Source organism: Mycobacterium sp. HUMS_12744610 (genome assembly GCF_041206865.1).
GTDB classification, from domain to species: Bacteria; Actinomycetota; Actinomycetes; order Mycobacteriales; family Mycobacteriaceae; genus Mycobacterium; species Mycobacterium servetii.
Genome location: NZ_JBGEDP010000001.1, coordinates 970,253 through 1,084,362 on the forward strand (window position 1 = coordinate 970,253; position 114,110 = coordinate 1,084,362).

Here is a 114,110-nt window from a genome sequence, read left to right on the forward strand (position 1 = left end):
TCGCAGACGATTTCCCAAATCACCCGCAAAGCGTGCTCGAGCGGGCCCGCACGCCGGGTCGGTCGATGGGATCGCTGGCTCGGGCGTTGGAGGCGTTCTTCACCGAACGTGGTTTGGCGATGGCCACCGACCAGGCCGACCGGCTCGCCGCCGGGCGACGGCAGAGGCGGATCGACAGCGCACCGGCCGGGATGCGTGGCGCTGTCGCGTCCTTCGCTGAGTCCATGCTGCACGCGCGTGAACGCGCCCGCCGTGCGGGCACTCGGCCCCGTACCGACCGCACCATCGAGTCGGCGCTGACGATCGTACGTGATCTAGCCCGCTTCCTCGATACCCAACGCGGCAAACAGGATTGGGCCCTCGCAGACATCGCCGATATCGAGGCGTTCCTCGCCGAGCTGCCGAAAAACCGGGCCCGCCGCCTGGCGGTGCTGCGCCAATTCTTCCGATTCGCACGCAACCATCATCTGGTGCTCATCGATCCAACCCGCGGCGTCACCATCAAGCGGCACAGGGCATTTCGTGGCCGTACTCTCACCATCCCCGAACAGCGCGTGCTGTTTGAGCGCTGGAGCGGTGATTCGGCAGTGCACCCACACGAGGCGCTGTTCGGGCTGCTGGCAATACTGCACGGCGCCTCCAGCAGCGAGGTGCGTCAGCTACGGGTCGAGCACATCGATACCGTCAATCGCTCGATCACCCTCGGCAGACGTCCTCACCCAGTGCCGCTCGACCCGGTCAGCTGGGCCGCGCTGCAGCGCTGCCTCGAGCACCGCGACACGCTGCGCACCGACAACCCGCACGTACTCGTCACCAGGGGCACCAAGGCCGATCGACGGCCGGCTTCCGAGGCCTACATGAGCCACCTGCTCGACCCGTGCGGCCTGCCGCCCAAGATGCTGCGCAGTACGCGACTGGCCGATCTCGTCAACACAATGGACCCGAAACTCGTCGCCGCAGCATTCGGCATGAAACCCGAAGGGGCGATGATCTACCTCGCCGATCAGCTCGACGATGGCCGATTGCTAGGACGGCGCTGATGTAGTGACCTCCAGCAGGGCGGGGATTTCGCGGTATCGGGGTCTCGACGGCTGGGAGGGGCTTGCGCTGGCTGATATTAATGGGATCGTAGGTGGCCTGGTGGCCTGGTGGCCTGGTGGTCCCGATCAGGCGATGGCCCAGCCCCCGGCCGCTGAATGCAGGCCCAGGCTGGCCAATCGGGCGAGGTTGATCGCGCCGGCTCGGGCGAGGATGTCGGTCAGGATGCGTTGTTGTCCGCGGCAGCGAGCCTTGCGACCACCCCAGGGGCGCCGGGTGAAGTGACTGATCTTGCGTTCCACAACCGGCCGATACGTTCGGTAATCGGTCTGCCAGGCCGGGTCGCGTTGGCGGGCCTTGGCCAGCTGTAGGGCGGCCTCATGGGCATGGATGGTGATCACCCGTCCACGGCGGGCTTTGGTGCATTGCGCCCGCAGCGGACACGACCCACACAATGCCCCGAAGCGAGCGACCTGCTGACGCCGCCCGGTGCTGATGGCCACAGTGTGCTCGGCCGGGCAGGTGACGGTGCCCGCAGTCAGGTCGATACCGAACTGGTCTTTGGAATAGCCGTTGGCGTTGCGCACCGGGGGCACTTTGGCGCGCATGTCATGGCCACGTTGGGTCTGCTCATCGAGGGTGGCCCCATCAGCGTAAGCCGAATCGCCATACACCTCAAAGACATTGGGCTCCGACTCGTTTCGCACATGCTCACCGTGATCGGTGATCGTTTCATCGGCATCGGCATCGGCATCGGCATCGGCATCGGCATCGGCATCGGTGGCGGCATCGGTGGCGGCGGAATCGGGTGCAGCACTCGTGGTGTCGGTGACCGGGTTGCCCAGCAGCTCGTCGATGACCTCACGGTCGGCGGCGTTGGCCGCGGTGACGGCCACCGCGGTGATCAGCTCGTCATCGGGATCGATACCCAAATGGGACTTGTAGCCATCGAAGGTCCGCGCCCGCGACTTATGCCCATGGCGGGCCTCGGTATCAACGGTGGAGATCAGCCGATCCCGGGCCACCCGCCTCGCGATGCGAAACACCCCGTCGTCGCCGGCCTCGACGTCCTGGCCGGCCACCAGCGCCAGCAACTCGACCGCCTCACCGAGTGCCCCGTCAAGCTGGCGGCCATCGCAGGCCTCCAGTGCTGCCTTGGCGTCGCGCACCAGCGCATCGACCAAGGCTTCACGCGCCGTGGGATCGTCCCAGTCACACGGTGGTTTTCCCAGGCTGGCGTAGTCATCGTCGCGGGTCAGCACGGTGCGCACCGCACCGGCCACCTCCGGATCGGCCCGATCGGCCACCGCCAGTAGTTTGCGGATCGCGGCCCGCAGCTGGATCACCGTGTCCTGGGTGGCCACCGCATCCAACAGCGGAGTGGAATCGAGCACCCGGCGCCGTCCCCGCAACAACCCCGCCGCCCGCGCCGTGGTGTGTTGACGTCCTCGAACAACCGCCGTGGCCGATCCGATGCGCGTAGCCGGTTGCGCATCCCGACCAGCACCGTGGGATGAAACGCCTCCGCATCCACGGTCAACCCGGCGGCCGCTTTCCAGCGCAGGTCAAAGGCCAGCCGGTCGCAGGCCTCCCGATCCGAAAGCCCCTCGTAGGCCTGCAGCAGCATCACCGCGGCCATCACCCGCGCCGGCACCGTTGGCCGACCCAACGCCGAACGCTTGAACACATCAGCGAAATAATCGTCGTCGAACAGTGCACCGCCGTGGTCGGCCAGCAGCCGATAGATGCTGCCCGCCGGCAGCTGATCGCCGACAAGCAGCATCACGTCATCGAACCGGCCCTGCCGATTTTCCCGTCCCAAAGCCACGCATCTGATCCTCGCCGCCCATCCATGCGAAACCCGCTCAGCCACGCCGAAAGTCAGCGACTAAAACAGCACCGTCCTAGACCAGCTTGCTGAATCCTGACAAGTGCGAACGTGTCACGCTTCGGCAGCGCCTACGCACAGGTTCGCGCGAACATGTGCGCTTTGGAGGGTTCTCGGTTGGAGGTCACGATGGTCGTTTTGGCGCGGTGGCGTTCGACGATGATTTCGTAGAAGTCGCTGGTCTCTGTGGCGCCGAGGGGTCTGAGCGCAAAGTCGTCGATAATGAGGACGTCGATGGTGGTGAGTCGGCGGATCTCGGCGTCGACGGTGTTGTCCAGGCGGGCGGCGCGCAGCCGGGTGAACAGCTTGTCGGATCGGGCGAACAGTACGGAGTTGCGTCGGCGAATTACCATGTGTCCCAATGCTGTTGCCAGATACGTCTTGCCTACTCCGACCTCGCCGGTGATCACGCCGATGCGGCGTTCGGCGATGCACCAGCCGATGCGGGCGAGGGCTTCGTTGTGGGCGCTGTGGCGGTGCAGCATGCCGGGGGCCAGGTCGCGGCCGAACGGCGTGCGCGAGAAACCGTAGTAGGAGATCAGGTTGTCCATCATCGGGGTTGGGCCTCTTCGCCGGTGAGTAGGTCGAGCTGGCCGGGGATCTGGTCGGCCCCAGTCAGGGCGGCGTAGTTGACGCCGCGGGCCAGTTCGGTCTGATGCGCGGTCTCGATCAGCCGCGCGTAGTCGACACCAGTGGGTTTCGGTGGTATCGACGGGGTTTCGGGTTTGGCCTTGGGGTGCGAGTGCCGCCCGATGTGGTGCGGGATCGCTAGCCCCATCGGCACGCCGGCCAGACGCACCTCGATGCGGGTCAAATCGAACGGGTCGAATACCAGCTCCACCTTGCGCCCAACCAGTGCGGGGTCGACCTCGTAGCTGTTGCCGTGCAACGAGACGGTCGCCGTCTTGGTGACGCGGCGGTGCTCCTCCCACAAAAACGCCTCGGTGAGCGCCTCCGGGGCGGGCAGGCCGACCGGGCCAGACGCGCACCAGCGGGCCAGCGGGGTCTGCCCGGTTTCGGAATGGACGGTGCGGTGGTAGACAGTTTCGACCCAGGCCGCAAAGAGCCGGTTCAATTCGGCCAGATCGGCGACGTGGTGGCGTCCGGCGACGTCGGGCTCGCCGGTGATCTCGACCAGGAACTGCTCACGCACGGTCCTGAAAAACCTCTCTATCTTCCCTCGCCCTTCCGGCCGATGCGGTGTCGAATGCACCAGGCGCACACCGAGTTTCGCGCACGCCCTCAACAACCACGTGTCTATATAGGCCGATCCGTTATCGACATACACGGCCTTGGGGACGCCGCGCGAAGCCAGCGCCGGGCGCAGTGCGGCGGCCAGCCGCACGGTGTCCTCGGCATACCCCCACCGATAGCCGGGCAGCAGCCGGGAATGATCATCCAAGAACGCGAATAAATAGGTTTTACGGGCCGCGATCGCGATGCCGTGCAGCGCATCCCCGGTCCACAGGTCGTTGGGGTGCTCAGCCTCGAACCGGCCGAACACCGGCGCCGACCCGCAACCGGTGCCGGCGGTCAGCCCCAACCGGTGGAAGTTGCGTTGCAGGGTCCGCTCATCGGGCGCCCAGCCCAACTGGGTGAGCAGGATCCGGCGGATCGCCGCGGCGGTGCGGGCGGGGTTCTCCCGACGCAGCGCCACCGCCAGCTCCAGCACTTCGGCCGGGGTGCGCGGCGTGCATTGGCGCGGGCTGGGCACCAGCGCATCGAACCCGCCGGCACGCCAGTCCCTAATCCACCGATCGATGGTCTGCCGCGAGATCCGCACCCGCCGCCCAAACGGGTCGGTGTGCTCGCGCGACGCCAACTCGCGCACTATCTTTCCCCGCTCCTTGGTGGAGTGCGCCGGCTCGGCGGCCTCCCGGATCAACTGGTACCGGAACAATCCGATCACCCGGGCCCGCTCGGCCCGCACCCTCGCCTCATCATCGCCGACCACCACCGGCCGCCTCCTTTGCTGTCTTTTAAACACACGACAGCGCACAGGATTACGGCCTCATCTGCCTTGGCGGCAGGGTCGACTCGTGTTGCACCCACTCCCCGGGCCAGCCCGACGCCAACAACCGGCCACCGGAGACCGCCACCGCGACTTCGGCCAGCGACACCTCGGGCAGCGCGAACCGGCGCTCGATCACGGACGAGGACGAAGAAGATATCGCCGATTGGTCCGTTGCCGAAGACCGCACGACCGACCCGCGACAAGACCGATGGATATTCAGTGACATACGGCGTTGCATGAGTGACGTACGCGAGATAGGCGACACCGGCCAGCAAGAACCCGAGAATGCAGGCCATCGCGGTGAGCACTCGACGTGCGTTGACGCCCTGCGGCTTTCGGAAGACGTCGACTGTATTTGGAAATCGCCTCAACCCCGGTCAATGACGAACCCCCGTTGGCGAACGAACGCAGCAAGGTCAGGATCGTGGCGCCCATCACCAAGCCGTTGCCCTGCTGTACCGGCACCGTTCCGGCCAGGTGATGCGGGTCGTACACCGGTAATTCCCAAAATATTTCGCGAATGACACCCACCACGATCGTCAGACTGATCATGGCGATGAAGGAGTAGGTCGCCACCGCGAACGGCATTCCCGCTTCCTTTAAGCCACGCAGGTTCAGGTAGCAGATGACAAGCACCACGCCAACCGTGATGGCTAGGCTGTAGGGACCCAACACCGGGATCGCCGACACCACCGCCACCGTTCCAGCCGCCGACTGCACTGCCACCGTGACCACATAGTCGATCAACAGTGCAGCGGCCGCGACCTGCGCGACCCGGGGTCCGAAATTCTCCCGCGCGCCAACGCCGCCAGCCCGGCCTGGGGCAGCAGTTCGATCAAGATCTGCTCCGGGCCGTATGCGGTCGATGAGATTGCGTCCGGTGAAAGTGCCCCAAGCGCAACGGGATTCGACAACTTCTCGGATGTCAGGTTCTCGGTAATCAGCGGCTTTCCCAGAAAGACGCGCTTGGCTATGTCCCCGACAGTCGCCGGGATACGCTGCTTGCCAGTCGAAGTTGTCACGACCACATTCTTTACCCGAGGTTGAGCGCTAAGGAAGCACTTGGCAACGCCTTCGATGCATTCTGCCGCCCGCCCCCTCCACGCGGGTGCGCAAGCTAAGCGAGGCGGCCGGCCGCGGCGGCGACGCGCTCGTCAGTGGCGGTCAGCGCAACCCGCACATGCTGTGCACCGCGCGGGCCGTAGAACTCGCCGGGCGCCACCAGGATGCCGCGCGTGGCCAACCACGGATGCTGTCCCGGCATGGCTCACCGCGGGTGGCCCACAAGTAGAGTCCTGCTTCCGAATAGTCGATAGCAAAACCGGCTGAGCGCAGCGCCGGCAACAGGGCCGCCCGCCGCCGCGCGTACCGCTCGCGCTGCAGCTTTTCGTGATCGTCGTCGTCCAGCGCGGCCACCATGGCAGCCTGCACCGGCGTCGGCACCATCATTCCTGGCATGTCTGCGTACTGCCAGCAGTTCGACGACCAGGGCGGGATCACCGGCGACGAAACCGGCCCGGTATCCCGCGAGCGACGAGCTCTTCGAGAGCGAGTGCAGCGCTAGCAGCCCGGTGTGGTCGCCATCGCAGATGGACGGATGCAGCACCGACAATGGCTCGGCATCCCAGCCCAATCCCAGGTAGCACTCGTCGGAAGCCACCACAACGCCACGATCGCGCGACCACCCCACCACCTTGCGCAGGTGTTCGGCGCCCAGCACGCGCCCGGTCGGGTTGCTCGGGGAGTTCAGATACACCAGTGTCACCGATTGCGGGCCCAACTGGGTCAGCGAGTCCGCGAGCAGCACCTGCGCTCCCGCCAGCCGGGCGCCGACGTCATACGTCGGATACGCCAGTTCCGGCGCCACGACCACATCCGCTGGGCCCAGGCCCAGCAGGGTCGGTAGCCAGGCGATGAGTTCTTTGCTACCGATCACCGGCAGCACGGCCGCCTTGGTCAGCCCGGTGATGCCGAAGCGGCGGTCAAGGGCAGCCACTGCCGCTTCACGCAGCCGCGCAGTACCGGCGGTTGCCGGATAGCCCGGCGCGGAACTGGCGGCCGCCAACGCCTCTCGGATCACCGGCGCAACCGGATCTACCGGAGTGCCGATGGACAAGTCGACGATGCCGTCCGGATGGGACCCGGCCAGCGCCTCCGCCTCGGCCGACGTGTCCCAAGGGAAATCCGGCAGGGAGGCCGACACTCCCCTGCGAGCGGGTGGTACCCCCAGTCGGCCCATCCCGGGCTTCTGCAGCACCGGCGCGCTCAGTCGCCTTCGCCCTGCGGTGGCAGATCCTTCACCACTTGGGGATCGTTCTCGGTCATGCCGACCTTGGCCGCACCACCCGGCGACCCCAGCTCAACGAAAAAGTCGGCGTTGATCTGCGTGTACTGGCTCCACTGTTCGGGCACATCGTCTTCGTAGTAGATCGCTTCGACAGGGCAGACCGGTTCACAAGCCCCACAGTCGACGCATTCATCGGGGTGGATGTAGAGCATCCGAGCACCCTCGTAGATGCAGTCGACCGGGCACTCCTCAATGCATGCCTTGTCCTTGATGTCGACGCAGGGTTCGGCAATTGTGTACGTCACGGACGTCTCCTCAAGGTGTCCTCCATGTAATGCCCCGTGTGGGCTGCCGTTCGCATTGTCGCGGCGGTTCTGGACCGCTTCCAGACAAAGCGTTTGATTACTGATACTAGACGTTGCACATACACGTCAACCACTTGGCACGCCCGTCAGACCGCAGTGCTATGCACCTAGTCGCACCTAGTCGCACAGCGGCGTGGTGTGCCATTTCTGCTGCCCGGATGGCACCGGCGTACGCGACCTTGGTGTCGCTGTGCGAACAGGCCGGCTCGGGCTACCAGTTACCCCCTGGTTGATCAAGTTCCTGTGGGAGTCCGATGCCCCAGAATTGGGGCGAGGAGGACTCGATTCATGGCACGTCGACGGCATACACCGGAGCAGGTGGTCCGCAAGCTTCGTGAGGGTGAACGGCTGCTCGGTGAGGGCAAAGACCTCGGGGAGGTCTGCCGGCATCTGGAGGTCAGTGAGCAGACCTGGCATCGCTGGCGAAATCAGTACGGCGGGATGAAAGCCGAAGACACCAAACGGCTCAAGGAGCTTGAGCGGGAGAATCAGCGGCTCAAGAAGCTGGTCGCCGAGCAGGCCCTCGACATCGACATGCTCAAGGAGATGAGCCGGGGAAACTGGTGAGCCCCGACCGTCGGCGGCGAGCGGTGGTGATGCTCGTCGAGCGGTTCGGGGTCTCGCAGCGGCGTGCCTGCCGGGTGGTCGGCCAACACCGCTCGGTGCAGCAGTATGGGCCGCAACGACCCGATGGCGTCGAACAGCGGCTGCGCGCCTGACTGCGGGAGATCGCCATCAGCCATCCGCGGTGGGGCTGGCGCAAGGCGCACGCCATCGCCAAGTCAGAAGGCCTCGTGGTCAATCCCAAACGCACGCACCGATTGTGGAAAGACGAACGGCTGCAACGTCCGTCGAAGACCCGCAAGCGGCTGCGCCTGGGCCACAGTGCGGCGCACCGGCGCATGGCGGCGGCCCGCCCCGATCACGTGTGGGCGCTGGACTACCAGCACGACCTCACCGTCGACGGCCGCCAGCTGCGTTTCCTCAACGTCATCGACGAGTTCACCCGCGAGGCGTTGGCGACACGGCCACGTCGGTCGTGGAACGCCGATCAGACCACCGGACTGCTCGACGAACTGATCATGACCACTGGCCGCAAGCCCGAACACATCCGAATGGACAACGGACCCGAACTGACCAGTCACGCCCTCGCCGACTGGGCCCGCTTCGGCTCGGTAGGCGCCGTGTTCATCCAACCCGGCGCACCGTGTTCGGGGGCATTCAGGTTGAGCACTTGGGGGTAGCGATCCGGCACTGACGGTGATCAGTTCGTCGGCCGGTCGTTTCTGCGTTTGGTCTTTGTGGTGTCGGGGCGGCACGGTGATCACGTCGTTGTGGGCGGCGGCCCTCCCGATGTCTCTGGGCGGAGTCTGCGGGAGGGCCGTCTTCGCGCTTGGAGGCGCAGTGGTCACGGTAGAGGCAGATGTCGATGTGGTCGAGCGCAGGCTGGCGGCGGGCGAGTTGAGCTGCCCGGCATGCAGCAGCGTGCTGGCGCGTTGGGGGTGGGCCAGGCCGCGACAGCTGCGCGGTCGGGACGGGTCGGTGCGGTTGTGTCCTCGCCGGTCGCGATGCACCGGCTGCGGGGTGACGCATGTGTTGTTGCCCGTGACCGCGTTGCTGCGCCGTGCCGACACTGCGGCGGTGATCGTGTCGGCGCTGGCTGCCAAGGCGTTGCGGCGGCGGGTGGGGTTTCGCCGGATCGCGGCCGACTTGGCCCGTCCGGTGGAGACGGTGCGGGGCTGGCTGCGTCGCTTCGCCGAGCGGGCCGAGGCGGTGCGGTCAATGTTCACGGTCTGGTTGCGCGCGGTGGACCCCGATCCGGTGATGCCTGAGCCGGCCGGCGGGGTGGTCGCCGATGCGGTGACGGTGATCGCCGCGGTCGCGGGCCCATTTCGATGATCGACCCGACATATCACGTGATCGAGGACCCCGCGAAGGCCGGCAGGCCCGGGGACTCCGGGGAATCCGGGCAACGCAGCGAAACGTAATCTTTTGGCCGGATATCGGGCTGACCCGAGGGGTGTAAATGGCCGAAAGCCGGGCAGTTAGATTCGTTAACTAGTGGGCGGTGTACGTCATGCCCGCGGTCGACGGAAAGGACAGCTGTGAAGCGACTGGCAGCCGTGTTGGTGTCCGTGTTGGGTTTCGCATTCACCGCCAATGGTTACCGGGCGCTGACTAAGCGCCCGTACGGCTCGGTTTTCGCGTCGGAACTTCCAATGCAATCGCTCGGCGTCCAGGTCACGGCGCTGGCGGCGGTGGCTGGGGCTGCTGGGCTTGCGCCACGTCGGGCGAAAGGCCGACGAACCGCTGACCGCTGCGCTCGATGCCGGCCTGGGTCCCGAGCGTCGCACCGAGTCGGGCGATCTATGGAAGCGGCCCGCGCCCGCAGGTGCGACCGCGAAGAAACCTGGCGTGGGACGAATGCTGCGGATCTACCGTGACTACGCGCATGACGGCGATATCAGTTACGGGGAGTGCGGCTCCAGGAACCATCTCGACATCTGCTCCGGTCCAGGTCGGGCCAGTGGGGCGTCGGCAACGTCGGAACGGTGGCGCTTCGCCATTTCGTCGGTAACCCTGCGTACGAGGTGGTCGGCGTGCTCTGTAATCGTCCGGAAAAAGTTGGCAAGGATGCCGGTGAGCTCGTCGGCGCCGCGCCGATCGGTGTGCTTGCGACCACCGACAAGGAAGCCATCGAAGCGCTTGACGCCGATTGCGTGTTCTATGCGCCACTTTGGTCCGATCCCGAAGAGGTCTGCCGTCTGCTGCGCGGGGGCAAGAACGTCGTCGCCTCGGGTGGCGCATGGTGGTATCGAACCGAACACAGCAAGGCGGATATCGACAAGATCGACGCAGCGTGTCACGAGGGCGGTACTTCGTTCCACGCAGGTGGTATCAATCCTGGCTTTGCCGGAGACCTGCTCGTGCTGACGCTGGCCCGAATCGTCAGCCGGATCGACGCTATCCACATCTACGAGGTGGTGAATTTCGGCAAGGACACTTTGAAGTACCTGCACGAGATGGGGATGGGGAGCGATCCCGAAGAGTTTCTGGCCGGACCGAATCTCCTGGGGAACGCATGGCCGTTGTTCGCCCAGTCGATGGCCATGGTGGCGGACGGATTCGGCAAGACGGTCGACAAGTACACAACGGATGTAGAGTTAGGGACGGCCACGCGCGACATCCGGTACGAAGGGGGGCCGACCAGCGACATGCCAGGCTTTAAGGGCGTGATCAAGAAGGGAACAGTCGCCTCACAGCATCACAAGTGGACGACTTGGGTGGACAACAAGACCTTCATCACATTCCACGAGATGTACACGATGGACGAATACAATGCCATTGAGCCGCAGCCTGATTGGGGCGGTCACTATCACTATCGCATCGTGATCGAGGGCGACGAACCCACCGAGCTGATCCTCCAAGCGCCTCCGGATGCGCAGGGCAACTACCCGAAGCCGGGCTACACCTGGACCGCGATGGGCCCCGCGAACGCGATTCCAGCCGTTTGTGACGCCCCGCCTGGATTCCTCACCCATAAGGAGCTCGGGCTTGTGCCGCTGCGCGGCCTGGTGCGCTTGTAGCGATTACAAAACCGCTGGGCCCGAATCAGCCGGGAGACGGCGGGAGGATCCCGCGAATCCGGGCCGTGAGCCACGAGGCCACCGCTCAGGTTTTGCGCGCCGTCAATGAGCTTGCGGACCAGGAGGGTTCTCGCTCCGGCGGGTATTTCGTGCGGGCAGTGGGGGCGATGAAGCCACGTCATCCTTGCGGTCGGGGTCGCTGTCACCTCGGTGCCGGCGGTGTCAAAAATCTTCGCCGACCTGAAAATCCTGGACACACGGTTCAGGCAAGACGACTCTGCAGGGCGTGTCATTCCATCTGTGTAAGTCCGGGGTGGTCCATCATCGGACCGCCGTTGGGCGGACAGAAGGAGTGTTTTGTGACCAAGACCATGCAGATGCCGGCTGAGGAGACGACCGCGGCGCGGCGGCTGGCCGAGATGTTCACCGAAGAGACGCTGGACTCGTTGATTAAGGATGCGGTGAAGACCGGGACCCCGATCGACGGCGCGGACGGTTTGCTGAACCAGCTGACTAAGGCCGTGCTGGAGCGGGCGCTGAATGCGGAGCTAACCCACCATCTGGGCTATGAGGCCGGCGATCCGGCCGGACGCGGATCGGGAAATTCGCGCAACGGCACCACGCCGAAAACGGTGACCACCGTCAACGGCCCGGTGCAGATCGATGCGCCGCGTGATCGCAACGGCTCGTTTGAGCCGGCGATTGTGCCGAAGAAGACCCGCCGGCTCAACAACATCAATTCGGTGGTGTTGTCGCTGTATTCACGGGGAATGACCACCCGCGATATCGAAGCCCACCTGCAGGAGGTCTATGGGGCGTCGGTGTCGCGGGAGTTGATCTCCAATATCACCGAGGTGGTGGTCGATGAGATCAAGGCCTGGCAGGCCCGCCCGCTCGATGAGGTCTACCCGATCCTCTACATCGATGGGCTGCGGCTGCGGATCGGCGACAACGGGGTCATCACCACCAAGGTCGCCTATTTGGCCATTGGCGTGGATCTGGAGGGCCGCAAACACGCCTTGGGCTGCTGGATCCAGGACTCCGAGGGGGCGAAGTTCTGGCAGAAGGTCGTCATCGACCTGCGCAACCGCGGGGTGCGCGACATCCTCATCGCCTGCTGCGACGGGCTGACCGGTCTGCCTGATGCGATCCGCTCGATCTATCCCGATACCGTGGTGCAGACCTGCGTCGTGCACGTCATTAGGAATGCGATGCGCTTCGTGTCTTATAAGGACCGCAAGAAGGTCGCCACCGCGATGCGGGCGATCTACAGTGCGCCGACCGTCGATGGAGCCGAACTCGCACTCAAGGAGTTCGACCAGCAATTCGGCGCCCAATATCCGGGTGCAATTGACGTGTGGCACAACGCCTGGGGGGAATTCGTTCCGTTCCTGGACTATCCGGTGGAGTTGCGCAAGATCGTCTACACCACCAATGCGATCGAGTCGATCAACTTCCAGTTGCGCAAGATCACCAAGAACCGTGGTCATTTCACGGACAAGGACGCCGCGATGAAGTTGCTGTACCTCGGGCTGCGCAACATCTCCAGCGAGAGAGGAGGCTATTCGGGTACTGGAACGCACAACTGGACTGTGGCGCTCAACACACTCGCCAGACTATTCCCTGGGCGAATCCCATTGTGCTAGAATACAACTCGTAGTCAAATCACCTCTGACTTACACAGAAATCGTGACAGGCTCGCCGAATGCGCTCCAGCGTGTCGGCCTCGGTACGGATCGCGCCATCGACGGCGCGCTGAAACAACTCACCAAGCTGCGGTCAATCCACGAGCGACCGGCGAGCGTCCAAACCCGCCGACAGGCGGGCCACTGGGAGGGTGACCTCATCGTCGGCGCCCAGCAGCGGTCGGCGGTCGCAACGCTGGTGGAACGAAAGATGCGTCTAACACTGCTGATTCGACTGCCGAATGGACATTCGGCACAGCATGTCGGGGATGCCCTGATCGCAACGTTCACCCAAATGCCGGTCAAACTGCGCCGGACCCTGACTTGGGACCAGGGCAACGAGATGTTTCATCACAAACGTATCGAGGCGGCGACAGGGCTGAAGATCTACTTCGCCGACCCACACTCACCTTGGCAACGCGGAAGTAATGAGAACGCCAATGGGCTTGTACGCCAATACTTACCAAAGGGCACCGACCTCAGCATCTGGGACGACGGCCAACTCCGGCAGATCGCCGATGAACTCAACGACCGCCCACGACTGTGCCTCAAGGACAACACCCCGACCGAACTTCTGCGACGATGGGAGCGTCAGTACACACTTCACTGATTCGCAACGATGAGTGGAATCCGCCCGGGCACCAGTGGCCGGTTACACCAGTCGGTCATCTCGGCGACTACCTTGTCGGTGATCCGCGAGATCGTGTCCTTGGATACCGTGGCGCCGTAGACGTCGGCGAAGTGGGCAGCGACCTCACCGGTGGTCAATCCCTTTGCCGTGAGTGACAATACGATCTCGTCGATACCCGTCAGCCGACGCTGACGCTTCTTGACAATCTGCGGCTCGAAGCTGCTGTTGGTGTCGCGAGGCACTTCGATCTCGACGGCGCCGATCTCGGTGAGCACCGTCTTGGCCCTGGTGTCGTTGCGGGAGTTCCCGCTGCCGCGCCCGGCAGGGTCGTGCTTGTCATAGCCCAGGTGCTCGGCCATCTCGGCATCCAGCGCGGTCTCCAGCACGTTCTTGGTCAACTGATTCAGCAGCCCGTTCGGGCCGACCAGCTCGACACCCTGTTCTTTTGCCTGCGCCAGCAGCTGCTCAGCGAGCTGCCGTTGATCCAGTTCCATCGCCACAGGATCGAGTGTTTCTGACATCGTCAGTCCTTCCCGCCAAGCTCACGCTCGGCGTGACAGACCAAGATCAGATCCACCGTTGTTCAGACAGTCCCGCCAGCCTTTACGCATGACGTAGTCGAGCCAAGTACCGGCGAACTGGGAGGTGAGCACGGCTGCGATTACCTGTGTGGTGTAGAACTTTGAGCTGATGATGCCGGCGTCGAAGGCGACATTGGCCAAAACGATGCCGGGGCCACCGCGGGCGTTGGTGGTGATCGCAAGGTTGATCAGGTCAAGTCCCCGGAAACCCGCGAACCGCCCGGCGAGCGATACCGACATCACTTTGATCGCGCAGGTGCCGACAATGAAGATGACGATCATCCATACCGAGACGCCGCGGATGAGATCCAGCTTCAGGCCGACGATCGCGAAGTAGATGGGAATGAAGAAGGCGAAGGAGACTTTGCCGATTGCCTCGAGCGCGTCGGCGAAGATCCTGCGCTTCCTATGCGCGACGGCAAAACCTGCGAGGAACGCCGCGAAGACGAGGTTGACGTCGAGGGCTCCGACAACTGCGCAGTATGCCAGCAGGACCGCTATGGGGTAGCCGGTGGGCGACTGCCGCGCAAAGACATTCCAGCGAGAAGTGTTGATGCGCTTGATGACGCGTGGAACAAGCTTGAGCCCGAGGATGAAGTAGGCCACCGTTGCGAAAAGGTGCCAGAACATCTGCCACGGATGCAGAGTGAGCCTGTCACGATTTCTGTGTAAGTCAGAGGTGATTTGACTACGAGTTGTATTCTAGCACAATGGGATTCGCCCAGGGAATAGTCTGGCGAGTGTGTTGAGCGCCACAGTCCAGTTGTGCGTTCCAGTACCCGAATAGCCTCCTCTCTCGCTGGAGATGTTGCGCAGCCCGAGGTACAGCAACTTCATCGCGGCGTCCTTGTCCGTGAAATGACCACGGTTCTTGGTGATCTTGCGCAACTGGAAGTTGATCGACTCGATCGCATTGGTGGTGTAGACGATCTTGCGCAACTCCACCGGATAGTCCAGGAACGGAACGAATTCCCCCCAGGCGTTGTGCCACACGTCAATTGCACCCGGATATTGGGCGCCGAATTGCTGGTCGAACTCCTTGAGTGCGAGTTCGGCTCCATCGACGGTCGGCGCACTGTAGATCGCCCGCATCGCGGTGGCGACCTTCTTGCGGTCCTTATAAGACACGAAGCGCATCGCATTCCTAATGACGTGCACGACGCAGGTCTGCACCACGGTATCGGGATAGATCGAGCGGATCGCATCAGGCAGACCGGTCAGCCCGTCGCAGCAGGCGATGAGGATGTCGCGCACCCCGCGGTTGCGCAGGTCGATGACGACCTTCTGCCAGAACTTCGCCCCCTCGGAGTCCTGGATCCAGCAGCCCAAGGCGTGTTTGCGGCCCTCCAGATCCACGCCAATGGCCAAATAGGCGACCTTGGTGGTGATGACCCCGTTGTCGCCGATCCGCAGCCGCAGCCCATCGATGTAGAGGATCGGGTAGACCTCATCGAGCGGGCGGGCCTGCCAGGCCTTGATCTCATCGACCACCACCTCGGTGATATTGGAGATCAACTCCCGCGACACCGACGCCCCATAGACCTCCTGCAGGTGGGCTTCGATATCGCGGGTGGTCATTCCCCGTGAATACAGCGACAACACCACCGAATTGATGTTGTTGAGCCGGCGGGTCTTCTTCGGCACAATCGCCGGCTCAAACGAGCCGTTGCGATCACGCGGCGCATCGATCTGCACCGGGCCGTTGACGGTGGTCACCGTTTTCGGCGTGGTGCCGTTGCGCGAATTTCCCGATCCGCGTCCGGCCGGATCGCCGGCCTCATAGCCCAGATGGTGGGTTAGCTCCGCATTCAGCGCCCGCTCCAGCACGGCCTTAGTCAGCTGGTTCAGCAAACCGTCCGCGCCGTCGATCGGGGTCCCGGTCTTCACCGCATCCTTAATCAACGAGTCCAGCGTCTCTTCGGTGAACATCTCGGCCAGCCGCCGCGCCGCGGTCGTCTCCTCAGCCGGCATCTGCATGGTCTTGGTCACAAAACACTCCTTCTGTCCGCCCAACGGCGGTCCGATGATGGACCACCCCGGACTTACACAGATGGAATGACACGCCCCATTCGGCGGCTGGCAGCCCACTACGACGACGCGACGATCGCGCGTCTGCTCGCACGGCAGGGCGTGATGACTGCGACCGGGCTGGCGTTCACCCGCGACCGGGTTGGCAGCCTGCGCCGCAAACACGGTATCGCCGGGCCGACCGAGCCTGTCGTACCCGTCGGCGACGATGTACGCATGGTCAGTATCGCCGAAGCCGAGACGCTGCTGGGGCACCTCCCGCGCCACTCTCTACCGGTGGCTGGCAAGCGGCTTCATCCACGGCGAGCAACATCGCCCTGGCGACCCGTGGCGGATCCGCATCGACCCCGAGCTACGCGCCAATATCACCCCAGACACACCCGACGGATGGGTTGGGCTCGAGCAGGCTGCCCGCCGACTCGGCGTGGCCAAACAGACCGTCCTGGATCGAATCCGCCGCGGAGAGCTCAACGCCGTCCACGTCAACCGTGGCCAACGCAAAGGCCTGGCCATCCAACTGCCGCTGCCGGAGGAGACCTTGTTCACTACGGCGCCATGAAACGCCGACAGCAGCTTGTCGCATCCGGTCCAGAACACCTAATCGCACCACCCGCCCGACCATGAACACCAACAACAACGCAGCATTCGGCCCGAATCTGGACCGAATGAGACAAACGACGAAAGGAAATTAGCAGTGAGAACCGGGATCGACCGGGTTGCCCAACTCGTCGCGCAGATCGATCGTTCGCTTGCGTTCATGAGTCTATGCGGTAGCGCTGACAGGCTCGGTTGGCACCAGGCCAGTTTCGGTGTGATTTTGCGGATTCCTTTGCGGCAGTTCGGTCGGTGGGTCGTGCAGCGATCTGCGTAGGTCGGCCAGCAGCCGCAGCCCGGCCGGGGTCATGGTGAACCCGCGCCATCCGGCGCTGGCGCGGTCGAGTACGGCCCACACCAGTGTGAGGCAGGAGTACTCGCCGGGCAGGCGGCCGATCACCTTGACTCTGCGCCGTGTTTCGCCGAAGGTGCGTTCGATGAAGTTGGAGTGTCGGGCCCTGGGCCAATGCTCACGGGGAAACCGCAGGTAGACGGTCAGCGAGTCGCGGTCATCGAGCAGGGCCCGCACTGCGGCCGGGTAGGAGTCGCGCCAGCGCTTGGCGAACGCGTCGGTCCTGTTTTGGGCGAGTTTGACCGCGGCGATGCCGGGTTCGACATCGGCTGGTAGGTCGAAGACCGCCCAATAATCGGCTTTGACGTCAGCTTGGGCATTCTTGGGCACCTTGGCCAGGATGTTTCTGGCGCGATGAATAAGACACCGCTGCCGCAACGCCGCGCCCATGGTGGTCTCGACCGCGCCGATCAGCCCGGGTGCGCCGTCGCTGATCACCAGCAGTGGGCACGCCAGGCCGCGTTCGCCGAGCCCGCGCAAGAACCCTTCCCAGGCCGCACCGGATTCCGAGGAGGCCGCCTCAAGCCCGACGAACACCGGTTTGCCGTCGGTGTCGATACCCCACGCGGCCAGTACCGGCTCGGCTGAGGCGCCTGCGTGGTATTTAAAGTGCGACCCGTCCAGGAACAGGTAATCGAGCTCGACGTCGTCGAGGCGGCGAGCGCTCCACTGCTCGAACTGAGCCGTTGATGTCCTCGCAGATGCGCGACACCGTCGACTTCGACACCGCGGCGGCCTCGCCGAGCGCTTCGACCAGGGTGGCCTCCACGTCGCGGACCGACAACCCGCGCACGAACCCGGCGATCACCAATGCCTCCAATGCGTTGGTCTTGGTTACTCCCTTGCCGAACAGCTGGGAGGCGAACCGCTCGGTGGTGCCGCGCATCTTCGGCCGTGCCAGCGTCACCGGTCCCGCGGTGGTCTTCACCGTGGTCGGGCAGTATCCGTTGCGCATCCCGGCGCGGGCGTCCGCACAGCTCGCGGTCCGCTGGTAGCGGTCCCGGCCCAAAAACGCGGCCACTTCGGCCTCGATGGCGGTCTGCAGCAGCAACCGGGCACCAAGCCGGGCTACTTCCTCGATCGCGCCCGCCAGGTCCTCGCCGCCGGCGAACACACCATCAATTTCTGCCTGCAACCGCTGCACAGGCGATACCCTCTTCGACACGGACGTAGGCTCCTTCCATCAGACTGGCCGGTCTTCGAGGGAACCTACGTCCGGATTCTTTTACACCGCGGCAGGGACACGACCTAGCGAGGACACTGTCGCGTTAGAGGACTTGCTGACTCCGACACTCGACGAGTTGGACACGATCGCTACCAATGGCGGTCTGGCGCGGGGCGTGCCGACCGGATTCGCTGATCTCGATGAGATCACCTGCGGGCTTCAGCCAGGAACCATGGTTACCGTTGCGGCTCGTCCGGGCGTTGGAAAAGTCCGTTCTAGCACTGGATTTCATGCGATCGTGTTCGCTCAGACATCGGATGGCCAGTGTCATCTTCTCGTTGGAAATGAGTAAGTCCGAAATTGTGATGCGGCTGCTGGCGGCCGAAGCGAGGGTCAAACTTGCGGATATGCGTTCGGGGCGCATGAATGACGATGACTGGATCCGGGTGGGCGGCACCATGAGTCAAATCAGCGATGCCCGGATTCGGCCCGTTGCTAGGAGGCGGAATTCGTGGCCGCGATTAACGGCGATCTAGCTAACTACGAGACCGTGGGCGTGTCATTCCATCTGTGTAAGTCCGGGGTGGTCCATCATCGGACCGCCGTTGGGCGGACAGAAGGAGTGTTTTGTGACCAAGACCATGCAGATGCCGGCTGAGGAGACGACCGCGGCGCGGCGGCTGGCCGAGATGTTCACCGAAGAGACGCTGGACTCGTTGATTAAGGATGCGGTGAAGACCGGGACCCCGATCGACGGCGCGGACGGTTTGCTGAACCAGCTGACTAAGGCCGTGCTGGAGCGGGCGCTGAATGCGGAGCTAACCCACCATCTGGGCTATGAGGCCGGCGATCCGGCCGGACGCGGATCGGGAAATTCGCGCAACGGCACCACGCCGAAAACGGTGACCACCGTCAACGGCCCGGTGCAGATCGATGCGCCGCGTGATCGCAACGGCTCGTTTGAGCCGGCGATTGTGCCGAAGAAGACCCGCCGGCTCAACAACATCAATTCGGTGGTGTTGTCGCTGTATTCACGGGGAATGACCACCCGCGATATCGAAGCCCACCTGCAGGAGGTCTATGGGGCGTCGGTGTCGCGGGAGTTGATCTCCAATATCACCGAGGTGGTGGTCGATGAGATCAAGGCCTGGCAGGCCCGCCCGCTCGATGAGGTCTACCCGATCCTCTACATCGATGGGCTGCGGCTGCGGATCGGCGACAACGGGGTCATCACCACCAAGGTCGCCTATTTGGCCATTGGCGTGGATCTGGAGGGCCGCAAACACGCCTTGGGCTGCTGGATCCAGGACTCCGAGGGGGCGAAGTTCTGGCAGAAGGTCGTCATCGACCTGCGCAACCGCGGGGTGCGCGACATCCTCATCGCCTGCTGCGACGGGCTGACCGGTCTGCCTGATGCGATCCGCTCGATCTATCCCGATACCGTGGTGCAGACCTGCGTCGTGCACGTCATTAGGAATGCGATGCGCTTCGTGTCTTATAAGGACCGCAAGAAGGTCGCCACCGCGATGCGGGCGATCTACAGTGCGCCGACCGTCGATGGAGCCGAACTCGCACTCAAGGAGTTCGACCAGCAATTCGGCGCCCAATATCCGGGTGCAATTGACGTGTGGCACAACGCCTGGGGGGAATTCGTTCCGTTCCTGGACTATCCGGTGGAGTTGCGCAAGATCGTCTACACCACCAATGCGATCGAGTCGATCAACTTCCAGTTGCGCAAGATCACCAAGAACCGTGGTCATTTCACGGACAAGGACGCCGCGATGAAGTTGCTGTACCTCGGGCTGCGCAACATCTCCAGCGAGAGAGGAGGCTATTCGGGTACTGGAACGCACAACTGGACTGTGGCGCTCAACACACTCGCCCGCAACACTTCTCTAGATTCTGGAGGTTGTGTTGGCATCGTCGCGTCGGGTGAAGAAGGGGCCGGGACGTCGTCCGCAGTCGGCCAAGCGTCAGCGGTTCATGGAGTTGCGGGCTCGCGGGTGGAGCGTGCGGGCCGCGGCCCGCGAAGTCGGTGTGTCCCGGTCCGCTGCGACGAACTGGACACGCGGTTACAAGACCTACCGCAACGGCGTCGCGGTCGGGTTCGTCCCGCCGCTAGATCGACTAGCGGTCCGCCAGATCAGCACGCGATACCTGTCCCAGGACGAGCGCATCGAGATCGCCGATCTGCATCACTCAGGGCTGAGGGTGCGGACGATCGCCACCCGACTCGGTCGAGCGCCGTCGACGATTTCGAGGGAGCTACGGCGCAACGCACCAGCCGGCCGCGGATATCAGCCCTTCGATGCCCACCGGCGAGCCACCGCGCGACGAGCACGTCACCACCGCCGTCGGGTCGACACCAACGACCAGCTCGGTAACGCGGTCGCCGAGCTGCTTCTTCAGCGTTGGAGCCCCCAACAGATCAGCCGTCACCTCCGCCACCGCTTCCCCGATGATTCATCGATGTGGTTATGCCACGAAAGCATCTATCAAGCTGTCTATCAACCGAATTCACGTTTCATGCGGCCCTCGCGATTAGCGCCGCACCGACGCTCACCGCTGCGCACCGGTCGAGATCACCGCCGAGCGCATCACCGCCAGAGTTGCCGGCGGCCGCGGTTCCAGCAGCCGATGCTCACCATCCACGACCGGTCCTTCTCGGCTGTCGACCGGTCTGAAGCCGGCCACTGGGAAGGCGACCTTATCATCGGTAATAACCACCTCTCGGCGATCGGCACTCTGGTCGAACGCCAGACCCGGATGCTGCGGTTGGTGCATCTGCCTCGCAGTGACGCCGACTCCCTGCACGCGGCCTTGGTGGCCCGCATGAAGGATCTGCCACCCACGCTGATGCGGTCGATCACCTGGGACCAGGGCACCGAGATGGCGCGCCACCTTGCCACCACCGACAAGCTCGGCGCGCCCGTCTACTTCTGCGACTCCAGATCACCCTGGCAACGCGGCACGAACGAGAACACCAACGGACTGCTGCGCGACTACTTCCCGAAGGGCGTCACCCTCATCAGCCACCCGCCGGAGCAGTTGTTGGCCGTCGAACACGAACTCAACCATCGCCCCCGCATAGTCCTCCAAGACCGTTGCCCCGCCGATCTATTCGCTGCCCTGTTAGTCTCGAGTGATCCGTCGGTGTTGCGACGTTGAGTAGAACCCACCCCGTCGTCAACACCTCACACCTCTGCCGCGTGGACCGGCCCTAAGTCATTACGTCACGATCGGCGGTGCCCTTGCCGCCGCGAGTGTCCTCACGGGCAAGACACTGCGAAAAGACCGCGCTTCGGCTCCATCACCGCGAATCGTGCGTCGGGCACGGCCACTCGGATGTCGGTGGAGCTCAACATCTCGAATCCGCCCGCCACGCAAGTGCCGTTGACCGCGGCGATGATCGGCTTGTACACGGGGAAGCGATGCAGGACGGCGTGGATTGCGTCGAGCTTGTCCAGAGAAGAATCCGGTTATTTCCGCCTGCATCCTGCGAGTCCGAGGCGGTCGGCGGCATCTCGCTGCCAGATGTCAAGACCCGGGTGTGTGCCAAGTGATAGGTCGACGGTTCGGCGTGTTCGTTGGTCGCCTGTCTACCGGATGGTCATGAGGCGTTCGGTCGGCCCGGTGCCTGTAGGTGAGGGCGGGGTGGCAGCCGCGGTGTTTCTGTGGGACGGTGCGGCGCTCGATTCGATGCGGCTGCGGCCGGTGCTCATTGCGGCGATCCCCTCTTCGGGTGCGTTTCAGTAGATCTGCATATCAGTACGCGGATCAATGAGGGGTCCTGCACTTGGGCCCAAGGTGAGGCGCGGCACCCCTCGCGCGTCGTCGGCGATGAGTTGCCGGCGGGCGTCTGCTGAGGCCCTGTGTTGGGGACGGTCTAGGTGCACGCGGCGAGGTGTGACTGCTGATCGGACTACGCAGGGAGCGATTTTTGGCCAACAGCGATACTGAATTCTAGGAAGAAAGGTTTCTGCAGATATCGGGCACCAACCGAGTAAGTCTAGTTTGCTGGCACCTTGAAACTCTGATAATCGTAATCAAGTCAGACTCTGGCCTGAATGATTCACGTTGTGCTCGATATCAGTAAGTACGCAGACGCGAATTGGCGCATGTCAGTACACCAGTACATGGTTGTTGAACTGCTGCAATATACGATTGTAGGTGTGGAAGTCAGTGTCTACTGAAACACTGAATTTATGAATATGAATCACTTTGCAAACAAGGTAGCCCAATTGGCTTGACGCTCACTTTCTGTAGTAGCTAAGCTGCATTGCATAGCCAAAGTTCATACAGCTGGTGGCATTGCTATCACCAGTTGTGGGAATCCAGTTGTGGGAATGGAGGTGAGCCCCATTACCACCTAAGTGACTGTGCAACGCACGACAAGTGCGCCGATCATAACGCGATCATCTAATGATCCATGAATTCGGAGGGGAACATGACTTGCAAGACACGACGCCGCGGTATCACGATCAAGCTCGGCATGGCCGCAGGTGCAGCTTTGGCCGCCGGGCTCATCCCGATAGCCAGCGCGGGCGCTGCCTGGGCGGATGAGCCAGACCCAGGGATCACAGTTGGGGGCGGCGGGTCTGGTGGAGTGTCCACCCCGATCGGTGGGGGCAGGGCGTCGACCGGCGGGTCCGGTGCTTTCAACGACAATGGCGGCGGCTTCGGTACTGGCACGTCGGGCGGTTTGACCGGTCCGGGCGGCGCTGGGAGCGGCGCTTCCACCGGCGCGGGCGGTGGTTTCACCCTGCCGGGATTGCCGGGATTTTGAGGTAGGCACCGCAGCGGGAATCGACATTTGACTGGCGTGGCCGCTAGCCGCGCAGCAACGGATGTCGACATGCGGGGCAAGCGGATGACGCACCCCGAAGCCTCGGGAGAGGACGTTTGCTTGGTGATTGGGACCGGTCGCCCGAGTCGCGCACATCGTGGCCGGGCGACCGCTCGTCGGCGGGTATGACGGTCGGCTGCCGAACACGCCTGGCGCCTGAAGCGGCCACCCATGATGCCGAGCATGAAGTGTTGGTGCGCGCGCCCAGTCGCAAAGTTCGTGATTGAGGCGTGACGGGCGGTCCACCACGCAACGCACGATGTCTTGCGGTCACCATCTTCCACCATCTTCGAGCCAGCGCCCGTTCACATCCGGCCACCAGGTCGGCAACGGGTCGCGGCGGGCAAGGCGGGCGGTTCATCGCGCTGCGCGGCGCACCAGACAGCGCGGTCGCCTGGCGTTTCTGCCGCGCGCTCGCAACGCCGTGCTGCGCCGCTTCATCGAGGCTGCAGTGCGCTTCATCGCGTCGATGAGGTCCTTGGCCTCGCCGATCGATTCCAAAATGGCCACCCGAGCTTGGCCGGCCTCCTTAGTCAGTGGTGTGCCCAGGAGCTGCCAGTCCGAGCGCAGCCAGTCGCGCGCCGCGCTGAGCGCTGATCTCACTTCGTCGATGCAGGCGCGGGCGTTCTCGAATAGTTCGGGACGAGTTGGCAGGTCAGCCATGGGTTGTCCTTTGCGGCGGGTTGTAGCGGGAAGCCGTGGGAGTGACGGCCGGCGAGGTTTTCACCAGCCGGCGTAGGCAAGGGGCAGGTCGGCGATGACTTGTCGGCGTGATTCGTCGAGGCTGGCAGCAATGTCGCTGAGGCCATTTGCGCCAAGTGATCGCAAGAGTTCGCCGCCGGGCTCAGAGTTGTAAAAGCTCACCATCGCCGCAAGGAACATCGCTTCGCCCGAGGACAGCCATCCGATAGCTGATCGGATCTCGTCGACCCTCGGCGAGAGATCCCACTTGCTGGTCGCGCTGTCCGGGGAAGTCTGGCCGTCGGCGAACCATCGGGGACCGGCGATCTCTACACCGCGCTGCCACGCTTGAAAAACGGTCTCATCATAGAAACGTGCTGACATGTGTTCTCCTCCTGAGCCGTTCATGAGTTTCTTCCAGGTGTGACAATCGTTATCCCGAGGGCACGGGCGGCGTCGCTGAGTCGACTGTCATAGGCGACCATGGCGGTCAATGGTGCTGTGGATGCGGCGATTTGAGCGGTGGCCAGGTGTATCGCATCGAGCGAGCGCAGCGCCGGATCGGGGTAGGCGGCCGCGGTGGCGCGGATGACCTGGTCGATTTCGAACCGATCCAGTCTGGCCAGCACAGAGGGGACAGCAGATAAGCCATTTGGGGCGACTGCGCGGATGGCTCTGGGGAGCTCCACTTCAGCCAAGGCAGATGTTATCCAACGTGTTTCGGTGCGTTCATCGAGCCAGTCAGCTAGAGCATCAGATTCGACTTCGATCCGGATCAGCTTGACCAGAGCCGAGGTATCCAGGTAGATCACCGGCTAATACCTTTCCTCGGCGCGCAGACGTTGCAATAGCGCGCCGGCGTCGAGATTGTCGTGCATCGGAACGGTCGGCCGCGGGGCTGGGCCGGCCAGCGTCGCCGGTTGCACTCTGCCGGCAGTGATCAACGCATCCAGTGGGCCGGCGGTAGCGGGGATTATTCGGGCGATGACTTCCCCGCGCTCAGTAAGCGTGATCTCTTCGCCACGCTTGACGCGGGCCAAGACCTTTGCCGTCTCTTGGTTGAGCATTCGGAGAGGTACTTCACTCATACCAATAATGTACTACATAGTTGTACTACATGCTATGGTGGCGCAACTGGTTCGGAGCGCCGGCGGCCCATGTCCACACGCCCGCCCCCGAGAATCAACCTATCGACGAAGCCGTTCAGGAACTCCGCGCCGGCCTCGTCGTCAGGCTCGCGGCCATCGGTGCTCACAAAGGGACCTATCCGTCTCTAGCTGCCTTGTCAGCTCAATTCTCACAGGTGGGGCAGAGATATGCGACGGTCAGCGCGTGGTTATACGGCCGAGCCATTCGCTTGATGCCGGCGGTCTGCGGGCGGTGCCGCTCAGTCAGTGCCGTCGTCCCGACCATTGGTGGCGCCAGCCACTCGGCCAACCTAGCCTTGACCTGCTCCGCCTGCTCCCGACTGTGGCACATGTCGTTTGCCATCTTTCCGAGTGTTACGCGGCAGGGGAGAAGGTCAAGTCCAGGGACGTGGTGTACGACGTCGTCGTGTGATTCTTCGACTTGGTGGTTTAGGCGGTCAGTGCCGCCGGGGTGTCCTCCTGTTCTGTTGATGGCGTGTGGTCGGCGCGGGATTTGCTGAGGACGTCGAGGCCGAGGTAGCGGCGGGATTCGGCCCATTCGTCGTGTTGTTCGGCCAGCACCGCGCCGACGAGGCGGATTAGGGCGTTGCGGTCGGGGAAGATTCCGACGACGTCGGTGCGCCGGCGGATTTCCTTGTTGAGTCGTTCTTGTGGGTTGTTGGACCAGATCTGCCGCCAAATTTGTTTGGGGAAGGCGGTGAAGGCGAGCAGGTCGGCGCGGGTGTCTTCGAGGTGGTCGGCGACCTTGGGGAGCTTGTCGGCCAGTGCGTCGATGATGCGGTCATATTGGGCTGCAACGGAACCGGCGTCAGGTTGATCGAAGACCGAATGCAGTAGTGTGCGTACCCACGGCCACGATGATTTCGGAGTGATGGCCATCAGGTTGGTGGCGTAGTGGGTGCGACACCGTTGCCACGATGCCCCAGGCAGGGTGGCGCCGATCGCGGCCACCAGACCGGCGTGGGCGTCGGAAGTGACCAGACGGACCCCTGATAGGCCGCGGGCGGTCAGCGACCGCAGGAAGGTCAGCCAGCCGGCCCCGTCCTCGGCGGTGGTGACGTCGATGCCCAGGATTTCGCGGTAGCCCTCGGCGTTGACCCCGGTGGCGATCAGCGCGTGCACGTTGACCACCCGGCCTGCTTCGCGAACCTTGAGCACCAGGGCGTCAGCAGCCATGAACGTGTACGGGCCTGCATCCAGGAGCCTGTCACGATTTCTGTGTAAGTCAGAGGTGATTTGACTACGAGTTGTATTCTAGCACAATGGGATTCGCCCAGGGAATAGTCTGGCGAGTGTGTTGAGCGCCACAGTCCAGTTGTGCGTTCCAGTACCCGAATAGCCTCCTCTCTCGCTGGAGATGTTGCGCAGCCCGAGGTACAGCAACTTCATCGCGGCGTCCTTGTCCGTGAAATGACCACGGTTCTTGGTGATCTTGCGCAACTGGAAGTTGATCGACTCGATCGCATTGGTGGTGTAGACGATCTTGCGCAACTCCACCGGATAGTCCAGGAACGGAACGAATTCCCCCCAGGCGTTGTGCCACACGTCAATTGCACCCGGATATTGGGCGCCGAATTGCTGGTCGAACTCCTTGAGTGCGAGTTCGGCTCCATCGACGGTCGGCGCACTGTAGATCGCCCGCATCGCGGTGGCGACCTTCTTGCGGTCCTTATAAGACACGAAGCGCATCGCATTCCTAATGACGTGCACGACGCAGGTCTGCACCACGGTATCGGGATAGATCGAGCGGATCGCATCAGGCAGACCGGTCAGCCCGTCGCAGCAGGCGATGAGGATGTCGCGCACCCCGCGGTTGCGCAGGTCGATGACGACCTTCTGCCAGAACTTCGCCCCCTCGGAGTCCTGGATCCAGCAGCCCAAGGCGTGTTTGCGGCCCTCCAGATCCACGCCAATGGCCAAATAGGCGACCTTGGTGGTGATGACCCCGTTGTCGCCGATCCGCAGCCGCAGCCCATCGATGTAGAGGATCGGGTAGACCTCATCGAGCGGGCGGGCCTGCCAGGCCTTGATCTCATCGACCACCACCTCGGTGATATTGGAGATCAACTCCCGCGACACCGACGCCCCATAGACCTCCTGCAGGTGGGCTTCGATATCGCGGGTGGTCATTCCCCGTGAATACAGCGACAACACCACCGAATTGATGTTGTTGAGCCGGCGGGTCTTCTTCGGCACAATCGCCGGCTCAAACGAGCCGTTGCGATCACGCGGCGCATCGATCTGCACCGGGCCGTTGACGGTGGTCACCGTTTTCGGCGTGGTGCCGTTGCGCGAATTTCCCGATCCGCGTCCGGCCGGATCGCCGGCCTCATAACCCAGATGGTGGGTTAGCTCCGCATTCAGCGCCCGCTCCAGCACGGCCTTAGTCAGCTGGTTCAGCAAACCGTCCGCGCCGTCGATCGGGGTCCCGGTCTTCACCGCATCCTTAATCAACGAGTCCAGCGTCTCTTCGGTGAACATCTCGGCCAGCCGCCGCGCCGCGGTCGTCTCCTCAGCCGGCATCTGCATGGTCTTGGTCACAAAACACTCCTTCTGTCCGCCCAACGGCGGTCCGATGATGGACCACCCCGGACTTACACAGATGGAATGACACGCCCGCATCCAGTGGCCGGGTCCGGAACGCCTCGACCGCGGCGTCGAGCTCTTTGGCCATCACGCTGACCTGGGACTTCGACAAGCTGGTGATGCCCAGAGTCTCGACGAGTTTGTCCATCCGCCGCGTCGAAACGCCCAGCAGGTAGCAGGTAGCCACCACCGTGGTCAGGGCCCGCTCGGCGCGTTTGCGCCGTTCCAGCAGCCAGTCCGGGAAGTACGAACCTTGCCTTAGCTTGGGAATCGCCAGATCCAATGTGCCTGCGCGGGTGTCAAACTCGCGGTGCCGATACCCGTTGCGGGAATTGGTGCGCTCGCTGCTGCGCTGGCCGTAGCCGGCACCGCACACCGCGTCGGCTTCGGCGCCCATCAGGGCGTGAATGAAGGCGGCCAACAACTCGCGCAGCACATCAGGGTGCGTGGTGGTGAGTCGTTCGGCCAGCACGGCAGACAGGTCGATATCGTGGGCAATGGTCATCGCGTTGATTCCTTTGCTCGAGTGACTTTGGTCGGTCCCTCGAAGAATCACGCGATGACCTTCATTCATCCGGCTACGACACGCCGGTCATCACCGGCTCGTACACCACTCTGCTGGACGCAACTGGGGAGAACTGGCACCGTGACGAATTGACCACCAAGATAGAGTTCAACCTACGCCCATCCGCTTACGATCAGAGATCTTCAGGGTCACCAATGTCCGATAAGGCACCGCGGCACAAGCCTGCAGAACGGATGACAGCGGAACAGCTCCGCCGAGCAGCCGACGCTTGCCGAGACCTCGACGATCCGACGTTGATGGCGAAGGCTTGGGACGAGCCACCGCCGCCCGATATGCAAGCTTCAACAAACACACCGCGTCAATTCGGCCAGCTACAGAATCTCTCAGTTTCCGACACCTTCGATAATCCGCTGCCTGACGTGGAAGTCGCTGCGTGGGAAGCCGATTGTCCCCTTAGGTCCCAGACTCCAACGCGGGCGTCCGCCTTACGAAATGCAACGTCGCAATTGTTACTCAATGGCCGGCGCGCCCTTGAACACCCCGGACTTGTTGTCAATGGCCAAGTAGAAGTACCCGCTGGTGGCCGGATAAAAGTACCCACCCCGTGCAGTGATTCTTAGATTGGTTGGGGGTTCTCCTTCCGGTGTTGGGCGTCCTTCATTCGGTAGGACTGGCCGTCGGTGATGACGACGGTGGCGTGATGCAGGAGCCGGTCCAAGATGCTGACGGCGGTGGTCTGCTCGGGCAGGAATCGACCCCACTCTTGGAAGGGCCAGTGCGAGCCGATGGCCAGGGAGCGGCGTTCGTAGGCGCCGGCGACGAGGCGGAACAGCAGCTGGGTGCCGGTGTCGTCGAGTGGGGCGAAGCCCAGTTCGTCGAGGATGATCAGATCGACACGGAGCAGGGATTCGATGATCTTGCCGACGGTGTTGTCGGCCAAGCCGCGGTAGAGGGTTTCGACGAGGTCGGCGGCGGTGAAGTACCGGACCTTGTGCCCAGCATGAATCGCAGCGACCCCCAGTCCGATCAGGGTGTGGGACTTGCCGGTCCCAGCCGGTCCGATGATCGCCAGATTCTGTTGTGTGCGAACCCATTCCAGGCTCGACAGGTAGTCGAACACCTTGGGCTGAATCGACGATGCGGCCACGTCGAAGGACTCCAAGGTCTTGGTGACCGGGAACCCGGCAGCCTTGAGCCGGTTGACGACGTTGGAGGCATCCCGTGCCGCCAGTTCGGTCTCGACGAGGGTCCGTAGCACTTCTTCGGGGGTCCAGCGCTGGGTCTTGGCGGTGATTAGGACTTCGGGGGCGGTGCGCCGGATCGCGGCGAGCTTGAGCCGCCGCAGCCCGGCGTCGAGATCAGCGGCGAATTGCGGAGTGGACAGTGGTGCAACGGGTTTGGTTGCCTTGGCTGGCGTGCCGTTCATGACGTGGCACCACCGTCTGCGGCCGGGTTGACCGTGTAGGCAGCCAGGGATCGGGTCGGGGCGACTGGGAGGTCCAGGATCAACGCATCCCCGGCGGGGCGGGGCTGCGGCGTTCCGGCGCCGGCGGCCAGGATGGACCGCACGTCGATCGCGCGGAACCTCCGGAACGCGACCGCCCGGCGAAGCGCGCCGACCAAGGCGTCGGTGCCGTGGGCGGCGCCCAACGCCAGTAGGACTTCCAGTTCGGAGCCCAGCCGAGTGTTGCCGATCGCGGCGGCCCCGACCAGGAATGCTTGAGCATCCTCGCCGAGTGTGCAGAACTGTTGCTCAGCATGAGTTTTGGGTCGTGGTCCGCGGCTAGGTTCCGGGCGGGGACCGTCGTAGTGATCGTCGAGGACTGATGCGCTGCCTGGGGCACCCAGTTCGTGCTCAGCCACGATCACCCCAGTCGCGGGCTCCACGATGCACAGCGCGCCGTGATCGACGACGACGGCCACGCTGGTCCCGATCAGTCGGGTGGGCACCGAGTAGCGGGCCGAGGCATACCGGACACACGACAGCCGGTCGACCTTGCGGATCACCGACGGTGCCCCGATTCGAAGTTGCAGCGACGGCAACGGTTGCAGGAGTTCCCGTTCGATCAGCAGTTGCTCATCGGGGACCGCACAGATCTCCGAATGCACCGCGGCATTGACCTCCAGACACCACGCCCTGGCCGCAACGTTGGCAGCACGCAGATCAACCGGCACCCCGGCGATGGCGGCGTCGGTGAGCAGCGGGACGGCGAGGTCGCGTTGGGCGTAGCCGCACAAGTTCTCCACGATGCCCTTCGATTTAGGGTCGGATGCATGGCAGAAGTCCGGCGCGAAACCGTAATGACCTGCCAGCCGGACGTATTCGGCGGTAGGGATCACCACGTTGGCGACCACGCCGCCCTTCAGACAGGCCATCCGGTCGGCCAGCACCCGGGCCGGGACACCACCTATCCCGGCCATCGCTTCGGCGATCAACGCCAACGTCGTGGACGCCTTCTGGTCGGTGGCGAACGCGACGAAGCGCCACCGGGAGAACGCCAGCACTGCGCAGAACAGGAACAACCCGGGTGCGGCTTGGGCCCAGTCGATCACCAGATACTCACCCGGTGACCACACCGCCGGGCGACGTCCCCGGTGATGTTCGTTGCGCCACAACACCTTCGCCTCAGCAACGAGGCGACGGAAGTTGCGTGCCGACCCGTCGTAACCGGCGGCCTTCGCGATCGGCAACATCCGCTTCGCCGACATCCGACCCGCCGACTTCTCGACACGCTCGGCGACCAGATCGGCCACCGCATCGTAATTGTGGGCCCGCTCGACCCGCGGCGGTGCGCTCTCACCGGCTTCGAATTTCTCGACGACTTTCTTGACGGTCCTATGGGTGGTGCCGCACAGCTGCGCGGCGCCGCGGTATGACCCGACTTGTTGATAAGCAGAAATGATGTCCATGCGGTCCCTCGCAGACTTCAATGGAACTCCCCGGTGGTGACGATGAGTGGTTGGCACCTTCACCGTCACCACCGGGGCCCGCAGTTCCTGATCGACACGACGAACACGGGGTGGGTACTTTTATCCGGCCACCAGCGGATACCTCCACTTGGCCACCAGTGGGTACTTTTTCATGGCCACGGACACTTGTCGTTGGACAGGTGCATTGTGAACGTACCGCGCAGCCAGGGCGTGTTTGGTGTTGTAATAGGAGACTCGTTATGCAGCCGGATCAGCAGATGATAGAAGCACTGGTCAATTTGGCGACGAACGGCGTGCTGGACCGCATCGGCAACCGTGCCAAGCGTGCGCGGAATTGCGGCAGTGGGGACTGCACCCGCACCATCCTGAGCCGGGGAGCCCGTTTGTCGGCGACGACGCCGCTTTTAAGGAGGCGTATCCCTTAGTGCCGGCGGGGGATGCGGCGGTTGTCCGTTATCACTGGATCTGGGGCATTCTCAATGAATCTGGGGCACGACGTCAGTCCCAGGGGTTGACCAGGTCGACGCCCGTTCCGTCGAAGTGGCGAGTATTGCGGGTAGCCACAGTTGCGTGCCGGGACGCGGCGATGCCGGCGATCTGCACATCACGAATTTCCACCGCACGCCCACCTCGTTGTTGGGTGGCGGCGATGGTCCCAGCGGCAAACGCAGCCGTCAGGTCGAAGGATTGCACACGACCATCAAGGTCTTCGTCGAGGAGTTGAGAAAAGATCTCGTCGAGCCGCTTGCGTCGGCGGCTTGGCGTCAAAAGTTCAATACCAGTGCGTATCTCGAATACTGTTACCGATGTCGTCCAGATTGATTCGGTGGGCTGATTATCGAGCCATTCCACGACGGCCGGATCGGGTGTGTCCCGCATCAACGCGGAGAGCACATTGGTGTCCAGCACGATCATGATTCGTTGAACTGTGCCGGCTGGACGGGCTGTCCCCGCAGTTCGGGTATGTCCTCGGTCAGGCCCACGCCTTTGAAGCGTGACGCGATACGAGACCCGAGCCGCCCAGGCGGATTATCGACGTGCCGGACTGCGTTCCGTAAGATCTCGCGCACCTCCTCCTCGGTGCTGCGACCGTGTTGACGGGCTAGTCGCTGCAATTTGGCCTTGGTGTCGTCCTCAAGTTGACGGATGAGAATCTGCGCCACAGAGCGATGCTATCACGATATCGTTCAGATAGTGCGTTGACCTCGCCTTCATTGAGAATGCCCCAGATCCGGTTATAACGGACAGCGGTCACCGAGGAGTGTTTGATTCCGATGATGAGCGCCACGGAGAACCTGTACGCGGCCGCGTTGCTCGTAGATCAACGGACGACGACGAGGAACCTCTACGCGTCGTCCATAATGCAACTATGCCGTTCGGCGATGGAGACATCGGCGCGAACCATCTGGTTGCTCAGCGACCCCGACAGGAACGTACGGCGGGATCAACGGGACGCGGATTCGCTCGTGCCCGAGCGCATGGAGCCGACCATCGCACGGTGGATGAGTCTCTACGCCTAGGTGGCTCGGACGCGCTCGCCGATCTTCTCGTGGTGACGTTCGCGGCTTATCTGTAATCGTGTCACCCGCGACGGCTCGCGCCGCGGGTTGCGCATGGGCCCACTTATGGCTGTTGGAATGGCCACGGATTTGGCCACAGAACACGGTGGAACCGATGCGAACAAGAGGGACGGAGCGTCACAGCGGGAACGGCTGAACCTCGCTGACGTGCAGCTATGAGACCGTGCGCACTGGAGGAGACGGTGACCGGTTAGCTCATACCTTAGAGGTCGAATCGTGGCCAGTGAGCGGCGTCGTTGGCGGCATTTTTGCGCGAACATGCTGATTCAACGGCTCCAACCGCGAACCGTAGGCCAGGCCTGGTGGCTATCAGGTGTAGCTTCAGGGTGTGTTCTCAGGTGTTTATGTGGTAGCGTCTCAGGTAGATCAACGTGGAGGTGCGATATGCCAGTCTTGACCGTCTCTGCGGCGCAGCGGCTTGATGATGAGGCAGCGACGCTTTCGATCCGCGAGATCGCCGCGTATCTGCAAGAGGCCGTCGGCCAGCGCGTCGCGGCGGCGATGGCGGGCTTGGCTGACGCCAAGCAAATCGGCCGCTACGCGCGCAAGGGCGGCCCGGAACCTCACGGCGCGACCGAGCGCCGGTTACGTGAGGGCTACAAGGTCGTCAGGATGCTCGTCGATGCTTACGACGACAAGACGGCGCGGGCGTGGCTGTTTGGCACCAACACGCGCTTGGACGATCGCGCGCCGATCGAGGTGCTCGGTGCGGCGGTCGACACCGCGCAGTTCGCGATGGTTGTCCGGGCTGCACGGCAGGTCGCCAGCTTCCAGTCGTGATCGCGGCGCCCGAGCAGGGGCGAACCCTGTGGCGGGTCGGCTATTACGCTGACCCGCTCGGCTTCACTCCGCTGGAGCTGTACCAGTTCAGTCACCGTTTCGACGACGTCTACCGCCGGTTCCGCACGCTCTATTGTGCTGACTTGGCGGAAACGTGTCTTCGCGAGGTGCTAGCCGACTTCCGGCCGAACCTCGGCGCGCTGCGCCGCCATGTTGAGCGCTACGGACCTGAGGCTGCCCAAGACTTCACTGAGAAGCCGGTCACTGCGCAGTGGCGCATACAGCACGCCCTCGTTCCCACAGTCCTGAAGCTCGATGGCCCCTTGATCGATCTCACCGACGTGCCCACACGCCAGGAGATCGAGGATCGCCACGTCGAACTGCTGCTCGAGCACGACCTGCAGCACCTCGATCTGCGCGAGATCACCACCAGTCGCCGCGCCATCACGCAGACGATCGCCGCGGACCTTTTTGACCGAGGCGCCGGCGCCGTCCGGTTCCCGTCCCGCCTGGACGGCAACGCTTGCGTCGCACTCTTCGAGGGGCGCGGCACCGCGAGCTTGGCCGGAGACCCCATCGCGCTCACCGACCCGCCGCCCGAACCGCTCCTCAACGTCACCACGCCGTGGGGCCTAGTGCTTGAGCCAGCGCCGGTGAAACTGCTCTAGATTGGGATGCGCGCGGTGGTGCCCATCGGACCACACGCAAGCAAATTGGACTGCATCCAGCCTTTCAGTTGCGGTCGATAGTTCAGTTGGCGTCTCTATGAGATCCGCCGGGACCGCCGCGCTCTGTTCGGTAAGCGAAAACCATCGCACTAAGACTTCGCCCAAGTCCGCTTCTACCGACCAAGTAACCCGATCGGCTTGCCACGCAGATTGGGTTATCTCATGGGGCCAACATGGGGCCAACGAGCCAGACCGACTGATCCAACACGTCCGAATGCCGGTTGCGCTTCTGGTCTGACCGGCTGAAACACATTGGTGTAGGCCAGAACTCCGCCTGAAAAGCGGAAGGTCGGCGGTTCGATCCCGCCCCTGGCCACCATTCTTACCTGCATAGACACGGGTCTTGCACTCGGTTGTCAGTTGGATTCGTCCGGTTGTTGTCCGGTCTTCGGTGTTTGAATCTCGGTCGCATGAAGCTGATCGAGGTTCGTCGCGACTTGGTCCAGTTCGTCTGCGTAGAGGTCGCTATAGATGTTCGCGGTGACAGTTGGCGTCGAATGGCCCATGGTTTTCTGGACGTAGCGAAGGTCAGCGCCGGACTTTCGCGCCAGGCTTGCATAGGTGTGACGCAGATCGTGGATGGTCAGCGGTGCCAGGTGCGTTTTCTTGAGGACTTTGTTCCAGTGCGTGTGTCGGCGCCAGTTGTTGGAGCGCAGCATCGCTCCGTTGGGTGAAGTGATGGCGGGTTCGTCCGCAGCCCGTCCGCTGGTCCGCGCTTTGAGGATGTCGACGACGACCTGGGGCAGTGGGATGGTTCGGATGCCGGCGCGGGTCTTGGGCGGGCCGATGACGATGCGGCCTTCCACCTCGGGCGCGGCTCGCCGGACGTAGAGCCGACGGGCCACGAGGTCAATGTCTTTGACGCGCAGACCGACGAGTTCGGACCAGCGCAGGCCGGTGTAGGCGAGGACCGTCACCACGTCGCCTTGGTCGCCGCATGCGGTGGCGAGTGTTTGGACTTCCTGCGCGGTCAGGTAGCGGTGACGTTCCCGCTCGGGAATGCGGCCCGCTGAGACGCCGAGAGCGGGGTTGCGAAGGATTCGGCCGTCCTGGTGAGCGACATCGAGAATCGACCGCAGGAGTCGCAGCGTGGACACCTTCGCCCACGGGCCGACTATCAGGCCGTCAGCGAAGGCTTGGACGTCGCCGCGACTGATCTCGTCGACAGGCACGTGACCGAACCGCGGTTTGATGCGCAATTCCCAGTGCTGCGTGTAGCCGCTCCAGGTCTTCGGCGACACCGCCGGTTTCTTGGATTCGGGCTCTTCTGGGAACTCCGTGGGTCATGGGATGGCCGGATAGAGCTGGAGCCCGCCGAGGTGGAAGTAGATCGCGGTCTTGAAGTGCTCGCGGTTGCGGTAGCCGCGGGCCGAAACCCGGATGGCCTGGATGCGTGAGTTCAGGCCCTCGGCACCGGCGTTGGTGATGCGGTGGGCGAAGTAGGACAACAGCCCCGCCTCGTGGCGCTTCAACGTCTTGGCCGCGTCGATGATCGGCTTGAGACGGCAGTGGGTGGCCCAGAAGTACCAGCGCTTAAAGTGTTTGGCTGCCCAGCCGCGACGCTGGTAGGACCAGAAGTGCCGCAGGCTCTCCTTGATCGCCCATGCCCGAGCGGTTTTCAGGTCACCGGAGCGCAGCGTGGCGAAGCGGTCTTGGTGACGGTCGGGCAGGTTCTCCGCCGAATACAGCCACAGGTACTTGCTGCCGGCCAGGCTCTTATCGCCGGCCGCGGCCAGCGCCCGGTTCTCGGCCTTGCGCACGGTGTCCACGGCCTTGGTCAGGTAGCCCATCAGGTGGTAGCGGTCGAAGACGATCTTGTTCTCGGCGTCGCTCAGGTGCGCGCGCACCGAGGCGGCGAACGGCTCCCACATGTCCATTGCCACCGCCTCGATCCCGGCCAGCTGCTCGGGGGTGAACCGGTCGAAGTAGCCGTCCAGGCTGGCCTGGCGGCGTTCGTCGGCGATGTAGTCCACCGTGCCCGCGTCCAGGTCACTGACCACGGTGATGTAGTCCTGTCCCTTCCCGGCCGCCTTCTCATCGACCCCGACGTGGGCCGGCGCCACCAGCGGTTTGGCGGCCAGGCCGCGGGCCACCGCACGGTCCATCAGGTGCCACGCCTCGTCCCAGCTGACCCGCAGCAGCCCGGCCGCGGCCGCCACGTCGCACGCGGCGAGCACGTCGATGGCCAGCCGCTCAAACAACATGGTGAACCGCGAATGCGGCTCGGCCCACGGCAGCCGCACCTGATGCACCCCGTGCTCGGGACAGGCCACCCGCGGCGGGCTGGCATGCAGGAACGTCAGAAACGCACACGAGTCCAGATGCCGCCACGCCCGTTCCTCGCCATGGTCATACACCGACAGCTCGCGCTCGCAGTCCGGGCAGGCGAACCGGGTCCGGCCCGGATGCACGACCCAGACGTCCACCCGACCTTCCTGAGCCGACAGCTCCACCCGTTGCACCTCCCACGGCGCTACCAGTCCCAGCAGATGGCGGTACAACTCGGTGTCGCGCACACAGCACATCCTGCCGCCCTGCGCCCATCACGCCCAGACCAGACCCACAGAAAACCCGGAAGCGCCTGGATTCGGAGAATTGCGTCCAGACCCGCTGCAGCGGTGTGCGACCGAGGCGTGGGTCGAACCGACGCCCACCGAGCGCCGTCTCGTTGTCGCGTTCCGATTTGAACGCCTTTGCCTCCCGCACGGTCGGGAATGTGGCCGACGTCTCGACCCAGCCGGACGGTGTCAGCGGATCGCGGACTTGGTAGCGCACTTGGTAGCGAGGTTCCCCAGCGCCGTTGAGTCGCTTCCGGATACCGCGTGGGTTGTTGCCGGCCATTACCGACGCACCTGCTTGAGCCAGGACCTTACTTCCGCGCAGTCCCAGCGGCGCACCCGCTCCGACAGGGTGTAGCAGGGCGGGCCGATCTGAGGTGTTTCTGACTTTGCGATAGACATTCGCGTTTGATCAGACAACATCGTCGGGATCCTGTATGGGTTGAGTGTGCCTTTGCTGGCGGTGCCAGGCAAGTCGGCGGTTGCGGGCGGATTCGAGCCCGGCTTGGCGTGCTTTGCGGATGGCCTCCCCTCGTCCTTCGTGTTCGTCGTTGGGCGTGACATAGCCGATGCCGGCGTGCAACCGGACTCCGTTCCAGAATTGGCGGGTGACGGCAAGTTCGGCGCGCAGGGTGGCGGGGTCCTCGATCGCGAGCAGGTGCGGGAACTCGGCCTTGAGGTGCCCGTTGAAACTCTCGATCCAGGCTTGATCGGTCGGCGTTCCGGGGCGTCCGAAGTGCTGGGCGATCGCAGACATGGCCATGAACTCCCGCGTCGAGCCCGACGTCATCTGGGGACCGTTATCGGACACCGCGAGCAGGATCGGCCGGGCCTGGTCGTCGATGCCGATATCGACCAGGCCGTCGGCGCGTCGCTCAACGGCCTGCAGGAGTCCCTCGATGTCGAGCGCGTCGGTGAACCCGATCTCGACCTGGGTGGAGGTTTCCTCAGCGGAGACGACCTCGGTGATCCACTTGCGCGAGACCAAATCCTGAATGATCAACACTGCCATCCCCGCCCTGGTGAAGTGCGTCGTATCGTAAATCCAGATCGAGTTCGGCTTGTAGTCCACCCAATCCGGGAAGGGCTTGCGTTGAGAACGTCCAGGCTTGGGAAGTGGTCGAAAGTGCTTGTCCGCCAAGAACAGGACCCGACGAACACTCGACGGTGACACCCATACCCGGCCCAGATAAGAGCCGCGGTGAGCAAGCTTGCGGTGCGAGCGGTCGGTCTCGCCCCACTGGTCGAACAACGCCAAGATCTCGCTGACTTCTTCGTCGAGCAGCCCATGCATGGGCGACCCACCAGGGATCTTGTCGACCAGCTGGCCGATCGCTCGGCGAGCGATCCAGCGATGTGCCCGCAGCTCGCCGAGCTCCAACGCATGGCATGCCTGGCGCAGTGTCCAACCTTCATCGACCGCCTGGTCGAGCAAGCCCAACAGCGCCGTCTTGGTGGCCACGTCGACACGGTGTGGGACTCGGCCACTTAGCCCCAGCGCCCTTTTCCCTCGACCAACGTCAGCCGCACGGCCATCTCCTTGAGTGCCTCGGACAGCCGCGCGTTCTCGGCCTTGGCGGCATCGAGTTCGTAGTCGCGTTGGCGGGCCGCCGCGCCTGGCTTGGCTGCCGCCAGCGCGGCCAGCGCACCTTCCTTGGCGATCGTGCGGACGCGCATGATCGTCGTGCGATCCACCTGATGGTTGGCGGCGGCCTCGGCGATCGTCACCTCCTGGCGTACCAGCTGCAGCCATATCTCGTACTTCTGCGACGGGCTCAAGAACCGCTTCGGGCGACGGTGCGAGCGGTCGCCACCAGAGTTTGCTTCGGACATGATCAGATCCTCCAAGAGAGCTCGGAGAACCCGTCGGATGTCGTCTGATCGACACACCGATCTCTATCGCGAAGTCAGACGCAAAACAGATCTGCTCGCCGGTGGTTTCGCGGAGCGCGGCCCATCGGTTGAGCGTTGCGGCTGACACGCCGAGCAGCGCCGACACTTGCTCCGCTGTCAGTAACTCAGGGAAATTGCCTGCGGTGACGAATGCATCCCGGAGGTCGTGAGTGACCATCGCTTCACCTCGCTACACGGATCGAGTCGAACCAAGCGCGGGTGCGTTGCAATCCGCTGTCGACGTCGGACTGGCCGTCGGTGATTCCCCACAGGTCGAAGGCCCATCGCTCCAGTGCGGAGATCGTGGTCTCGCCGCGGCGCTGGAGTTCGGCGTCGTCGCCCAGGACCAGGGCGGTGCCAATGACTTCGCCGCACGACCACCGATGCCGATACCCGTCCCACCCGTGTCTGCGAACGAGGTAGGCACGGTAGATCAGATCATCGGTATGCCGCGCCAGCTGATCCTTACCGGGTGGTTCGAAGATGGACCAGCCGTCACTCATCGCGCTTACCTCCGGCAGTCTGTTTCCGCCCGTACTGTCTTGCAGTGAAGCGGATTTGGTCATCGCTCCAGAAGTCGGAGCGCACCTTGGTTACTTGGCCGTCCTCAGCGATCACGTAGCCGGTGCCCGGTCGCTCGGGGCTGATTCGGTGCGCGGGAGCTTTGTCGGCGAAGCCGTCGCCGAGAACCATTGCCACCTCATCGCGGGATCGCAGTCGAAGCGCGATGGTCTGGGTGAACAATCCTCGCATCGGCAGAACTTCCTTGCGGGGGTCTTGCAGGAATGCGGCTACCACGATTCCCAGCGCACGGCCTTTGGTGAGAATCCGCGACAGCGAGGCGGCAGCTTCTTTGCGCAGAACCGGATCGCTCATGTACGCGGTCAGTCCGGCCAGCTCGTCGATCAGTAGCACCACGAGTGGCGAAGCCTTGGTCGGACTGTGCTCACGCGTGCGGCCTGCCATAGCATTGCCGCGCGTGTCCATCAATTTCTCCACTGCGGCAAGGGTTTCCACAGCATCGGCCTCCGTGGTGGCGATCTTGGTGAATAACCGGGCGCCGACTGATAATTCGATGCCGTACTTCAAGTCGATTCCCACGAACCGAGCCGTTCCAGCGGCGACAGCAGGCCCGAGCCCACATGCGATGCCCCAGAAGACGGAACCTTTGCCCGCGCCCGAGCAGCCCACGGTGAGGGTGTGCCGACCGCTCAACGGCAGGGTCCAGGCGGTGCCGTTTTCGCATCGCCCGAGCGCGACTCGTGTTGTTGCGACCGCTGTTGGCGGCGCTGCGTGACCCACCGTCGACAACTGCCCCTGCATGACCAGCTCGATCCGCAGCGTCCCAGGCGAGATGACGACCGCTCGCGCCGAATGTGCACCTGCGGCGTCGCGGATCGCAGGGACGGCCCGCTCCAGGTCTTCCACGGTCTGTCCCATCCGTGCTCGCACCGTTAGGCGCAGGGTGGTGTGAGATACGTCTGTTCCCAGTAGCTTTGGATGAAACCAGCGGGTGGAGGTGACCTGCTGGCCTTCTTTGTTGCGGCGAGTGACCTGTTCGGAGGCGGATAGACCGCAGCGTTTGCAGAGCCTGCGCCAGGAGACGTAAGCCCACAGTCGCCAGCGCAGAAGTCGGGCCGGTGCCGCGAACCGTTCCTCGTACGTCTCTGGTGAGTGCAGTCGCCAGGAGATGAGGGCGACGCCGATGACTCCCACGATGATCGCCACGCACAGGCCAAGGGTGGCGAGGAAATTCAAGACGTGATCGAGCCGGAACGGGGTGTCGGGATCGAGCGGTGCGTACGGATCGGGATTCACGCCGATTCCCGGCTGGTCGTCGCGCCGGCGGATGGCTTGCCTTGCGCCCTCATACCGGAGGCACGAAACGACCAGGCGATCCTGGAGAAGTCGCCCGACTTCTCGATGTACGGCAGCGCCATTAGCCCGTCGAAAACCACTGGGGTGAAGGGTATTCCGCTGGAGTTTGCGGGTGCAGACGGCTGCGTTGGCGCGGCAAACTTGATCGTCACCGTTCGGCTGCGCTTCGGTGCGGCAGGATCACCGTCAAGGACTTCGACCTGCCACATCGGCAATCCAGTGTCGCGGTCTCTCGCCTGCACACGGTTCTCGCCGGAGGATTTGTCGAAGTCGATCATTGGCGTCACCTCCGATACGAGGAACGCGCCGAGGGAGAACACCTGGTCGTGGCTGATTTGGAGCCATTTAGGGATGGCCATGTTTCACTCCTTCTGTGCATGTTTCGGGCCGTCACCGAGCCGATGGCGTACGCAACGACTAGACAACGACTAGTCAATAACTAGACAATAGCAGTCAGATTGACTAGGTGCACGGAATTCCGCAGATGAGAGCCATAACGCCACAGTGTTCAGTGGGACTGTCACTGGGATGGCTGTGAACAGCGGGAATGTACGTCCGCCAAGATGCGAGGCGAGGCGGCTTGAATGCTGAGATCAGAGCGCCGGTAGTATGTAGCACAGTCTAGCTTTTGACTAGCCCAGTGCTGGTCCGAGGAGGGCATACGGTGCAGTTTGGTCAGATTGACCGCCAGAAGGATGCGGCTCCGTACGAACAGATCGCGCAGATGTTGCGACACGCGATTACGTCGCGCCAACTGGCGCCTGGTGAGCGACTGCCTACGGAGACGAAACTCGCTGAACAGTTTGGCGTCGCGAGGATGACGGTCAGGCGAGCAGTGCAGGAACTCCGCGATGAGGGCCTTCTAGTGCCGGCCTCGGGCCGTGGACTCGCTGTCAGGGCGGTGCCTCCAATCAGAGAACCGTGGCCTCAGGAACCCGGTTACCCAACCGAAGTGACAGTGCCAAATTTCAATCTCTGGGGAGATGTCGCACCGCTGATCGCCCAGGCCGAGAATATCCGTACGCGGATGTATGTCTTGTCCGGCGATCTCCACACCGACGTTGGCTGGCTGGCGGGTGATCCGGTAGTCGCGGCCACGCTCCTCGGAACTCTTGCCGGTGTCGGATTGGCAGAAGCGGACGTACTAGGTGCTCTGGCGTCGCGTCTCCACTTGCATATCCCCGATCTCGATCAGGCTAACGAACTTACCAGCGCAGTAAAGGCTGCGGTGCAAGCATTTACCGAAGCTTGCGGTGCTGCACAATCTGCGGCGGACGCAATACGGCGTTACGAGTTGGCAAACAGAGACTTGCCGACTGTAAATACACCTGAACCGTCGTCGGAGGTCGACGACTAGCCTGACCGATCAGGAGGAGTCTAGGTTCCGGTCTACGACTCGCGTGCAACGACGGTGTCGTACAAGCCGAAGTGACTGAGGCCTTCGTGACTGTCGATGCCGGTGTAGGACAACGACGCATCTTCGTACCGGCGGAACGCGAACACGGCCTGGTTCATGTGCGTGCTGTTGAAGACGTTGAGGGACACCAGCAGGTTGAAGTCAGCAACACTAAGGCCGGTGACGGTCTTGAAAAGTTCGGGTTCCAGCTTCGTGATGACGTCTTTGAGACTGTTCTCCCGGAAGTCCGTGAGGTACATGAACGCCGGGATGCGGGTCGCAAACTTGACCAGCTTCTCCTGAATCTGCTTGCGCTTGGACTTGTACTCCTTCTCCTCCGCGGTCAGCTCCTTCTTCTCGGTGTCGCTGATGTCATCACCCTTGGTTTTTTTGGTTTCCTTGACCTTCTCGCTCTTGTTGATCACGGTCTCGAACACATCGCTTCCGAGCGCCCTGAAGCCCTCTATTCGCATGACCGCTTCGAAGGCTGTGGGATTGTCCAGAATCTTGCGTAAGCCTGGATTTTTCATCGAATGTGGAGCTCAGGGGTGTCGTTAACGTGAAAGGTGCACTGCCGCAAGGATAATCGGAGTATTCGAGGCTCGGTTATCCAGGATGGGAGTGCACCTGTCAGATGCAGGCTACTACGGATTGGTCGAAGAATGTCCGAGTTGAGGTCCGTGGCGACGACGTGGTCGGGCACGCCGGTAACGTGATACCCCGGTTGCTGGCCGACAATCTGGGTTTGACCAGCGGTTTGTCGTCGGTGCTGTCGCGCCCAGAAGTCACCCACGACCGAGGCGCGGTGTTGCGCGATGTGGCGGTATCGATCGCCGGCGGCGCGCAGAACCTGGCCGGCACCGCGGTGCTGCGCGATCAGCACCGGTTGTTTCAGGCGGTGGCGTCGGTTCCGACGATGTGGCGGTCCCTGGGCGAGATCGACGAGCAGAGCATCACCGAGGTCACGGCCGTGCGCAACAAGGTCCGCTCTCGGGTGTGGGAGGCGATCGAGGCCCGCCACGGTGCGATCCCGGCTTCGCAGACCTGCTATGGGGACCTCGGGGACACGATCGTGATCCGCATCGACGCGTCGCTGATTCAGTCGCACAGCGATAAGCAGCACGCCGCAGGCAATTTCAAAGGCGGGTTTGGCTTCCACCCGCTGTTGGCGTGGTGTGACAACACCGGCGAACTGCTGGCGGTGATCGCCCGTGCAGGCAACGCCGGCTCGAACACCGCGGCCGATCATATCGCGATCATCGACGCCGCGATCGCGGCGATCCCGGCCAAGTGGCGCCGCAAGTTGCTGGTCACCATCGACGGCGCGGGTTCAAGCCACGCCGTCGTCGAACACCTGGAGAAACTCAATGCCCGGCCGGGGATGTCAGTGGGCTACTCGGTCGGATTCGACCTCGATGAGCGGGTCCGGGTCGCGATCGGCCAGATGCCCGATGCGGGATGGCAAGCCGCACTGGATGCCACCGGAGCGGCCCGTGACGACGCCCAGGTCGCCGAGTTGACCGGGCTGCTGCGCCACAGCACCGGAGGGGATCGGCTGGTCGGCTGGCCGGCCGGCATGCGCATCCTGGTGCGGCGCGAAGAAATCGAACACGGCACCCAGTTGTCATTGTTCGAGCAGCTGGCCGGCTACCGCTACCAGGTCCTCGCCACCTCGACTGCCGGTGGACAACCCCAGCGACTGGAAGCCCGCCACCGCGTCCACGCCCGGGTGGAGGGCTTCATCCGCACCGGCAAAGACACCGGCCTGGCCCGCTGGCCCTCACACTCGTTCGCCATCAACACCGCTTGGGTCACCGCCGTCGCGATCGCCATCGACCTGCTGTGCTGGATGCGACTGCTACTCCTGGACGGCCCACTGGCCAAAGCCGAACCCGCCACCCTGCGCTACCGGCTGCTGCACGCCGCGGCCCGGCTGATCAAACGATCCCGCTACCTGATCCTGCGGATCCCCCAAACCTGGCCCTGGGCACAAGAATTCGCCGACGCCCTCAACAGGGTCCGCGCCATACCCTGACCCACAGGCCCCTATGCCCTCTCGACCCCAAGAAAGGAGTAACCACCCCCGGGATAAAGGACCCGGCGTCACCGCACGACACGCGGCGCCGCCGCCTACCCCCAGCCTCAAAACCTCGACAAAGCTGCCGCCCCGCAGACCGCCACAGCAGAACCCGGGCCACCGTGAAATTCTGAGGTAAGGTCTCGTTGTCGACGTTCACCAGTAGCGCCGACTCCCATTTGCGCGCCAGCAGCGTTGCGGAGGTGCCGGTCATCGCGGTGTCGAGAATCGCGCCAGCATCCACCGCGACCATATAGGAACCGTCATACGCCAGAACCGGCAGAAAGCAAACGAGTTCTTTTACCGCTTCCTCGGGGTTGGCGGCTTCGGGCCGCAGTCCCACGCCGTACTCGGCAATCTGACGGAGAGCCCGTGTAGGAGCGAAATCGAACACGTAGCAGACAGGTTTGAGTGTAAACTCTACGTTGGGGTCGTCGCCGTTCGGGTTCTTGATTGACCAAGGGGATTGCACCCGGAATGCAGCCTGAAAATAGGTTTCTGGCGACTTCAGATTGCGCAGCATCAAGATCGACGACCACTGCGGCACGGTGACTCCGGTGGTGAGTTTGCCGCACGACAGTGTGATGGTCTTCGTGTCGTGCCCATTACCGATGGCGGCGCGCACCGGTGGCAGCGCGGCCAGGCCCACACCGGCGCCTGGTCCGGCCACCGTAAGGACCTTGTAGTCGTGGAAGAAAGTGTTCTGCTTTTCTGCGATCAGATTAGCCATCGCATGGCACGAGGCAACCGACGGTAAAAACCAGAACGAATGATTTAGGTAGGGCAACAGGCGCACGTCCGAGTATGGAAAAGGTGGCTTCTTCGCCCCGAGCTTGAGGTTGTCGACCTGGGTGGCCGAGTACGCGCCACGAATGATGTCGAGCCACTTCTGCACGCTGTCCTTATGCGTGAACTGCGCCGCAGCGCCGACGCTGCTTGCAGCGAAGAACGCATTGAGGTCGAACTCGTCGAACTCGCCCTCGGCGGCGATCGCCAGCAATTCATCGGGCATCCGATAGGTCAGCAGCCGCATTTCTGGCAACGCGCCGTACGGGTTCCACTTCCCCGGATGATTCTGCGCCCATTGCTGTTTGGCGCGCTGCTCGTCCGTGTAGGTCCAATTAAAGATTTGTTCTTCAATAAATTCGCCGGTCGCTAGAGCTCGGAATGGTGTACCGGAAAGATAGAGGTAACCTCTGGTGGTTATCGGTAGGAAATCGGACTCGCTCTCGCCCAACTCATCGAGTTCTTCGTTAAACACATCGAGATCGGAGTTGTACTCAGCTGCCGTCTCTTTCTTGGCCTCGGAGTCATCTTCGCCTTCGAACAGTTCCTGCGCGCTGTCACGCCACGCGCCAAAGTGGTACTCGTCGAAAACAACTAGATCCCAATTGGTCTCGTGTAGCCAGGCGTTCTTCGCCTTGATATTGCCGGCCTTGTCCTTGCCCAGTAGATCCTGAAACGATCCGAAGTAGACGAGCGGGCGCGCCTTATCAGCTGTGGTGGGATCGGTGCCGGTCGCCTTCGATAAGTACTGCCAGCCCTCGAAATCGACATGAGACTCCAAATCGTTCTGCCAGGCGTCCTCAACCGCCGGCTTGAAGGTCACCACCAAGACTTTGCGGGTATCGAGCTTTTTCGCGAGTTGATAAGTTGCGAACGTCTTGCCGAACCGCATTTTGGCGTTCCAGAGGAAGCGGGGGACGGCCTTATCATCCTCAGACCAGATCGACTGAAAGTAGGAGTGTGCCTTATCGACGGCGGCATTCTGTTCGGGCCGCGGCCTAAAGGTCTCGTGGTGGGTTCCCGTATATGCCTTACCGGTTTGCAACTCGGTAATCACTGTCGCGACATCGGCGACCGTGCAAGCGACCCACTCTAACTCTGTATTGATGAAGCCTTTCGCCTTAAGCCGTTCCCGCACACGGTGATCACTGAACGTCGTGCCGTCGCCGCGCTCTGCCGACTCATCGAGACGGATGGTGTAGTTCTTGATCGCAGCAGTTTTCAGCTGCTGCGCGACGCGAGTCTTCACGTCCTGCGTCGTCTGACCGATTTTGAGCAATCCAGCGTGGGCTTCGTCTTCGATTGAGTACGCGTAAATCCGAAGGCGAGCTTCGGGTTTCGGCGGTAGAAGGGATTCGACGGGCCTAGTCATCTGACAGGTCCATCGGTCGGACTACTTTCCCGATAAACGCGATCTCCTCTTCGGTGATGCCGTACTTGGCGTACAACTCCTCGTCGGTCCATGTCTTGGTCCAGTCTTGCGTCGGCACGAATGTGTAGACGTGCCGCGTGGTGTTTTGCGAAGGCTTGTGAAGCAGGATCAGGAAGCGGGTGAAGCGACACGACATGTAGCTAACCTGGATTTTTCATCGAATGTGGAGCTCAGGGGTGTCGTTAACGTGAAAGGTGCACTGCCGCAAGGATAATCGGAGTATTCGAGGCTCGGTTATCCAGGATGGGAGTGCACCTGTCAGATGCAGGCTACTACGGATTGGTCGAAGAATGTCCGAGTTGAGGTCCGTGGCGACGACGTGGTCGGGCACGCCGGTAACGTGATACCCCGGTTGCTGGCCGACAATCTGGGTTTGACCAGCGGTTTGTCGTCGGTGCTGTCGCGCCCAGAAGTCACCCACGACCGAGGCGCGGTGTTGCGCGATGTGGCGGTATCGATCGCCGGCGGCGCGCAGAACCTGGCCGGCACCGCGGTGCTGCGCGATCAGCACCGGTTGTTTCAGGCGGTGGCGTCGGTTCCGACGATGTGGCGGTCCCTGGGCGAGATCGACGAGCAGAGCATCACCGAGGTCACGGCCGTGCGCAACAAGGTCCGCTCTCGGGTGTGGGAGGCGATCGAGGCCCGCCACGGTGCGATCCCGGCTTCGCAGACCTGCTATGGGGACCTCGGGGACACGATCGTGATCCGCATCGACGCGTCGCTGATTCAGTCGCACAGCGATAAGCAGCACGCCGCAGGCAATTTCAAAGGCGGGTTTGGCTTCCACCCGCTGTTGGCGTGGTGTGACAACACCGGCGAACTGCTGGCGGTGATCGCCCGTGCAGGCAACGCCGGCTCGAACACCGCGGCCGATCATATCGCGATCATCGACGCCGCGATCGCGGCGATCCCGGCCAAGTGGCGCCGCAAGTTGCTGGTCACCATCGACGGCGCGGGTTCAAGCCACGCCGTCGTCGAACACCTGGAGAAACTCAATGCCCGGCCGGGGATGTCAGTGGGCTACTCGGTCGGATTCGACCTCGATGAGCGGGTCCGGGTCGCGATCGGCCAGATGCCCGATGCGGGATGGCAAGCCGCACTGGATGCCACCGGAGCGGCCCGTGACGACGCCCAGGTCGCCGAGTTGACCGGGCTGCTGCGCCACAGCACCGGAGGGGATCGGCTGGTCGGCTGGCCGGCCGGCATGCGCATCCTGGTGCGGCGCGAAGAAATCGAACACGGCACCCAGTTGTCATTGTTCGAGCAGCTGGCCGGCTACCGCTACCAGGTCCTCGCCACCTCGACTGCCGGTGGACAACCCCAGCGACTGGAAGCCCGCCACCGCGTCCACGCCCGGGTGGAGGGCTTCATCCGCACCGGCAAAGACACCGGCCTGGCCCGCTGGCCCTCACACTCGTTCGCCATCAACACCGCTTGGGTCACCGCCGTCGCGATCGCCATCGACCTGCTGTGCTGGATGCGACTGCTACTCCTGGACGGCCCACTGGCCAAAGCCGAACCCGCCACCCTGCGCTACCGGCTGCTGCACGCCGCGGCCCGGCTGATCAAACGATCCCGCTACCTGATCCTGCGGATCCCCCAAACCTGGCCCTGGGCACAAGAATTCGCCGACGCCCTCAACAGGGTCCGCGCCATACCCTGACCCACAGGCCCCTATGCCCTCTCGACCCCAAGAAAGGAGTAACCACCCCCGGGATAAAGGACCCGGCGTCACCGCACGACACGCGGCGCCGCCGCCTACCCCCAGCCTCAAAACCTCGACAAAGCTGCCGCCCCGCAGACCGCCACAGCAGAACCCGGGCCACCGTGAAATTCTGAGGCTAAGCGCACTCTCGGCTTCACCTTGTGTCGCGAACGGGCCGATCGCGAGGTAAGTCTCGGTGCACACGGTCCCCGGCTCTCCGAGAAATGGAGTGCTGATTATGCGATGGGGATAAGTGTCCTTGTCGCCGGTGCCGGGGGCCGCGAATCCGACGAAGACCTTCCATGCATCGATCAGAGGCTTGCCGACTGTGATCTCGCTGCGTGCCACGTAGGCGAGGCCACCTTTCTGGAGCAGACGCACATCCCCCTTCGCTGCATCGCTTCGCCCTCTGAAGGTGGAGGCAAAGCCGAAGGGTCGACGGACACTGACCAGGTCGGCAAATCGGCGGTCGTTCGCAAGGGAAAGGCTCTTCGGTTTCTCTCCTTCAATCGCTGCTACCTTCTGGAGCACCGATACTCCCGTGTGGTAGCGGATGAAAACGTCTGAGCCCGGTTCGGCGAGGGGGCGGATAGATGTGGATGTTTCTCCTTTGAAGTGGGTTTCCACCTCGCAGTCCCCAGGATGGTCGCGATCCCGTAGGAAAACGCACACCCCACCCTTGGGTCCGTTCTTGGGGAACACATCAGCTGAAATCGGGTAATCGTTAATGCGACGAATGTGACCGTCTGCGAGCATCGCATCTCGGAACTCGTCGAGTCCCTTTCCGCCGGTAAACCACCGCGAGGGGATGATCATCGTGAGTAACCGCGGCTCCAACTTCTTAGCCTGTTCCACGAATTTCTGATAAATCGGAGAGGCGCTAGAACCGCTACCGCCGCCGTCGTTGAGCTGGTACGGGGGGTTGCCAATGATGACGTCGAACTGCATCTCTACTCCGAACAGCTCGGCGATGCGAGCCTTGATATCGTTGGTGTGGATGAAGGCGTAGGCATGGGTTTCCAGACCGGGGCCGCGGTCGAGCGTCGTCTGACTCGCGCCGCAGTAGGAACAACGGCCATTGACACCACGTCTGACGGGTTTGCCGTCCCCGTCGGCGGTCTCGACAACGTCTGTGGTGCCGATCCAGCTGTGTTCCAGAGGTTTGAACCAGATGTTGCCGTCCGGGGCCGTGAACGATCTGGCTACGGAGTGGTCGCCGTTTGCGAACTTCGAGCAGTAGACACTCCGACGCGCCAGCATCGCGGTGAGTTGGGTGATCGCGATGCCGAAGACCTGCTTGGTGAGGATGTGATCGACGCGCTCGTGCAGGTCCGGGATTTCGTCCTTTAAGCCTTCGGTGAGGCGGGCTGTGATCTCGCGCAGAAAAATGCCCGATTTTGTGAACGGATCGAGGAACGTCGCCGTGCTGTCGGCCCAGATGTTCGCCCCATCGTTGGCGCCAGCCCATGCGTCCGCGACGAGATCCAACACCTGGCGTGCCAGCTCTGGCGGTGTGAACACTTCGTCGTTCGACAGATTCGCGATGCAGGTCAACACGTCCGGGTTTCGGTTGCGCAGACTGAACGCAACTTGATCAGTCACTGCCCTGGGTCTCCGCCTGCAATATCGGCGACCGACAGGGTCCCGTAGTCGGTTGTGGGGGTGAAGATTTCGTGCTTGCCCAGATCGGCGAAGAGAGTGTCCTCCTCGTCAAACGACGACATCTTGGTCATCGTGTCAAACCGGAAGTCCCGGCGGTGAAAGCGACCTTTGCCCAGATACGACCACTCGGCGAAGGTGATCGGCGCAGGGCAGCTCGTCCGGGTCGTCATCGTCAGTGCGTCGCCGTGGACGATGTTCGCAGTCAGCACTGCGGCCGCCGCGGTGTGAAAGGGTTCCCCCTCAGCGATACCCAGGTAGTCGGCGAAGATCGCTAGCAGGTTCTCGCGGCATTCAGCCACATTATCGTCGAGCAGCTCGATGCCGTAGATGGACATCAGCGCCAGTAGGGCATGATGACGCCGCTCGAACTCGCTCTGCCCGTATCGGGTGTGGACCGTGGCGAGCTTTCGGATCAGCACCGGCACCAGAAAGTTACCCGAGCCACACGCAGGCTCCAGGAAACGCGAGTCGACGCGCTCTGACTCGCCTTTGACCAGATTCAGCATCGCGTCCACGATCCACAGGGGGGTGAATACTTCACCGTGGTCTGCCACGCGCTCCTTCGACCTCACCAAGTTCACAGCGTGAGCCTAAATGAGTCGAGACACCGGAACGGGTACGCCACGACGAAAGTCGGCGCATGTCAGTGGGGGTGACACCCTCATCTGAGGCAGCTCCGCGAGCTGTCAGATGCGCTCGGCGCGAGCTCTGGCGGCACTGTGTATTGCGGCAAGGAATGGTGCATCTTCTTCTTGCACCGACGGCGCCAGCTGGTCGTAGGGGCGGATCGACGAGCCTGTCACGATTTCTGTGTAAGTCAGAGGTGATTTGACTACGAGTTGTATTCTAGCACAATGGGATTCGCCCAGGGAATAGTCTGGCGAGTGTGTTGAGCGCCACAGTCCAGTTGTGCGTTCCAGTACCCGAATAGCCTCCTCTCTCGCTGGAGATGTTGCGCAGCCCGAGGTACAGCAACTTCATCGCGGCGTCCTTGTCCGTGAAATGACCACGGTTCTTGGTGATCTTGCGCAACTGGAAGTTGATCGACTCGATCGCATTGGTGGTGTAGACGATCTTGCGCAACTCCACCGGATAGTCCAGGAACGGAACGAATTCCCCCCAGGCGTTGTGCCACACGTCAATTGCACCCGGATATTGGGCGCCGAATTGCTGGTCGAACTCCTTGAGTGCGAGTTCGGCTCCATCGACGGTCGGCGCACTGTAGATCGCCCGCATCGCGGTGGCGACCTTCTTGCGGTCCTTATAAGACACGAAGCGCATCGCATTCCTAATGACGTGCACGACGCAGGTCTGCACCACGGTATCGGGATAGATCGAGCGGATCGCATCAGGCAGACCGGTCAGCCCGTCGCAGCAGGCGATGAGGATGTCGCGCACCCCGCGGTTGCGCAGGTCGATGACGACCTTCTGCCAGAACTTCGCCCCCTCGGAGTCCTGGATCCAGCAGCCCAAGGCGTGTTTGCGGCCCTCCAGATCCACGCCAATGGCCAAATAGGCGACCTTGGTGGTGATGACCCCGTTGTCGCCGATCCGCAGCCGCAGCCCATCGATGTAGAGGATCGGGTAGACCTCATCGAGCGGGCGGGCCTGCCAGGCCTTGATCTCATCGACCACCACCTCGGTGATATTGGAGATCAACTCCCGCGACACCGACGCCCCATAGACCTCCTGCAGGTGGGCTTCGATATCGCGGGTGGTCATTCCCCGTGAATACAGCGACAACACCACCGAATTGATGTTGTTGAGCCGGCGGGTCTTCTTCGGCACAATCGCCGGCTCAAACGAGCCGTTGCGATCACGCGGCGCATCGATCTGCACCGGGCCGTTGACGGTGGTCACCGTTTTCGGCGTGGTGCCGTTGCGCGAATTTCCCGATCCGCGTCCGGCCGGATCGCCGGCCTCATAGCCCAGATGGTGGGTTAGCTCCGCATTCAGCGCCCGCTCCAGCACGGCCTTAGTCAGCTGGTTCAGCAAACCGTCCGCGCCGTCGATCGGGGTCCCGGTCTTCACCGCATCCTTAATCAACGAGTCCAGCGTCTCTTCGGTGAACATCTCGGCCAGCCGCCGCGCCGCGGTCGTCTCCTCAGCCGGCATCTGCATGGTCTTGGTCACAAAACACTCCTTCTGTCCGCCCAACGGCGGTCCGATGATGGACCACCCCGGACTTACACAGATGGAATGACACGCCCGGATCGACTCGTGGTCTGGTTCGCTGCGGGACATCCACGCGGACCAGGCGTCGTGCACGTCGGCAGCCTGCGTGCCCTCGCCCTTGGCGCGCATAAGGACGGCGTAAATGACGAACAGGTCGTCAGAGTCCTCGGGTACACCGGCGCACGCGGGTAGGCAGCTCCGGATCAGCTCAGCGTCGGCATCGAGGTAACTCATGTCACCAGTCTGCCAACCAAGAGCGCGATATACAGCAAACCGAAGACGACCGGCACGATGCGCTCGACACCGCCCAGTTCGCGCAAGGCCTTGCCGAGCCGTGCACGGCGGCTGGTTGCGTCATCATCGGGCATCAGCTCCGTCCACTCGTCCGTGTATGGCTTGACGGGAAGGTGCTCGTCCTCGATCTTGTTGATCACCGCGAACTTGGCCGAGTTGAGCCTGCGGTAGACGCGGAGAAGGAGCCACCAACACACGGACACCGCGACACCAGCCACGCACACCGCGATGAACCGCAGGGTGGAATCCGGCTGCGTGGTAGACAACCCGACCACCGCGACCAGGGTGGTGTTCACGGTGAGAAAGAAGGCATTGGCCAACGCCCGTCGGGCCGAGACGCGGTCCGCCATCTCGACGACCAGCTTGTAGATGTCCAGGACCCGCGGGTCGGGCAGTGCTTCAGCTGGTTCACTCATCGCGCGCCGTTCACGAGCTTCTTGAGGTTCTCCCAGGTCCACTTGTACATCTTGTCGGTCGCCTTTGCCGTCGTCGGTCGGGTCGAGCCTTCCTGGTATCCGGCGAGGAGGAAATAGTCCACGTCCTCGGCCTGGGCGATGCCTAGCTCAATGCCGACACCCGTTGCGAGGTGGGTATATTTGCCGCACAAGACGATCACCAACCCGCTCGCACGGATGCGGCGTCGGGCCTCTTCACGCCATGTCGGTGAGGCCGTCTTGATGGACCAGTCGTGTACCTCGAACGGCGAGTCGGGATTCTTCGATTGGCCGATCAGTAGGTCTTTCAACCGTGCGTCGTTGTCGTAGTCGAAGCTGACGAAGGCTCGTTGCACCACGCTGCGCTCCCTTGGGTTGAAAGTCCACCCGGCATCGCGGCCGGCTCACCGCAGACATTGCCAGAGGCCACCGACAAGTTGCGGGCGTGTCGTCGCCATTTTTGTTTCGACGACCCAATAGGTTCCTGGATCGAACTGCAATTTCTGCTCAGCCAGCGTCTTGCGGCTGCCGAGGGGACCACGCAGATCGGCTCGGCGGTCACAGATCAACAAACGGCGTTCAGCCTGGTCGTCGGGCGTCTTCCGCCAGCAGCGGCAACAGGATCTCGGCGACCTCGGTCATGTTGTGCCGTGTCACTAGCAGCTCAAGGATCTGTTCCGGGGTCTGCGGCGGGTTGGTTCGGCGATTCGACATCTCTCGCAATGCACGCACGCCTGCTTGCGGGTGCGCTGACACTGTGTTGGCGGCGAACTGATGTGGGTGCACGGTCTCGATATCGGCTTCCATGAGCACGTCCGCTGTGCCGAACCCGGCCCGACGATCGTCGGTGACGATGGCGTCGGCTTTGCCGATGATCGCGGCGTGGGCGACGTGGCCGTCATCGGGATCATTGAGGCCGTAGTTGTAGTCGCGGTCTTTGGGTGCGTGAACCTCTGAGCCCGGAAACGCCTGCGTCAGCTGGTCGAAAAGGTGCTGTCGGCGAGTGGCGCTGTCGCCGATCCCGCGCTTGTCGTGTAGGCCGGCGAGTACGTAATCCAATTCGAAGAGAATCCCCGACCCCCACACGGGCGCGTACGCCTCCTCGGTGGCCAGCTGCAGCAGGAAGTCACGCTGGAGGCTCGGCACAAGGGCGCACGTGTCGAGGACAGCGCGATACACAGAGGCGAGTCTTTCAGACTCCGCGAACAGGTCAACGCTTGCGTTTCGCCTCCGCGAGCAACTCGGCGACCTCGTCGGCGTCTGCATCCGCGAACTCCGCTGAGCTCTCGGTGATGAACCGGTTGCGCCGGGCGCGAAGCTCCTCGCGGTAGGCAAGCACATCGGCGAGCCGGAGCTTGCGCCGGACCGCGCCGGGCACATGCGCGTGCAACTCGCCGTCCTCGATGAGGCGAACCACCGTGGGCCGGCTCAGGCCGAGGAGGTCGGCCGCCTGCTGGGTGGAGATTTCCTGGTCGCGAGTCAGGATGCTGATCGATTGGCCGTGGCTGAGAGCTTGGACGACACGCTTGAGGATCTCGTGAAGCTGCTCGGTCAGTTCGACACGGTCGTGTTCGCGCGCGCCGGAAAGGAAGAAGGCAGGCTCAGGAGAGGTCCCGTGACGAGCCTCGTGCGCCTCCATGAAGCTGAGGACATCGGCAAGCCCATTGGCATCGGCCGGAACCGGGTTAACAATCTCCGCGGAGGCGCTGCTCATGGGTCTCACTTCCTTTCATCTCACCGCTGGAACTCGACCAACAGTAGCAGAGTTACGAAAATTACGAAAGGATTAGGTGGCGGGCTATGTCCGGTCGGCCTGCAACCCAGCGGCAAGCTGCACGGCAAATTCCGGCCCGTTGTTGACGAGTGCGTACCCGCCGGCCAGCCCACCTTGGTTGCAGAGCGTTCGTCGTCGACGAACACGCCGATGCACGATAGCTCCGGTTTTATAATCGACGCGCGGAACCAGGCGAACCGCCGTGCGCGGCAACACAGCAGTGGGGAAACGGATCGTCGAGTCGCCGTACATCGCCTGGCTGCGTGACCACCGCCGCACGATCCGGCGAGCTGCCAGATACGCATCCTGAGCGACCTCTACCACGGTGATGGCCTTCTTGAGTCCATGCACGCCCCAGAATCGGCCAGGTCCGCGTCCAGGCTGCTGCCACAGCTGGGGCACGATGTGCTGGTACTCCTTGTCGCCGTGCAGATTTGGTGACGAGTGCTTGGTGAAGTAGATGGCCAACCGTTTCGGGTCGCACGCTTTCAGTCCATTGCGCACGTCGATGGCGGTGCCGGCGAGCCGGTGCCGCGCCTTCTGCTCGGCGTCAGGGTGGTCGACAACCTGGGCCCACGTTTCGGACAACCACTGCGCGAAGCCTCGCCCAGAGCGCCCGGGCGAGGTCGGCGGCGTCATCCACAGATGGATGTGCGGTGCCCCACGTCGCTGGAATTCGAGTTTCCAGATATAACGGGCCTGCTCTCCGTATTCGCGTTGAAATCGTTTGCGCCACAACACCATGTGTCGTTTTACACTTGCCCCGTCGGGGGCGACTGCTTGCCATTCCCCGGGATAGGTGAGCGTGACCATGGCTGGAACGCGGCCAGATTCCACCAGTGGGCTGTAGTCGAGTTCGGCGAAGGTGCGACACATCGACGACCGTGATTTCCGGGACCACTCGGTGATGACACCGCCAGTACCAGACTGTTCGCTTCCCGTAGGACTCCGTCGTGTCGAAGACACGACGGCCCGATCACCATGGTCGGCGGAGAGTTGGAGGTCATTTCGGACATGGAACTTCGCGTCGTCAACGTCACGTTGGTGATGACCGACTGCCCGTTCGGCGGTCTTTTCGGCCCGGACGGGATTGATCCAGCCGAGTCGAACGACACCGGGACCGATGAAAATGCGGAAACGTCCGGATTCAGGTTCGACACCGCGACGCCCAGGACCACAGGCCCACGGCGGTGCCGCTTCGAACAGCGCCGCAGCCGCGGTGACCATCTCGGGACTCGGGAACCGTAGCCCCAATGCGTCGATCGCCCGCAGCTCACCAGCTGCGGTCCCTTCGCCAACCGACTCGCGGACATTTTCGGCACATATAACAAGCCCGCCGGCCGCGGCCGGGTTGAGGCTGGGTGCCTCGGTCGATGTCCGGCCGACCGCTGTCGCTCTCGCGCCCTGCGGCCTGGCGGCCTCGGGCGCTCGCGACCTCCCGTCCACCGAGGCACCCGGAGAACCAGGCCCTATTGGCGGCCCATCGGGTGCCGATGTCGAGGCGCCCGCCGATAGTGTCGAGTCGGTGGCTGATGATGCGATGCTGGGCATCGGGGTACCTGCTCCCCGGAGCCGCGAGTCCGCCCATTACCCAAGCGGCGGCGACGAAGCTCCTGGTCGGGAGTCCAAGCACCGTGTCCGGTTTATGTCCGTTCGCCGGACAGACTGAATGCGTCAGCGCAGTTCAATGCGGCACATACGACGCATAGATTCAGATAAACCGCAGGTCAGTGGCTATCTCGTCCGCCTGAAAAGCGGAAGGTCGACGGTTCGATCCCGTCCCTGGCCACCATCTTTGACCTGCATAGACACGGGTTATGCACTCGGTTGTTGATTGGTCTTGTCCGGTCGCGGACGCTTGAATCTCGGTTGCGTGCAGCCGGTCGAGGTTGGTCGCGACCTGGTCTAGTTCGTCGCGTAGAGGTCGCTGTAAATGTTGGCGGTGACGGTGGGCGTGGAATGCCCCATGGTTTTCTGGACGTAGCGCAGGTCTGCGCCGGATTTACGGGCCAGGCTGGCGTAGGTGTGGCGTAGGTCGTGAATCGTCGAGGGCGCCAGCCGCGTTATCTGCAGAGCACGGGACCAGTGGACGTGGCGGCGCCAGTTTGTTCGATCTGAGGAAGCCCCCGTTTGGTGGGGTGATCGCTTGTTCGCCTGGTGGACGCCCCGCGACCCGTGGCCTGAGTGCGTCGATGACGATTTGGGGGAGCGGAACGGTACGAACGGCGGAGCGGGTTTTTGCACGGTCCGACGATGATCCGCCCTTCCACTTCCGGCGCCGCCTGGCGTACGTAGAGGCGGCGCGCGGTGAGGTCGACGTCGTTGATGAACCGTGTCATCGCATTGGCCTGCGCGGTCGAGCCGCTGGCCTTCAACGCTTGTTTGCCGCCGGACTGCGCTTTCGCCGCAGTGGCATATGAGGGGAGGTAATTTTCTTTGGCGCATGCGGCGAAACCAGTCCGGTGGCTGCGAGCAAGACCACCGCGGCCGCAGACAACTTCGACGAACTGCGCATGGTTGTGGGAGGTCAAGACCTTAGCCCGGATTCGTGGATCCCGTCATCTGTCGTCACCGGCATCACGGTGGACGTCAACGAGATGCCGGGTGCTGCCACGCAGCCCTCGGGCGTTCTTGATCGACTCGCTAAAAGCGGCGCGAAATCAGCTGCAGCAGTTAGTTAGGGTCGAGGACCACGCATAGGGCGGCCATGGCGTCTCGGTGGGGGCGGTGGTAGACGCTCATACCGCGGCGGTCCGAATCCACCAGCCCCGCCTTGCGAAGCTGGCCAAGGTGGTGGCTGACGGTTGACTCGGAAAGTTTGAGGGCGGAGGCAAGTTCTCCGGTCTTCTGCTCGCCGGCCAGCGAGTTGAGCAGTAATGACATTATCTTTACGCGAGCGGGGTCTGCCAATGCCTTAAGACGTAAGGAGAGTCGGAGGGCGTCGTCATCGTTCATGGGCCCGGCGGCCAGCGGCGCGCAGCACGCCGGCGCGGCGATATCGACTACGGGCAACGCCTTGGGCATGGAGCCATTCTGCCACAGGATTTTGGCATATATCGAAAAGGTGGCTGAGGGTGGCGCACGATTTCGATATATGTCTCACAGGTCTGGAGGTCTGCTCTCATGTCCCGCGTTGGGCGTGTCATTCCATCTGTGTAAGTCCGGGGTGGTCCATCATCGGACCGCCGTTGGGCGGACAGAAGGAGTGTTTTGTGACCAAGACCATGCAGATGCCGGCTGAGGAGACGACCGCGGCGCGGCGGCTGGCCGAGATGTTCACCGAAGAGACGCTGGACTCGTTGATTAAGGATGCGGTGAAGACCGGGACCCCGATCGACGGCGCGGACGGTTTGCTGAACCAGCTGACTAAGGCCGTGCTGGAGCGGGCGCTGAATGCGGAGCTAACCCACCATCTGGGCTATGAGGCCGGCGATCCGGCCGGACGCGGATCGGGAAATTCGCGCAACGGCACCACGCCGAAAACGGTGACCACCGTCAACGGCCCGGTGCAGATCGATGCGCCGCGTGATCGCAACGGCTCGTTTGAGCCGGCGATTGTGCCGAAGAAGACCCGCCGGCTCAACAACATCAATTCGGTGGTGTTGTCGCTGTATTCACGGGGAATGACCACCCGCGATATCGAAGCCCACCTGCAGGAGGTCTATGGGGCGTCGGTGTCGCGGGAGTTGATCTCCAATATCACCGAGGTGGTGGTCGATGAGATCAAGGCCTGGCAGGCCCGCCCGCTCGATGAGGTCTACCCGATCCTCTACATCGATGGGCTGCGGCTGCGGATCGGCGACAACGGGGTCATCACCACCAAGGTCGCCTATTTGGCCATTGGCGTGGATCTGGAGGGCCGCAAACACGCCTTGGGCTGCTGGATCCAGGACTCCGGAGCCTGTCACGATTTCTGTGTAAGTCAGAGGTGATTTGACTACGAGTTGTATTCTAGCACAATGGGATTCGCCCAGGGAATAGTCTGGCGAGTGTGTTGAGCGCCACAGTCCAGTTGTGCGTTCCAGTACCCGAATAGCCTCCTCTCTCGCTGGAGATGTTGCGCAGCCCGAGGTACAGCAACTTCATCGCGGCGTCCTTGTCCGTGAAATGACCACGGTTCTTGGTGATCTTGCGCAACTGGAAGTTGATCGACTCGATCGCATTGGTGGTGTAGACGATCTTGCGCAACTCCACCGGATAGTCCAGGAACGGAACGAATTCCCCCCAGGCGTTGTGCCACACGTCAATTGCACCCGGATATTGGGCGCCGAATTGCTGGTCGAACTCCTTGAGTGCGAGTTCGGCTCCATCGACGGTCGGCGCACTGTAGATCGCCCGCATCGCGGTGGCGACCTTCTTGCGGTCCTTATAAGACACGAAGCGCATCGCATTCCTAATGACGTGCACGACGCAGGTCTGCACCACGGTATCGGGATAGATCGAGCGGATCGCATCAGGCAGACCGGTCAGCCCGTCGCAGCAGGCGATGAGGATGTCGCGCACCCCGCGGTTGCGCAGGTCGATGACGACCTTCTGCCAGAACTTCGCCCCCTCGGAGTCCTGGATCCAGCAGCCCAAGGCGTGTTTGCGGCCCTCCAGATCCACGCCAATGGCCAAATAGGCGACCTTGGTGGTGATGACCCCGTTGTCGCCGATCCGCAGCCGCAGCCCATCGATGTAGAGGATCGGGTAGACCTCATCGAGCGGGCGGGCCTGCCAGGCCTTGATCTCATCGACCACCACCTCGGTGATATTGGAGATCAACTCCCGCGACACCGACGCCCCATAGACCTCCTGCAGGTGGGCTTCGATATCGCGGGTGGTCATTCCCCGTGAATACAGCGACAACACCACCGAATTGATGTTGTTGAGCCGGCGGGTCTTCTTCGGCACAATCGCCGGCTCAAACGAGCCGTTGCGATCACGCGGCGCATCGATCTGCACCGGGCCGTTGACGGTGGTCACCGTTTTCGGCGTGGTGCCGTTGCGCGAATTTCCCGATCCGCGTCCGGCCGGATCGCCGGCCTCATAGCCCAGATGGTGGGTTAGCTCCGCATTCAGCGCCCGCTCCAGCACGGCCTTAGTCAGCTGGTTCAGCAAACCGTCCGCGCCGTCGATCGGGGTCCCGGTCTTCACCGCATCCTTAATCAACGAGTCCAGCGTCTCTTCGGTGAACATCTCGGCCAGCCGCCGCGCCGCGGTCGTCTCCTCAGCCGGCATCTGCATGGTCTTGGTCACAAAACACTCCTTCTGTCCGCCCAACGGCGGTCCGATGATGGACCACCCCGGACTTACACAGATGGAATGACACGCCCGGACTCCGAGGGGGCGAAGTTCTGGCAGAAGGTCGTCATCGACCTGCGCAACCGCGGGGTGCGCGACATCCTCATCGCCTGCTGCGACGGGCTGACCGGTCTGCCTGATGCGATCCGCTCGATCTATCCCGATACCGTGGTGCAGACCTGCGTCGTGCACGTCATTAGGAATGCGATGCGCTTCGTGTCTTATAAGGACCGCAAGAAGGTCGCCACCGCGATGCGGGCGATCTACAGTGCGCCGACCGTCGATGGAGCCGAACTCGCACTCAAGGAGTTCGACCAGCAATTCGGCGCCCAATATCCGGGTGCAATTGACGTGTGGCACAACGCCTGGGGGGAATTCGTTCCGTTCCTGGACTATCCGGTGGAGTTGCGCAAGATCGTCTACACCACCAATGCGATCGAGTCGATCAACTTCCAGTTGCGCAAGATCACCAAGAACCGTGGTCATTTCACGGACAAGGACGCCGCGATGAAGTTGCTGTACCTCGGGCTGCGCAACATCTCCAGCGAGAGAGGAGGCTATTCGGGTACTGGAACGCACAACTGGACTGTGGCGCTCAACACACTCGCCAGACTATTCCCTGGGCGAATCCCATTGTGCTAGAATACAACTCGTAGTCAAATCACCTCTGACTTACACAGAAATCGTGACAGGCTCCCCGCGTTCAACTGGCCCTCAACGTCGACAACCTCGACGAGGCAATCATGTTCTACTCCAAGCTGCTCAACACCGGGCCGGTCAAGCGCAAGCCCGGCTACGCCAACTTCGCCGTCGCTCAAGCTGGTGCTCCTGGCGAACCCCGGTCAGGGAGGCACCCTCAACCACCTCGGGGTGGAGGTCCACTCGAGCGACAAGGTGCACGAGGAGATCGCTCGGTTGCAGGACGAGGGCATGTTCACCGATGAGGAGATCGGAACGACCTGTCGCTTCGCCACTCAAGACAAGGTCTGGGTGACCGGACCGGCCGGGGAGAAGTGGGAGGTCTACACGGTGGTAGCCGACTCGGAAACGTTCGGATCAAGCCCCCAGCACGTCGACCCCGGAACCGAAGGCGCTGCGTGCTGTGACCGATCGGCGGCTGACGGCGATAAAGAAGTCACGACCACATCTTGCTGCTGAGGCGAGACAATGAAGCCCGCGGAGTAGGCGCTCATACCACCCACCGATCGCGCGTGTCCGCGCTTTCGTGCACTGTGCGGCTAATTGTCGCTTCGTGACGAACCCTGAAGGTCCTGGCTACGGGGCCATGACGCCGCGGGCCGCCCCGAGCGCTTCCAGCGCGGGGATACCCACTGGTTCGGCCGAAAGCAGCGGCACCACCGCGACCCGATCCGCGTGCCTACCCTTCACCTTGTCGATCTCCGGCAGCTCCGCAATGGCGCGCTGCCGGAGCAGCGGTGCGGTCGGGTTTGCGGCTGCAAGCGAGTTGTTGATCACCCAGGCCCAGGGGCGGATGCCGGCGCGTTCGAGTTCGTCCTGCAATCCGGCGGCCTCGAGGACCGGGGTGGTTTCGGCGAGGGTGACGATGATGACTTTGGTCTGCTCCGGGTTCTGCAAACGCATCAGCGGAGTCGTGAAGTGTCGGTTGCCCAGTTGCCGTGCGACCTCGCGATGGTAGGAGCCGGTGGCATCGAGTAGCAGCAGCGTGTGCCCGGTTGGGGCGGTGTCGACGACGACGAACTTGTGCAGCGATTCACCGATGACGCGCGAGAACGCCTGGAACACAGCGACTTCCTCGGTGCATGGCGAGCGAAGATCCTCCGCGAGGGTCGCCCGGCCGTGCTCATCGAGCGCGGCGCCTTTGGTGGTGAGCACATGTTCGCGGTAGATGCGGGTCGCCTCGACCGGGTCGATGGTCGACACCTGCAGGTTCGGCAGTGTTCCGTGGAGGGTGTCGATGAGGTGCCCGGCGGGGTCGGTCGTAGTCAGGTGCACTTGGTGACCGCCCTCGGCGAGAGCGACAGCGATCGCGGCGGCAATCGTTGTTTTGCCGACTCCGCCCTTACCCATGCACATGATCAATCCGTGGTCCCCGGTGGCGAGTTCATCGATCAGATTCGCCAGCGGGGTGTCAATCACGTCGGGGGACATTTCTTGTTGCTCATCCGGTGCGCCCGCATCCGGGGTGAATAGCGACGCCAGGGCGTTCAGGCCGACGATGTTGCTGGGCTTGAGGTCGACCAGGTCCAGCGGCAGGGTCCGTAGTTCGTCGGGCAGCGACGCGATCGCCTGCTGTTCGCGCTGATAGATCGCAGCAGCGAGCGGGTCGGTGCACCCGGCAGATGCGGGCAGGACACCGTTGATCACGACGTACTGGTGGGTCAAGCCGATCGCAGCGAGTTCACGCTGCGTGCGGGCGATCTCGGCCAGCGTCGACCTCTGGGCGCGGGCCACCAGCACTAAGCGGGTGCGCTGGGGATCGGCCAGCGCGGCGACTGCCCCGGCGTAGACGACGCGTTGTTTTTCCAGACCGGACAGCGGCCCCAGGCAGGACGCATCGCCCTTGCCCTCGTTGAGGAAGTCGGTCCACGAGCCCGGCAATTGCAGCAGGCGGATGGTGTGCCCGGTAGGGGCGGTGTCGAACAGCACATGGTCGAACTGGCCGAGTTCGCCGTCGGAATCGGTTAGCAGTTCGGTGAATTCGTTGAAGGAGGCGATCTCGGTGGTGCACGAGCCGGAGAGTTGTTCGGTGATCGATGCCACCTCCGCGTCCGGCAATAGCCCACGCACCGGGCCGACGATGCGTTCGCGGTAGGCGTCGGCGGCCTGTTCGGGATCGATTTCCAGGGCCGACAGACCCTCGACCGCAGGGATCGCGGTGATGGTGTTGCCGATCGTCAGCCCAAAGACCTGTCCGACGTTGGACGCCGGGTCGGTGCTGACCAGTAGCACCTTCTTGCCCTGGCGGGCCAGCGCGATCGCGGTGGCACACGCGATGGAGGTCTTGCCCACCCCGCCCTTGCCGGTGAAGAACAGAAATCGTGGCGGAGCGTCCAGAAACTTCATGGGGTATAGCCGGTTCTTTCAGCAGCAGTCGGTGGCGCCTGAGCTGTCGCTGCTGCAGCAACCGCCTCCGGCAGTGGTCGCCTCGGTGATATCGAGGCTGATCGGTCCGGCTGGTCCGGGAGCCTCGACGCCGGCCCAGGCGGCGAGCTGGGCGCGGTCGGGGTAGCGTCCGGTCATCGCCGTGACTCCATCCACCAGAACCAGCGGCAGCCCGTCGGATCCGGCAACGTGCAGGAACGCATTCACGGTGTCGGATTCGGCGAACGCGCGCGGTTCGCTTGCCAGGTTGTAACGGGAAACGTCACCGCCGCGGCTGCGGACGTAATCAAGGTCGGCGGAGAACCTGACCAGTTGTTGGTCGACGTCTTCGCCACAGACGCCCGTGGCGCAGCACAATGCGGGCTCGAACACCTGAACCTTGCTCATCGAACGATCTCCTTGGTTTGTGTCGGTGATGTGGTGCGCAGCTGCTCGGCGAGCAGTCGCACCCGAGCCGCTATGTCGTCGCGGATCAGCCGCATGCGGTCGATCCCGTCGATGCCGCGTTCGGACGGCTCGTCGGTGTCCCAGGTCTCGAACCTGGTGCCCTGGACCGGCTCGACGTGGGCCTCGTTTCCCAGCGTGACGACGACGTCGACAGCCTCGACGAGCTGCGGGTCGATCGGCTTCGGGTGCTCGCCGGTGATGTCGACACCAACCTCGAGCAGGCATTCCGCTGACAGGGCGTTGACGCTGGTACCGGGTTTCGTCCCGGCGGAGTACACATCGACGGTGGCGCCGGCAATCTTGCGCATCAAGCCGGCCGCCATCTGCGACTTCCCGGCGTTCTTGACGCACACGAACAGCACCGCGGGTTTCCTCACGGAAGGCTCCCCTGGGGGCGGGTAGCGGGGACGAGTTCACCGATCAGCTGTTCGACCCGGGCCTTGATCTCGTCGCGGATCGGGCGGACCGCCTCGATGCCCTTGCCCGCAGGGTCGGGCAACGCCCAGTCCCGGTAGCTGACACCCGGGAACACCGGGCAGGCATCGCCGCAGCCCATGGTGATGACCACGTCGGATGACTCGACCGCGTCGGCGGTGAGGATCTTGGGGGACTGTTCCGAGATGTCGATGCCGACCTCGGCCATCGCCTCAACGGCAGCCGAATTGATGGTCTCGGCCGGGGCGCTACCGGCCGAGCGGACTTCGATCCTGTCGCCGGCGAGATGGGCCAGGAATCCGGCAGCCATCTGCGAACGGCCGGCATTGTGAACGCAGACGAACAGCACACTGGGGCGAGAAGCCATGGGGTCAACCATTCCGGATTTGAAGCTGATCTGTGAGGACTCAGGATTTGGTGCTCGATGTGGCCGCTTTCGCGGGCGACGAGTCGGGTTGCGCCGGTTGAACGAATCGCTTCCGTAGGGCAAGGGAGACATAGACGAGAGCGACAAGTACGGGCACCTCGATCAGCGGGCCGACCACCCCGGCCAGGGCTTGTCCCGAGGCAGCGCCATAGGTAGCGATCGCGACCGCGATCGCCAGCTCAAAGTTGTTGCCGGCGGCGGTGAATGCCAGCGTGGTGGTGCGTTCATAGCCCAAGCCCAGGACAACGCCGAGGACATAGCCGCCGCCCCACATGATGGCGAAGTACGCAAGCAACGGAAGTGCAATCCGCGCGACATCCAAAGGCCGGGAAATGATCTGATCGCCTTGGAGCGCGAACAGGATCACGATGGTGAACAGCAGACCGTAGAGAGCCCACGGCCCGACCTTGGGCAGGAACCGCGACTCATACCACTGCCGGCCCTTGGCCCTTTCGCCCCAGCGGCGGGTGAGGAAGCCCGCCAGCAGCGGGATACCCAGAAAGATCAGCACCGATTTGGCGATCTGCCACACCGAGGTATTGATGGTGGTCTGCTCCAAGCCCAGCCAACCCGGCAGCACCGAAAGGTAGAACCAGCCCAGCACGGCGAACATCACCACCTGGAACAGTGAGTTCAGTGCCACCAGGACTGCGGCAGCTTCTCGGTCGCCGCAGGCCAAGTCGTTCCAAATGATAACCATCGCGATGCACCGCGCGAGGCCCACAATGATCAGACCGGTGCGGTATGCGGGCAGGTCGGGCAGCAGCAGCCAGGCCAGGGCGAACATCAGTGCCGGCCCGATGACCCAGTTCAAGACCAGCGACGCCGCCATCAGCTTGCGGTCGCCGGTGACGGTGTCGAGGCGGTCGTACCGCACCTTGGCAAGCACCGGGTACATCATCACCAGCAGACCGATGGCGATGGGCAGCGAGATTCCGTCGACCTCGACGGCGCTCAGCGCGTCACCGAGGCCAGGGATCACCCGGCCCAGCAGCAGCCCCGCGACCATGGCGAGGCCGATCCAAAGCGGGAGCATCCGGTCCAGCGCTGAAAGCTTTTTGACCACGGCGGGGTGCTCGGTGTGGGCGGTGGCGCTCATCGGGTGAACTCCTCGGTGCAGGTTTCGGACGGGGTGGCGGGGCCGCCCTCGATCTGCAGGATGGCTGAAAGTTGCTGCAGCGCCGCCGGAATCACCCGGTAGTAGACCCAGGTGCCGCGGCGCTCGCTGCCCAGCAGCCCTGCCGAGCGCAGCACTTTGAGGTGATGGGAGATGGTGGGCTGAGACAGGTCGATGGTCGCGGAGATGTCGCATACGCAGGCTTCCCCGCCCGAATGGCTGGCGATCAGACTCACCAAGCGCAGTCGCACCGGGTCACCCAGTGCCTTGAACATCGGCACCAGCGTCGCGGCCGAATCCTCGCTCAGGGGTGCACGGGCTAAGGGTGAGCACTGCGGGGCACCCAGAACCACCGCTTGATTTGGCATCCCTCTATATTGACAGATGCCGAATCAATTGCCAATCGCTGCGCACGAAGTGTGACGCAAACACCTGTCACGTTCGGTTGTCACAGACCCGTTATGGCGACGAGGACGAGCGAGACGTCGCGGACGAGGGCGCGGACGTCGTTGAGGAAGGGTTCGACGTCCTCTTGGGTTTCGGAGGTGACCTCGAAGGTCATGTACGACGGTGCTTTGGCGCGGGCGCCTTTGACGGTGGGGACCTCGAGGCGGAGGTTGACGATGTCGTAGGGGCGGTCGCCGAGCAGTTCTTCGAGGCGGACGAGGAACTGCTTGTCACCGAACTCGCCGGCCACTTCGACGCGGGCGCGGGTGGTGACGAGTTCGATGGCGGCCTGCGCGTTGGCACGTGCCTTGGCGATGTCTTCGCGTTCGTGTTTGCGTGCGGCCTCTTTCTTGACGGTGCGAAAGATCTGCCGTTCGCGTTCGAGCCGCCATACCGCGTCCATCGGCGGGAATGTGATGGCGCCGGTCGGGCAGATGTTGCCGCAGGTCGAGCAGCCGACCGCGCAGTTCATGGGGTCGACGGCGACCGCGGTGGCGTCCTCGATCTCGAAGACGGCTCGCCCGCAGGTGATGTAGCAGAGCTGGCAGCCGATGCAGGCTTCGGCGTCGATGGTTGGGTACCAGGGGATGTCCTCGCGGGGGATCCCGTGCCACAGGTTGGGCTTCGCGTCGAGCTTCGTGTCGGGCTTCGCGTCGGGCTTGGCGTCGGGCATGGTTATCTCCTGGTTCGCGCGGGTTGCCAGCTCTCGAGGATGCGGGCGTAGTTGAGCCGTTCCCAGGCGGTGGGGTCGGCAACGTTGTGGAGGTCGGTCGCGCCGCGCGCGTCGTGGCTGCTGCGGTAGTGGTGGGTGTCGAGCCACCCGGTGAGTTCGTGGCTGATCCGGGCGAGGGCGGTGGGCCCGTCGTCGAGCAGGGCGGAGACAAGTTGCACGGTGGTCGCGCCGCACAGGATCGCTTTGGCCGCGTCCATGCCGGTGTGCACGCCGCCGGTGGCGGTGAGCGGCAGCTCGACGTGGCCGTGCAGGACGGCGAGGGCGTGCAGGCGTAGCGGTAGCTCGGCTGAGGTGGAGGGGGTGAGGCGGCGGTCGACGTCGAGGGTGTCGAGGTCGATGTCGGGTTGGTAGAAGCGGTTGAACACCACGAGCCCGGCGGCCCCGGCGGCGGCGAGCCGGTCAGCGAAGGCGGTCAGCCCCGCGTAGAACGGGGACAGTTTCACGGTCACAGGTACCCCGGATGCGGCGACGACGGCGGCGACGGTGTCGATTTGGCGGGCTTCGACCTCGGCACTGGTCAGGTGCAACGCGGTGGGGGGCTCGTAGAGGTTGAGTTCGAGCGCGTCTGCTCCGGCGTCGGCGAGCTGGCGGGCCAGGTCCGTCCACCCGCCGGGGGTGATGCCGTTGAGCGAGGCCACGACGGGTATGTCGAGCGCTGCGCGCAGAGCCTGCAAATGGCGCAGTGTCGGTGCCGGGCCGATGGGAACCACGTCGGTGTCGGGCAGAAACGAGCGCGCTTCGGCGTCGGTGTCGACGTAGCTGTCGATGAAGCGGTGCAGGCCGAGTTGTTCGGCGACGATCTGTTCCTCGAACACCGACGCCAGGACCAGCGCGCCGGCTCCGGCGTCGGCGAGGCGCTGGGCGTCCTCGACGGTCCGGGTCAGCGGCGAGGCGCCGACGACGAGCGGGCTGTGCAGCCGCAAACCGAGCCAGTCGGTGCCGAGGTCGGCCATGTCAGTCCTCGTGGGTGGAAAGGTGGATGGCGGCGAGTTGCTGGTAGAGGGCGTGGCGCCGGGCGATGGCGTGCTCACCGGCGGCGACGAGCCGTTCGTAGCGCTGGGGGTCGGCGAGTTCGACCATCCGGAAGCGGGCCTCCTGCTCGAGGTAGTCGCGCAGCGGGACGGTTACCGGGTCGGCGTCAATGACCAGGGGCGACTCGCCAGTCTCGATGCGGCGCGGGTCGAAGCGATACAGGGGCCAGGCGCCGCTGCCCACGGCCCGGCGCTGTTGGGCAGGGGCGTTGACGAGGTCGTAGCCGTGGGCGATGCACGGGCTGTGAGCGATGACCATCGACGGGCCGGGGTAGCTTTCGGCCTCCTGCAGGGCTGTTTGCGTCTGAGCGGTGTGTGACTGCATGGCGACACTAGCCACATAGACGTGTCCGTAGCTCATCGCCAGCAGCCCGAGATCCTTCTTGCTGGTCTCCTTGCCGGCGGAGGCGAACTTGGCCACCGCGCCCAGCGGTGTGGCTTTGGACTGCTGGCCGCCGGTGTTGGAGTACACCTCGGTGTCCAGGACGAGGACGTTGACGTCGTGGCCTGAGGCCAAAACGTGGTCGAGCCCCCCAAATCCGATGTCGTAGGCCCAGCCGTCGCCGCCGACCAACCAGACCGATCGGGGCACCAGCGCGTCCGCACACCGGGCGAGCTCGTCGCCCCCGTCGACGTCGGCGAGCAGCGCGCGCAGCCGGGTGACGGCCTCGCGGCGCACGCCGACGGCGATGTCGTCGCCGCTCGGACACGGGCCGGTGAGCTCGCCCACGAGCTCGGCGGGTAGTTGCGGCGCGAGGCGCTTGAGCAGGGTGCGGGCGCGGCGGGCGAGGGTGTCGGTGCCCAGGCGCAACCCGAGGCCGAACTCGGCGTTGTCCTCGAACAGCGAGTTGTTCCACGCCGGCCCGCGCCCGTCGGCGTCGGTGGTGTAGGGGCTGGTAGGTAGGTTGCCGCCGTAGATCGAGGAGCAGCCGGTGGCGTTGGCGATGAGGAGTCGATCGCCGACGAGCTGGGTCAGCAGTCGCAGGTAGGGGGTTTCGCCGCAGCCTGCGCAGGCGCCGCAGAACTCGAACAGCGGGTTGAGCAGCGCGATGCCCGAACGGGTCCGCGGGATGCGGGCGCGGGAAACGTCGGGGATCTGCTGGTAGAAGGCGAACGCTTCGCGTTCGCTGTCCCGGTGGTCGACCGCGGGTTGGAGGTTGAGCGCCTTACGGCGCGCTTGGGTGCGGTCCTTGCCCGGGCAGACCTCGACGCACAGCCCGCAGCCGGTGCAGTCGTCCGGCGCGACCTGGACGGTGAAGGCCAGTCCTTCGAGTTCGGGGGTGAAGCCCTCGGGTGTCGACCGGAACGTCGAGGGCGCCCCGGCGGCCTCCTCGGGTTGGAACACCTTGGTGAGAATCGCGGTGTGTGGGCAGATCATCGAACAGCGGTTGCACTGCACGCACAGGTCGGGTTCCCAGATCGGCAGGTCCAGGGCGATGGCGCGCTTCTCGAACTTGCTGGTGCCGGTGGGCCAGGTGCCGTCGGGCGGGAAGGCGCTGACCGGCAGGCGGTCGCCGTGGCCTTCCAGCAGCAGGCGCGTCACCCGCTGGACGAAGTCCGGAGCGTCGGCGGGCACCGCCGGCGGGCGGGTGCGAGCGGCGTCGACGGTGTCGGGGATCGGGATCTGGTGCAGGGCAGCGACGGCGGCGTCGATGGCGGCGGTGTTGCGTCGTACGATCTCCGAGCCGCGCCTACCCCAGGTGGCGGTGACGGCCTGCTTCATCCTTGTGAGGGCCTCCTCGAGGGGCAGCACATCGCTGAGCGAGAAAAAGCAGGCCTGCATCACGGTGTTGATCCGCCGACCCAGCCCGTGCTCGTCAGCCAGGCGGTAGGCGTCGATCACGAACAGGCGGCAGCCGCGCTGCAGCAGCGTCTGCTGCGCTTCCCGGGGCAGACCGGCCCACACCTGCTCAGGCGGCACCGCCGTGTTGAGCAGCACGGTGGTGCCCTGCTCGGCGCGGTCGAGAACGTCGTAGCGGTCCAGGAAGCCGGGATCGTGCACGGCGAGGAATCCCGCACGGCGGATCTGGTAGGTGGAACGGATCGGTGCGGGGCCGAACCGCAGGTGCGACACGGTCGTCGAGCCGGCCTTCTTCGAGTCGTACACGAAGTAGCCCTGGCAGGCCTGTTGTGTCGCCTCACCGATGATCTTGATCGTCGCCTTGTTGGCGCTCACCGTCCCGTCGGAGCCCAGCCCGTAGAACACCGCGCGGGACACCCCGGCCGGCTCGGCGTCGAACTCCTCGTCGACCGGCAGGGATAGGCCGGTCACGTCGTCGGTGATGCCCAGGGTGAAGCGGGTGCGGGGCCGCTCGGTTTCGAGTTCGTCGAAGGCGGCCTTCACCATCGCCGGAGTCAGCTCCTTGGAGCCCAACCCGTAGCGGCCGCCGATGATCCGGGGCAGCGAGGCGCGGCCGCCGCTGGTGACGGCGTCGGCCAGCGCGGCGGTCACGTCCAGCAGCAGCGGCTCGCCGGTCGCGCCGGGCTCCTTCGTCCGGTCCAGAACCGCAAGCGAGCGCACGGATGCGGGCAGCGAGGCGACGAACGCGCCCATCGCGAAGGGCCGATAGAGGCGGACCTTCACCAGCCCGACCCGCTCACCTCGAGCGAGCAGGGCATCGACCGTCTCGTGGGCGCATTCGGCACGGAGCCCATCATGACCAGCACCCGGTCGGCTTCAGGGTGCCCGACGTAGTCGAAGAGCTGGTAACGCCGGCCGGTGAGCCCTGCGAAGTGTCGCATCGTGTCGGCGACGACGCTCGGGCAGCGGTCGTAGAACGGGTTGGTGGCCTCCCGGCCCTGGAAGAACGCGTCGGGGTTCTGCGAGGTACCGCGCGTGACCGGGCGGTCAGGATTCATCGCCCGGGCTCGGTGCGCCTCGACGGCCTCCGCGTCGATCAGGGCCATCAGCGTGTCGTCGTCGAGCGAGCCGATCTTTTGCATCTCGTGCGAGGTGCGGAACCCGTCGAAGAAGTGCAGGAACGGAACCCGGGTGACAAGCGTGGCCGCATGGCCGATGGCGGCGAGATCCTGCGCCTCCTGCGGCGACCCGGATGCCAGCAGTGCCCACCCGGTCGCGCGGGCGGCCATCACGTCGGAGTGGTCCCCGAAGATCGACAGCGCGTGGGTGGCGATGCTGCGGGACGCGACATGGATGCAGCACGCGCTCAGTTCGCCGGCGATCTTGTAGAGGTTCGGCAGCATCAGCAGCAGCCCCTGCGACGCGGTGAATGTCGTCACCAGCGCGCCGCCCTGCAGCGCCCCGTGCACCGCGCCGGCGGCACCGGCCTCCGACTGCATCTCCACTACCTGCGGCACCGTCCCCCACAGGTTCGGCCGATGCTTGGCAGACCATTCGTCGGCGTGCTCACCCATCGGTGAGGCCGGCGTGATCGGATAGATCGCCACGACCTCGCTCAGCCGGTACGCCACCGACGCGACAGCCTCATTGGCATCGACGGTCACCACAGCCGCTTCGCCATCGCCGGACGGCGGGCCGTCTCGCACCACCGCAGCGGAAGCCGCGATGTCGATGCTCATGACGTCGCCGCCGTGGGTGTGGTGAGGATCCGTCCCTCGATCGCGCAGGCCGCCGACAAGGTGTTGTAGACGGTGCCGAACCGGCGCAGGTTACGGTCCAGCAGATCCACACGATGCTGGGGCTCGTCGCTGACCAGCCGTAGCTCCCAGGTGATCGCGACGAACTTCGGCGGCGCGTCCTGGCGCCGGGCCTGCACATCGACCTCGGCACGGTCATACCGGAACGGCAGCAGCTGCCCGGACCGCTCGAGGTTCTTGAGCAGGCACGCCGCAAACGCCGACGCCAGCAACTCGGCCGGCCCCGGCAACCCGGACGGCTGGCGACCCCAGCTGGCGTCGAAAGCGATCGTCTCGCTGCCGGCGGTCACCTCGGCTTGTCCGCCGCCGATGCTGCCCGCCCGGACTCGGTATACCGTCGGTGACGACGAGGACTGCGTAACGCGCTCAGACATCAGAGCTTGTTTCCTTCCAAACCGGTGCGCGGGAATTGGCCCGTCATGGCGTGTGATGTTTTCCAGGCTATGGTCGCGCCCTGGGCCGGCGGCAGGGTCGTAGGGCCCAAGGTTCCGTTCCGGAGCACGAGACTCTGGACGAATCCATCGGCCTGATCGTGCATGCGTCCATACGTGTTTCTTGATCGCGGCTTCACACCTGAGTTTGGACACCGTGGGCGATTTTGACGCCTCGTAGTTCTCTGACCTGGTGGTTTGGTCGTATAGCCGGGTGTGTTGGGGTACTAACCGGGTAGGTTCGGGCGGTGGCGTACCGGAATCTGTCAACCTGAATGAGGCACCGTTGAGGGGTATTTACTGAGTGGCCTCCTCGGTGTCGTCTGGTTTGTTGATCCACGAGCCGTTGGGCAGTTTCGGTGGTTCGGGAGGCTTGCGCACGAACCGTTCTGGGTGTGCGGCGTAGGCGGTGTCGAGCACGCCGGCGCGCTTCTCGCGGACGATGACGGCGGTGCCGTAATGCACGTCGGCGGGAACGTGTAAGCCCAGCCCGGTATGGCGATGTTCATCGTTGTACCAGCCGAAGAAGATCTGGCAGTGCCGGCGGGCGGTCTCGATCGAGGCGAACCAATCAGGGAAGTCGGGCCGATACTTCAGTGTCTTGAATTGCGCCTCGCTAAACGGGTTGTCGTCGGAGACATGCGGGCGTGAGTGCGACTGGGTGACGCCCAGGTCGGCGAGCAGGAACGCCACCGGCTTGGAGGTCATCGAAGAGCCACGGTCGGCGTGGATGGTCAACTGGTCACGGCCGATACCCTGCTTGGCGCATGTCTGGCGGATCAGCACCTCGGCCAGCGCCGCAGACTCCCGGTACGCGACCATCCATCCGACCGCGTAGCGGGAGAAGATGTCCAAGATCACGTAGAGGTAGTAGTACGTCCACTTCGCCGGGCCGCGCAGCTTGGTGATGTCCCATGACCAGACTGAATTTGGCTGACGTGCAACTAATTCCGGCTTCACCGTCGCGGGGTGGGTGGCTTGGCGGCGCCGCTCCTTGCTTTCACCGGCTTGGCGCAGCAGCCGGTAGAAGGTCGAGATCGAGCCGAGGTAGCGGCCTTCGTCGAGCAGTGTGGCCCACACCTCGGTCGGCGAGGTGTCGACGAAGCGCTCGCTGTGCAACTCAGCCAGGATCGCGGCCCGCTCAGTGGCAGACAACGCGCGAGGCTGCGGTCGGTCCTTGTGGCCGATCGGCGCCGGCCGCTGCGGTGGCGGGCTGTGCCGGTGTCGGCGGTAGTAGCTGGCTTGGGCGACACCGACGACATCGCAGGCCTTGCGTACGCCGATCTTGGGCGCCAGCTCGGCGATCGCTGCGTCGCTCACTTCATCGACCCGTTCTCGGGCTCCGCGCTCTCGGAGAGCGTCTCCAAGAGCGCGTGCAGTTTTGCCTGCACGTCCACCACGAAGCGGGTCTTGGCCAGCTCCTGCTCCAGTTGGCGCTTCTCGGCCTCCAACCGGGCGATCCGCTCGGCCTGTGGGTCGCGCCGCTGACGTCCGCGCCCAACGGCCAAGCCAGCCAGCGCGCCCGCGTCGCGGGCACGCCGCCACGCCACAATATGGCTGGAATACAGGCCCTCCCGGCGCAACAGCGCACCCTTCTCACCTTCGGGAGCAGCATCGTAAGCAGCCAGGATCTCCAGCTTGTACTTCGCGGTGAACGTCCGGCGCCGGGCACGCTCGGGCACCTCGGGGTCAGGACGTCCGGTCCCAGCGTCATTCATCCGACCAGGATCTTCGATCCCGGTCGATCGGACCAATGCGGTCACCGTGTTCGCCATCTCGGGGAAACTCTCCATCCCCGCCCTCGGGTCACTAATTATCAGGGGGCAGGTGCCTCAACCCAGGTTGGCAGAGAGGGTACGTGCGGTAGGTGCGCACTGCCTCGGGTGCGGTGGCGGTGCAGGTGGCGCGCAAGGACCATGGCCGGGTGGTGATTCTGGCGCATCTGGGCTCGGCGCATACCGATGCTGAGCTGGGGATTCTGCTTCATGCGGCCCAGCAGGTGGTCCTCGACGGCCAAGCCGCACTCGATTTCGAGGTCTCCGCACGCGCCCAGTCGGTGGCCGATGTGGCCGACTTCCGGGATCGTGGGTTGCTCGCCGCGCCGGGCCCGCCCGCGGCCCCAGCGTCGGTGGCGCCGCCGGGGCGCACGCTGGGGACGAACTGCCGGCTGCTCTACGAGGTGCTCGCGCATGTGTATGGCTGGCTGGGTTTCGACGAGGTCGACGATGAGGTGTTCCGCGATCTGGTGATCGCCCGGATCGTGGAGCCGACCAGCAAGATCGACGCGCTGCGAGTGCTGGGAGACCTCGGAGCGCCGCTGGTGTCGTACAAGACGATCGATCGCCACGTCCGCAGTCTGCACGCCAGTCCGGCTCGGGATGTCGTGGCCGCGAAATGCTTTGAGTATTCCCGTGATTGCGGTGGGCTGTCGCTGCTGCTGTACGACACGACCACACTGCACTTTCAGGCCGAAAACGAAGACGAGCTGCGCCGGGTCGGGTATTCCAAAAACCGCCGCGTTGATCCTCAAATCGTCGTCGGGCTGTTGGTGGACCGCACCGGGATGCCGTTGGAGATCGGCTGTTTTGAGGGCAACACGGCCGAGACGACCACCATCGTGCCGATCATCGCCGGCTTCATCGAACGTCACAACCTCGGCGGCGTCCCGTTGGTGGTTGCCGCCGATGCCGGGATGCTCTCAGCGGCCAATCTCAAGGCCCTCGACGAGTTGGAGCTGTCCTTCATCGTCGGGTCCCGCATGACCAAGGCGCCTGGGGATCTGGAGTCTCATTTCCATTGGAACGGTGATGTGTTCACCGACGGGCAGATCATCGACACCGTCACACCGCGGCACGGCAACACAAGGGTTAATACCACCACGTTGCGTGCCGAACCGGTCTGGAACCCTGACAGCGACACCGGTGCGTGGCGGGCGATCTGGGCGTACTCGGCCAAACGGGCCCGCCGCGATCAGAAGACACTGGCGGCTCAGGAAGCCCGGGCGCGGGCAATCGTCTCCGGCGAGAAGAAAGCCAAGACAGCACGATTCGTCAAGACCCGAGGCGACGACCGCGCCCTCGATGAGGCCAGCCTGGCCCGCGCGCAATCCCTGGTCGGACTCAAAGGTTATGTGAGCAACGTGCCAGTCACCGTGATGCCGCCCGCCGAGGTCATCGCGAAGTACCACGATCTCTGGCACGTCGAGAAGTCGTTTCGGATGTCGAAATCCGACCTCGATGCCAGGCCCATGTTCAACCGGATGCGCGATGCCATCGAGGCGCACCTGAACATCGTGTTCGCCGCACTGGCGGTCTCCCATGCCATCCAATCGCGCACCGGACTTTCCATTGCGAAGGTCGTCAAGCTACTGCGACCGCTGCGCAGCGCGACCATCAACATCAACGGCGCAACGCAGACCTTCCCGCCGGAAATCCCCGACACCGAGGGCAAGATCCTCACAGATCTCGGCTTCAACCCTGGGTACTAAGCGAAATGTCCAAACTCAGGTGGACGAATCCATCGGCCTGATCGTGCATGCGTCCATACGTGTTTCTTGATCGCGGCTTCACAGGCCCCGTGTGGCGCTTTCGCCAACTGGCCCTTGGGGGCTGCCGCGATCACCCGCGGGGCTCTTGTGACGTTGTCGTGGGTTCGCTGACCTGGGAATTTGGGCGCAACGCCGTGTCCTGCTTACGTTTTGGACTGTCTAGGGTTCAATCCGCGAGAAGGAGCTACGGCGTTGCGCATGTCCAGGGTATTGGCGAGCGGTCTGGGTGACCAAAACATGGTGATCGAGGACGTGACGATCGAGACCGAGACCACGGGTCGGAAGCAGCCGAAGACCTCCGAAGTTCTGGTGTTCTCGGTGCGGCCCAAGGCGTCGCAGGCGGGCCGGTGCTCGCGGTGCCGGAAGCGGTGCCCGGGCTATGACGCGGGGGGCCGGGACGGGAACGGGATCAGGCGCTGGCGGACCCTGGATGTGGGGACCACAAAGGCGTATCTGCAGGCCGCGGCCCCGCGGGTGGCATGCGGCGAGCATGGGGTGGTGGTTGCGCATGTGCCGTGGGCGCGGCCGGGCGCCAAACACACCTGGGCGTTCGAGGACACCTGCGCGTGGCTGGCCGCGCACACCGCATTGAGTGTGCTCACGGTGCTGCTGCAGATCGCCTGGCGCACCGTGGCGGCGATCGTGACCAGGGTGGTGGCCGATGGCCGCGACACCAACGACCTGCTCGCCGGACTGTCGCGGATCGGCATCGACGAGATCGCCTACCGCAAGGGACATCGCTACTTGACGTGCGTGGTTGACCACACGACAGGCCGGCTGGTGTGGGCCGGCGAGGGCCGCAACCAGGACACGCTGGGCCGGTTCTTCGATCAGCTCGGCGCCGAGCGGGCCAAGCTGCTCACCCACGTCAGCTGCGACGGGGCGGAATGGATCCACGCCCTGGTGCGTGCCCGCGCGCCGCAGGCGCTGATTTGCCTGGATGGGTTTCATGTCGTGGCCTGGGCCATGAAGGCACTGGACAAGGTGCGGGTACGCACCATGACCCGCGCCGGGATCACCGATCGGCACGCCATGTGGGCGACCCGCAAGAACCCGGCTGACCTGTCCTGCGAGCAGCGCACCAGCCTCGCTAAGATCGCCGACACCAACCGCACCCTCTACCGGGCGTATCTGCTCAAAGAGCAACTACGCGAGGTGTTTCGGGTCAAGGGCACCCACGGGCGGCAGCTGCTGGCCGGCTGGCTGTCGTGGGCGTCGCACTCACGCATCCCCGAGTTCGCCGCGCTGGCCCGCAGCATCCGCCGCTACCGCGACCTCATCTGGAACACGCTCGATCACGGCCTGTCCAACGCCCGATCCGAAGCCACCAACACCCACCTGCGGGCATTAACCAAACGCGCCTACGGATTCCACAGCCCAGACGCACTCATCGCCATGGCCATGCTCACCCGAGGCGGCCTCTGCCCAGCACTACCCGGACGGAAATGACCCACTACAACGTCAGTAGATCCACCCGCGGTGGGCGGGTGTGTTCATCGCAGTCGCCATTGATCGTAGAGCCGGGATGTGCATTTAGGGGCGTCGCGGGCCGGTATGGATTCCGTGCCCAGGACGCTTTCGAACAGGGCGTGGTCCGATAATTTTCGCGAGCATCAAATTAGGTGGTCGATGAGACTTGGTCCTGCTCACCCTGTGGCCATGAACCGGGTCAGATAGAACGGCTCAAAGGGGCCGATTTCGACTCCGGCACCCACCGGACCGGAGGTTTCATGAAACCGGGCGTCGAGATGGGAATTTTCATGATCCCAGACGGATTCCCAGACGCCGTGCAAAAGATAGGCGCGCAGCTCACCATCTGGAGTTGTGTTTCGCAGTATCTCGGTCGATAACGCCTTACGAAAGAGCCGATTATTCTTGCTGCCGGGTTGGCCGATGCCACTTGGATCATCATTTGGCTGGTAGGTCTCTTGTGCCACCTTGAGCAGTGGGAGAACGAGTTTTTCCCATTCGTGGTGTCCGGTATCCGCGACCATGACATGGTTCACGACCGTCACGGTGTCGTGCTCGGGGGCTTCGACGGGATGACGCAGACGCCCGAAGTTGCGCGTAATCGGCAAAGCGAATGAACAGCGAATAGAAATATGGTTGCGAATGGTCTCTGACGCCGTCGAGATAAGCTTCGGCAAGGACTCCCTTATAGGACTCGGGGTAGTTTTTCACCATGGTCCTCAGAATTTCACGGTGGCCCGGGTTCTGCTGTGGCGGTCTGCGGGGCGGCAGCTTTGTCGAGGTTTTGAGGCTGGGGGTAGGCGGCGGCGCCGCGTGTCGTGCGGTGACGCCGGGTCCTTTATCCCGGGGGTGGTTACCCTCAGAATTTCACGGTGGCCCGGGTTCTGCTGTGGCGGTCTGCGGGGCGGCAGCTTTGTCGAGGTTTTGAGGCTGGGGGTAGGCGGCGGCGCCGCGTGTCGTGCGGTGACGCCGGGTCCTTTATCCCGGGGGTGGTTACTCCTTTCTTGGGGTCGAGAGGGCATAGGGGCCTGTGGGTCAGGGTATGGCGCGGACCCTGTTGAGGGCGTCGGCGAATTCTTGTGCCCAGGGCCAGGTTTGGGGGATCCGCAGGATCAGGTAGCGGGATCGTTTGATCAGCCGGGCCGCGGCGTGCAGCAGCCGGTAGCGCAGGGTGGCGGGTTCGGCTTTGGCCAGTGGGCCGTCCAGGAGTAGCAGTCGCATCCAGCACAGCAGGTCGATGGCGATCGCGACGGCGGTGACCCAAGCGGTGTTGATGGCGAACGAGTGTGAGGGCCAGCGGGCCAGGCCGGTGTCTTTGCCGGTGCGGATGAAGCCCTCCACCCGGGCGTGGACGCGGTGGCGGGCTTCCAGTCGCTGGGGTTGTCCACCGGCAGTCGAGGTGGCGAGGACCTGGTAGCGGTAGCCGGCCAGCTGCTCGAACAATGACAACTGGGTGCCGTGTTCGATTTCTTCGCGCCGCACCAGGATGCGCATGCCGGCCGGCCAGCCGACCAGCCGATCCCCTCCGGTGCTGTGGCGCAGCAGCCCGGTCAACTCGGCGACCTGGGCGTCGTCACGGGCCGCTCCGGTGGCATCCAGTGCGGCTTGCCATCCCGCATCGGGCATCTGGCCGATCGCGACCCGGACCCGCTCATCGAGGTCGAATCCGACCGAGTAGCCCACTGACATCCCCGGCCGGGCATTGAGTTTCTCCAGGTGTTCGACGACGGCGTGGCTTGAACCCGCGCCGTCGATGGTGACCAGCAACTTGCGGCGCCACTTGGCCGGGATCGCCGCGATCGCGGCGTCGATGATCGCGATATGATCGGCCGCGGTGTTCGAGCCGGCGTTGCCTGCACGGGCGATCACCGCCAGCAGTTCGCCGGTGTTGTCACACCACGCCAACAGCGGGTGGAAGCCAAACCCGCCTTTGAAATTGCCTGCGGCGTGCTGCTTATCGCTGTGCGACTGAATCAGCGACGCGTCGATGCGGATCACGATCGTGTCCCCGAGGTCCCCATAGCAGGTCTGCGAAGCCGGGATCGCACCGTGGCGGGCCTCGATCGCCTCCCACACCCGAGAGCGGACCTTGTTGCGCACGGCCGTGACCTCGGTGATGCTCTGCTCGTCGATCTCGCCCAGGGACCGCCACATCGTCGGAACCGACGCCACCGCCTGAAACAACCGGTGCTGATCGCGCAGCACCGCGGTGCCGGCCAGGTTCTGCGCGCCGCCGGCGATCGATACCGCCACATCGCGCAACACCGCGCCTCGGTCGTGGGTGACTTCTGGGCGCGACAGCACCGACGACAAACCGCTGGTCAAACCCAGATTGTCGGCCAGCAACCGGGGTATCACGTTACCGGCGTGCCCGACCACGTCGTCGCCACGGACCTCAACTCGGACATTCTTCGACCAATCCGTAGTAGCCTGCATCTGACAGGTGCACTCCCATCCTGGATAACCGAGCCTCGAATACTCCGATTATCCTTGCGGCAGTGCACCTTTCACGTTAACGACACCCCTGAGCTCCACATTCGATGAAAAATCCAGGTTACTCCTTTCTTGGGGTCGAGAGGGCATAGGGGCCTGTGGGTCAGGGTATGGCGCGGACCCTGTTGAGGGCGTCGGCGAATTCTTGTGCCCAGGGCCAGGTTTGGGGGATCCGCAGGATCAGGTAGCGGGATCGTTTGATCAGCCGGGCCGCGGCGTGCAGCAGCCGGTAGCGCAGGGTGGCGGGTTCGGCTTTGGCCAGTGGGCCGTCCAGGAGTAGCAGTCGCATCCAGCACAGCAGGTCGATGGCGATCGCGACGGCGGTGACCCAAGCGGTGTTGATGGCGAACGAGTGTGAGGGCCAGCGGGCCAGGCCGGTGTCTTTGCCGGTGCGGATGAAGCCCTCCACCCGGGCGTGGACGCGGTGGCGGGCTTCCAGTCGCTGGGGTTGTCCACCGGCAGTCGAGGTGGCGAGGACCTGGTAGCGGTAGCCGGCCAGCTGCTCGAACAATGACAACTGGGTGCCGTGTTCGATTTCTTCGCGCCGCACCAGGATGCGCATGCCGGCCGGCCAGCCGACCAGCCGATCCCCTCCGGTGCTGTGGCGCAGCAGCCCGGTCAACTCGGCGACCTGGGCGTCGTCACGGGCCGCTCCGGTGGCATCCAGTGCGGCTTGCCATCCCGCATCGGGCATCTGGCCGATCGCGACCCGGACCCGCTCATCGAGGTCGAATCCGACCGAGTAGCCCACTGACATCCCCGGCCGGGCATTGAGTTTCTCCAGGTGTTCGACGACGGCGTGGCTTGAACCCGCGCCGTCGATGGTGACCAGCAACTTGCGGCGCCACTTGGCCGGGATCGCCGCGATCGCGGCGTCGATGATCGCGATATGATCGGCCGCGGTGTTCGAGCCGGCGTTGCCTGCACGGGCGATCACCGCCAGCAGTTCGCCGGTGTTGTCACACCACGCCAACAGCGGGTGGAAGCCAAACCCGCCTTTGAAATTGCCTGCGGCGTGCTGCTTATCGCTGTGCGACTGAATCAGCGACGCGTCGATGCGGATCACGATCGTGTCCCCGAGGTCCCCATAGCAGGTCTGCGAAGCCGGGATCGCACCGTGGCGGGCCTCGATCGCCTCCCACACCCGAGAGCGGACCTTGTTGCGCACGGCCGTGACCTCGGTGATGCTCTGCTCGTCGATCTCGCCCAGGGACCGCCACATCGTCGGAACCGACGCCACCGCCTGAAACAACCGGTGCTGATCGCGCAGCACCGCGGTGCCGGCCAGGTTCTGCGCGCCGCCGGCGATCGATACCGCCACATCGCGCAACACCGCGCCTCGGTCGTGGGTGACTTCTGGGCGCGACAGCACCGACGACAAACCGCTGGTCAAACCCAGATTGTCGGCCAGCAACCGGGGTATCACGTTACCGGCGTGCCCGACCACGTCGTCGCCACGGACCTCAACTCGGACATTCTTCGACCAATCCGTAGTAGCCTGCATCTGACAGGTGCACTCCCATCCTGGATAACCGAGCCTCGAATACTCCGATTATCCTTGCGGCAGTGCACCTTTCACGTTAACGACACCCCTGAGCTCCACATTCGATGAAAAATCCAGGTGGTCGAGTCGCCGCTCATCTGCTTGAGCATGAGGCTCAGAAAACCCGGCGACTGGCGCCAGGCCGAAGCCCGCTCCGTCAGCGCCCCCATGGCAGCGTCATGTTCCGGGCTAGCAACGCGGAACTCTAAATAGAGCGTCACAGGCCCCTCAGGCGCGGCCACGGCCTCAGGCGTCGTTTGTGTCATATGGCCACTTAACCACGTCTTCTATGCCCTGCGCAGATTGCTGCCGCGGATTGCTGCCGCGGATTGCTGCCGCGGATTGCTGCCGCGGATTGCTGCCGCGGATTGCTGCCGCGGATTGCTGCCGCGGATTGCTGCCGCGGATTGCGCCCACAGCCTTCTACAGGCTGCTGTTCACTGTGGTCGGCAGCCCGCTGAGCATCTTCGTGTCGACCGGGACGAGCCTTGGTGTCGCGGTCATGCATCCGATCCTGGACAGCCGTGGGGGCGGTTTCTGTCGCTTTCAATGACGCACGGCCGCCCCTGGTGGGCTTGATCCGCTCACCGGGGCGTATGTCGCGGCGATAGGCGCGAATGGCGGGCGAAGAGAACTAAGGTTTGACGCCGCAGTTCGCGCGTTCACCGGCGATGCCGAAAGGTGGCGGCTGTGCCAGCCGGGTCGACCTCTAACACTCCTGTCTATCGCGTTCCTCGCCGCCGCGCGCCGACCTTTCGCCACCGCCTGCTGGGCACCCGCATCGCCGAGGCCGCCATCACCGACCCCGCCTGGCCCGGCCTGGTCGCCGTGGTCACCGCCGACACCTGCGCGACATCGCCGACACCCAAGCCATCCGGCGCACGATACGCCCGCCTGCTCACCTAACGCGTCGAACTGCTCACCCACCACGCCCCGGAGGTCCGCGGCATCGACCGAATGGGAATAAAAGCCATTACAAAACAGCCGATTCCGCCGGGCGGTCGGCTAACCGTATGTGCCATAAGCCGTTTGGTCCTGCCGCGGTGCACGCGCCCCGCTACGGCGAGGCGGGCACGTCGGAGATCCCCTGCCGAATTCCCCGGTCTATCTCGTCGCGGACGAGGGCGCTGTCGGCCGGGCCCCGCTGCGGGCAGCTGCAGCTGAGGGCGTTGAACACGCTGGGGTCCGCATCGGCGGAGGCTCCCAGGCCGACAGCTACGCCGAACATAATCGCGCTACTGACAAGGACTTTCGTTATCATTTAGGGCAGCGTCTCCATGTTGGGTGTCGCGCCAACCATACTAGGCGCGTTGGCGCGGCATGTCTGCCTGTTCGCAGCGGACGGAAGCTGTTTTATTGCAGGGGAATTTCGGAGCAGAGGCCGGACCCTTTCCGCTCGGGCGTTGATTCATGCGTATATCGTGATACCGTGATCCACGAGGCCGACCATCACCTTCTGAGCGCGAAAAAAAGTCGGATTGCTCAGCGGCAAGGAAGGATTGGCGATGATTGTCAGCGGAATATGGGCGAAGGCCACGCACGCGGTCGTCACCGGTGCGGTCGGAGTCGGGGCGTATGAGCTGTTGCGAAAGGCGGTCGGCTCGGCTCCGGTGCACCGGGCAGCGGTGAGCACTGCGGAGCTGGGCCTGCGCGCGACGCGGGGCACCGAGCGGGCCGCCGAGTCGGCCCGACTGAAGTTTGCCGACGTGACGGCCGAGGCCCGCGAACGGATCGGGGAGCAGGCCGCTCCTCCGGCCACCGGCGAGACCGACCAACACGACCACTGATGCGTGTCCCAATACAGCTGCCTTGATGGGTGAGCTCGACGCCGATGCGCATAAAACCCTGCTGCGCAGGGGATTTGCGCTGGAATATGCCACGCTGGCGTGGAATGTGGTCGGCATCGTCGTCCTTGCGGTGGCGGCCGTCGAGGCCGGGTCGGTGGCTCTGGCCGGGTTCGGTCTGGACTCGCTGATCGAGATCGGCGCCTCGCTGGTGGTGGTCTGGGAGCTCTCCGGAACCGGCGAGGCGCGTCAGCGGTTTGCGCTGCGGCTCATCGGCGTGAGCTTCGCGGGTCTCGCGGTCTATTTGCTGGTGCAGTCGACGGTGGTGCTCGTCAACGATTTTCACCCCCGTCACTCGCCGCTGGGCATCGCCTGGACGGCTGTCACCGCGGCCGCGATGTTCGCTTTGGCGGCAGGTAAGGCCAAAACCGGCTCCGCTCTGGGCAACCCCGTGCTCGCCACCGAAGGCCGGGTCACCCTCATCGACGGTCTGTTGTCGGCGGCGGTCCTGCTCGGGCTCGTGCTCAATGCCCTCGCCGGCTGGTGGTGGGCAGACCCGCTCGCCGGTTACGTCCTGGTCTTCTACGCGTTGCGCGAGGTCAAAGATATCTTCTTCACCCACACCGCCGGGTGAAGACGGAGTCGTCCGGGGTTCTCAGTGCGGCTGATGGCGTGCGCCGTGCTGCTCGGTGTCGTGGCGGTGCGCCTCCGCGGGATTGGCGTCACCGGCGGGGTAGGCGTGGATCATCGCGGTGGTCAGCTTGGGAACTGTGTGCATGAGATCGTGCTCGGCGTCGTGGGCGATGCGGTGCGCGTCGGCCAGGCTCAGGGCGGGGTCGATGTCGAGTTCGGCGTCGGCGTGTAGCCGGTGCCCGATCCAGCGCATCCGCACACTGCGTACCGAGCGCACGCCGGGGCGGGCGCCCAGGGTGGTGCGTGCGGTGTCGACGAGCTCGGGATCGACACCGTCGAGGAGACGCCGGAACACGTCGCGGACGGCGGTGCGCAGCACCGCCAGGATGGCCACCGTGATGACCAGGCCGACGATCGGATCGGCGAGCGGATAGCCGAGGGCGACACCGCGCGGCGAACAGCACGGCCAGAGAGGTGAATCCGTCGGTGCGGGCGTGCAGCCCGTCGGCGACCAGGGCGGCCGAGCCGATGCGCCGGCCGACCCGGATCCGGTAGAGGGCGACCCATTCGTTGCCGATGAACCCGGCCAGCCCGGCCAGCGCAACCCATCCGACGTTCTCGATCGGCTCGGGATGGACGAGCCGCATGACGGCTTCGTAGCCCGCGATGATCGCCGACACGGTAATCATCGCGACCACGAAGAGGCCGGCCAGGTCCTCGGCCCGGCCGAACCCGTAGGTGTAGCGGCGGGTGGCGGCCTTGGTGCCCAGGGCGAACGCGATCCACAGCGGCACGGCGGTCAGCGCGTCGGAGAAGTTGTGGATCGTGTCGGCGGCCAGGGCGATCGACCCGGTGGCGACGACGATGACGATCTGCACCACGGCGGTGATCGCCAGCACCAGAAGACTGGTCTTGACCGCGCGGATCCCGGCCGCGCTGGACTCCAGCTCGCTGTCGAGGCTGTCGGCGGCATCGTGGGAATGCGGGGCGAAGATCTCCTTGATCGCTCCCCGCAATCCCTTCGGATGGTCGTGAGCGTGGTCGTGGTCGTGCTGGTCGCTCATCTCGGGTGGGCCGTTCGCGACGGAGGGCCGGCTGCGATGTCGCGCACGACGGGTTGGTCGCGGTGGTGGGAGGGAACGCCGGGTCCGGCGTGCTCGGCGTTGAACACCGCGTCGACCACCAGCCGGCTCACGTGGTCGTTCTCGAGGCTGTAGAAGATCGTGGTGCCCGCCCGGCGGGTGCGCACCAGCCGGGCCATCCGCAGCTTGGCCAGGTGCTGGGATACCGACGGCGCGGGCTTGCCCACCCGGTCGGCCAGGTCGGTGACCGACAACTCCTCGTCGATCAACGACCACAACAGTCGAATCCGCGTGGCGTCGGCCAACATCCGGAACACCTCGACGATCAGGCCGACCTGATCCTCGTCCAGCGGCGACCGCGAGTTAGTACCTGCATTCATGCGTAGATACTAGGCCAGACGGCAACGATTGTCGCCAGCGCTTTTCGGGCGCGGCAACGAAAAACTCAGTCCCGTGGGGCAGGGACCTCACGGGGCGTGGCGGCGTCGCCGATCGTGTCGGCGCCGAACAGCGCCTGGCTGAGCACGCGCAACACGTCCTGATCCGCCGGGGAGTAGTACACGAACGTTCCCTCGCGGCGGTTTTTCACCAGGCCGGCAAGACGCAGCTTCGCCAGATGCTGGCTGACCACCGCCGGCGCCACCTGCGCCAACTCTGCCAGACACGCCACCGACGTCTCACCCTGCGACAGCGCCCACAGCACTTTGATCCGGGTCGGGTCGCTCAGCATCCGGAACGCCTCGGCGGCGCGACCCACCTGATCCTCGGTCGGCATGGTGAACCCGGAGATCGACGTGTGCACAGCATGCAGCATACCGCTGACCTCGGTGATCGGTCGCCTGGCTGTACTTGCATTTGCGTATACGCACGACCATGCAGATATGGTAGTCGGGTGACTTCGGGCATGCCCACCTCCATCCCTTCGCGTCTGGACCGCGACGAGCGGGCCCACTCGTGGCGATCGCCGCGGTCCAGCGCATGGTCGCTACCCGAGGTGCGCTGGGCGCTCATCGCGACCGGGTTGTTCGGAATCGGCCTGCTGGCACAACTGGTCGGGGGGCCGACCTGGCTGTACTGGGCGCTCTACCTCGCCTGCTACGTCACCGGGGGATGGGAGCCGGGGCTTGCCGGCCTGCAAGCGTTGCGGGACAAGACCCTTGACGTCGACTTGCTGATGGTCGCCGCCGCCATCGGCGCCGCGGCGATCGGCCAGGTTTTCGACGGCGCGCTGCTCATCGTCATCTTCGCCACCTCCGGCGCGCTGGAGGCCGTGGCGACCAAGCGCACCGAGGACTCGGTGCGCGGACTGCTCGACCTGGCACCCGAAACCGCCACCCGCATTACCGCAACCGGCGCCGAGGAGGTGGTCGACACCGCGACCCTGGACGTCGGCGACGTGCTCCTGATCCGCCCCGGGGAACGCGTCGGCGGCGACGGTGTGGTGGTCGACGGCGCCAGCGAGGTCGATCAAGCCACCATCACCGGCGAGTCCCTGCCCGTCGACAAGACCGGTGGCGACGAGGTGTTCGCCGGCACGCTCAACGGCACCGGCACCCTGCGGGTGCGGGTCACATGCCCGGCCGCCGACACCGTCATCGCGCGGATCGTGGCGATGGTCGCCGAGGCCAGCGCCAGCAAGGCCCGCATGCAGTTGTTCATCGAGAAGGTCGAACAGCGCTACTCGGTGGGCATGGTGGGCGCGACCATCGCGTTGTTCGCGATCCCGCTGTGGTTCGGCGCCGAGCTGCAGTCGTCGTTGCTTCGCGCGATGACCTTCATGATCGTGGCCTCCCCCTGCGCCCTGGTCCTTTCCACCATGCCGCCGCTGTTGGCGGCGATCGCCAACGCCGGGCGTCATGGTGTTCTCGTCAAATCGGCCGTCGTGCTGGAAAAGCTCGCCACCGTCACCCGGGTCGCGCTGGACAAGACCGGCACACTGACCGAAGGAGCGCCGCAGCTCACCCACGTTCGGGTGCTGTCCGGGCCGGGCTTGAGTGAGCATGCGCTACTGGCGCTGGCCGCGGCCGCCGAGCACCCGTCGGAACACCCGCTGGCCCGGGCGATCGTCACGGCCGCGCGGGACGCGCATCTGCCGCTGGCACCCGCAACCGACTTCGCCTCGACACCCGGACGCGGGATTCGCGCCCGCGTCGGGGCCGACACCGTCGAGGTCGGCAGTCCCACCCTCCTCGACGAACGCGACGACGCCGCCCGGGCCGCCGTCACCGATCTCGAACACGCGGGCCAGACGGCGGTCGTCGTGCGCGTCAACGGCGATGTCGCCGGGCTGCTCGGGCTCGCCGACCGACCCCGCGGCGAGGCCGCCCCCGCCGCGGCCCGCGTCGCCGCGCTCACCGGCACCGAGCCCGTGCTGCTGACCGGGGACAACCCCCGCGCCGCCGCCCGCCTCGCGGCCGATCTGGGTATCTCTCAGGTCCGGGCTGGGCTGCTTCCCGAAGACAAGGTCACCGCGGTCCGGGACCTGGAAGCCGGCGGCGCCAAGGTGATGCTCGTCGGCGACGGGGTCAACGACGCCCCGGCCATGGCCGCCGCCCATGTCGGCGTCGCGATGGGACGTTCCGGCTCCGACCTCACGCTGGAAACCGCCGACGCCGTCATCACCCGCGACGACCTTGCCACCGTTCCCGCCGTGATCGCCCTCGCGCGCCGCGCCCGCCGGGTGGTCGCCGCCAACCTCGTCATCGCCGCGACGTTCATCGCCGTGCTCGTCACCTGGGACCTCGTGGGCCACCTGCCGCTGCCGCTGGGCGTGGCCGGCCACGAGGGCTCCACCGTTCTGGTCGGCCTGAACGGTCTGCGATTGTTGCGCAACGGCGCCTGGCCCGGTTCCAGGGCCGGCGCATAGGGGTTGGGCCCGCGAATGGCCTCCGGGGGAAGGACAGCCAGGACAGACTCACCCGCGGGGCAGCTGTTAATGTCCGGATAGACCCGAAGTTCCCGCCTGGCGAGTAACGGGATCAACGACGCCGCCCGATCGGTGTCGTAGTGAGTGTCCGAGCAGGGGAGGGAAACGTTGAGCTGGCGCCTGAGCGTTTCGGCTGGGCCCGTGGCCGGCGAGGCGGTGTAGCTGCCGTGTCCGTGCAGGTCAACAAGCCTCATAAGCCGCCCTACAGGTTGACCGCCGTGGCCATGGTGGTCGTGGCCGTGGTGGCCGCCGCGTTGGTGTACGGGCAGTTCCGGGGTGATTTCACGCCGAAGACGAAGTTGACGATGCTGGCCTCGCGGGCGGGGCTCGTGATGGATCCGGGGTCGAAGGTCACCTACAACGGGGTGCAGATCGGGCTGGTGGCCGACATCGCCGAGACGCAGCGCGACGGCAAACCGGCGGCGAAGTTCACCTTGGACGTCTATCCGCGGTATCTGCATCTGATCCCGGCCAACGTGACCGCCAACATCGAGGCGACCACGGTGTTCGGCGGCAAGTACGTGTCGTTGACGACGCCGAAAAACCCTTCGCCGCAACGGATCACGCCGTCGACGGTGATCGACGCGCGCGGTGTGACGACCGAGATCAACACGTTGTTCCAGACGATCACCTCGCTGGCCGAGCGGGTGGATCCGGTGAAGGTGAACCTGACGCTGAGTGCGGCCGCGCAGGCGCTCTCGGGGCTGGGCGAGAAGTTCGGGCAGTCGATCGTCAACGCCAACGCGGTGCTCGACGACGTCAACCCACAGATGCCGCAGATCCGTTCCGATGTGCGCCAGTTGGCGAACCTGGGGGACACCTACGCCAACGCCTCGCCGGATCTGTTCGATTTCCTGAGCAACGCGGTGGTCACCTCGCGCACGCTCAACGCCCAGCAGAAGGATCTGGATCAGGCGTTGCTGTCGGCGGCGGGGCTGGGCAACACCGGCGCGGAGTTGTTCGACAAGGGTGGGCCGTATCTGGCGCGCGGGGCCAAAGACCTGGTGCCCACCGCCCAACTGCTGGACACCTACAGCCCGGCCATCTACTGCACCCTGAAGAACTATCACGACATCGTGCCGGCCACCGGGGCGTCCGAGGGCGGTTTCAACGGCTACTCCCTGAACATGAACACCGAGGCGCTGTCGGGCCTGGGCCTGGTGGCCAACCCGCTGTCCCTGGCCACCACGGCCGTGCTGACGATGGGGCTGGGCGGCATCGCCGGCGTGGTCGGCGGCGCCCCCAACCCCTACATGTACCCGGAGAACCTGCCGCGGGTGAACGCCCGCGGCGGCCCGGGCGGCGCGCCGGGCTGCTGGCAGAAGATCACGCGTGACCTGTGGCCGGCGCCCGAGCTGGTCATGGACACCGGCAACAGCATCGCGCCCTACAACCACCTCGACACCGGTTCCCCGTACGCGATCGAGTACGTCTGGGGCCGTCAGGTCGGCGACAACACGATCAACCCCTGAGTGCGCCCGGCGCTAATGGCGGCAGACGCTTTCGTGCGCCTTGGTCAGCCAGTAGACGGCGCGCTCGATTGCGGGCACGATGTCGCTGATCGCGATGGCGCCCGCGGCGAACTGGCCTAGCGTCCCGTAGACGACGCCGGTCAGGATGCGGCCCAGGTCCTCGGCGAAGCGGTCGTCGCAGTTGCGCAACACGGTTGTTGCTGCGGGTACGACGACGTCGAAGCCGTGCTGGGTGAGTTCCGCACCGCCCGGGCCGGTTTGGGCGCGAACGTACGCATGCAGCATCCGTGGATGCTGCTCCCAGGGTTCGAAGATCGCCCGGAAGATCCACATGAGCCCGTCGTACAGCGATTCCTCGGACAGCGAGCTGCGCGAGGTGACGGCGGCGTAGCGATGGGTGTCCATCCACCAGCGCAGCGCAGCGACGATGAGCTCGTCCCGGGTGCGATAGCGCTTGTAGATCGTGGTGAGCGACACGCGGGCCCGGCGGGCCACCTCACGCAGCTGGACGGCGTCATAACCCTGCGAGTCGATCAGCTCGACGACGATGTCGATCACGGGATCGGGCGCCGGGGCCGCCGCCGATTCGTCGCCGCAGTATTGGGATGCCGCTTTACCGACCACGATAACAATGTTACTGTCCGCTGCAGAGTAACGCAGTTACTCACCGTCGAAGCGGTGGGCGAAGAGCGGGTCGTCGTAGCGAAGCGAGGGGCGTTGTGGGTGATCTCGAGGGCAGGGTGGCGTTCATCACCGGGGTGGCGCGGGGGCAGGGTCGCAGCCACGCGGTGCGACTGGCGCGGGAGGGCGCCGACATCATCGGTATCGACATTTGCGCCGACATCCCGGCCAATCACTATGCGATGGCCGGCCGCGATGAGCTGGACGAAGTGATCGGGCTCGTGGAGGCAGAAGGTGCGAAGATGTTCGGCACGGTCGCCGACGTGCGTGACTTCGACCAGGTCAAGGCCGCGGTGGACGCCGGCGTCGACCACTTCGGCCGACTCGACATCGTTTGCGCCAACGCTGGAATCGCGCCCGTGGCGTTTCGTGAGTTGAGCATCGTCGAGGAGCTGGCGCAGTGGAAGGCGGCAATCGGCGTCAACCTCGACGGCGCCTATCACACTGCCTGGGCTGCGATCCCGCATCTGCTTGCCGGGCAGCGCGGCGGGGCGATCGTGTTCACGAGCTCGACGGCCGGCCTGCGCGGCTTCGGCGGTCTGCAGGGCGGCGGGCTGGGGTACGCCGCGTCCAAACACGGGATAGTGGGGTTGATGCGTACTCTGGCAAACTCGTTGGCGCCAAGTAATATTCGTGTCAACACGGTACATCCCACGGCGGTGCGGACGATGATGGCAGTCAACCCGGCGATGACCGAATTCTTGGAGAGCTTTCCCGAAGGTGGTATGCATCTGCAGAACCCGATGCCGGTCGAACTGCTCGAGCCCGAGGACATCAGCGCGGCGATCGCCTACCTGGTTTCCGATGACGCCAGATATGTCACGGGCGTGACGTTCCCCGTGGACGCCGGCTTCTGCAACAAGCTATGACCGCCATGACGCAGACTCGAGTACCGGGTCGGGTAGCCGGCAAGCGCGTGCTGGTCACCGGCGCGGCCCGCGGCATGGGCCGCAGCCACTCCGCGCGCCTGGCGGAGGAGGGCGCGGACTGTCTGCTGGTCGACATCTGCGATACCCCCGGAGGGCTGGAGTACGAGCTGGCCACCGAGGACGACCTGCGCCAGACCGCTGAACTCGTTGCCCAGCATGGCCGAACGGCCGTCGCGAAGGTCGCCGACGTGCGGGACGCCCAAGCGCTCAGGTCCGCCGTGGACGAGGGGGCTGCCGAACTCGGCGGCCTGGACGCCGCGGTGGCCAACGCCGGAGTGTTGACGGTCGGCACCTGGGACACCACCACGCCCGAGCAGTGGCGCCTGGTGGTGGACACCAATCTGATCGGCGCCTGGAACACGTGCGCGGCCGCGCTACCCCACCTGATCGCCGCCGGCGGTGGAAGTTTGGTCAACATCAGCTCGTCGGCCGGCATCAAGGGCACGCCGCTGCACACGCCGTACACGGCCGCCAAGCACGGTGTCGTCGGGATGAGCTTGGCCCTGGCCAACGAGCTCGCCGCACGGAGCATTCGCGTCAACACAGTGCACCCCACCGGCGTGGCCACCGGAATGGCGCCGCCGTCGATGCATCAGCTCATTGCCGAACAGCGACCCGATCTGGCTCCGATATTCATGAACGCGCTACCGGTGTTGATGACCGAGGCGATCGACGTGAGCAATGCGGTTTTGTTCCTGGTTTCCGACGAGGCCCGCCACGTGACCGGGCTTCAGTTCACCGTCGATGCCGGCGTGACGATCAGGTAGCGGGGCGAAGATGAGCAACCAGAGCCAACGGCGTGAGCGAGGCATTCGGGAGTTCGTCGAGGTGATGACGGTCGCCGCGCCGGAAGACATCAGTCCGGTTGTCGCCAATGGGCTGCTGGACTTCGTGTTCGCCGAGGTGTGGGCCCGACCGGGGCTTGGTCGACGCGACCGCCGCTTCGTCACGCTGGCCTGCGTGGCCGGCGCGGACGCCACGCCGGCCCTCGAGCTGCATGTCTATGCCGCGCTGAACAGTGGCGACCTCACGATCACCGAAATGCGCGAGGCGGTGCTGCATTTCGCGGTGTACGCGGGATGGCCGAAAGCCTCCCAATTCAACATGGTCGTCGACGCGCAATGGGATCGCATTCTACGGGAGCGCGGCGAGCAAGCTCCGCCGGTAGTACCGTCGTTGCCGCCGGCCACCCCGGGCGATCCCGAGGAGCGGATGGCCTGTGGGGAAAGGGCCTTCCGTGAGATCAATTGCCTGCCGTTCGCGCCAACGCGGGACAACCCGTATTCGGGTGCGGGCATCCTCAACTTCGTTTTCGGTGAGATGTGGTTGCGTCCCGGGCTGGGTATGAAGGAACGGCGCCTGATCACGCTGGCGTGTGTGGGCTTCCAGGACGCCCAGTATCCGATCATGTCGCATGTCTATGCCGCTTTGAAGAGTGGCGACGTTTCCTTTGACGAGATGGACGAATTAGCGCTGCATTTCGCCGCATACTACGGATGGCCAAAAGGTTCCTACCTCAATCAGGTCATCGCCGAGCAGAAGCAGCGTGTTCTCGAGGAAGCCCGATGAGTGACGCCCCACCATCCTCGGTCGACGCCGTTGCGCTGCCGTCCGGTGCGCTGCTGATCGCGGACCAGTGGGTAACCGGCGCCTCCGGCGGCACCCACCGGCACATCTATCCGGGAAACGGGCAACCGAACGCCTCCATCGAACTGGCGGGTCCTCCCGAGATCGATCGCGCGGTCGCGGCCGCCTGCGCCGCCCAGCGGCAATGGATTGGCTATCCGGTCGATCGGCGCCGCGACCTGCTGATCAATCTGGCGGATCTGGTGGCCGAGCATGCTTCCGAGCTGGCCGCTCTCAACGCCTGTGATTACGGGGTTCCTTTGGCGATGGGCGGCAACTCGCTACTCACCGAGCGCTTTCTGCGCTACTACGCAGGTTATGTCGACAAAGCCCACGGTCTGAGCACTCCGGTCAGCGGCAGCTTCGACGTGAACATCGTCGAACGCGAACCCTACGGTGTGGTCGCCGTCATCGCGCCCTGGAACGGCCCCTTGGTGGTCGTCGGGTCGGCCGTCGCGCCCGCATTGGCTGCTGGAAACGCCGTCATCCTGAAGCCTTCCGAACTCGCACCGTTAACGTCGTTGCGGTTCGGCGAATTATGCCTTGCGGCGGGACTGCCGCCGGGACTGGTCAATGTGCTGCCGGCCAAAGCCGAGGGCGGGCGAGCATTGGTCGCGCATCCCGGGATCGGCAAGATCCATTTCACCGGCGGCCACGAAACCGCGCGCCACGTACTGCGCGCCGCCGCGGACAACCTGACCCCGGTGGTCGCCGAACTCGGCGGGAAGTCGGCCAACATCGTCTTCGCCGACGCCGACCTCGACGCTGCCGCCACCCTCGCTGCGTTCCAGGGGCCGCTGACCCAATCGGGACAAAGCTGCGCCTGCGCGAGCCGAATCCTCGTCCAGGACGCTGTCTACGATGAGTTCCTGAGCAAGTTCCTGGCCGCCGTCCAGTCGGCGCCGGTCGGCGACCCGCTGCGTCCTGACGTGGTGTTCGGACCAGTCGTCAGCGAAGACGCGGCCCTGCGGATCTTGTCCGTTATCGACGACGCGATCACCACGGAGAGCGGAGCCCTCGCTCTGGGCGGCAAACGAATAGGCGGTGAACTCGCCGCCGGCTATTACATCGAGCCAACCGTATTCACCGAGGTCGACAACACCGCAGCGCTGGCCCAGGAGGAGACTTTCGGGCCGGTGGTCTCGGTGATGCGGTTCCGCGACGAAGACGAGGCGGTTGCCTTGGCCAACGCCACGCGCTATGGCCTCAACGCTTTCGTGCAGACGACCGATCTGCACCGCGCCCACCGCGTCGCACGACGACTCGAGTCCGGCTCGGTGTGGATCAACACCCACAGCGACATCGAGCCGCAGGGCCCCTATGGCGGATACAAACACAGCGGGTTCGGCCGCAACGGAGGGCCCGATGGTCTCTATGAGTTTCTGCAAGCCAAAAACATCCGCATCGGGATGCCCGCCACGTAAGAAGCTGCGATGGGCGGTGGGGGTATGGGCCTACTTGAGCATACTCCCCGCGTCGACCGTAAGAGGAAGCCCTGTGACGTAACGGGATTCGTCGGAAGCCAGGAACAGCACCGCGTTGCTGATGTCCACCGGCTCGACCCAGCCGATCGGTAGGACGTGCATGAATTCCGCGGCGACCTTCAAATCGTCCGGGCCGGGGTTTTCCAGATCGGGTCGGAACAGCTTCATCGTTCCCTCGTTCATGAACAGCGGTGTGTTCACGTTGGTGGGGTGAACCGAGTTGACCCGGATGAAGTGCTGGCCGAGTTCGACGGCGAAGGTGCGCATCAGACCCACGACACCGTGCTTGGCCGCGATGTAGTGACCGGTGTGAGGGTAGGCCTTGAGTCCACCGACCGAGCTGGTCAGGATGATCGAACCGCCCTGACCCTGGGAAATCAGGTGGGGAACACCGGCCTTGACGGTCTTCCAGACTCCCGCCAGGTTGACGTCGATCATGTCTTCCCAGTCGTCTTCGCTTGTCTTGTCGAGGGTTTGGCCCCCGTTGCCGATTCCGGCGTTGGCGCAGATGATGTCCAAGCGGCCCAGCTGCTCGACGCCGTTGTCGACCGCCGCCTTCAGGGCGCCGTAGTCACGCACGTCGACTTCGGCGGTCACGATCCGGCGGTCGAGTGCCTTGACGAGGTCTGCCGTCTCGGCCAGGTCATCTGGTGTCGGGGCCGGGATTTCGCGGTTGCTGCTGATCCGTTTGCAGACGTCGATCGCAATTATGTCGGCGCCTTCCTGGGCCAGGCGCACCGCATGGCTGCGTCCCTGGCCGCGGGCCGCGCCGGTGATGAATGCGACCTTGCCCTCAACTCGTCCACCCATGACTGCACCTCACTGCTCGAAGACATTTGTCGATCGATCAGGAAGAGTGGCACCGATCCGCGGCGGTGTCAACAGTTGGCCATTTCTAGCTGCGTTGTGCCGTAGGGGCCGGAGTTGGCTTGAGTAGCGCCACCTGCCGTTGGACGAAGGCGCGCAATTCGTCGTGCCCCTGCGTGACGCCGACGGCGCTCTCGTTGCACAGGCTGCGCGCGGTCTGGGCGATCAGCATCGAGATCGCCACCGGGGGAAACTCCCCAAGATCGATGCCGTTGGCGCGCAGCACCATCGTGGCCGCCGCCGTCTCGATGTCGCGTACGCGTTCGGCATACGCCTTGAGCTCCGCGCCGATCGCCTTGCGATGGTTCGCCAGCGCCATGAACTCGGCATTGAGGGCGGTCGTCGCCGAATCGCTATTCAGTAGCCACAACGCCTGCAGCGGATCGTCATCCGTCAGCAGGGCGCGCATGCGCGTCAATGCCGCCTCCGCGCCGGCGCGCAGCACCTCCACGAACAGGTCGTCCATTGTCGGGAAGTAGTAATAGACCAGGGCCTGTTTGACGCCGGCCTCCGCGGCGACGCGGCGGGACGTGGCCGCGGCATAGCCTTCTTCGCGCATGATGCGCGCGGTCGCCTCGATCAGCCTGGTGCGTGCCCCGGCATTCGGCAGGTCGGATTTTCTTGACCGCCCGGCGCGGTCCGTGGTAGGCATACCGCATCCTAGCAATTTGGTCGGTCGATCAGTGCACGACGGCACGAACGCGAGTGAGCCGGAAATGGAGGGCCGTGCGGAGCACGTCGAAGGACACCACCGCAGATCGTTCGGACGGGCGGCGATGACCGCGCACATGCGCGTCCGGGTGGATCCCCGCCTGTGTGAGGCGCACGCCCTGTGTGTCGAGATTGTCCCAGAGGTCTTCGAGCTTGGCGATGACATCGCGTCGTGCGAGGAGACGCCCGATGAGTCCTTGTGGCGCAGCGTAGAAGCCGCCGAGGCCGCGTGTCCGCGCCAAGCCATCACCGTGATCAGGGAAGAACACTGAGCTTCATGCGACGGATTTTCACAGTCCCGGAAAGGATTTGCCCATGAAGAGCCTCGCGGACGTCGACTACTTCACCGACGCCGACATCGCGCAGAACCCCTACGCCTACTGGGATTACCTGCGCAGCCAGGGCCCGGTTCTCCGGGAGCCGCATTACGGGGTCGTGGCCGTCACCGGTTACCAGGAGGTCCAGGCCGCTTTCAAGGACTTCGACTCGTTCTCGGCGGTCAACGCGATCGGCGGCCCTTTCCCCCCGTTGCCGTTCACCCCGCAGGGCGACGACATCAGCGCGCAGATCGCCGCGCATCGCCACGAGTTCCCGATCTTCGAGCACATGGTCGTCATGGATCCCCCCGAACACGAGGATCTACTGACGTTGTAGTGGGTCATTTCCGTCCGGGTAGTGCTGGGCAGAGGCCGCCTCGGGTGAGCATGGCCATGGCGATGAGTGCGTCTGGGCTGTGGAATCCGTAGGCGCGTTTGGTTAATGCCCGCAGGTGGGTGTTGGTGGCTTCGGATCGGGCGTTGGACAGGCCGTGATCGAGCGTGTTCCAGATGAGGTCGCGGTAGCGGCGGATGCTGCGGGCCAGCGCGGCGAACTCGGGGATGCGTGAGTGCGACGCCCACGACAGCCAGCCGGCCAGCAGCTGCCGCCCGTGGGTGCCCTTGACCCGAAACACCTCGCGGAGTTGCTCTTTGAGCAGATACGCCCGGTAGAGGGTGCGGTTGGTGTCGGCGATCTTAGCGAGGCTGGTGCGCTGCTCGCAGGACAGGTCAGCCGGGTTCTTGCGGGTCGCCCACATGGCGTGCCGATCGGTGATCCCGGCGCGGGTCATGGTGCGTACCCGCACCTTGTCCAGTGCCTTCATGGCCCAGGCCACGACATGAAACCCATCCAGGCAAATCAGCGCCTGCGGCGCGCGGGCACGCACCAGGGCGTGGATCCATTCCGCCCCGTCGCAGCTGACGTGGGTGAGCAGCTTGGCCCGCTCGGCGCCGAGCTGATCGAAGAACCGGCCCAGCGTGTCCTGGTTGCGGCCCTCGCCGGCCCACACCAGCCGGCCTGTCGTGTGGTCAACCACGCACGTCAAGTAGCGATGTCCCTTGCGGTAGGCGATCTCGTCGATGCCGATCCGCGACAGTCCGGCGAGCAGGTCGTTGGTGTCGCGGCCATCGGCCACCACCCTGGTCACGATCGCCGCCACGGTGCGCCAGGCGATCTGCAGCAGCACCGTGAGCACACTCAATGCGGTGTGCGCGGCCAGCCACGCGCAGGTGTCCTCGAACGCCCAGGTGTGTTTGGCGCCCGGCCGCGCCCACGGCACATGCGCAACCACCACCCCATGCTCGCCGCATGCCACCCGCGGGGCCGCGGCCTGCAGATACGCCTTTGTGGTCCCCACATCCAGGGTCCGCCAGCGCCTGATCCCGTTCCCGTCCCGGCCCCCCGCGTCATAGCCCGGGCACCGCTTCCGGCACCGCGAGCACCGGCCCGCCTGCGACGCCTTGGGCCGCACCGAGAACACCAGAACTTCGGAGGTCTTCGGCTGCTTCCGACCCGTGGTCTCGGTCTCGATCGTCACGTCCTCGATCACCATGTTTTGGTCACCCAGACCGCTCGCCAATACCCTGGACATGCGCAACGCCGTAGCTCCTTCTCGCGGATTGAACCCTAGACAGTCCAAAACGTAAGCAGGACACGGCGTTGCGCCCAAATTCCCAGGTCAGCGAACCCACGACAACGTCACAAGAGCCGAACACGACAAGGCGCGCTCCCTGCTCGGGCGGCTGCTGACCCCGCGCCGGCTGCAGGAAAACCGGGACTACATCTGGCAATTGGCGGACCGCCAGTTCGACGAGTTCGTCGCCAACGGCCGTTGCGAGTTTCTCGGCGAGTACGGCAAACCGTTCGCGACGCTGGCGATCGCTGACCTGCTCGGGGTGCCGGACGAGGACCGAGCCGAGATCCGCCGCAACCTCGGGGCGGGTAACGCCCCGGGCGCCAGGGTGGGCGCCCTCGACCACGAGCCGGTGGGCAGCAACCCGCTGCAGTACCTCGACGACCTGTTCAGCGGCTACATCGCCGAGCGGCGAGAACGGCCCCGCGGCGACGTGCTCACCGGCCTGGCCACCGCGACCTATCCGGACGGCTCGACCCCGCCGCTTCTGGAGGTGGTCCGCCCGGCCACCTTCCTGTTCGCGGCCGGCCAGGAGACCGTGACCAAGCTGCTGAGCTCGGCGGTGCAGGTGCTCGGCGACCGGCCCGACCTGCAGGCGCGGCTGCGTGCCGACCGAGACCTCGTCGGCCCGTTCATCGAAGAGTCGCTGCGCATGCAGAGCCCGACCAAGGTCGACTTCCGGCTGGCGCGCAAGACCACCACGCTGGGCGGGGTGCCCATCAAGGCGGGCACGGTGCTCATGCTGTGCCTGGGAGCGGCCAACCGCGATCCCCGCAAGTTCGAGAACCCCAACGAGTTCCAGATTGACCGCACGAACGTGCGCGAGCACATCGCGTTCGGCCGCGGAATCCACACCTGCGCGGGCGCGCCACTGGCCCGCGTGGAGGGGCAGGTCACGGTCAACCGGCTGCTCGACCGCACCCGCGAGATCGTGGTCAGTGCGGCCAAACACGGCCCGCCTACCGACCGTCAGTACCGCTACGAGCCCACCTTCCTGCTGCGCGGGCTCACCGAGCTGCACATCGAGTTCACCCCGGCGGACTGACCCGCGCTCAGGCGTCGATCACCACGCGATGGCCTTTGGCCCGCGACACGCAGACCAGCATCTCGTCATCGCCCTCCGCGGCGCGGCCCCGGCGGTCGACCTCCCCGGCCAGCACTTTGACCTTGCAGGTCCCGCAGAACCCCTGCCGACAGGAGTATGCGGCGCCCGGGTCACCGTCGAGCATGACGCCCAGCGCCGAACGGTTCGCCGGCACGGCCAGCACCCGACCTGAGCGCGCGAGCTCGAGCTCGAACGGGGCGCCGTCGACAACAGGTGGGGGACTGAACCGTTCGTAGTGCAGCGGCGCGTCGGCGTGTTCGTCGCGCGCGGCGCGCACCGATTCCAGCAGCGGGGTGGGCCCGCACACGTAGACCGCTGTCGCGGGCCCGGCCCCGGCGAGCAGGTCGGCTGCCGTGGGGATTCGGGTGCGCTCGTCGTCGGCCCACACGGTGACACGCTCGGGGGCCACCGCCATCACCTCGTCCAGCAGCGGCATGTGGCCGCGGCTGCGTCCGGCGTAGACGGCGCGCCAGTCGATGCCACGCCGCTGCGCCGCCCGGATCATGGGCAGGATGGGTGTCACGCCGATGCCGCCGATCACGAACAGCACGTCACGCTCGTCGGTGACGAGATGGAACGCGTTGCGGGGACCCTCGAAGACCAGGGTGTCGCCGACGCCGTAGGCGTCGTGCATCTCGATCGAACCGCCGCCGCCGTCGGCGATCCGACGCACGGCGATGCGATAGTCGGTGCGCCGCCCGGGCGGCCCGCACAACGAGTACTGGCGCCGGCGGCCCGACGGTAACCGGACGTCGATGTGCGCTCCCGGGGTCCAGGACGGCAGCAACCCACCTTGGGTGTCGGCGAGCGTCAACCCGACCACGTCGGATGTGAGCTGCTCGCGCCGGGTGACCACGGCGGTGTTGGTCCGCTGCGCCGGCACGACACGCGACGGTGTCCAGCGCGACGCCGACGCGAAGCCACCGAAGAGAACGCCGGCGCCCCAGAGCGCGGTGTACATGCGGTCGTGCCTGCGGCGGCCGTACAGGTCCGCCGGCCTGCTGTGCCAGAGGCCCAGTGTCACAACGAATGTCCTATTCCGGTGGTATGTCCGTTGGTGCGCGCGGCGATGCGGTCGACCCACTCGCCGGTCAGGCGCGCGACGACGTCGGGGTGCGAGGTCACCACCCAGTGGCCGCCCTCGATCGGAACGACGCGGCTCCCGGCCGGGATCGAGGCGGCGAACCGCTGCAGGGCCGGCGACACGAAATAGTCCTGACGCGCCACCAGCACCTGCACGGGGACGCTCGTTTGCGGCAACTGCGGCGGTGGCGCCAGGACCGGCCCGGGCATGTTGGCCCGATAAAGGTTGAGCCCGTTGAGGTAGTCGGCGATCGACCGGTACCGCGCGCCGCGCCCAACCGCGGTGCGTGGGCGACCGATCCGTTCGACGGCCTCGAAGACCTTCACGGTCGCGCGGGTCCGGATCGCCAGCTCTGGTATCGCCGGGCACAGGAAGAACCAGATGTACGTGGACGCCAGAACCTGTTTGGCGACGTCGGCAACAGCGCGGGGCGTGCGTGCCGACCGCAGAAACTTGCCCGCGTAGCTCAGGTGCGGCCCGGAGATCGACGTGAAGGAGGCGACCTTGCCCGTCACCGTCTCGTCGGTGACGGCCGCCCAGCTCTGGATGGAGCCCCAGTCGTGGGCCAGCAGGTGCACCTCGCCGACGCCGAGACGGTCGATCACCGCGCCGATATCCGAAACCAGCTGCGGTAGAGCGTATCCCGGCCTACCAGCCGGGCGCCCCGATTCCCCGGACCCGCGCACGTCGTAGGCCGCGACGTTGTAACGCAGACCGAGGTGTTCGGCGACCCCGTCCCACACGTGGTGGTTGTCCGGATAGCCGTGGATGGCCAGGATTGTCGGGCGTCGCGTGTCGATCTCGGTGTAGGCGTGGACCGCCAGCGGCACGCCATCCGCTGCCGTCACGGTGAGCTGGGTCATCGGTCCTCCGGAAAGTCAGTGCGCCGCGCGGGCCGCGGGCGATCTGGCCAGGTAGTCGACCGCGCGGCCGACGCCGCCCAGCTGCGACGGATGGAAGCTGGGCTTGTAGTAGGCGAGGATGACCCGCAGGAATTGGAAGGGCCCGGGCACCAGCGCACGGCGCGAGGCGCCGAAGTAATCGCGCCAGCGCGGCCTGGTCCCCGGCGGCAGGTGCGGGTCGACCGAGTACATGAACCGCACGCCGCGGATGAACAACCACAGCAGCGTCGGCGTCACCAGCAGCTGGGTGCGCACCTGTCGCCAATATCCGGCGCGCAGATGCTTCATGGTGTCGAAGGCGACCGCCTTGTGTTCGACTTCTTCCGCGCCGTGCCAGCGCAGCAGGTCCAGCATCACCGGGTCGGTGCCGAGGGCGTCGTGTTGGGGGGTGTCGAGGACCCATTCGCCCAGGATTGCGGTGTAGTGCTCGAGGGCCGCGATCATCGACACCCGCTCGACCAGCCAGCTCTGCCGGCGCCGCGGGCTCCACCCCGGCCGGTCGCCGACCAGCTTCTGGAACAGCCATGCCATCTGGTTTGTGAATGGCTCCACATCAACGCCTTTGGCGGCGAAGTGCTCGATCACCCCCGAATGCGCCTGGGAATGCATCGCCTCCTGGCTGATGAATCCCTGTACGTCGTGGCGCAGTTGGTCGTCTCGGATCAACGGTAACGCGTCTTTGAACGCCCCGACGATGAACTCCTCGCCGGCCGGCAGCAGGAGGTGTAGGACGTTGCAGAAGTGGGTCGCGAAGGGCTCGCCGGGCACGTAGTAGAACGGCAATGTCGCCCAGTCGAATTCGACGTCGCGCGCTTGCAGGACCAGCCGCTCGTGATCGGGCGACGCGTCGCGTGGACCCGTCGCCCGGTCATCGACAGTGAACATCGTGAACTCCCCGGATTCGTCAGGCGATTCGTCGCTTCTCGGCCTCGTCCTGCCCGATCAGGCCTTCTCCGCGCAGGAACCGGACGAGGTTGTCGACCGTTTCGGCCAGCGCGGGTTCGCGCAGGCGGAAGTCGGCCCGATCGCGCGCCTGCCGGTAGCGGGCGTTGTCGTAGCGCTTGTCGCGCATCGCCGCGATCTTGCCGGACGAGCGGATCAGGAAGTCGGCCAGCGGATACAGCGGGTCACGCTGACCGCATCGGCGGTCGATCTCCTCGACGAACGAGGGGATGTCGTGGTAGTCGAAGCGATACCCGTGGCGTTCGGACAGGATCCGCGTGACGTCCATGAGGTTGTAGTAGTCGTCCGCGGTCATGTTGAACACGGTGCCCGCCTCGGCGGGGAGGCCCATCAGTTCCACGATGTGCTCGGCGATCAGATCCGCCGGCAGCAGGCTGATCTGGTTGAGGGCGTTGACGGCCACGCCGTGCTCGATCATGAACGCCGTGAGGCGCACGAGGATGTCCTCCTGGCTGCCGAAGCCCGCGCTGGTCGGCGAGATGAGGGAGGGTCGGTAGATGCGGACATCCAGGCCTTGCCGCTGCGCGGCCAGCACCAACTGCTCGGCGACCCACTTCGTCTGGGAGTAGCCGAAGTCCAGACCGCTCATCTGCTCGTTGGCGTCCCATTCCCCGACCACCGGCAGGGTGCTCCAGCCGTAGATGAAGGTGCTCGACACGAGGTGGAACGCCTTGCGGTGCGTGGTCATGGCCAGGCGCAACAACTCCCACGTCCCGGAGACGTTGGCGGGCCGCAGGGCGTCGTAGGTCCGGACGTAGTTGACCAGGGCGCCGTTGTGGACGATGGCGTGGATGTTCTCCGCGAGCCAACGGAATTCCGCCTCGCCGATCCCCAGGTGCGGTTCGGACAGGTCTCCGCACACCACCCGCGCCCTCGCCCTGGCCTCCGCCTCCAGTTCCGGAGACCACAGCCGGGCGCGGTGCAGGGAGGCGACGATGCGGTCCAGGCCGTGCTCGGGATCCGTCGCGCGGATCAGCGCGTGGATGGTTTGAGAACCGCGTTCGAGCAAGCTGGACAACAGGAACGGCCCGAGGAAGCCGGTGGCGCCGGTCAGCAGGATGTCGGTCACCTCGCCCGGCCGCGCCGGCGGGAGGGCCGGCAGCGGCAGTTGCGCGTCGGCGCGCATCTTGCCGGTCTCGTAGGCCTCGTATTCCTCGGCGATCTGCGCCAGCGCCCGCCGCAGGGCATCCAGCGGTTGCCCTGATGCGTCGCCGAATTGCCTTACCAGGCCGAAGAATTCGGCCACCGTCAGCCGTTGGAGCAGGCGCGTGTTCACCTCTCTTGCCAGTTCCCCGGCACCGTGCTCTTCGAGCAGGGCCTGCAGGTCCCCGCGCAGCTCGGCCAACGCCAGCGAGTCGATGCCGAGGTCGGCGAAGGAGCAGTCCTCCTGCCCGGTGAGGTCGTAACTCTCGATCAGATCGCGGAAGCGCTCCCGCGGGCCGGCCCCGGTGTCCAGGCCCTCGCGGGTCCGCCGGTGGGTGTAGCTCGTCACCGTGGGCAGCTCGTCTTCCAGCCAGAGTTTGCGGGTGTGCGCGCGCCGGATCTTTCCCGAGGTGGTCTTGGGGATGCTGCGCGGGGGTGCGAACACGATCGTGTGCGGATCGATGTGGCCGTGCCTGCGGATGGCGCGTGCCAGCATCCTGCCGTCCGGCAGGTTGCGCTCGTCGCGCACCTCGGCCACCACCACCAGGGCTTCGGCGTCGTCCCGCTCGACGGAGAAGGCGGCGACGCAACCGTTGCGGATCTGCTCGGCCGACCGCTCCACGATCGCCTCGATGTCGGAGGGGTAACAGTTGACGCCGCGGACGATGATCAGGTCCTTGCTGCGCCCGCAGACGAAAAGCTCTCCCTCGTAAAGGAAGCCGAGGTCACCGGTGCGCAGGTAGCCCCGCGGATCGTCGCCGGCGATGCGGGCTTCGAAGGCCTCCGCGGTCAGCTCGGGGCGATTCCAGTACCCGTCGCCCTTGGACGCACCGTCCACCCAGATCTCGCCGACGCGGCCGTCGCTCAGCGCCTGCCCGGTGTCCGGGTCCACGATGCGGACCAGGTTACCGGTGGTGGGCTTGCCGCAGCTGACCACCTGGGCCTGATTGTTGTTCTCGGGCAAGGCTTTTTCGACCCGAGCGACATTCTTCTCCAGCGCCCGTTTGTTCAGCGCCAGGGTCTGGCGGCCGCGGATGGACACGATCAGGGTATTTTCGGCCATGCCGAATGCGCCGGTCAGCGCCCCGGGCCGTAGGCCATAGGGCGCAAAGCGCTCCCGGAAGCGGGCGAAAGTCTTGGCGCGCAGCGGTTCAGCTCCGACGACCACGCAGTCCAGAAAACTGAGGTCGATTCCGTCCAGCTCGGACGACGGCAGCTTGTCCTCGCGCAGGCAGTACTCGAGGGCGAAGTTCGGCGCCGGGGAGTGGGTCGCGCGCACCTCGCTCATGAGCCGCAACCAGGCCGACGGCCGCGCGAGGAAGTCGATGGGGGACATCGCGTGCGTGGTCCCGCCGAGCATCATCACGAACAGGTAAGCGGAGATCAGCCCCATGTCGTGGTGCTGCGGGAGCCAGCTGACCGCCGTCAACTCCTCGTCGGCGAAGGCCGAGGCGTTGGCGATGACATTGGCGTGGCTGACGATCACACCCTTGGGGTCACTGGTGGAGCCGGAGGTGTACTGCAGGAAGAGCACCCGTCCGGGCGTGTCCGGAACGGGCGCGCCGCCGAAGTCTTGCGTGCAATCCGTCGCGAACCACGGCAGCTCGGGCAGCCGCTCGGTGTCCGGCCAGGGCAGGCCGCCCTCCCGCTGGCCGAGCATCATCCGGTAGTCGTACTCGAACTGCTTGGTCGACAGCACCGCCGTGGCCCGGCAGTCACGGGCGATGAAGCCGAGCTTGGCCAGCCCGGCCTCGAATGCCATGGGCAGGGGAGGGCTGACGGGCACCGCGATGACCCCGATGCGCGCGCACGCGTAGAACGCGGCCACCATCTCCAGACCCGGCGGATAGACGAGCAGAGCCCGCTCTCCCGGTCGCAGCCCCGCCTCGGTCGCCAGATAGGCGGCCAGCTCCCGGGTGCGCTCAGCGAAGCCCTGGTAGGTGTAGTGCTCGAGTTCGCGGCCTTCGACGTCGACGAACCGGAAGAGTGTCTGATCGGGCTTCCTGGCTTCCCACATCGCCAGGTAATCGATAAGCGTCTCCATCGTGGGAGTCATCCCCTTCCGGGTTCGTGGTACCGAAATCGACAGCGGGCCGGATAAATCGGTAAGAACCCAATGTAGCGCCGAATATCGGCTTCAGGCAAATGTCGAGGAAGCTTTATTTGGCATCGCATATCGAATTCACAGGCCGCGCCTAACCTGTGCGGAGAACTCGGGCAGCGGCGTCACGATATGGATGCGTGAATACGAGAATCAGTAGATCATCACGCCTATTAAATGGACTGATGCGGCAACCCTCTGCGAATGTACCGATACTGACGCGTGCATTTCCGCCTCTCCGTGTTTATGTATGTCGGGCCTCCGTAATATTCGATTATGCCGGTACTAGCGGCACATTGTGTGTGCGCTGGGCAAATCGAATTGGTGCCCCATATGAATCGCTAGGCAGATGTGAGCGGCATCGGCCGGGGGCCGTGGCGCGGCTGGGTGACATCGCGAGCTACTGCCTGATCGCGGCGGCCCTAGACAAGGGTTCGGTGATATTGGTCACCGCGCTGCAGGTGACGGCGCTGCTGTTCGCGCTGCCCATCTATGCGAGGTTGTCCCGTCATCGGATCACCAGCCGGGAATGGATGTGGGCGGTGTTGCTGGCCGGGGCGCTGGCGGTGATCGTCGCGGTCGGCAACCCGGCGGCCGGGCAGCAGCGGGCGTCGATGCAGGCCTGGCTGATCGTGGCCGCCGTGCTGGGTCCGGTGGTGGTCCTGTGCCTGATGGGCGCCCGGGCCTGGTCGGACCGCCCGGTCGCGGCGGTGCTGCTGGCGGCGGTGGCCGGCTCGTTGTTGGGGCTGTTCGCGGTGCTGACCAAGAGCGTCGTCGACGTGATCGAGCACGACGCCGGTCACCTGCTGCGCACACCGGAGCTCTACGCGTGGATTTTCGCCGGGGTGGGCGGGATGATCTATCACCAGTCGGCGTATCGCGCCGGCGCTCTGACGGCGTCCTTCCCGACGATCATCGTCGCAACCGCTGGTGGGCGGGATGCTCGGCGTCACCGTGCTCGGCGAGACGCTGCACGCGGACGGCACCGGCTGGCTGGTGCTGGCCACGGGCGCGGCGTTGGTGTTGGTCGCGACCGTCGCCCTCGCGCGCGGGGAGGCCGCGACCGTCGGTGCCGGCGCGGGGCGCGACGTGCGGATCGCCGAGCGGCCCACGGTTCCATCCCCCGGCTTCAGTGGCTGACGGCCCCGCCGTTCACGCCACGGTCAGCACGGTGGCGGATCGGCATCCCACTCGGTCAGATCCCATCCCGCGGAAGGGTTTCCGGTGAGCACCACGCGGCCCAGGTTCGGCAGCGGATTGCCGGCCAGCAGCGAGCGGTCGGGATTGTGCACGTTCATCAGCACCCAGAGCATGATCGCGGCGGCGTGCGAGAACGCGACCGGGTTCACATCGCCGCTGTCATAGATGCGTTGGACGGCCTCGCCGAAGCGGGCGTTGAATTCGTTGCCGTCGATCGAGCCCGGGATCCGCGCGCTGCGGTCACCGTGCAGCCAGCGCAACGGGACGGCCAGGTACGTCTGCGCCACGCCGGCCTCGGGTTGTCCCTCGTACTGACCGGCCTCGATTTCGCGGAGGCCGGGCAGCACGTCGATCGGTTCGCCCAGCGACTGCGCCGTCGGTGTGGCGGTCTCCTGGGTGCGGATCATGGTGGAGGCGTAGACGCCGTCGTAGCGGTGGGCGCTCAACGGCCCCGCGTCCAGCGTCGCCTGGCACCAGCCCCGCGGCGTGAGTTCCGGGCCGGGAACCGAGGTGTCGATCAGGCCCGAGGCGTTGCCCTCCGACTGGGCGTGCCGCACCAACGTCAGCGTGATGAGGTGCGGACCGGCCGCGCGTGCGGACCCGCAGCCCGCCACCGACGCCGCCAACACCGCGATGGTGGCGACGAAACGCCTTGGTATCACCGGATTGTCACCAGTGGCCGCGCCGACCCCGGCGCGGGACCCTGCGCCGGGCAGCCCGCGCGGCCCGGCGTTGACCAACCGTGTTTCATGCGCGGAGTCTACGGCTTGGCCGAACCGCGGTGCCGCATAAGCCGGCGGCATTGGGGACTTACGGCCCTTTACACGCCGCGGGATGACGGGGCAGCATCAAACGAGTGGGAATGCAGACCCACGGCAGTAAGGGCGAAAGGCACCCATCATGAGACGTGATGGCGACGAAGTTGAGTTGGCACGTAAGAAGGCAACGGACGGCCGTCCCGGTGATCGCCCGGCGGTCGGCGCCTATGTCGTCTGGCCTGTCCCGGACGTCGGAAGGCTTGCGGCGCAGCCGTCTTTGATCCAGGCAATTGCGGCGCGGAACACGGGGTTCCGCCCCGGGTGGTGACAGTGCCGCGCTCCGTCATGACCGGCGCGCAAGCCGGCTAACTGGGCGGAGCGTGCTCTCCGGGTCGCGGGCATTCGGCGGCCAGGTAAATGCATACGGCGCCGTCTGCCGAGCCATTCCGGTTCGATCGGCCGTTTACAGCGGCCGCACTCTGGGTCGGCGGCCATGGGTTTCTCGCTTCCGTCTGCCGACTACCCCGGTCATCATTGTGCGCATCTTCGCGCGGAGAGATGCCGTTATCGGGAACATCGTCGTGAGACCTCCCCGTCGGCCACCCTCGCACCGGGATCAGCGGCCGCGACGACGACCGGACCGTGTTGAGGCTGCTGGTGCCGACGCTGGCGTGGCGGAAGTTCGTGATCGTCGGTATTGACGGGTCCTGGTCGTCGCCGGCGAGCACCAGCCAGACGCGGTGACCCGACTTGAAGCGTCGGCCCTGGGCGCCAACGGAATTCGATAGACGACGTCCTCACCCAACGGGATCGCCGGTGGGGTGCGGCACGGCAGCACCGGGGCGCCCGGGGGGCTGGCCGCCTGGTCGACTTCGCGCATGCTGCCGCGCAGCCAGCCCGCGGTCACCTCCAACACCTCGCCGTCGGGGCCCGCGTCCTGCAGGGTGGCCATACAGGCGACGTCGATCGCCGTCGCGGAGGCGATGAGGAGCAGTTCGATGTCGCCGGCCACGTCGAGGTCCGCGTCCAGCGGTGCGCTGTCCCACGCGAGGATCGGCGGCGGGTCGGTCTCGCTGGCCCTGACGCGGCCCAGGCCCGCGCCCAGCACCAGGAATTCGCGCCCGCCCGGTGGCCAGGTCAGCCCGAACCTGCCCAGCATTCCCATCCGCCCCCGATCGTTGCCCGACAGCGCGTTCCACGCGGCGAAGGTGGACGGCAGGTGCAGTGGCACGTTCTCCCAGTCGCATCCCAGGTAGGCCGGGATATCGATGTTCTTCAGGTGCGGCAACAGGTTTCGCTCCTCTCGCCAGTCGTCGCGGGCGGGGTGCCGGACCGCGGCCTCGTGCCACAGCTCGTCCCAGTGGTGGGGATTGTGCGGCAGCCTGAGCGGTTGGCGCAGCATGGTGACCGCCGCCTCGCCGTTCATGGTTTCGAATTTCTTGTGGATCCGTGAGCTTTTCAGTACCCGCCGGGCCAGGCCGACCGGCATGCTGCGCCAAAGCTTCTCGCTGCGCTCGGAGGTCAGGCCCGTCATCGCTCAGGAACGGGGTGATGAACGACGAGCTCAACAGGCCGTGGTGGTGGCGCCCTCATAGAGGTCCGCCGTCACGGCCAGCGGGAAGATCGCCTTCAGATGGGGCTGCCGCTCGACGGCCGCCTCGAGTTGGGTCATCGCGAAGTAACTGATGCCGATCATGGCGACGTTGCCGTCTCACCACGGTTGCGCGGCAACCCACTCCACGCGGGCGTGGACGTCGCGGCGTTCCTGGGCGTCGAAGAAGGCGAACGTGTCGCCCGTGCCGCGCAGGTTTGCGATGACGTGCACGTAGCCGCGTGGCACCCAGAAGTCCGTCACCCCGGCCTCGATGAATCCGGCCGGGGTGGCCCAGGTCCTGCATCTGGCGCGGATAGGGACAAGCGGCCGTCGGCGTCGGGCCGGTGGACGTCGGCGAGCAGCGTGGTGCCGTCGCGCACGGCGATCTCGGTGTTCAGGTCGCTGCGGGAGCCGTATCGCGGTTCGCTGAGGTTGCGGTAATCGCGCCCGGTGGTTTGCGGGCCGTTCAGCTTCGTCATAGTTTCACGCTACGTTGAGACTAGTCTCAACGCAAGATGAAACTTCGCGATATGGTGGGGCGATGGCCAAGCGAGCGATCCCCCCGGGCCCGCGCGACGAACGCGGCGTGTTGGCCGCGCGCATCCTGGCGGCGGCGCGCGACGAATTCGCCGAGCACGGCTGGGCCGGCACCGCGATCCGCGCCGTCGCCCGCGCCGCGGACGTGGACCCGGCGCTGATCTACCACTACTTCGGCTCCAAGGAGGGCCTGCTCGACGCCGCGACCGACCCGCCGCGGAAGTGGCTCGAGTCGGTCGTCGCGACGTGGGCGGCGCCGACGTCGGACCTGGGGCGTCAGCTCGTCCGCAACATGCTGGCCAGCTGGGCCGACGAGGAGATCGGCCCGATCCTGCGCGCGGTGATGATGACCGCCGCGCACGACAGCAAGACCCGCGACAAGCTGCGGGCGATCGTCGAGCGCGGCCTGATCGGCCAGTCCACGCTGGGGGCCGACGAGGACGAGCGGCTGCGGCGCAGTGGTCTGATCGCCACCCAGCTGATCGGGCTGGGGATGGTGCGGTACGTCTGGCAGATCGAACCGATCGCGTCGATGTCCGACGACGAGGTGGTGGCGGCGCTGGCGCCCAACCTGCAGCGCTACGTGGAGGGCGACATCGGGTGACGGCCCGGCGCGGTGACCCGTAACAATGGTCGGATGTCATCGGTGCGGCGGTTCCACGGGCCGGTGATCGCCGTGGCGCTCGCGGTCGGCGCTTGCCAGGCTCCGCGGGCCACCGCCGGGCCGGACGTGCCGCCCGTCAGCGCGGCGGCGCGCGCGGCGGGGTTCGTCGACGTCCGCAGCGTCGTGCCGGACGCCGTCGTCGACCTGCGCTATGCGACGACGAACAACTTCACCCACACGCAGTTGTATCCATCCGACGCCCGGTGCCTGGTGCACCAGTCGATGGCGCCCGGCCTCGGCGCGGCCGCGGCGGCGCTGCGCCCCCAGGGACACGTGCTGGTCTTCTGGGACTGCTACCGGCCCCACGACGTGCAGGTCAAGATGTTCAACGTCGTGCCCAATCCGGCGTGGGTCGCGCGGCCGGGGTCCTACGCGCACAGCCACGAGTCCGGGCGCTCGGTCGACGTGACGTTCACCAGCGCGGGGCAGCCATGTCCGCCCGACCGTCATGCCGGCGGGGTGTGCCTGGCCGACATGGGCACCGACTTCGACGACTTCACCCCCCGGGCAACCGCATTCGCCACGCAGGGCGTCAGCCCGGAGGCCCAGGCGAACCGCGCCCAGCTGCGGAACGCGATGACCTACGGCGGGCTGAGCGTGTACTCCGGTGAATGGTGGCACTTCAACGGACCGGGCGCCGCCGTCGACCGGCCGATCCTCGACGTCCCGGTCGACTAGGGCGTGTCTCCCAATTGGTTGTTTCCGACGCGGGAATGGATTACGGCGCAGGCCAATAGGACACCGCCGAGGTAGGTCAGGGCGTATTTGTCGTAGCGGGTCGCGATACCGCGCCATTGCTTGAGCCGGTTGTAGCCTCGTTCGACGGTGTTGCGCAGACCGTAGAGCTCGGCGTCGAACGCCGGTGGGCGACCCCCGGCCGATCCCTTGGCCTTGCGCCGGGCGATCTGGTCTTTGCGTTCGGGAATCGTGTGCTTGATTCTTCGGGAACGTAATTCGGTGCGCGTGCTCGGGTGTGAATACGCCTTGTCGGCGAGCAATCGGAAGTCGCCACCGGTCACACCGTGCTCAGCGCAGGCGTGGTCGTAGTCGTCGAGCAAAGGCAGCAACTGCGGATTGTCGCCGGCCTGGCCAGCGGTCAACCGGACCGCGACAACAGCTTCGCGCTGATCGGTCAGGGTGTGGATCTTGGTGGTCAGCCCGCCTCGCGAACGCCCAATTGCATGGTCGTCGGGTTCATCGGCGGATTTCTTGTAATTCGACAGGGCCCCCTTTTGCCAGCGTGTCCGACCGGGCACCCGCCGAATGTTGATGCGCCCGTACGTTCGTCGAATCCACCGACAACAGCTTCTCGATATCGCCGGCCATCTCGGCGTCGAACCCGAAGGCGTGCGCCACCTGAGCAAACATCACGTCATAGGTGCCATCCAGCGACCATCGGTGATGACGCTTCCACACCGTTTTCCATGGCCCGAAATCAGCGGGCAGGTCCCGCCACGGGCATCCCGTGCGAAACCGCCAGGCAATCCCCTCCAAAATCAACCGGTGATCACCAAACCTCCGGCCCCGCTTGCCCTCATGCGAAGGCATCAACGGCTCAACCACCGCCCAGAACTCGTCAGAAATCACACCAATCCGCGTCACCAGCCAATCCTGGCTGGTCAACAGTCGAAAAATTGGGAGACACGCCCTAGGGGGCGCACGGTGAGCGACGAGCCTCGGGCCAACTACACCCACGGACACCACGAGTCGGTGCTGCACGGCCACCAGCGGCGCACGGCCGACGACTCCGCGGCCTACCTGCTGCCGCACCTGAAGCCGGGGCTTTCCCTACTCGACGTCGGGTGCGGGCCCGGGACCATCACCGGCGACCTGGCCGCCCGGGTCGACCCCGGACGGGTCACGGCCGTCGACCAGTTCGGCGAGGTCCTCGAGGTGGCCCGCGCGGAGGTGCAGCGGCGCAACCTGTCCAACGTCTCGTTCGCCACCGCCGACGTCCACCGGCTCGAGTTTCCCGACGACAGCTTCGACGTCGTCCACGCCCATCAGGTGCTGCAGCACGTCGCCGACCCGGTGGGCGCGCTGCGCGAGATGCGCCGCGTCTGCCGGCCGGGCGGTATCGTGGCGGCCCGCGACGCCGACTACGCCGGATTCGTCTGGTATCCAAGGCTTCCCGCGCTCGACCTGTGGCTGGATCTCTACGAGAAGGCGGCCCGCGCCAACCGCGGCGAACCCGATGCGGGCCGACGGCTGCTGTCCTGGGCGCTCGAGGCCGGGTTTACCGACATCGCGCCCACGGGCAGCCTCTGGTGCTACGCCACGCCCGCGACCCGCCAGTGGTGGGGCGGGATGTGGGCCGAGCGGATCCTGCATTCGGGGGTGGCGCGCGAGTTGCTGCGGCTGGGCCTGGCCACGCCGGCGCAGCTCGAGGAGATCTCCGCGGCGTGGCGCGCCTGGGCCGCGGCCCCGGACGGCTGGCTGGCGATCCCGCACGGCGAGATCGTCTGTCACCCCTGAGCGCTCGCGCTACCCGGGGAGGAGAAGCCGCCGCACAGGGACTCGAAGGCGGCGCCGGCCCGCAGCACCGTGGCGTCGTCGAATCGCCTGCCCACGATCATCATCCCGACCGGCAGACCGTCGAGGAGCCCGGCGGGCACCGAGAGGGCGGGATGACCGGTGATGTCCATGGGCGCGGTGTTGGTCGCCTTGCCCAGCGCGCGCCCGAGCAGCCCGACATCACCGGGACCCCCCGCCGGCAGCGGGTCCGCCGTCCCCGGAACGGTCGGCATCACCAGCACGTCGTACTCGGTCAGCGCCGCGTCGTAGGCGGCCCGCACCTGCGGTAAGAGGTTGCGCGCCTTGGCATACGAGGTGGCGCCCAGCGCCGTGAGGCCGTAGTGCCCGCACAGCGCGGTGGCCTTGACGGTGCTGGCCAATTCGTCGGCGTGGGCGACTCGCTGCCGGGCGAAGTGCGCGACGAGTTCCGGGTCGTACCACCCGTCGACGCCGAGCCCGTAGCCGTTGCCGTCGACCATCTGGTAGGTGGCGCCGTCGGTGAAGATGACAGTGAACACGTGTAGCGCCGTCCGGTGCCAGGGCACGCTGACTTCTCCTACGCGGCAACCATATTCGGTGAACCGCCGCGCCCCCGCGCGGACGAGTTCGTCGGCCTCCGGTGACGAGCCGGGCTGGCCGAAGCCCTCGTCGAGGATGCCGACCCGCAACCCGGTGACGTCGCCGGTGAGAGTGGCCCGGTAGTCGAACGCGGCTGTGCGCTGGCGCTGGCGCGGGTCGTGGCCGTCGGGCCCGGCGAGCACCGTGAGCAACAGCGCGGCGTCGGCGACGGTGCGCGTCATGGGTCCGAGATGGTCGATCGTCCGCTCGATCGGGAACGCGCCGGTGTAGGGCACCAGGCCGTGGGTCGGCTTGTGCCCGACGATGCCGCACAGCGCGGCCGGGATGCGGATCGAGCCGCCCTGGTCGCCGCCGAGGGCCAGGTCGACTTCCCCGGCGGAGACCAGGGCGCCGCTCCCGCTCGAGGATCCGCCCGTCTCGCGCGCGGTGTCCCAGGGATTGCGCACCGGCCCCGAGGCGGAGGTGAAACTCGACCCCGAGCAGCACAGGTCCTCGCACACGCTCTTGCCGGCGATGGTCGCCCCGGCGGCGAGCAGGCGTTCGACGACGGTCGCGTCGCGGCCGGGGACGAAGCCCTCGACCGCGCGGGACCCGTTCATCATCGGAACGCCGGCGACGGCGATGTTGTCCTTGACCGCGACCGTCCGGCCCGACAGCGGTCCCTCCGCACCGGAGCGGATCTCGGTGGTGACGTACCAGGCGCCGAGCGGGTTTTCCTCCGGCGTCGGGAACCGGTACGCGCGTTCGGGGGTCTGCGGCCGCGCCAGCTCGTCGTAGAGCGCATCGACGACGTCATAGGACGCCAGGGTGCGGTGCACGGCCGCCAGGTAGTCGCGCCGGGCGGCGGCGTCGAGGTGGAACCCGAAATGGTGTGCCGCGGCGTCGAGGTCGCCGGCCGTTGGCCGCGAAACCGTCATGGCCGTCAGTCTAGGAACAGGTCCGGGATCGGGTGGTCACCGCCGCCGTAACGCGACAGGTCGGTGACCCCGGCCGACCGCAGCACCTCGGCGTCGATGTGGCAGTGCCCGGTGGCCTCCCGGGCCGGGCGCGAGACGATCTCGACGGCGGCGTCGGCCATGATCTCCGGGCTGCGCGATCCCGCGGCCAGTTGGTCACCGTCGGGCAGGTTCGCCACGGCCGAGGTGGCGATATAGGTCTGCGGCCACAGGCAATTCACCGCGATCCCCGCTCTCCCGGGTTTGAAGGCGAACTCGGCCGCCCAGCCCAGCGACAGCAGCGTCATGCCGTATTTGGACAGCGTGTAGGACGGGTGCGCGCCCAGCCAGTGCGGGTTCATGTTGACCGGCGGTGAGATGGTGAGCACGTGCGGGTTGGCCGACTTCCGCAGGTACGGCACGCACGCCTTGGTCAGCAGGAACGTGCCGCGGAGGTTGACCTCCTGCATCAGGTCGAACTTCTTGGCCGGCAGCTCGGCGGTCGGTTGGGTGGCGATGGCGCTGGCGTTGTTCACGCAGACGTCGATGCCGCCGAAGCGCTGCACCGCGGCCTCGACGGCGCGGGCCACGTCCTCTTCGCGGCGCACGTCGCCGACGACGGCCAGCGCCTTGCCGCTGGTCGCCTCGACGTCGGCGGCCGCGGTGTGCACTGTTCCAGGGAGGCGGGGGTGCGGGGTGTCGGTCTTGGCCAACAGCACCACGTTGGCGCCCCGCCTGGCCGCGGCGATCCCGATCGCCAGGCCGATGCCGCGGCTGGCGCCGGAGATCACGACGGTACGGTCGGCGAGCATGTCGCTGGGCATGGGTCTCCTTTGGCCTGGTCAACAGGGCGGTATTGGCATTCTCTTTTTTTGCAAGTACGTTATCAGTCGATGGACAACGAGACTCAGACCCCATCGGGCATACCGCTGCGGCCCGTGTACGGGCCGGAGGACAGGACCGCGGAACCTGCGCCGCCCGGACAGTTTCCGTTCACGCGGGGCAATTTCGCGTCGGGCTATCGGGGCAAGCTGTGGACGTTTCGCCAGTACTCGGGCTTCGGCACCGCCGAGGAGTCCAACCGCCGCTACCGATACCTGCTCGAGCAGGGCGGGACCGGGCTGTCGGTGGCTCTCGATCTGCCCACCCAGTGCGGATACGACTCCGATGATCCCGAGTTCGGGGAGGAGGTGGGCCGGGTCGGCGTCGCGGTGGACACCCTGGCCGACTTCGAGATCCTCTTCGACGGCATCCCGCTGGACAAGCTCAGCACGAGCATGACGATCAACGGCACCGCCGCCATCCTGCTGGCCTTCTACGTCGCCGCGGCCGAGAAGAAGGGCATCCCGCGGGCCAAGTTGACCGGGACCATCCAGAACGACATCCTCAAGGAGTACGCCTCGCGCGGCACCTGGATCTGGCCGCCGGAGCCCTCGCTGCGGCTGATCGCCGACACGATCGAGTTCTGCGCGGCCGAAGTGCCGCGTTTCAACGCGATTTCGGTGGCCGGGGCGCATTTCCGCGACGCCGGCGCCAACGCGGTGCAGGAGATGGCGTTCACCCTGGCCGACGGTGTGACCTATTGCGACACCGTGGTGGCCCGCGGCCGGATGAGTATCGACCAGTTCGCGCCGCAGATCTCGTTCTTCTTCTACACCCACGGCGACTTCTTCGAGGAGGTCGCCAAATACCGT

94 protein-coding genes, 1 tRNA gene and 30 pseudogenes (2 of these 125 running past the window's edge) are annotated in these 114,110 nt (G+C 65.0%); 42 read left to right on the forward strand and 83 right to left on the reverse strand.

Annotation, left to right across the window (positions count from 1 at the left end; all coding sequences use genetic code 11):
* Positions 1 to 1,040: the 3' portion of a tyrosine-type recombinase/integrase gene (locus AB8998_RS04890; protein WP_369736418.1), read on the forward strand. It extends 130 nt beyond the left edge of the window; only the last 1,040 of its 1,170 coding nucleotides appear in the window; its start codon lies beyond the left edge, outside the window; its stop codon occupies positions 1,038 to 1,040.
* Between the two features lie 126 nt (positions 1,041 to 1,166).
* On the opposite strand, the pseudogene AB8998_RS04895 reads toward AB8998_RS04890, so the two are convergent.
* The 7 genes and pseudogenes from AB8998_RS04895 to fdxA form a co-directional block, all read right to left on the reverse strand.
* A pseudogene (locus AB8998_RS04895) lies at positions 1,167 to 2,866 on the reverse strand (transposase).
* Between the two features lie 161 nt (positions 2,867 to 3,027).
* Positions 3,028 to 3,480, reverse strand: a pseudogene (locus tag AB8998_RS04900) (ATP-binding protein); the annotation flags it as partial.
* A complete protein-coding gene (locus tag AB8998_RS04905) occupies positions 3,477 to 4,883 on the reverse strand; it encodes a DDE-type integrase/transposase/recombinase (protein ID WP_007168461.1) in 1,407 nt (468 codons plus the stop codon). The pseudogene AB8998_RS04900 and the gene AB8998_RS04905, both read right to left, overlap by 4 nt.
* Before the next feature lie 46 nt (positions 4,884 to 4,929).
* Positions 4,930 to 5,082: pseudogene (locus AB8998_RS04910) on the reverse strand (hypothetical protein); the annotation flags it as partial.
* A pseudogene (locus AB8998_RS04915) lies at positions 5,075 to 5,962 on the reverse strand (APC family permease); the annotation flags it as partial. The pseudogenes AB8998_RS04915 and AB8998_RS04910, both read right to left, overlap by 8 nt.
* A gap of 95 nt (positions 5,963 to 6,057) precedes the next feature.
* Positions 6,058 to 7,143 (reverse strand): annotated as a pseudogene (gene dapC, locus AB8998_RS04920) (succinyldiaminopimelate transaminase).
* A gap of 62 nt (positions 7,144 to 7,205) precedes the next feature.
* Complete coding sequence (gene fdxA, locus AB8998_RS04925) at positions 7,206 to 7,532, reverse strand: ferredoxin (RefSeq protein WP_007168467.1); 327 nt, start codon at positions 7,530 to 7,532, stop codon at positions 7,206 to 7,208.
* 348 nt (positions 7,533 to 7,880) lie between these two features.
* Here fdxA and AB8998_RS04930 point away from each other — a divergent pair, with 348 nt between their 5' ends.
* From AB8998_RS04930 to AB8998_RS04960, 7 genes and pseudogenes are all read left to right on the forward strand, one after another.
* Positions 7,881 to 8,159 (forward strand): transposase, encoded by a 279-nt coding sequence (locus tag AB8998_RS04930; RefSeq protein ID WP_007168468.1) that lies wholly within the window; start codon positions 7,881 to 7,883, stop codon positions 8,157 to 8,159.
* Positions 8,156 to 8,311, forward strand: coding sequence for a hypothetical protein (locus AB8998_RS04935; protein WP_154074411.1), 156 nt, complete (start codon positions 8,156 to 8,158; stop codon positions 8,309 to 8,311). The genes AB8998_RS04930 and AB8998_RS04935 overlap by 4 nt, the downstream gene beginning before the upstream one ends.
* 75 nt (positions 8,312 to 8,386) lie before the next feature.
* On the forward strand, positions 8,387 to 8,836 hold the full coding sequence (locus AB8998_RS04940; RefSeq protein WP_007168470.1) for a DDE-type integrase/transposase/recombinase: 450 nt from the start codon (positions 8,387 to 8,389) through the stop codon (positions 8,834 to 8,836).
* Between the two features lie 403 nt (positions 8,837 to 9,239).
* A pseudogene (locus tag AB8998_RS04945) lies at positions 9,240 to 9,473 on the forward strand (hypothetical protein); the annotation flags it as partial.
* 596 nt (positions 9,474 to 10,069) lie between these two features.
* On the forward strand, positions 10,070 to 11,179 hold the full coding sequence (locus AB8998_RS04950; RefSeq protein WP_007168472.1) for an NAD(P)H-dependent amine dehydrogenase family protein: 1,110 nt from the start codon (positions 10,070 to 10,072) through the stop codon (positions 11,177 to 11,179).
* 410 nt (positions 11,180 to 11,589) lie between these two features.
* Entirely contained in the window at positions 11,590 to 12,825 is a 1,236-nt protein-coding gene (locus tag AB8998_RS04955; RefSeq protein ID WP_369741377.1) for an IS256 family transposase, read from the forward strand.
* A gap of 43 nt (positions 12,826 to 12,868) precedes the next feature.
* A complete protein-coding gene (locus AB8998_RS04960) occupies positions 12,869 to 13,474 on the forward strand; it encodes an IS30 family transposase (RefSeq protein ID WP_369736915.1) in 606 nt (201 codons plus the stop codon).
* 32 nt (positions 13,475 to 13,506) lie between these two features.
* Here AB8998_RS04960 and AB8998_RS04965 read toward each other — a convergent pair.
* From AB8998_RS04965 to AB8998_RS04975, 3 genes and pseudogenes are all read right to left on the reverse strand, one after another.
* Positions 13,507 to 13,989 (reverse strand): annotated as a pseudogene (locus tag AB8998_RS04965) (transposase); the annotation flags it as partial.
* 48 nt (positions 13,990 to 14,037) lie between these two features.
* Complete coding sequence (locus tag AB8998_RS04970) at positions 14,038 to 14,706, reverse strand: cation:proton antiporter (protein ID WP_007168473.1); 669 nt, start codon at positions 14,704 to 14,706, stop codon at positions 14,038 to 14,040.
* A 72-nt stretch (positions 14,707 to 14,778) separates the two neighbouring features.
* Entirely contained in the window at positions 14,779 to 16,014 is a 1,236-nt protein-coding gene (locus AB8998_RS04975) for an IS256 family transposase (protein ID WP_369741377.1), read from the reverse strand.
* Between the two features lie 298 nt (positions 16,015 to 16,312).
* Between AB8998_RS04975 and AB8998_RS04980 the strand changes: the two genes are divergently transcribed.
* Positions 16,313 to 16,663 (forward strand): MerR family transcriptional regulator, encoded by a 351-nt coding sequence (locus AB8998_RS04980; protein WP_169717184.1) that lies wholly within the window; start codon positions 16,313 to 16,315, stop codon positions 16,661 to 16,663.
* Positions 16,664 to 16,867: 204 nt separating this feature from the next.
* Here AB8998_RS04980 and AB8998_RS31535 read toward each other — a convergent pair.
* Positions 16,868 to 18,215 (reverse strand): annotated as a pseudogene (locus AB8998_RS31535) (IS256 family transposase).
* Between the two features lie 76 nt (positions 18,216 to 18,291).
* Here AB8998_RS31535 and AB8998_RS04995 point away from each other — a divergent pair.
* The 3 genes and pseudogenes from AB8998_RS04995 to AB8998_RS05005 form a co-directional block, all read left to right on the forward strand.
* A pseudogene (locus AB8998_RS04995) lies at positions 18,292 to 18,694 on the forward strand (DnaB-like helicase C-terminal domain-containing protein); the annotation flags it as partial.
* Between the two features lie 201 nt (positions 18,695 to 18,895).
* Positions 18,896 to 20,098, forward strand: a pseudogene (locus AB8998_RS05000) (IS256 family transposase); the annotation flags it as partial.
* A 31-nt stretch (positions 20,099 to 20,129) separates the two neighbouring features.
* Positions 20,130 to 21,383 (forward strand): IS30 family transposase, encoded by a 1,254-nt coding sequence (locus AB8998_RS05005; protein ID WP_420492649.1) that lies wholly within the window; start codon positions 20,130 to 20,132, stop codon positions 21,381 to 21,383.
* 101 nt (positions 21,384 to 21,484) lie between these two features.
* Here AB8998_RS05005 and AB8998_RS05010 read toward each other — a convergent pair whose 3' ends face one another.
* Positions 21,485 to 21,637: an enoyl-CoA hydratase-related protein gene (locus AB8998_RS05010; protein WP_007168480.1), complete on the reverse strand. Its 153-nt coding sequence runs from the start codon at positions 21,635 to 21,637 to the stop codon at positions 21,485 to 21,487.
* A 190-nt stretch (positions 21,638 to 21,827) separates the two neighbouring features.
* Between AB8998_RS05010 and AB8998_RS05015 the strand changes: the two genes are divergently transcribed.
* Positions 21,828 to 21,971, forward strand: coding sequence for a hypothetical protein (locus tag AB8998_RS05015; RefSeq protein WP_155250266.1), 144 nt, complete (start codon positions 21,828 to 21,830; stop codon positions 21,969 to 21,971).
* Positions 21,972 to 23,418: 1,447 nt separating this feature from the next.
* Here AB8998_RS05015 and AB8998_RS05020 read toward each other — a convergent pair.
* From AB8998_RS05020 to AB8998_RS05070, 11 genes and pseudogenes are all read right to left on the reverse strand, one after another.
* A complete protein-coding gene (locus AB8998_RS05020; protein WP_007168485.1) occupies positions 23,419 to 23,724 on the reverse strand; it encodes a hypothetical protein in 306 nt (101 codons plus the stop codon).
* Positions 23,725 to 23,784: 60 nt separating this feature from the next.
* Positions 23,785 to 24,126, reverse strand: a complete 342-nt coding sequence (locus AB8998_RS05025) for a hypothetical protein (protein ID WP_007168486.1) — start codon at positions 24,124 to 24,126, stop codon at positions 23,785 to 23,787.
* 20 nt (positions 24,127 to 24,146) lie between these two features.
* A complete protein-coding gene (locus AB8998_RS05030; RefSeq protein ID WP_007168487.1) occupies positions 24,147 to 24,554 on the reverse strand; it encodes a type II toxin-antitoxin system VapC family toxin in 408 nt (135 codons plus the stop codon).
* Positions 24,555 to 24,557: 3 nt separating this feature from the next.
* Positions 24,558 to 24,830, reverse strand: a complete 273-nt coding sequence (locus AB8998_RS05035) for a type II toxin-antitoxin system Phd/YefM family antitoxin (RefSeq protein ID WP_033711258.1) — start codon at positions 24,828 to 24,830, stop codon at positions 24,558 to 24,560.
* Positions 24,831 to 25,319: 489 nt separating this feature from the next.
* A pseudogene (locus AB8998_RS05040) lies at positions 25,320 to 26,129 on the reverse strand (IS256 family transposase); the annotation flags it as partial.
* 15 nt (positions 26,130 to 26,144) lie between these two features.
* On the reverse strand, positions 26,145 to 27,380 hold the full coding sequence (locus AB8998_RS05045) for an IS256 family transposase (RefSeq protein WP_369741377.1): 1,236 nt from the start codon (positions 27,378 to 27,380) through the stop codon (positions 26,145 to 26,147).
* Positions 27,381 to 27,504: 124 nt separating this feature from the next.
* Positions 27,505 to 27,981 (reverse strand): annotated as a pseudogene (locus tag AB8998_RS05050) (IS256-like element IS1511 family transposase); the annotation flags it as partial.
* Positions 27,982 to 28,618: 637 nt separating this feature from the next.
* On the reverse strand, positions 28,619 to 29,428 hold the full coding sequence (gene istB / locus AB8998_RS05055) for an IS21-like element helper ATPase IstB (protein ID WP_007172566.1): 810 nt from the start codon (positions 29,426 to 29,428) through the stop codon (positions 28,619 to 28,621).
* Positions 29,425 to 30,933, reverse strand: coding sequence for an IS21 family transposase (gene istA / locus AB8998_RS05060; protein WP_079669096.1), 1,509 nt, complete (start codon positions 30,931 to 30,933; stop codon positions 29,425 to 29,427). The genes istB and istA overlap by 4 nt, the downstream gene beginning before the upstream one ends.
* Before the next feature lie 498 nt (positions 30,934 to 31,431).
* Positions 31,432 to 31,848 carry a type II toxin-antitoxin system VapC family toxin gene (locus tag AB8998_RS05065; RefSeq protein ID WP_007168492.1) on the reverse strand — a complete coding sequence of 139 codons (417 nt, stop codon included), beginning with the start codon at positions 31,846 to 31,848 and terminating at the stop codon, positions 31,432 to 31,434.
* Positions 31,845 to 32,096: a FitA-like ribbon-helix-helix domain-containing protein gene (locus AB8998_RS05070; protein ID WP_007168493.1), complete on the reverse strand. Its 252-nt coding sequence runs from the start codon at positions 32,094 to 32,096 to the stop codon at positions 31,845 to 31,847. Before AB8998_RS05070 ends, AB8998_RS05065 begins: the two co-directional genes overlap by 4 nt.
* An 801-nt stretch (positions 32,097 to 32,897) precedes the next feature.
* Here AB8998_RS05070 and AB8998_RS05075 point away from each other — a divergent pair.
* A complete protein-coding gene (locus AB8998_RS05075; RefSeq protein WP_073876810.1) occupies positions 32,898 to 33,293 on the forward strand; it encodes an XRE family transcriptional regulator in 396 nt (131 codons plus the stop codon).
* The gene (locus AB8998_RS05080) at positions 33,290 to 33,961 is read left to right on the forward strand and encodes an RES family NAD+ phosphorylase (protein ID WP_007168496.1); all 672 of its coding nucleotides are present in this window, start codon (positions 33,290 to 33,292) and stop codon (positions 33,959 to 33,961) included. The genes AB8998_RS05075 and AB8998_RS05080 overlap by 4 nt, the downstream gene beginning before the upstream one ends.
* Before the next feature lie 416 nt (positions 33,962 to 34,377).
* On the opposite strand, the pseudogene AB8998_RS05085 reads toward AB8998_RS05080, so the two are convergent.
* The 10 genes and pseudogenes from AB8998_RS05085 to AB8998_RS05130 all read right to left on the reverse strand — a co-directional run.
* Positions 34,378 to 35,280 (reverse strand): annotated as a pseudogene (locus tag AB8998_RS05085) (tyrosine-type recombinase/integrase); the annotation flags it as partial.
* Between the two features lie 24 nt (positions 35,281 to 35,304).
* Complete coding sequence (locus AB8998_RS05090; protein ID WP_369736917.1) at positions 35,305 to 36,537, reverse strand: ISL3 family transposase; 1,233 nt, start codon at positions 36,535 to 36,537, stop codon at positions 35,305 to 35,307.
* A gap of 61 nt (positions 36,538 to 36,598) precedes the next feature.
* Positions 36,599 to 36,862, reverse strand: a pseudogene (locus AB8998_RS05095) (site-specific integrase); the annotation flags it as partial.
* A pseudogene (locus AB8998_RS05100) lies at positions 36,862 to 36,954 on the reverse strand (helix-turn-helix transcriptional regulator); the annotation flags it as partial. The pseudogenes AB8998_RS05095 and AB8998_RS05100, both read right to left, overlap by 1 nt.
* Before the next feature lie 37 nt (positions 36,955 to 36,991).
* Positions 36,992 to 38,041: a transposase gene (locus AB8998_RS05105; protein WP_369738131.1), complete on the reverse strand. Its 1,050-nt coding sequence runs from the start codon at positions 38,039 to 38,041 to the stop codon at positions 36,992 to 36,994.
* 26 nt (positions 38,042 to 38,067) lie between these two features.
* The gene (locus tag AB8998_RS05110) at positions 38,068 to 38,412 is read right to left on the reverse strand and encodes a helix-turn-helix domain-containing protein (protein WP_369738130.1); all 345 of its coding nucleotides are present in this window, start codon (positions 38,410 to 38,412) and stop codon (positions 38,068 to 38,070) included.
* Positions 38,413 to 38,500: 88 nt separating this feature from the next.
* Positions 38,501 to 38,650, reverse strand: a pseudogene (locus AB8998_RS05115) (helix-turn-helix transcriptional regulator); the annotation flags it as partial.
* A 4-nt stretch (positions 38,651 to 38,654) separates the two neighbouring features.
* The gene (locus AB8998_RS05120; protein WP_369736918.1) at positions 38,655 to 38,975 is read right to left on the reverse strand and encodes a hypothetical protein; all 321 of its coding nucleotides are present in this window, start codon (positions 38,973 to 38,975) and stop codon (positions 38,655 to 38,657) included.
* Positions 38,968 to 40,290: an FtsK/SpoIIIE domain-containing protein gene (locus AB8998_RS05125; RefSeq protein ID WP_369736919.1), complete on the reverse strand. Its 1,323-nt coding sequence runs from the start codon at positions 40,288 to 40,290 to the stop codon at positions 38,968 to 38,970. The genes AB8998_RS05120 and AB8998_RS05125 overlap by 8 nt, the downstream gene beginning before the upstream one ends.
* Positions 40,287 to 40,709, reverse strand: coding sequence for a plasmid replication, integration and excision activator (locus tag AB8998_RS05130; RefSeq protein WP_369736920.1), 423 nt, complete (start codon positions 40,707 to 40,709; stop codon positions 40,287 to 40,289). Before AB8998_RS05130 ends, AB8998_RS05125 begins: the two co-directional genes overlap by 4 nt.
* A 305-nt stretch (positions 40,710 to 41,014) precedes the next feature.
* Here AB8998_RS05130 and AB8998_RS05135 point away from each other — a divergent pair, with 305 nt between their 5' ends.
* On the forward strand, positions 41,015 to 41,707 hold the full coding sequence (locus AB8998_RS05135; protein ID WP_369736921.1) for a GntR family transcriptional regulator: 693 nt from the start codon (positions 41,015 to 41,017) through the stop codon (positions 41,705 to 41,707).
* A 32-nt stretch (positions 41,708 to 41,739) separates the two neighbouring features.
* Here AB8998_RS05135 and AB8998_RS05140 read toward each other — a convergent pair whose 3' ends face one another.
* Positions 41,740 to 42,183, reverse strand: a complete 444-nt coding sequence (locus AB8998_RS05140) for a hypothetical protein (protein WP_369736922.1) — start codon at positions 42,181 to 42,183, stop codon at positions 41,740 to 41,742.
* A gap of 197 nt (positions 42,184 to 42,380) precedes the next feature.
* On the opposite strand from AB8998_RS05140, the gene AB8998_RS05145 reads away from it, so the two are divergent.
* Positions 42,381 to 43,781: an IS1380 family transposase gene (locus tag AB8998_RS05145; RefSeq protein WP_369736302.1), complete on the forward strand. Its 1,401-nt coding sequence runs from the start codon at positions 42,381 to 42,383 to the stop codon at positions 43,779 to 43,781.
* Here the strand turns inward: AB8998_RS05145 and AB8998_RS05150 are convergent.
* Together AB8998_RS05150 and AB8998_RS05155 are read right to left on the reverse strand one after the other, a co-directional pair.
* Entirely contained in the window at positions 43,756 to 45,981 is a 2,226-nt protein-coding gene (locus AB8998_RS05150; protein ID WP_369736923.1) for a DEAD/DEAH box helicase family protein, read from the reverse strand. The genes AB8998_RS05145 and AB8998_RS05150 overlap by 26 nt on opposite strands.
* The gene (locus AB8998_RS05155) at positions 45,974 to 46,177 is read right to left on the reverse strand and encodes a hypothetical protein (protein ID WP_369736924.1); all 204 of its coding nucleotides are present in this window, start codon (positions 46,175 to 46,177) and stop codon (positions 45,974 to 45,976) included. Before AB8998_RS05155 ends, AB8998_RS05150 begins: the two co-directional genes overlap by 8 nt.
* 126 nt (positions 46,178 to 46,303) lie before the next feature.
* Between AB8998_RS05155 and AB8998_RS05160 the strand changes: the two are divergent.
* A pseudogene (locus AB8998_RS05160) lies at positions 46,304 to 47,635 on the forward strand (IS1380 family transposase); the annotation flags it as partial.
* Here the strand turns inward: AB8998_RS05160 and AB8998_RS05165 are convergent.
* From AB8998_RS05165 to AB8998_RS05200, 9 genes and pseudogenes are all read right to left on the reverse strand, one after another.
* Entirely contained in the window at positions 47,528 to 49,348 is a 1,821-nt protein-coding gene (locus tag AB8998_RS05165; RefSeq protein WP_369736925.1) for an Eco57I restriction-modification methylase domain-containing protein, read from the reverse strand. The pseudogene AB8998_RS05160 and the gene AB8998_RS05165 overlap by 108 nt on opposite strands.
* Entirely contained in the window at positions 49,345 to 49,962 is a 618-nt protein-coding gene (locus AB8998_RS05170; protein ID WP_369736926.1) for a DNA methyltransferase, read from the reverse strand. The genes AB8998_RS05165 and AB8998_RS05170 overlap by 4 nt, the downstream gene beginning before the upstream one ends.
* Before the next feature lie 292 nt (positions 49,963 to 50,254).
* Positions 50,255 to 51,490, reverse strand: a complete 1,236-nt coding sequence (locus AB8998_RS05175) for an IS256 family transposase (RefSeq protein WP_369741377.1) — start codon at positions 51,488 to 51,490, stop codon at positions 50,255 to 50,257.
* A gap of 174 nt (positions 51,491 to 51,664) precedes the next feature.
* Positions 51,665 to 51,817, reverse strand: a pseudogene (locus tag AB8998_RS31540) (DUF7701 domain-containing protein); the annotation flags it as partial.
* Entirely contained in the window at positions 51,814 to 52,335 is a 522-nt protein-coding gene (locus AB8998_RS05180) for a RipA family octameric membrane protein (protein WP_369736927.1), read from the reverse strand. The gene AB8998_RS05180 and the pseudogene AB8998_RS31540, both read right to left, overlap by 4 nt.
* Entirely contained in the window at positions 52,290 to 52,670 is a 381-nt protein-coding gene (locus AB8998_RS05185; protein ID WP_369736928.1) for a TIR domain-containing protein, read from the reverse strand. The genes AB8998_RS05180 and AB8998_RS05185 overlap by 46 nt, the downstream gene beginning before the upstream one ends.
* Before the next feature lie 220 nt (positions 52,671 to 52,890).
* Positions 52,891 to 53,490 carry a PIN domain-containing protein gene (locus AB8998_RS05190; RefSeq protein WP_369741423.1) on the reverse strand — a complete coding sequence of 200 codons (600 nt, stop codon included), beginning with the start codon at positions 53,488 to 53,490 and terminating at the stop codon, positions 52,891 to 52,893.
* A gap of 31 nt (positions 53,491 to 53,521) precedes the next feature.
* The gene (locus tag AB8998_RS05195) at positions 53,522 to 54,025 is read right to left on the reverse strand and encodes an excisionase family DNA-binding protein (protein ID WP_369736929.1); all 504 of its coding nucleotides are present in this window, start codon (positions 54,023 to 54,025) and stop codon (positions 53,522 to 53,524) included.
* Positions 54,026 to 54,109: 84 nt separating this feature from the next.
* The gene (locus AB8998_RS05200) at positions 54,110 to 55,636 is read right to left on the reverse strand and encodes a rolling circle replication-associated protein (protein WP_369736930.1); all 1,527 of its coding nucleotides are present in this window, start codon (positions 55,634 to 55,636) and stop codon (positions 54,110 to 54,112) included.
* Positions 55,637 to 55,809: 173 nt separating this feature from the next.
* Here AB8998_RS05200 and AB8998_RS05205 point away from each other — a divergent pair.
* Positions 55,810 to 55,877: transfer RNA gene (locus tag AB8998_RS05205), tRNA-Phe, on the forward strand.
* Positions 55,878 to 55,922: 45 nt separating this feature from the next.
* On the opposite strand, the pseudogene AB8998_RS05210 reads toward AB8998_RS05205, so the two are convergent.
* Positions 55,923 to 56,412: pseudogene (locus AB8998_RS05210) on the reverse strand (site-specific integrase); the annotation flags it as partial.
* 135 nt (positions 56,413 to 56,547) lie between these two features.
* Between AB8998_RS05210 and AB8998_RS05215 the strand changes: the two are divergent.
* Positions 56,548 to 56,766, forward strand: coding sequence for a hypothetical protein (locus AB8998_RS05215; RefSeq protein WP_369736931.1), 219 nt, complete (start codon positions 56,548 to 56,550; stop codon positions 56,764 to 56,766).
* On the opposite strand, the gene AB8998_RS05220 is transcribed toward AB8998_RS05215, so the two are convergent.
* Positions 56,759 to 57,109 carry an Rv2640c family ArsR-like transcriptional regulator gene (locus AB8998_RS05220; RefSeq protein ID WP_369736932.1) on the reverse strand — a complete coding sequence of 117 codons (351 nt, stop codon included), beginning with the start codon at positions 57,107 to 57,109 and terminating at the stop codon, positions 56,759 to 56,761. The genes AB8998_RS05215 and AB8998_RS05220 overlap by 8 nt on opposite strands.
* Positions 57,110 to 57,348: 239 nt before the next feature.
* Here AB8998_RS05220 and AB8998_RS05225 point away from each other — a divergent pair.
* Positions 57,349 to 57,981: pseudogene (locus tag AB8998_RS05225) on the forward strand (IS256 family transposase); the annotation flags it as partial.
* A 55-nt stretch (positions 57,982 to 58,036) separates the two neighbouring features.
* On the opposite strand, the gene AB8998_RS05230 reads toward AB8998_RS05225, so the two are convergent.
* Complete coding sequence (locus AB8998_RS05230) at positions 58,037 to 59,272, reverse strand: IS256 family transposase (protein WP_369741377.1); 1,236 nt, start codon at positions 59,270 to 59,272, stop codon at positions 58,037 to 58,039.
* 129 nt (positions 59,273 to 59,401) lie between these two features.
* On the opposite strand from AB8998_RS05230, the pseudogene AB8998_RS05235 reads away from it, so the two are divergent.
* Both AB8998_RS05235 and AB8998_RS05240 read left to right on the forward strand, forming a co-directional pair.
* Positions 59,402 to 60,010, forward strand: a pseudogene (locus tag AB8998_RS05235) (IS256 family transposase); the annotation flags it as partial.
* A gap of 101 nt (positions 60,011 to 60,111) precedes the next feature.
* A pseudogene (locus AB8998_RS05240) lies at positions 60,112 to 60,526 on the forward strand (ArsI/CadI family heavy metal resistance metalloenzyme).
* 117 nt (positions 60,527 to 60,643) lie between these two features.
* Here the strand turns inward: AB8998_RS05240 and arsA are convergent.
* The 11 genes and pseudogenes from arsA to AB8998_RS05290 form a co-directional block, all read right to left on the reverse strand.
* Positions 60,644 to 62,413 (reverse strand): arsenical pump-driving ATPase, encoded by a 1,770-nt coding sequence (gene arsA / locus AB8998_RS05245; RefSeq protein ID WP_369736933.1) that lies wholly within the window; start codon positions 62,411 to 62,413, stop codon positions 60,644 to 60,646.
* 18 nt (positions 62,414 to 62,431) lie between these two features.
* Positions 62,432 to 62,839 (reverse strand): arsenite efflux transporter metallochaperone ArsD, encoded by a 408-nt coding sequence (gene arsD / locus AB8998_RS05250; RefSeq protein WP_369736934.1) that lies wholly within the window; start codon positions 62,837 to 62,839, stop codon positions 62,432 to 62,434.
* On the reverse strand, positions 62,836 to 63,276 hold the full coding sequence (locus AB8998_RS05255; RefSeq protein ID WP_369736935.1) for an arsenate-mycothiol transferase ArsC: 441 nt from the start codon (positions 63,274 to 63,276) through the stop codon (positions 62,836 to 62,838). The genes arsD and AB8998_RS05255 overlap by 4 nt, the downstream gene beginning before the upstream one ends.
* Positions 63,273 to 64,860 (reverse strand): annotated as a pseudogene (arsB, locus tag AB8998_RS05260) (ACR3 family arsenite efflux transporter). The gene AB8998_RS05255 and the pseudogene arsB overlap by 4 nt, the downstream one beginning before the upstream one ends.
* Positions 64,857 to 65,246 carry an ArsR/SmtB family transcription factor gene (locus AB8998_RS05265; protein WP_369736936.1) on the reverse strand — a complete coding sequence of 130 codons (390 nt, stop codon included), beginning with the start codon at positions 65,244 to 65,246 and terminating at the stop codon, positions 64,857 to 64,859. Before AB8998_RS05265 ends, arsB begins: the two are co-directional and overlap by 4 nt.
* A gap of 80 nt (positions 65,247 to 65,326) precedes the next feature.
* A complete protein-coding gene (locus AB8998_RS05270) occupies positions 65,327 to 65,998 on the reverse strand; it encodes a hypothetical protein (RefSeq protein ID WP_369736937.1) in 672 nt (223 codons plus the stop codon).
* Between the two features lie 2 nt (positions 65,999 to 66,000).
* Positions 66,001 to 67,011, reverse strand: a complete 1,011-nt coding sequence (locus AB8998_RS05275) for a dihydroorotate dehydrogenase-like protein (protein WP_369736938.1) — start codon at positions 67,009 to 67,011, stop codon at positions 66,001 to 66,003.
* Position 67,012: 1 nt separating this feature from the next.
* Positions 67,013 to 69,703 carry a pyruvate:ferredoxin (flavodoxin) oxidoreductase gene (gene nifJ / locus AB8998_RS05280; RefSeq protein WP_420492650.1) on the reverse strand — a complete coding sequence of 897 codons (2,691 nt, stop codon included), beginning with the start codon at positions 69,701 to 69,703 and terminating at the stop codon, positions 67,013 to 67,015.
* Complete coding sequence (locus AB8998_RS31545; RefSeq protein ID WP_420492636.1) at positions 69,670 to 70,629, reverse strand: pyruvate:ferredoxin (flavodoxin) oxidoreductase; 960 nt, start codon at positions 70,627 to 70,629, stop codon at positions 69,670 to 69,672. The genes nifJ and AB8998_RS31545 overlap by 34 nt, the downstream gene beginning before the upstream one ends.
* Positions 70,626 to 71,081, reverse strand: a complete 456-nt coding sequence (locus AB8998_RS05285) for an OsmC family protein (protein WP_369736939.1) — start codon at positions 71,079 to 71,081, stop codon at positions 70,626 to 70,628. The genes AB8998_RS31545 and AB8998_RS05285 overlap by 4 nt, the downstream gene beginning before the upstream one ends.
* Before the next feature lie 354 nt (positions 71,082 to 71,435).
* Positions 71,436 to 72,856, reverse strand: a protein-coding gene (locus tag AB8998_RS05290; RefSeq protein ID WP_369736940.1) for an IS3 family transposase whose coding sequence is annotated in 2 segments (ribosomal slippage) — positions 71,436 to 72,508 and positions 72,508 to 72,856 — 1,422 coding nt in all. Because the reading frame shifts where the segments join, the coding sequence is not laid out codon by codon here.
* A gap of 149 nt (positions 72,857 to 73,005) precedes the next feature.
* Here AB8998_RS05290 and AB8998_RS05295 point away from each other — a divergent pair.
* The gene (locus AB8998_RS05295; protein ID WP_369736941.1) at positions 73,006 to 74,625 is read left to right on the forward strand and encodes an IS1634 family transposase; all 1,620 of its coding nucleotides are present in this window, start codon (positions 73,006 to 73,008) and stop codon (positions 74,623 to 74,625) included.
* A gap of 252 nt (positions 74,626 to 74,877) precedes the next feature.
* Positions 74,878 to 76,134: an ISL3 family transposase gene (locus AB8998_RS05300; RefSeq protein WP_369736942.1), complete on the forward strand. Its 1,257-nt coding sequence runs from the start codon at positions 74,878 to 74,880 to the stop codon at positions 76,132 to 76,134.
* Positions 76,135 to 76,331: 197 nt separating this feature from the next.
* On the opposite strand, the gene AB8998_RS05305 is transcribed toward AB8998_RS05300, so the two are convergent.
* From AB8998_RS05305 to AB8998_RS31555, 5 genes and pseudogenes are all read right to left on the reverse strand, one after another.
* The gene (locus tag AB8998_RS05305) at positions 76,332 to 76,832 is read right to left on the reverse strand and encodes a hypothetical protein (RefSeq protein ID WP_369736943.1); all 501 of its coding nucleotides are present in this window, start codon (positions 76,830 to 76,832) and stop codon (positions 76,332 to 76,334) included.
* A pseudogene (locus tag AB8998_RS31550) lies at positions 76,807 to 76,869 on the reverse strand (hypothetical protein); the annotation flags it as partial. The gene AB8998_RS05305 and the pseudogene AB8998_RS31550, both read right to left, overlap by 26 nt.
* A gap of 321 nt (positions 76,870 to 77,190) precedes the next feature.
* A complete protein-coding gene (locus AB8998_RS05310) occupies positions 77,191 to 78,591 on the reverse strand; it encodes an IS1380 family transposase (RefSeq protein ID WP_369736302.1) in 1,401 nt (466 codons plus the stop codon).
* 160 nt (positions 78,592 to 78,751) lie between these two features.
* On the reverse strand, positions 78,752 to 80,152 hold the full coding sequence (locus AB8998_RS05315) for an IS1380 family transposase (RefSeq protein WP_369736302.1): 1,401 nt from the start codon (positions 80,150 to 80,152) through the stop codon (positions 78,752 to 78,754).
* A gap of 71 nt (positions 80,153 to 80,223) precedes the next feature.
* Complete coding sequence (locus AB8998_RS31555; RefSeq protein WP_420492637.1) at positions 80,224 to 80,457, reverse strand: hypothetical protein; 234 nt, start codon at positions 80,455 to 80,457, stop codon at positions 80,224 to 80,226.
* A gap of 424 nt (positions 80,458 to 80,881) precedes the next feature.
* On the opposite strand from AB8998_RS31555, the gene AB8998_RS05320 reads away from it, so the two are divergent.
* A complete protein-coding gene (locus AB8998_RS05320) occupies positions 80,882 to 81,097 on the forward strand; it encodes a hypothetical protein (RefSeq protein ID WP_369736944.1) in 216 nt (71 codons plus the stop codon).
* A gap of 151 nt (positions 81,098 to 81,248) precedes the next feature.
* Here the strand turns inward: AB8998_RS05320 and AB8998_RS05325 are convergent, their stop codons facing one another.
* Positions 81,249 to 81,419, reverse strand: coding sequence for a hypothetical protein (locus tag AB8998_RS05325; RefSeq protein ID WP_369736945.1), 171 nt, complete (start codon positions 81,417 to 81,419; stop codon positions 81,249 to 81,251).
* Between the two features lie 277 nt (positions 81,420 to 81,696).
* Between AB8998_RS05325 and AB8998_RS05330 the strand changes: the two genes are divergently transcribed.
* On the forward strand, positions 81,697 to 81,978 hold the full coding sequence (locus tag AB8998_RS05330; RefSeq protein WP_369736946.1) for a DUF1490 family protein: 282 nt from the start codon (positions 81,697 to 81,699) through the stop codon (positions 81,976 to 81,978).
* A gap of 25 nt (positions 81,979 to 82,003) precedes the next feature.
* Positions 82,004 to 82,609, forward strand: coding sequence for a cation diffusion facilitator family transporter (locus AB8998_RS05335; RefSeq protein WP_369736947.1), 606 nt, complete (start codon positions 82,004 to 82,006; stop codon positions 82,607 to 82,609).
* Positions 82,610 to 82,630: 21 nt separating this feature from the next.
* Here the strand turns inward: AB8998_RS05335 and AB8998_RS05340 are convergent.
* From AB8998_RS05340 to AB8998_RS05350, 3 genes and pseudogenes are all read right to left on the reverse strand, one after another.
* A pseudogene (locus AB8998_RS05340) lies at positions 82,631 to 83,672 on the reverse strand (cation diffusion facilitator family transporter).
* On the reverse strand, positions 83,669 to 84,070 hold the full coding sequence (locus AB8998_RS05345; RefSeq protein ID WP_369736948.1) for an ArsR/SmtB family transcription factor: 402 nt from the start codon (positions 84,068 to 84,070) through the stop codon (positions 83,669 to 83,671). The pseudogene AB8998_RS05340 and the gene AB8998_RS05345 overlap by 4 nt, the downstream one beginning before the upstream one ends.
* Before the next feature lie 65 nt (positions 84,071 to 84,135).
* Entirely contained in the window at positions 84,136 to 84,504 is a 369-nt protein-coding gene (locus AB8998_RS05350) for an ArsR/SmtB family transcription factor (RefSeq protein ID WP_369736949.1), read from the reverse strand.
* 90 nt (positions 84,505 to 84,594) lie between these two features.
* On the opposite strand from AB8998_RS05350, the gene AB8998_RS05355 reads away from it, so the two are divergent.
* Together AB8998_RS05355 and AB8998_RS05360 are read left to right on the forward strand one after the other, a co-directional pair.
* A complete protein-coding gene (locus AB8998_RS05355) occupies positions 84,595 to 86,556 on the forward strand; it encodes a heavy metal translocating P-type ATPase (protein ID WP_369741424.1) in 1,962 nt (653 codons plus the stop codon).
* A gap of 233 nt (positions 86,557 to 86,789) precedes the next feature.
* Positions 86,790 to 88,088, forward strand: a complete 1,299-nt coding sequence (locus AB8998_RS05360; RefSeq protein WP_369741425.1) for an MCE family protein — start codon at positions 86,790 to 86,792, stop codon at positions 88,086 to 88,088.
* Positions 88,089 to 88,100: 12 nt separating this feature from the next.
* Here the strand turns inward: AB8998_RS05360 and AB8998_RS05365 are convergent, their stop codons facing one another.
* Positions 88,101 to 88,712 carry a TetR/AcrR family transcriptional regulator gene (locus AB8998_RS05365; protein WP_369736950.1) on the reverse strand — a complete coding sequence of 204 codons (612 nt, stop codon included), beginning with the start codon at positions 88,710 to 88,712 and terminating at the stop codon, positions 88,101 to 88,103.
* A gap of 95 nt (positions 88,713 to 88,807) precedes the next feature.
* Between AB8998_RS05365 and AB8998_RS05370 the strand changes: the two genes are divergently transcribed.
* From AB8998_RS05370 to AB8998_RS05385, 4 genes are read left to right on the forward strand one after another with little or no spacing between them, the layout of a single operon-like run.
* Positions 88,808 to 89,638, forward strand: a complete 831-nt coding sequence (locus tag AB8998_RS05370) for a mycofactocin-coupled SDR family oxidoreductase (protein ID WP_369736951.1) — start codon at positions 88,808 to 88,810, stop codon at positions 89,636 to 89,638.
* Positions 89,635 to 90,465, forward strand: coding sequence for a mycofactocin-coupled SDR family oxidoreductase (locus AB8998_RS05375; RefSeq protein ID WP_369736952.1), 831 nt, complete (start codon positions 89,635 to 89,637; stop codon positions 90,463 to 90,465). Before AB8998_RS05370 ends, AB8998_RS05375 begins: the two co-directional genes overlap by 4 nt.
* A 10-nt stretch (positions 90,466 to 90,475) precedes the next feature.
* The gene (locus tag AB8998_RS05380) at positions 90,476 to 91,267 is read left to right on the forward strand and encodes a carboxymuconolactone decarboxylase family protein (protein ID WP_369736953.1); all 792 of its coding nucleotides are present in this window, start codon (positions 90,476 to 90,478) and stop codon (positions 91,265 to 91,267) included.
* Entirely contained in the window at positions 91,264 to 92,748 is a 1,485-nt protein-coding gene (locus tag AB8998_RS05385) for an aldehyde dehydrogenase family protein (RefSeq protein WP_369736954.1), read from the forward strand. Before AB8998_RS05380 ends, AB8998_RS05385 begins: the two co-directional genes overlap by 4 nt.
* Before the next feature lie 30 nt (positions 92,749 to 92,778).
* Here AB8998_RS05385 and AB8998_RS05390 read toward each other — a convergent pair whose 3' ends face one another.
* Positions 92,779 to 93,618: a mycofactocin-coupled SDR family oxidoreductase gene (locus AB8998_RS05390; protein WP_369736955.1), complete on the reverse strand. Its 840-nt coding sequence runs from the start codon at positions 93,616 to 93,618 to the stop codon at positions 92,779 to 92,781.
* A gap of 85 nt (positions 93,619 to 93,703) precedes the next feature.
* Entirely contained in the window at positions 93,704 to 94,258 is a 555-nt protein-coding gene (locus AB8998_RS05395; protein ID WP_369741426.1) for a TetR/AcrR family transcriptional regulator, read from the reverse strand.
* Positions 94,259 to 94,463: 205 nt separating this feature from the next.
* Between AB8998_RS05395 and AB8998_RS05400 the strand changes: the two genes are divergently transcribed.
* Together AB8998_RS05400 and AB8998_RS05405 are read left to right on the forward strand one after the other, a co-directional pair.
* Complete coding sequence (locus AB8998_RS05400) at positions 94,464 to 94,658, forward strand: ferredoxin (RefSeq protein ID WP_369741427.1); 195 nt, start codon at positions 94,464 to 94,466, stop codon at positions 94,656 to 94,658.
* Positions 94,659 to 94,701: 43 nt separating this feature from the next.
* Positions 94,702 to 95,037, forward strand: a pseudogene (locus AB8998_RS05405) (cytochrome P450); the annotation flags it as partial.
* Between the two features lie 7 nt (positions 95,038 to 95,044).
* Here the strand turns inward: AB8998_RS05405 and AB8998_RS05410 are convergent.
* Positions 95,045 to 96,301, reverse strand: coding sequence for an ISL3 family transposase (locus tag AB8998_RS05410; protein ID WP_369736942.1), 1,257 nt, complete (start codon positions 96,299 to 96,301; stop codon positions 95,045 to 95,047).
* Between the two features lie 112 nt (positions 96,302 to 96,413).
* Between AB8998_RS05410 and AB8998_RS05415 the strand changes: the two are divergent.
* Positions 96,414 to 97,382 (forward strand): annotated as a pseudogene (locus AB8998_RS05415) (cytochrome P450); the annotation flags it as partial.
* 7 nt (positions 97,383 to 97,389) lie between these two features.
* Here the strand turns inward: AB8998_RS05415 and AB8998_RS05420 are convergent.
* The 4 genes from AB8998_RS05420 to AB8998_RS05435 are packed head-to-tail and all read right to left on the reverse strand — an operon-like array spanning position 97,390 to position 103,578.
* Positions 97,390 to 98,466 (reverse strand): PDR/VanB family oxidoreductase, encoded by a 1,077-nt coding sequence (locus tag AB8998_RS05420; RefSeq protein WP_369736956.1) that lies wholly within the window; start codon positions 98,464 to 98,466, stop codon positions 97,390 to 97,392.
* Positions 98,463 to 99,389, reverse strand: coding sequence for an alpha/beta fold hydrolase (locus AB8998_RS05425; protein ID WP_369736957.1), 927 nt, complete (start codon positions 99,387 to 99,389; stop codon positions 98,463 to 98,465). Before AB8998_RS05425 ends, AB8998_RS05420 begins: the two co-directional genes overlap by 4 nt.
* Positions 99,390 to 99,404: 15 nt before the next feature.
* Positions 99,405 to 100,313, reverse strand: a complete 909-nt coding sequence (locus tag AB8998_RS05430) for a metal-dependent hydrolase (protein ID WP_369736958.1) — start codon at positions 100,311 to 100,313, stop codon at positions 99,405 to 99,407.
* A 19-nt stretch (positions 100,314 to 100,332) separates the two neighbouring features.
* On the reverse strand, positions 100,333 to 103,578 hold the full coding sequence (locus AB8998_RS05435) for a thioester reductase domain-containing protein (protein ID WP_369736959.1): 3,246 nt from the start codon (positions 103,576 to 103,578) through the stop codon (positions 100,333 to 100,335).
* A gap of 272 nt (positions 103,579 to 103,850) precedes the next feature.
* Here AB8998_RS05435 and AB8998_RS05440 point away from each other — a divergent pair.
* Positions 103,851 to 104,775: pseudogene (locus AB8998_RS05440) on the forward strand (DMT family transporter).
* A 23-nt stretch (positions 104,776 to 104,798) separates the two neighbouring features.
* On the opposite strand, the gene AB8998_RS05445 reads toward AB8998_RS05440, so the two are convergent.
* From AB8998_RS05445 to AB8998_RS05460, 4 genes and pseudogenes are all read right to left on the reverse strand, one after another.
* On the reverse strand, positions 104,799 to 105,494 hold the full coding sequence (locus AB8998_RS05445; RefSeq protein WP_369741428.1) for a histidine phosphatase family protein: 696 nt from the start codon (positions 105,492 to 105,494) through the stop codon (positions 104,799 to 104,801).
* A 715-nt stretch (positions 105,495 to 106,209) separates the two neighbouring features.
* On the reverse strand, positions 106,210 to 107,127 hold the full coding sequence (locus tag AB8998_RS05450) for a CocE/NonD family hydrolase C-terminal non-catalytic domain-containing protein (RefSeq protein WP_369736960.1): 918 nt from the start codon (positions 107,125 to 107,127) through the stop codon (positions 106,210 to 106,212).
* A gap of 30 nt (positions 107,128 to 107,157) precedes the next feature.
* Positions 107,158 to 107,502 (reverse strand): annotated as a pseudogene (locus AB8998_RS05455) (CocE/NonD family hydrolase).
* Positions 107,445 to 107,666, reverse strand: coding sequence for a hypothetical protein (locus AB8998_RS05460; protein ID WP_369736961.1), 222 nt, complete (start codon positions 107,664 to 107,666; stop codon positions 107,445 to 107,447). The pseudogene AB8998_RS05455 and the gene AB8998_RS05460 overlap by 58 nt, the downstream one beginning before the upstream one ends.
* 62 nt (positions 107,667 to 107,728) lie before the next feature.
* Between AB8998_RS05460 and AB8998_RS05465 the strand changes: the two genes are divergently transcribed.
* Both AB8998_RS05465 and AB8998_RS05470 read left to right on the forward strand, forming a co-directional pair.
* On the forward strand, positions 107,729 to 108,328 hold the full coding sequence (locus tag AB8998_RS05465; RefSeq protein ID WP_369736962.1) for a TetR/AcrR family transcriptional regulator: 600 nt from the start codon (positions 107,729 to 107,731) through the stop codon (positions 108,326 to 108,328).
* Positions 108,329 to 108,361: 33 nt separating this feature from the next.
* Positions 108,362 to 109,066, forward strand: a complete 705-nt coding sequence (locus AB8998_RS05470) for a M15 family metallopeptidase (RefSeq protein ID WP_369736963.1) — start codon at positions 108,362 to 108,364, stop codon at positions 109,064 to 109,066.
* Here the strand turns inward: AB8998_RS05470 and AB8998_RS05475 are convergent.
* A pseudogene (locus AB8998_RS05475) lies at positions 109,063 to 109,990 on the reverse strand (IS5 family transposase). The gene AB8998_RS05470 and the pseudogene AB8998_RS05475 overlap by 4 nt on opposite strands.
* Positions 109,991 to 110,050: 60 nt before the next feature.
* Between AB8998_RS05475 and AB8998_RS05480 the strand changes: the two are divergent.
* Positions 110,051 to 110,863 carry a methyltransferase domain-containing protein gene (locus tag AB8998_RS05480; RefSeq protein ID WP_369736964.1) on the forward strand — a complete coding sequence of 271 codons (813 nt, stop codon included), beginning with the start codon at positions 110,051 to 110,053 and terminating at the stop codon, positions 110,861 to 110,863.
* Here the strand turns inward: AB8998_RS05480 and AB8998_RS05485 are convergent.
* Entirely contained in the window at positions 110,854 to 112,398 is a 1,545-nt protein-coding gene (locus tag AB8998_RS05485; RefSeq protein WP_369736965.1) for an amidase, read from the reverse strand. The two genes, AB8998_RS05480 and AB8998_RS05485, sit on opposite strands and share 10 nt — an antisense overlap.
* Positions 112,399 to 112,403: 5 nt before the next feature.
* Positions 112,404 to 113,240, reverse strand: a complete 837-nt coding sequence (locus AB8998_RS05490) for an SDR family oxidoreductase (RefSeq protein WP_369736966.1) — start codon at positions 113,238 to 113,240, stop codon at positions 112,404 to 112,406.
* Between the two features lie 69 nt (positions 113,241 to 113,309).
* Between AB8998_RS05490 and AB8998_RS05495 the strand changes: the two genes are divergently transcribed.
* Positions 113,310 to 114,110: the 5' portion of a methylmalonyl-CoA mutase family protein gene (locus AB8998_RS05495; RefSeq protein ID WP_369736967.1), read on the forward strand. It continues 777 nt past the right edge of the window; 801 of the gene's 1,578 nt are visible here — the first part of the coding sequence; it begins with the start codon at positions 113,310 to 113,312; the stop codon falls past the right edge of the window.

Excerpts from the sequence above, each read along its gene's own strand:
- AB8998_RS05220 (WP_369736932.1), bottom strand. The coding sequence starts at position 57,109 with ATGCCCAAGGCGTTGCCCGTAGTCGATATCGCCGCGCCGGCGTGCTGC.
- AB8998_RS05345 (WP_369736948.1), bottom strand. The coding sequence starts at position 84,070 with ATGAATGCAGGTACTAACTCGCGGTCGCCGCTGGACGAGGATCAGGTC.
- AB8998_RS05195 (WP_369736929.1), bottom strand. The coding sequence starts at position 54,025 with ATGAGCAGCGCCTCCGCGGAGATTGTTAACCCGGTTCCGGCCGATGCC.
- AB8998_RS05315 (WP_369736302.1), bottom strand. The coding sequence starts at position 80,152 with ATGCAGGCTACTACGGATTGGTCGAAGAATGTCCGAGTTGAGGTCCGT.
- AB8998_RS05130 (WP_369736920.1), bottom strand. The coding sequence starts at position 40,709 with ATGGCCATCCCTAAATGGCTCCAAATCAGCCACGACCAGGTGTTCTCC.
- AB8998_RS05065 (WP_007168492.1), bottom strand. The coding sequence starts at position 31,848 with ATGATCGTGCTGGACACCAATGTGCTCTCCGCGTTGATGCGGGACACA.
- AB8998_RS05275 (WP_369736938.1), bottom strand. The coding sequence starts at position 67,011 with ATGGCCGACCTCGGCACCGACTGGCTCGGTTTGCGGCTGCACAGCCCG.
- AB8998_RS05470 (WP_369736963.1), top strand. The coding sequence starts at position 108,362 with ATGTCATCGGTGCGGCGGTTCCACGGGCCGGTGATCGCCGTGGCGCTC.
- AB8998_RS31545 (WP_420492636.1), bottom strand. The coding sequence starts at position 70,629 with ATGAGCATCGACATCGCGGCTTCCGCTGCGGTGGTGCGAGACGGCCCG.
- AB8998_RS05270 (WP_369736937.1), bottom strand. The coding sequence starts at position 65,998 with ATGCCCGACGCCAAGCCCGACGCGAAGCCCGACACGAAGCTCGACGCG.
- AB8998_RS05380 (WP_369736953.1), top strand. The coding sequence starts at position 90,476 with ATGAGCAACCAGAGCCAACGGCGTGAGCGAGGCATTCGGGAGTTCGTC.
- AB8998_RS05400 (WP_369741427.1), top strand. The coding sequence starts at position 94,464 with ATGCGCGTCCGGGTGGATCCCCGCCTGTGTGAGGCGCACGCCCTGTGT.
- istB (WP_007172566.1), bottom strand. The coding sequence starts at position 29,428 with ATGAACGGCACGCCAGCCAAGGCAACCAAACCCGTTGCACCACTGTCC.
- AB8998_RS04980 (WP_169717184.1), top strand. The coding sequence starts at position 16,313 with ATGTACGCATGGTCAGTATCGCCGAAGCCGAGACGCTGCTGGGGCACC.
- AB8998_RS05325 (WP_369736945.1), bottom strand. The coding sequence starts at position 81,419 with ATGTTCGGCGTAGCTGTCGGCCTGGGAGCCTCCGCCGATGCGGACCCC.
- AB8998_RS05335 (WP_369736947.1), top strand. The coding sequence starts at position 82,004 with ATGGGTGAGCTCGACGCCGATGCGCATAAAACCCTGCTGCGCAGGGGA.
- AB8998_RS05025 (WP_007168486.1), bottom strand. The coding sequence starts at position 24,126 with ATGTCAGCACGTTTCTATGATGAGACCGTTTTTCAAGCGTGGCAGCGC.
- AB8998_RS05490 (WP_369736966.1), bottom strand. The coding sequence starts at position 113,240 with ATGCCCAGCGACATGCTCGCCGACCGTACCGTCGTGATCTCCGGCGCC.
- AB8998_RS04970 (WP_007168473.1), bottom strand. The coding sequence starts at position 14,706 with ATGTTCTGGCACCTTTTCGCAACGGTGGCCTACTTCATCCTCGGGCTC.
- AB8998_RS05110 (WP_369738130.1), bottom strand. The coding sequence starts at position 38,412 with ATGTCCGAAGCAAACTCTGGTGGCGACCGCTCGCACCGTCGCCCGAAG.
- AB8998_RS05075 (WP_073876810.1), top strand. The coding sequence starts at position 32,898 with ATGCCAGTCTTGACCGTCTCTGCGGCGCAGCGGCTTGATGATGAGGCA.
- AB8998_RS05120 (WP_369736918.1), bottom strand. The coding sequence starts at position 38,975 with ATGAGTGACGGCTGGTCCATCTTCGAACCACCCGGTAAGGATCAGCTG.
- AB8998_RS05015 (WP_155250266.1), top strand. The coding sequence starts at position 21,828 with ATGAGGCGTTCGGTCGGCCCGGTGCCTGTAGGTGAGGGCGGGGTGGCA.
- AB8998_RS05035 (WP_033711258.1), bottom strand. The coding sequence starts at position 24,830 with ATGAGTGAAGTACCTCTCCGAATGCTCAACCAAGAGACGGCAAAGGTC.
- AB8998_RS05430 (WP_369736958.1), bottom strand. The coding sequence starts at position 100,313 with ATGTTCACTGTCGATGACCGGGCGACGGGTCCACGCGACGCGTCGCCC.
- AB8998_RS05200 (WP_369736930.1), bottom strand. The coding sequence starts at position 55,636 with ATGCCCAGCATCGCATCATCAGCCACCGACTCGACACTATCGGCGGGC.
- AB8998_RS05350 (WP_369736949.1), bottom strand. The coding sequence starts at position 84,504 with ATGCTGCATGCTGTGCACACGTCGATCTCCGGGTTCACCATGCCGACC.
- AB8998_RS05145 (WP_369736302.1), top strand. The coding sequence starts at position 42,381 with ATGCAGGCTACTACGGATTGGTCGAAGAATGTCCGAGTTGAGGTCCGT.
- AB8998_RS05155 (WP_369736924.1), bottom strand. The coding sequence starts at position 46,177 with ATGTCGTGTCGCTTCACCCGCTTCCTGATCCTGCTTCACAAGCCTTCG.
- AB8998_RS05020 (WP_007168485.1), bottom strand. The coding sequence starts at position 23,724 with ATGGCTGACCTGCCAACTCGTCCCGAACTATTCGAGAACGCCCGCGCC.
- AB8998_RS05450 (WP_369736960.1), bottom strand. The coding sequence starts at position 107,127 with ATGACGGGCCTGACCTCCGAGCGCAGCGAGAAGCTTTGGCGCAGCATG.
- AB8998_RS05465 (WP_369736962.1), top strand. The coding sequence starts at position 107,729 with ATGGCCAAGCGAGCGATCCCCCCGGGCCCGCGCGACGAACGCGGCGTG.
- AB8998_RS31555 (WP_420492637.1), bottom strand. The coding sequence starts at position 80,457 with ATGACACAAACGACGCCTGAGGCCGTGGCCGCGCCTGAGGGGCCTGTG.
- AB8998_RS05310 (WP_369736302.1), bottom strand. The coding sequence starts at position 78,591 with ATGCAGGCTACTACGGATTGGTCGAAGAATGTCCGAGTTGAGGTCCGT.
- AB8998_RS05460 (WP_369736961.1), bottom strand. The coding sequence starts at position 107,666 with ATGACGAAGCTGAACGGCCCGCAAACCACCGGGCGCGATTACCGCAAC.
- AB8998_RS05285 (WP_369736939.1), bottom strand. The coding sequence starts at position 71,081 with ATGTCTGAGCGCGTTACGCAGTCCTCGTCGTCACCGACGGTATACCGA.
- AB8998_RS05385 (WP_369736954.1), top strand. The coding sequence starts at position 91,264 with ATGAGTGACGCCCCACCATCCTCGGTCGACGCCGTTGCGCTGCCGTCC.
- AB8998_RS05425 (WP_369736957.1), bottom strand. The coding sequence starts at position 99,389 with ATGACCCAGCTCACCGTGACGGCAGCGGATGGCGTGCCGCTGGCGGTC.
- AB8998_RS05330 (WP_369736946.1), top strand. The coding sequence starts at position 81,697 with ATGATTGTCAGCGGAATATGGGCGAAGGCCACGCACGCGGTCGTCACC.
- arsD (WP_369736934.1), bottom strand. The coding sequence starts at position 62,839 with ATGAGCAAGGTTCAGGTGTTCGAGCCCGCATTGTGCTGCGCCACGGGC.
- AB8998_RS05150 (WP_369736923.1), bottom strand. The coding sequence starts at position 45,981 with ATGACTAGGCCCGTCGAATCCCTTCTACCGCCGAAACCCGAAGCTCGC.
- AB8998_RS04930 (WP_007168468.1), top strand. The coding sequence starts at position 7,881 with ATGGCACGTCGACGGCATACACCGGAGCAGGTGGTCCGCAAGCTTCGT.
- AB8998_RS05375 (WP_369736952.1), top strand. The coding sequence starts at position 89,635 with ATGACCGCCATGACGCAGACTCGAGTACCGGGTCGGGTAGCCGGCAAG.
- AB8998_RS05265 (WP_369736936.1), bottom strand. The coding sequence starts at position 65,246 with ATGCCAAATCAAGCGGTGGTTCTGGGTGCCCCGCAGTGCTCACCCTTA.
- AB8998_RS05355 (WP_369741424.1), top strand. The coding sequence starts at position 84,595 with ATGCCCACCTCCATCCCTTCGCGTCTGGACCGCGACGAGCGGGCCCAC.
- AB8998_RS05485 (WP_369736965.1), bottom strand. The coding sequence starts at position 112,398 with ATGACGGTTTCGCGGCCAACGGCCGGCGACCTCGACGCCGCGGCACAC.
- AB8998_RS05435 (WP_369736959.1), bottom strand. The coding sequence starts at position 103,578 with ATGGAGACGCTTATCGATTACCTGGCGATGTGGGAAGCCAGGAAGCCC.
- AB8998_RS05390 (WP_369736955.1), bottom strand. The coding sequence starts at position 93,618 with ATGGGTGGACGAGTTGAGGGCAAGGTCGCATTCATCACCGGCGCGGCC.
- arsA (WP_369736933.1), bottom strand. The coding sequence starts at position 62,413 with ATGAAGTTTCTGGACGCTCCGCCACGATTTCTGTTCTTCACCGGCAAG.